Below are 109938 nucleotides of genomic sequence, written 5' to 3' on the forward strand. Positions count from 1 at the left end.
CGCAGCAGCGTAGTCGGGCAGGGGGAAGGCCTCGAATGTGCTTGCATCAATGGTGACAGTTCCCGTGCCCACAGGTGTTTTAAGCGATCCGTCACGGGTTAAGACAAAACTGGATATGACACCTACGACGAGGATAACGGCGAGAGTGCTGAGTAAGATCATTTTCATAAGGTCTGTTCCAAAATTGAGGGCGCGGTTGGGCCATGATTTGCACGTAGGGTAAGATGTTCAAAAAATGTTGTGTAGATGAGAATTTTTGAACATAGTGGTTCAAATATGAACCAACTATGACTGCGAACAATGCCAACTGAAGCGCATACATTTAACTGGGATGACCTGAAGTATTTTTTGGCAGTGGCGCGTGCTGGTACATTGCGCGGCGGGTCCGAGGCGTTGGGGATCAATCACACGACTGTCACGCGGCGTTTGTCGATGATGGAGGATCGTGCGGGTGCGAGGCTGTTCGACCGATCAAAACGCGGGCTGGTGCTGACGCAGTTGGGGGATGATTTTATGCCCTATGCAGAACGGGTTGAGGAAGAAATGAACGCAGCGGCCCGCGTGATTGCGGGGAGCGATACGGAACCCAAAGGTACGGTGCATGTGACGGTGCCCCATGCGTTGTCCATGACGTCTATCGTGGATGATTTCAGCAAGTTTTCAGACCTTTATCCCGCAATCGAATTGAACGTACGTTTTACCAATGACATTGCAGATTTGGCGAAGCGGGAAGCTGATGTCAGTTTCCGCGCGGCGTTTCATGTGGACGATGATGTTGTTGGGCGCAAGTTGGTGGCCTGTTCGCAAGCGGCCTATTGCACGCCTGAATACGCAAAGCGGGTTAAGGACAATGGCGGTGAGGGGCTGCATTTTATTGGCTGGTTTGAGCCAGAAGGGGATATCACCGCGCCATGGGTGAAGGCGACCCATTATCCAAAGGCACAGTTGCGGCATCGCATTTCAGAGGCGGTTCCACATGTAACCTTGGCCGCGGCGGGGATGGGTATGGCGTATTTGGTTTGCGCCATGGGGGATCGACACCCCGGTCTGGTGCGTGCCCCGTTTCAAACGCCAGTGCCAACGCGCAGCCTGTGGTTGTTGCTTCATCGGGATTTACGCAAAAACGCGCGGGTGCGGGTGTTTGTGGATTTCATCGCGGCGGAAATTCAATCCCGCCGTGATGAGTTTTGGGTTGAAGGCACGGCCCCGTTGTAGGCGCTAAAGCAGATCGGGTGGTGTTGCTTCTGCTGAAAGTTCCGCAATCACAGCGTCGAGCGCTTGAACGCTGGTTTGTTTCTGGCCCAAGCGGCGCACGGAAACGGTGCGTTCTTCCACCTCTTTCATACCAATGGCGAGGATGGCTGGCACTTTGGACAGGGAGTGTTCGCGGACCTTATAGTTGATCTTTTCATTGCGAATGTCCGCCTCGGCGCGCACGCCTGCGGCATTGAGCGCTTCGACCACTTCAAACACGTAGTCGTTTGCGTCTGACACAATGGAGGCGACGACAACTTGGCGTGGAGCGAGCCAGAAGGGCAGTTTGCCTGCGTGGGATTCGATCAGGATCCCGATGAACCGTTCAAAAGAGCCGAGTGTGGCGCGGTGCAACATGACGGGGCGGTGTTTGTTGCCGTCTTCGCCGATGTAATTCGCGTCGAGCCGTTCAGGCAGGACGAAATCCACTTGGTGGGTGCCACACTGCCATTTGCGGCCGATGGCGTCTGTCAGGGTGAATTCCAGTTTCGGGCCGTAAAACGCGCCTTCGCCGGGGTTAATGCCCGGTTCAATGCCAGCGGCGCGGGTGGCCGACAAAAGCGCTTCTTCGGCTTTGTCCCAGACCTCGTCTGACCCTGCGCGGACTTCGGGGCGGGTGGAGAAGAGCACTTCGAATTCTTCAAAGCCCAGATCGCGGTACACGTTTGACAAGAAGTCGATGTAGATTTTGGTTTCTTCTTCGATCTGGTCTTCGCGACAGAAGATGTGGCCGTCATCTTGGGTAAAGCCGCGCACGCGCATGATGCCGTGCAATGCGCCTGAGGGTTCATAACGGTTACAAGAGCCGAATTCGGCCATGCGCAAAGGCAGGTCGCGGTAGGATTTCAGGCCTTGGTTGAAGATTTGCACGTGGCAGGGGCAGTTCATGGGTTTGAGAGCGTTCACTGCCTTTTCGCGGGCGTGCTCCTCGTCCACTTCAACGATGAACATATTCTCTTGGTATTTTTCCCAGTGGCCTGAGGCTTCCCAGAGTTTGCGGTCCACCACTTGCGGGGTGTTCACCTCGACATAGCCGTTTTTGTCCTGCATGCGGCGCATGTAGTCTTGAAGGCCTGTGTAGATGCGCCAGCCGTTGGGGTGCCAGAAGATTTGGCCGGGGGCCTCTTCTTGCATGTGGAACAGGTCCATTTCGCGGCCCAATTTTCGGTGGTCGCGTTTGGCGGCCTCTTCCAGCATCAGAAGGTGAGCTTTGAGGTCGTTTTTGTTTTTGAACGCCACGCCGTAGATGCGTTGCAGCATGGCGTTGTTGCTGTCCCCACGCCAATAGGCGCCTGCGACGGACATGAGTTTGAAGCTGTCACCTGGCACTTGACCTGTGTGTTGCAAGTGCGGGCCGCGGCACAGATCCTGCCAATCGCCGTGCCAATACATGCGCAGAGGTTCGTCGCCGGGGATGGCTTCGATCAGTTCGACTTTGTAGGGTTCGTTGTTGTCTTGGTAGAACTTGATGGCGCGGTCGCGGTCCCAAACCTCTGTCGTCACAGGTTCGCGTTTGTTGATGATCTCGCGCATCTTTTTCTCGATTGCGCCGAGGTCTTCTGGGGTGAAGGGTTCAGCGCGGTCAAAGTCATAATACCAGCCGTCTTTGATCACAGGGCCGATAGTGACTTTGACGTCTGGCCAGATTTCCTGCACCGCACGGGCCATGATATGGGCGCAGTCGTGGCGGATCAGCTCCAACGCTTGGGCGTCGTCTTTGATGGTGTGGATGGCGAAGTCGGCATCGGTGTCGATAGCGCGGGACAGATCGCGGTGTTCGCCGTTTACAGAGCAAGAAAACGCGGCCTTGGACAAGGATTTTGAGATGTCAGCGGCCACTTCGGCACCTGTGATGCCTGCTGCATATTCGCGCTGTGCGCCATCGGGAAGGGTAAGGGTAATGTTGGCCATTGTGCTGGCTCCTCCATCGTTTTGACGCCTACGAAGCGCCCGGTTGCGGGTTATGTTGGAGGCGTTTTGGCGGGGATGGGGGGGGAAGTCAAGCGGGGGTGTGTTGGTTGAACTGTACTCAGCTGTGGAGATGTCAGGTGCGGCCTGAAACTCATGCACACCAGTTGGTGGTTGTGTCTGGTGGCAATCCTCCTAAGAGTGCGGGTATGCCTGATAACAAACCCCTTTGGCTGATCCTTGCCCCTGTGATTTTTCTGCTGCTTTGGGCGGGGGGCTATACTGTGGCGAAGATCGGGTTGCAGTATGCGCCGCCGATGACTTTGTTGGGGTTGCGGTTTGGGTTTGTGGTGCTGATCATGGGGGTGCTATTTCTGATTTTGCGCCCGCCATTGCCGAAAACGTGGGCCGACTGGGGGCATTTGGCCTTTGTTGGGGTGATGATCCAGACGGTGTATTTCGGGCTGAATTATCTGGGGTTTGTGAACGGGATTCCTGCGGGGACGTCGGCATTGATTATGTCGATGCAGCCGATTGCGGTGGCGTTGATTGCGCCGCGTTGGGCGGGGGAGCATGTGGGGCTGGCGCAGTGGGGTGGGCTGATCCTTGCGCTGATTGGGGCCGCTGTCGTGATTTTGGCGCGAATGAACGTGGGGCCGACACCTGTGGTTGGCTATGTGTTCACCACGCTGGGGATGTTCGGGATGGTGGCAGGCACGCTGTGGGAGAAGCGGTTTGGTTTGTCGCATCATCCTGTGACCGCGAACCTGATTGGCTATGCGGCTGGACTGATCTGTTTGCTGCCGTTTTTGCTGATGGAGGACGTGACAAACGTGCAGTGGACGTGGGAGTTTATTGGGGCGCTGGCGTATCTGGTGATCGGGAATTCGGTTATTGCGATCGGGCTGCTGCTGGCGATGATCCGTGCGGGTGAGGTTTCAAAAGTGTCTGCGCAATTGTTTATGGTTCCCCCTGTAGCCGCCGTGATGGCATGGTTTGCGCTGGGCGAGGCGATGCCGTTTTGGGCGTGGATCGGGTTTGTGTTTGCGGGGGCGGGCGTGTATTTGGCGACGCGGAAGAGGAAGATATGACGACAATACTTCTGAACAAACCGATGAACGTTTTGTCCCAATTCACATCTGAAGGGGGGCACCAATCGCTGCGGGATTTTGTGCCTGTGAAGGATGTGTATGCGGCGGGGCGGCTCGATCGGGACAGTGAGGGGTTGCTGGTTTTGACGGATGATGGCGCATTGCAGAACCGCATTGCGTCACCGAAATTCAAATCACCCAAGACCTATTGGGTGTTGGTGGAACGCTTGCCAGATGCGGAGGCTATGGAGGCTTTGCGTACGGGCGTGGATTTGAAGGACGGACGTACAAAGCCCGCGGAGGTGGAATATATGGACGAACCAAAGGGGCTGTGGGAACGGGTTCCGCCTGTGCGGTCGCGTAAGACGGTGGATGATTATTGGTTAAAGATCACCATTCGTGAGGGGCGCAATCGGCAGGTGCGGCGCATGGTGGCGGCGGTGGGGCATCCGTGTTTGCGGCTTATTCGGTATTCGGTTGGTGATTGGACGTTAGAAGGGCTCGACCCTGGTGAATGGATAGAGGTGTAGCATGGATTTTTTAGAAGCAAACGGACGGCGGATTGCGTATCGGAAAACCGAAGGCACAGGGCCGGGCGTGGTGTTCTTGGGCGGATTCAAATCCGACATGGAGGGCACAAAGGCGGTGTTTCTGGAGGATTGGGCCAAGCGCGAGGGCCGCGCGTTTTTGCGGTTTGATTATTCGGGGCATGGCAGTTCGTCCGAGGATTTCACCGATGGGTGTATTGGCGAATGGGCCCAAGATGCGATTGCGGTTTTGGATGAGCTAACGGAGGGGCCGCAGGTTTTGGTTGGCAGTTCCATGGGCGGCTGGATGTCGTTGTTGTGCGCACGGGCGCGGCCTGATCGCGTGGCAGGTTTGGTGGGCATTGCGGCTGCGCCTGATTTTACCGAAGACAGCATGTGGATGGGGTTTTCGGATTCGCAAAAAGATGAAATGGCGCGGACAGGGCGGGTGGAATTGCCGTCTGAGTATGATGATGGTCCGTATGTGATTACTCAAAAGTTGATCGAGGATGGGCGGGAGCAATTGGTGCTGCGCTCCCCACTTGATCTGCCGTTTCCAGTGCGGTTGCTGCACGGAACCGCAGATGTGGATGTGGTGATGGACGTGCCTTTGCGGATTGTGGAGCATGTGACCTGCGATGATCTGCGGCTGACCTTTGTGAAGGGGGCGGATCATCGGTTTAGCGATGATGCGTGTTTGCAGATGATCGCGGACGCGGTGAAAGAGGTCAGCGTATGAGGGTTTCAGAGGCAGTGGCGCAACGGCGGTCTTGTCGTGCCTTTTTAGAAGGTGGTGTTGACGTGGACGCCGTGCGAGATGTTTTGGTCAAGGCAAGCCGTGCCGCGTCTGGTGGCAATGTGCAGCCGTGGCGGGTGTATTTGCTGCATGGGGATCGGATGGTAGAGTTTAAGGCGGGGATGGCGAAAAAAACCTCTGTCGATGCGCCTGAATATCCTGTTTACCCGCAACCATTAAAGGAACCGTATCGCAGCCAGCGGTTTGCGGTGGGGGAAACGATGTATCAGCGTCTTGGCATCCCGCGCGAGGACAAGATGGCGCGGTTGGCTTGGTTTGCGAACAACTATCAGTTTTTTGGAGCTCCTGTGGCGGCGTTTGTTGCGGTGGACCGCGATATGGGGGCCGCGCAATGGACGGACCTTGGCGGGTATATGGCGACGGTGACGTTGTTGTTGGAAGAGGCTGGCTTGGCGTCTTGTTCACAGGAATGTTGGTCGGTGCAGCACAGGTATGTGTCTGAGTTTGTTGGGATGCCTGAAGAGGAAATGCTGTTTGCGGGCATTGCCATTGGGCGTGCTGACCCAGATCACGCGGTGAATGGATTTATGACGGATCGCGCCGCGCCAGACGTGTGGTTGCGCGACGTTTAAGCCGTTCGGCGTTTCACGGCTGTTTGCCAAACTGCTGCAATGAAAACTGCCAAAAGGGCGGTGCAGATCAAGCCGAGCAACAAGACGATTAGCGCTGGCATTGCGCCGTTCATGTTGTCAAAGGCGGAAATACCAAGCGCGGTGATCCACGCAGGTGTGTCTTGGGTCGCGACATAAAGACCGATTGTTGCGATCAACAGGGCGAGCGATGCGGTGCTGGCGCCCCACACAACCACACGGTGACTGAGCGCAGTGTGGCGGCCCGTGGCGGCGCGGCGATAGCTGGTGAACAGGTTGCCGATGTCTTTTTGGATAACCAGCAAAGACGGCACAACCAGCAGCACAAGGAACAGCCCAACACCGAGGCCATAGCAGAGTGTGATGACCGTTGGCTTGAGGAATTCTGCTTGGCGAGAGCCTTCGTAGAGGAGGGGGGTTAGGCCAAGAACCGTGGTGAGCGTTGTCAACAGCACAGGGCGGAAGCGATCAGTTGCGGCGTCCACGATGGCGGGGAACAGGCCGCGCGATTTAGAGTATTCATCCACTGTTGTGACCAGAACGATGCTGTCGTTGATGATGATCCCCGACATGCCGATCAGACCCACAACCGAGAACATGGACAAGGGCACACCCCATGCGTGGTGGCCATAGATGGTGCCAATCAGACCGAAGGGGATCACTGCCATAACCACGAGCGGACGCGTCCAACTGGCAAAGATCCACGTGAGGGTGAGATAGATGCCAAGCATACAGAGCGAGAAGCCGAGGAAGGCGTCTGATAGGAATTCCTGTTCTTGTTCAGCAAGGCCCGACATGCGCCATTCAACGCCAAAATCGGATGCGATTTGGGGCATGATGACGGTGCGCAGTTGGTCATTGATAAAGGCGGCGCGGTCGGCGTTGTCTTCGGAAATATCGCCTGTGACGGAAATCAAGCCGATGCCGTTTTCACGCCGCACGGTGGAAAAGCCGAGTTCGGTTTCTACGGTGACCACATCGGACAAAGGAACGTAGGTTCCCATCGGTGTGCGCAGGCGGGTTTTGTTCAAGAAATCCGCAGTCAGTTCGGATTCGGGCAGGCGCACAGTAATTTCTGCGGTGCGCACCCCAACAGGGAATGACGCGGCTTCGATGCCGTTTAGTCGTGAGCGGAGTTCGCGCCCGATGGCATCAATGGTGAAGCCCAAGGATTGGCCTTGGGGGGTGAGTTCCAGAACCAATTCTTCTTTGTCATAGGCGAGGTTGTCTTCGACAGCGGAGACTTCGGGGAATTGTGCGACGGCGGCTTTTAAGGCTTCGGCAGAGGATTTAAGAACGGATGCAGTGGCTCCATAAATTTGGATATCCATGCTGTCGCCACCTGGGCCAGAGCGCCAGCCGCGAAAGCTGACGGTTTCCAAAAGGGGGTGCTTGCGCACGTTGTCTTGGATCGCGGCGACCAGTTCGAAAGAGGTATAAGGGCGGCTGTCCGCGTCGATTAATTCAACCGCGATGGAGCCCAGTTGATCCACATCTTTAGTGTCGGAGCCTGAGAGAGATCGGTCTGTGTTTCCGCCCACTTCGGCGAGAACATAGGTCACGGGGTTTATGCCATGTTCTTTTTCATATTCGGCGGCAGTGTCGCGCACGGCGCGTTGTAACTCGCGCACCATTTCAAGGGTGTCATCACGGGTTGCACCCGACAGCATGGCGATATTGCCCGAAATGGACGCGCGTTCTGGGGCGTTAAAGAACCGCCAGCGCACATCGCCCGAAATAAACAGGGCGGCTTGGCTGGCGAGCAGAACAGTGACACCTGCAAGAACAGGATATCGCAGAACCAACACGCCGTTGATAAAGCGGCGGAAGACCACGCGTTTGAACCAGTTAAATCCTTTGTTAAAGGTTTCAGAAGGCCAATCGTACCAGCGTTTGTTTTTAAACGCATGGAGCGCGTGGGACATGTGGTTTGGCAGGATGATGAAGCATTCCACGAGGGAAGCGATCAGCACGGCAATTACGGTGAACGGAATGTCGATAATCAGCGACCCAAAGCGCCCGCCGATGGTGACCAAGCCGAAAAAGGCGATGACAGTGGTGACCGTGGCGGAAAACACGGGCGGGGCCATGCGGATGGCGGCGTTTTCTGCGGCTTGGATCGGGTCCTCGCCCATTTGGCGCGCACGAAAATCGGCGTGTTCGCCCACAACGATGGCGTCATCCACCACGATGCCAAGGGTAATGATGAGGCCAAAGAGGGACACCATGTTGATGGTCAGACCTGCCGCATACATGATAGCAACGGCGGCGAACATGGCCGCGGGAATACCCGCTGCGACCCAAAAGGCCGTGCGGGCGTTTAAGAAGATAAACAGCAGCAGCACCACAAGGCCGAGGCCAACAAGGCCATTGTCCACAAGGATGTTCAAGCGGTCTGTGATGGATTGGGCGCGGGTGCGAATGAGTTCAATGGTGACCCCTTCGGGCAGGGTCAGTTGCATTTCATCGGCGACGGCTTGCACGCTGTTTTGCATGCGGATGGCATCGCCCTGATCTGCGCGATCCACGCGGATCGACACGGCGGGGTTGTTGCCAACATAATAGCTGCGTTCACGATCTACGCCTTCGACGGTGACGTCTGCCACATCCCCAACGCGCAGTTTCGATCCATCGGGGTTAGAGCGTACAACGATTTGCTGCACCTGATCGGCGGAGCGTTTTTCGATGCCAGTGCGTACCCGTGCAGACCCACCTGCCACATCTCCTGCGGGATCGGTTTCTGCTTCTTCGGCGATTGCATCTGCGATTTCACGCAAGGACACATCGTTGCGGATTAAGGAAATTTCGGGCGCGTTGACCACAATTTCTGGGGCGGAAACGCCGCGAATGGTGGTGCGAGTAACCCCTGCGCGGAAAAGGCGGGCCGAAAATTCATCGGCAAATCGGCCCAATTGTTCTGGAGATACAGGGCCAGAAATGACCACATCCGTCACGCGATCACGCCATGCGCCTCGGCGGATGTTGGGATCATCTGCACCGTCAGGCAGGCCCGTTACCGCATCTACGGCCACTTTTACGTCATCGGCGGCGCGGGCCATGTCCCAGTCTGGTTCAAATTCAAGATAGATGCGCGCGCGGCCTTGGGTGGCTGTGCTTTGCGAGCTTTCTATGCCTTCGACAGCCAAAAGGGCGGGTTCAAGAACGGCAACGATGCCATTGTCTACATCTTCGGGGCCAGCGCCTTCCCAGCCGACGGTGACGGTGACGCTGTCGATGATGACATCGGGAAAAAACTGGGATCGGATTTGCGTCATGGAGCCAAGCCCGATGACCAGCATCATCACCAAAAGCAAATTCGCCGCGGTGCGGTGGCGTGTGAAATAGCTCAGCAGTCCGCCAGCGGAGCGAGAGAGTTGCCGCGACATGGATTATGATCCCATGCGTTTAGAAATACGATCATACATCTGTTTCGGGATGCGGTTTTCTTTCAAACGTTCCAGAACAGTTGTTTTGATTTCAGCGGGCATTCGATCATTTGCCTGAACAAAGGCGATCATGGCTTTGCGCTGGTCTTCGGTGATTTCCACGGTTTCATCCGCTGTGCCGTTGGCCACAGCTGCCATGCGGGATTCGACCCGTTCGACCACGTTTGCGGGCACTTCGTCTTTTTCGAATTGTTTTAACAATCGGTCGCGCACTGCTTCGGGCAGGCGTTTGTTGTTGCGCAGGGCCGTTAGGATTTTGTCGCGGCGTGCATCATCCAGTTTGATCATTTTCTGTGCTTCGATTTTAGCACTGCCTTGGGCGCGCGGGGAAACGCGGATGCCTTCGCCCAATTGGGGCGCGCGGGCCAGAACCAATTGGCGGCCCACGATATCATCGGCGCGTACGATCAGGCTGTTGCCAGAGGAGCGCAGGATTTCAACGCTGGCTTCTTCGAGGCGGTCCCCTTCGCCCACGATCAGCACGCCCCCATCTGTGGATGCGGCGGCGGCGGGGATTTTAGCAACGTTTTGCAAAGCGGGTTCCAGCACGGACACGCTGATGAAATCGCCAGGCTGAATGTTCAGGGATGATGCGTTTTTGACTTTGGCAAACAATTCACGACCTGTTTTGCCTTCGCCAACGGCAGCAGAAACGCGATCAATTTGGCCCGTGAACACGGTGTTTTCGTCAAGGGACATTTGAATTTCGGCGGCTTCCAAATCGGCGCTGGCAAGAGCGCGGAATTCTTCGCTTGATACACGAAAGGCGATTTCCAAAGCGGTGGGGTCGATCAGGTTGCCAAGGCGTTCATTGGCGCTGACAAGACGCCCCAAAACGGCAGTCACGCCCGAAAGAACCCCGTCAAATTCGGCCTTAACTGTGGTGTCAGCCAAAAGGCGGGATGCTTCATCAAGGCTGATTTTGCGCCGCGCTACAAGCGTTTCAGCACGCGCGATTGTGGCTTGTGCGTTGGCCAGGGACAGACGTTTTGCCAACAAGGATTGTTCGGCACTTGAGGTGGCGAGTTCTGCGGTTTCCATGGCCGTGTCCGTTCCAACGCCGCGCGAACGCAATTGGTTTTGCCGTTCCATTGCCTTTTTGCGCAGAGCCAGTTGATTTTCGGCAGCAGTGATTTCATCCTGTGCCAAGGTTAGATTTCGGCGGGCATCCGCAAGGTCAGCTTCGGCTTCTGCCAGTTCGTTCTGAGAGATAAGTACACGGGATTGCGCATTGGCGGGGTCGGTTTGAAACAGGATTTCGCCTTGTTTCACGATGCCCCCTTCGCGGAAATTATCCGAGATTTGAACCAGTTCGCCTGTGGCGGCCGCGCGCAGTTCAAGTGTGCGCCCAGAGATGACTTCGCCAAAGGTTTGGATTTCGGGGGTTTGTGGGCCGAGCGTGACCTCCATCACCTCAACCGTGAATACGCGTTCGCGGGCTTGTCGGTTGCCAAAGCTGTTTTCAGATTTCGCTTGATAGGCCGAAAAAATGCTGTTCCCCGCCAGCGCCAAAAGCGCAAACGTTAAGGACATGAGCATCAAGCCCATCAAACTGCGAGTAACAAAACGCATTGGCGACCTTTAATTCGGTGACACGTATCAGCAGTGATACGCGCTAAAGTTAGCATTCCGTCGCGAAAAACCAAAGAGTTTCACGGAAAATTGCGAATATTATCAAGAAAGTGGTGCAGGATCGTGCCTGCAGCAGGAAGAAGGGGAAGTGTGCGGATTTGATCTGGTGTCAAAAATGCAAAGCCTGCTCCTTCGCCAAGGCGGATTTCTGCGGGGTCTGTTATGCGTTTTGCCGTGTAGGCGTAAAGCTGCGTTCCACGGTAAGATTGGGCGCGGGCAACGGGGACAAGCGTTGCAGGATCAAGGGTAAGAGAGGTTTCTTCGACAAATTCGCGCAAGGCGGCGGTTTTGATATCTTCGTCCCCTTCCACATGACCGCCGAAAAAGGACCAAAGGCCAGGGCCGATTGTGCGTTCATTTATGTCACGCAGTTGCAGCAGGATGCGGTCGTTTTGGTCGCGCAAGATAACGCCTGCGGCCCGTACAGAGCTGGGGTTCCAATCGGTGAGGGTTGGAAAAGTTTCGGTCATTTGCGGCGTTGGTGTTCATCAAGGCGGGGCATGATTTCTACAAAATTGCAGGGCATGTGGCGGTAATCGAGCTGATATCGCAGAATTTGATCCCAACCGTCTTTGCAGGCCCCGGGGGAGCCTGGCAGGGCGAAAAGGTACGTGCCATCGGCAACGCCAGCGCAAGCGCGGGACTGGATGGCAGAGGTGCCGATTTTATCCGCAGAGATCATGGTGAAATAGGTTGAAAACGCGTCGATTTCTTTTTCATACACATCGCGGTGGGCTTCGACGGTGATGTCGCGTCCTGTTAGACCTGTGCCGCCTGTGGAGATCACTGCGTCCACATTCGGATCAGCACACCATGCGCGCAGTTGGGCGGCGATTTGATCCCGTTCATCTGGCAGGATTTTGCGATCCGCAAGGATGTGATTGTCGCCCGTTATGCGATCCACAAGTGTTTGTCCTGACTTATCGTCAGAGAGCTGACGTGTGTCCGAAACCGTAAGAACGGCGATGCGGATGGGAATGAATTGTCGGTCGGTCATTTATACCTCGAACCAGTTGGCGTTGGGGCCAAGGTTTTGCACATGTGTGTCTTCGATCTTGCCCGTTTGGCCCCATGCTTCGTGGATGTGGCCACACAACAAAAGTTTCGGTTTGAGCCGTTCTGTGGCTGCACGTACCGCGGTGGAACCGACGCTGATGCCGCCAGAGGTGGTATCGGCGATGCCTTTTGGGGGCGAGTGACTAATGAGGACGTCTACTTGGTGGCAGTTTTCAAGCATTTCTGTGGCCTCTGACTCAGACAGATCGCAGGACCAATCGCCAAAGGGGGTCACGGGGACGCCGTAGCCGATGCCGAAGAATGTGAGGCTGCCAATGGCGTGGGATTGGCCGTGCAAAATGGTGATGTTTTTGGGCGCGGCTGCGGTCAGTTCATCAATGGTTTCGTGATTGCCGGGAACAGCCAACACGGGGCAGGGGATGTCGGCCAAAGGCGCAACGGAGGCGGCGAGGTCTTTGTGATAGTTACAAAAATCGCCTGCGATGATCACAAGGTCCGCTTCGGCGCTGGCTTTGACCAACTGTGTCGTGGCTGCCATGTCGCTGTGTAGATCGGAGAATGCGAGTATTTTCATGTCTTTAATCGTGTCTTGAGCGAAAGCAGGTCCGCCCAGCAATCGCGTTTCTTCAGGGGATCGCGCAGCACGCCTGCAGGGTGGAACATGGGCAGGACGGGTTTGCCAAAAGCTTCGGTCCAGTGGCCGCGAATGCGCGTGATACCCGTTTTGCCAAGGATCGCTTTGCAGGCAATGTTGCCCATGGGCACAAGGATGTCAGGGTTCGCAATGGCGATGTGGCGTTCCAAGAACGGCATCATCATTGTGATTTCTTCGTCACTGGGATCGCGGTTTTGCGGCGGGCGCCAAGGCATGACGTTGGTGATATAAAGTGCAGAATCGCCTGTGCCATTTCGATCCATGTCGATGGCGGCGAACATTTTGTCGAGCAGTTGGCCCGCACGTCCCACAAAGGGTTTGCCGATCTGATCTTCGTCGCGTCCCGGCGCTTCGCCGATCACCATGATACGCGCGGCTGGGTTGCCATCTGAAAACACCAGATTGCGCGCGCCTTTTTTCAAGGCGCAGTGTTCGAAAGTGGCAATGGTGTTGCGCAGGGTTTCAAGGTCATCACAGCGGGCCGCAAGGATACGCGCGATATCTTCGCCAGCTTCTTGGACCTGCGGAATGACAGGCATCACATCAATAGGTTTGATGTTGCTGTTGGGTCCCGTCTTTGGAATTGGGCCTTTGGCGGGTTGTACTGCCTGTTCATAGCGGTTCACAGGCGTATCGCCAATCGCCTCGTCCGCGCCGAGTTCGATGTGCCAATCAAGGGCGGTAAGGGCGGAAAAGGAATCCATGGAACTTGGATAGCAGGAAAGAAATCAGAGGCAAAGACAGCGCGCGGGATTTCTGCGGATGATCTGCGGAAATTCTGCACGGGCGAGAGGGTAGGGGTGTGTGATGTTTCCCACTGATTTGTGACGCAGGCTGTGGTAGAATGTTCAGAGTTTTTTAAAGGAGAGATCATGTCATATCGCATTGTAACCAGCACCGTTTGCGCATTTGCGTTGAGTATGGGGGCCGCCAAGGCGGATGAGATTTTAGATAATTTGAAAGAAGCGATTGCCGCCTATGAAGAGGGCGAAATCCAAGAAACGATGGAAATCGTGGAATACACGCGCACGCTGTTAAGTCAGAAACGATCTGGAACCTTGGAGGAAGTGTTGCCTGATGCTTTGGCTGGGTGGACCCGTGAAGACAGCGATGGATCGGACAATGCAGCGGCCATGGCAATGATGGGCGGAGGTACGTTGGTGCAAGCGCGGTATCGCAAAGAAGATGGCACTAAGCTTGATCTGCAAATCATGGCGGAATCCCCGATGATTGCGATGATGGCGGCGCAGTTGGGCAACCCTGCGGTGCTGGCGCAGATGGGTAAAGTGAAACGGATCAAACGCCAAAAGGTGCTTTTGAACAAAGACGGTGGTTTGCAAGCCATGGTCGACAATCGTTTTTTCGTCCAAATGGAAGGCAATGCAACGCATGAAGATATGCTGGCCTATTTCGAAGCGATGGATATCAAAGGCATGAAAGAGTTTTGAGCCGATCCATTTGGGGGCTGATGCAGGGTTGTTTCACGCCTGCACGCCCCCTATAAGCACGCGAAGTCAGCGAAGAGGTTAGGCCATGACGTTCACCGCCAAGCACCTTTTGGGGATAGAAAACCTGTCCCGCGATGACATTGTTTCCATTCTTGATCTGGCTGAACAGTATGTGGCGTTGAACCGCCAACCCCATAAGCGCACGGATGCTTTGGTGGGGATGACGCAGATCAACATGTTCTTTGAGAATTCAACACGCACGCAGGCATCCTTTGAGATTGCGGGCAAGCGGCTTGGGGCGGATGTGATGAACATGGCGATGGGGGCCAGTTCCATCAAAAAGGGGGAGACGCTGATTGATACAGCGTTGACGCTGAACGCGATGAACCCTGATTTGCTGGTGGTGCGTCACCCGAATTCTGGCGCGGTAGAATTGCTGAGCGAGAAGGTAAATTGCGCGGTGTTGAACGGGGGCGATGGGCGGCACGAACACCCCACACAGGCCTTGCTGGATGCGCTGACCATTCGCCGAGCCAAAGGGCGGTTGCACCGTCTGAGCGTGGCGATTTGTGGGGATATTGCGCACAGCCGTGTGGCACGGAGCAATATTTTCTTACTGAACAAAATGGAGAGCCGCATTCGTTTGATTGCGCCCAAGACGTTGTTGCCAAGCGGGATCGACCAGTTTGGCGTCGAAGTTTTTGATGACATGGCCGAAGGGTTAGAAGGTGTGGATGTGGTGATGATGCTGCGTCTGCAACGGGAACGGATGGATGGGGCATTTATCCCGTCGCCACGGGAATATTACCATCGTTGGGGGCTAACGGCTGAAAAGCTGTCTTATGCGAAAGACGATGCGATTGTGATGCACCCTGGCCCGATGAATCGTGGTGTAGAGATCGACGGCGAAATTGCGGATGATCTGAGCCGTTCGGTTATTCAGGAGCAGGTGGAGATGGGTGTTGCAGTGCGTATGGCCGCGATGGAATTGTTGGTGCGCGGGCGGCGAAAGGCGGCGAATGAGCAAGGGGTGATGGTATGATGCGGGCGTTAACGCTGTGTTTTGCTGTTGTGTTTGGCGGCGTTGGGCCTGTTTTTGCGGGATCGTATGACGATCAGTATTGCACGGTTATTTCGGATGCGGATCGTCACAATTCCAAGGGCGCGCGCCTGACAACTGTGGCGCAGGTCATTCAAAATGAGCGGGCGAATTTTCATAATAATCGCCACCGCGACGACGGTGATGAAACCGATTTTACATTCCAGTCCAAATCAGCGCGTGCGCAAATGGCAGGCATGTTTCGTGCCAATTCAGTAGGGCCGTTTTTGTCAGAACAAATTGTGTCTGGTTATGGTAACGTGAGCGTTTGTGTTTGGGCCTCTGGTGTTGATTTCCCTGCGCTAGTGATCGAAGTTTGGAGGCTTGGCCGATGACCGTTTTGCTGACGAATGCCCGATTGATTGATCCTGAAAATGGCGAGCGCTTTGGAAGCGTTCTAATTGAAGACGGGCAGATTGCGCGGGTTTTCAGTGACGTGGATGCGCTGCCTAAGGCGGCTGAGGTGATCGATTGCGCCGGTAAGTGCCTTGCCCCTGGGATCATTGATATTGGCGTTAAGGTTTGCGAGCCTGGCGAGCGGCATAAAGAGAGTTTTCGCACGGCTGGTGACGCCGCAGCGGCGGGGGGTGTCACGACGATGGTTGTGCGGCCCGATACGGAGCCTGCGGTTGATAGCCCTGAAACGTTGCAATTTGCAGCGCGGCGAGCGGCGGATGTCTGCAAGGTGAAGGTGTTGCCGATGGCGGCGCTAACAAAGGACCGTGCAGGCCAAGAAATGGCCGAAATCGGGTTTCTGATGGATGCGGGGGCTGTGGCCTTTACCGATTGTGATTTTGTGAACCGCAACAACAAGATTTTTGGCCGATGCCTGAGCTATGCGCAGATGATGGGCGCCGTGGTGATTGGCCATGCGCAGGAACCTGTGATGTCGGACGGGGCCTGTGCCACTTCGGGTCCGTTTGCGAGTAAACTGGGGTTGCCTGCCGTCAGTGTAATGGCTGAACGCATGCAGCTGGAACGCGATATGGCAATGGTCGAGATGACGGGCGTGACTTATCACCTGGATCAGCTTTCGGCGGCTGTGAGCCTGCCTGTTTTGGAGCGGGCGAAGGCGGCAGGATTGCCTGTAACGGCTGGGGTTTCGATCCACCATTTGACGCTGAATGAGTTGGACATCGACGGATACCGCACCTTTTTCAAAGTGAAACCACCACTGCGCCCTGAAGAAGATCGTGTGGCCATGGCTGATGCGGTGGGCGCGGGGTTGATTGATATTATCAGTTCCATGCACACGCCACAGGACGAGGAAAGCAAACGCCTGCCGTTTGAAGAAGCGGCGAGCGGGGCCGTTGGTTTAGAAACGTTGCTGCCTGCGGCCATGTCATTGGTGCATGCAGGGCATATGGATTTGGCAACTTTGTGGAAGGCGTTGTCGTTGAACCCTGCAAAACTGTTGGGTTTGGATGGCGGGCGTTTGGCCGAGGGCGCGCCTGCGGATTTGGTGGTGTTTGATCCTGATAAGCCGTTTGTGATGGATCGTTTTGCGCTGAAATCGCGCTGCAAAAATACGCCGTTTGATGAACGACGAATGCAAGGGGCGGTTTTGCGCACTTTTGTAAATGGGGATCAGGTTTATGCCAGAGATTGATATCACCGTGATGCAAGGGCTGCTGGTTGCGATCTGCGGCTACGTGCTGGGGTCAATCCCGTTTGGGATGGTATTGGCACGGATCATGGGCCTTGGCAATTTGCGCGATATTGGATCGGGTAATATTGGGGCAACAAATGTTTTGCGCACAGGCAACAAGACGGCGGCATTTCTGACATTGGCGTTTGATGCAGGCAAGGGCGCGGTTGCGGTGTTGATTGCACGCGCGATGTTTGGCGAAGCGGCCGCGCAAATTGCGGGTTTAGCTGCGTTTTTGGGGCATCTGTTCCCTGTGTGGCTGAAATTTCAGGGCGGCAAGGGCGTGGCAACATTTCTTGGGCTGGTGCTAGCGTTGTCGTTCCCTGTGGGGTTCGCGGCCTGTATGACGTGGCTGGCCGCGGCTGTTATCGGGCGCATGTCATCGGCGGCGGCGCTGGTTAGTGCGCTGTGTACACCAATTTGGTGTTTTTTGTTTGGCTATCCCGTTGGCTTCGTTCTAACGGCGGTGCTTGCCCTGCTGATCTGGTGGAGTCATCGCAGCAACATTGGCCGAATTATTGCTGGTTCAGAGCCGAAAATCGGTAAAAAGGCTTGATCACAGAAGCGTGATCGCTCAGAATCGTCAAAAATCGTTAGGGGATTTCGAGCATGGATTTTGTAACAGCAGTTAAAACTTGTTTTGCCAAATATGTAGATTGGCACGGGCGGGCCTTGCGATCCGAATTTTGGTGGTGGACGCTGTTTACCTTTATTGCGAGCATTTTGCTGTCGATCCTTGATGCAGTGATCTTTGGCTATTCTTTTGAAAGTGGCGGGATTCTGGACACGCTGTTTTCGCTGGCCACGTTGTTGCCAACCATCTTTGTAACCACGCGTCGTTTGCATGATGTTGGTCGGTCTGGCTGGTGGCAGTTGATTGTGTTCACCATTATTGGGATTTTCGTTCTGTTGTATTGGTTGATCATCGAAGGCGATCAAGGCGATAACGATTATGGTCCACATCCATTGGGTGCAGGCAGTGAAGATTTGGGGGAAGTGTTTCGGTAAGACGCCGAACGCTTTGTTTAAAGGCGTGGGGCAATTGTGCGCCACGCAGGTGTAAGTTCAAAAAAAGGACGAAAAAAATGAATTTCACAACAGCAGTAAAGACGTGTTTCAGAAAATACGTGGACTGGAATGGCCGTGCTTTGCGGTCCGAATATTGGTATTTCTACCTGTTCGTTATCCTCGGTGTGATTGTCACATCTATTCTGGATGCGGCAACGGGCCTGTTTATCTTTACAGGTTTGTTCTATCTCGCGATCCTGTTGCCAATGTTGTTTGTGACCGTGCGTCGCTTGCATGACGTTGGTCGCAGCGGGTGGTGGATGCTGATTTCCATAATCCCATTGGCTGGTTTGATTTTGCTGTATTGGATGATCATCGAAGGCGACAAGGGCGACAACGCGTATGGTCCTCACCCACTGGGTGGTGTCGGCGATGTAAGCGATACATTCAGCTAAGCCTGAGTTACGAAGGGCAACCGCGCAGTTCAATGGCGCGGTTGCCACCGAGCAAAGTCAGAGTGATTTTGCTGCGATCCAAGACCATAGGCGTATCCCCGTAAGCGTATAAATTTGCGCTGGCTGTTAGGGTGGTTCCGCTGGAAAATGTGCGGTCTTGTTCAACCCATACATCTGGATGTGGAAATTCAACCACGGTGAACGTGTCTGCAGGCAAGGCGCTGCGGGTATTGATGTTGGCTGTGACGCGAAATCCGTCTTTGATGGGGGTGATATCACATTGAACAGAGCGCACCCCTGCGGATTTTGCGGACTTTGGCTTTTGGGCCAAGGCATTGCGGATGGCGGCTTGGCTGGCTTTGTCTGTTCCAGCAACATTGAGCGAAAACTTGGCTTTGACTGGGATGCAGATGTCATCGCAGACGCCAAAGATGACCTCGCCTTGCACGGCGATTGGCTCCCCTTTTTTAAGAGGGGTGATGCCGATGGGTAAAACCAGTTCGTCTTTGTACCCGATTGTTTGCCCGCTTTTGTCATTGAACACGCGGGGTTCTGGCCAGTGAAAGCTGACGGCGGCCACGTTGGAAGACCCCGCCCAGTTAAACGTGGGTGGAATGCCGTTGCCACCGGGGGACCGCCAATAGGTTTTCCAGCCTTCTTTTAACTGAATATGCGCGGCGATCATGTGACCATTGGATGTAGGATAGCCTGGCAAAATATCCAAACGGGCCACGTTGTGAATGTTGTACTGCTGCGCAGACGCCGACAGAGGCGTGCCCATCGCAAGGCAAAAGAGCAAAATTTTACGGATCATAAGAGCGCTGCATTCATGGTTCTGGTTCCACCGCAGAGTATGAGGCACAGAGCCAAAGTAAAAGTCACATTTCAGAGATATCGCCGTGACAGTTCTGTGCGCAAGGGTTGAAACTGTTCGGAATCAGCCGCATGTTAACACTTAGGAATTAGACGTTTGACGACCGACCGCGAGGGTTTTGGTCGTGACAACGAGAATGGACACCATGAGCGTTTTTGATCAAGAGGCAACACATCTGGATGGCAAGCTGTTGATTGCAATGCCGTCGATGGGCGACCCGCGTTTCGATCGTTCCGTCATTTATGTTTGCGCCCATTCGGATGATGGGGCCATGGGGTTGATTGTGAACAAACCCGCCAATGACCTGAATTTTGGCGATCTTTTGGAGCAGCTGGATATCAAAGCAGAGCGCCCGATTGAGGCGATAGATGTGCATTATGGCGGGCCTGTGGAACACGGGCGTGGGTTTGTGCTGCATTCTCGTGATTATGAAACGCAGGACGCCACAATGAATGTGGATGATCAGTTTGGTATGACCGCCACCTTGGATATCTTGGAAGATATTTCTCAAGGGCATGGTCCTGAGAGCTGTTTGCTGGCACTTGGGTATGCGGGCTGGGGGCCGGGTCAGTTGGAAGGAGAGATCCGTGACAATGGCTGGCTGACCTGTGATGCCAATTCAGCCTTGGTGTTTTCGGATGACCACGATGGAAAATGGACCGCTGCCATGCGCGCGGTGGGCATTGATCCACGAATGCTGTCGGCTGAGGGTGGGCGGGCTTAACGGTGTGAGCAAACACGTGTTATTGCGCGCAATTTTTTAGAAAATCTGCACTGAATAAAAATGTACTGGCGTCGCCGAGTCAGTATCGGCTCGTGTATCCTTTGCGTATTCCTTAACAGAACCTTAACCATGACGCGTCTTATAAGACGCGTCTAACAGCACGCGTCATGGACAACGCGTCAGGGTTAACCATCGCTTAACGGGGGAGGGTGGTTGTGCGTTTCGGCGGTTGGGCTTTTGCAGTGTTTCCCCAGATTTGGAAAAACAAGCAATCCAAAAGCAAAACCCCCGAGCAAGCTCGAGGGTTTCAAAGACCTATGGGATTTTCGCAGATGCGAAGTTCCCGTTCGGATCTCAGGACGTCTAGAAAATCCTAGAGCATACCTTCACGCTGAAGTTTCTTACGAGCGAGCTTGCGCGCGCGGCGTACTGCTTCGGCCTTTTCACGGGCTTTTTTAACGGAAGGTTTTTCGTAATGTTGCCGAAGCTTCATTTCGCGAAATACGCCTTCACGTTGCAGTTTTTTCTTCAGGGCGCGAAGCGCCTGATCGACATTGTTGTCACGAACCGATACCTGCATGTGGGGTCACCACCTTTCTAAGTTTGATTTGCATGAGGCGGATCAGGACTCTGACACGCCTCGTGTGCAGGAAGTGGCCGTATAGCAAGGACATGCTATATTGTCCAGCAAGGAGAATCGTATGACCGACACGCCAAAGACCGAAGAAACACACCTGTCCGAGACCCGCGCCAAGCTGTTGGACGCGGCGCAATTGCATGTGGTGTTTGACGGTTGGTCCGATGCCACGTTTCAGGCTGCGGTTGCAGATTCAGGCGTGGATGCGGGGCTGGCGGCACAGGCGTGCCCTCGGGGTGGGCTCGATCTCGCTGTGGCGTATCATAAGGCGGGTGACCGCGCGATGGTGGCGGCGATGCAGGGGGCTGATCTGAATTCCATGCGATATTCAGAGCGGGTGGCCTTTGGCGTGCGCGCACGGTTGGAAGCGGTGGACCGTGAGGCGGTACGGCGCGGTGTGAGCCTGTTTGCGCTCCCGCAAAATGCAAGCGAGGGCGCGGGGCTGGTTCTGGGCACAGTTGGCCTGATCTGGGACACACTGGGGGACACGTCCACAGATGTGAATTGGTACACAAAACGCGCGACTTTGGCGGGTGTTTATTCCAGCGTGCTGTTGTTCTGGCTTGGGGATGAGAGCGAGGGTTTCGCGGACACTTGGGCATTTCTGGATCGGCGCATCGATAACGTGATGCAGATCGAGGTGGCCAAGGCCAAGATGCGGGAAAATCCGTTGGTGAGGGCGTTTATGTCGGGGCCTGGCCGTGTTTTGGACCACATCAAAGCGCCAAGCGGGCAGGTGCAAACGGATTTACCAGGGTATGTTGCACCCAAAGAGTAGCTGTGAAATGGTCCTTTGACGTGGAGGACATCATATGGCGCTGAGCGACACACAACTGACCTTTTTCAAGGGGGAATGGACCGAAGGGAACACGGCCATTTTGGGTGCTGCCGACCATTCTATGTGGCATGGAAATATGGTGTTTGACGGTGCGCGGTTTTTTGAAGGGGTGATGCCCGATCTGGCCCATCACTGCGAACGGGTGGTTGCCTCGGCGCGAACCATGGGGATGAAAGCACCTGTTACAGCCGAAGAAATTGAGGCGCTGGTGCGCGAAGGGGTCAAGCGGCTTCGGTCCGAAGAGGCGTTTTATTTGCGCCCGATGATGTGGTCGACGGATTGTTTGCCTGGCATTATGGAAGCAGACCCAGACTCAACGAAGTTCGCCATCTGTCTGGAAAAGATTGCGATGCCCGATACAGGGGATATGCCGATCACGGTTTCACCGTTTCGCCGCCCTGATCCGCGCACGGCGCTGACCAGTGCAAAGGCGGCGTGTTTGTATCCCAACAATGCGCGGATCATGACAGAGGCAAAGTCGCGCGGGTTTAAAAACGCGCTGTCGTTGGATTTGGAGGATCATGTGGCGGAATCGGCCTCTTCCAATGTGTTTCTGGTTAAAGATGGCGTGGTGCGTACACCTGTTCACAATGGTACGTTTTTAAACGGCGTGACACGGCGACGGGTCATGGGTTTGCTGCGCGCCGATGGGTATACGGTGGATGAGGTCTCCCTAACCGTGGACGATTTCCGCGATGCGGACGAAATTTTCTTCACTGGCAATGCGGCGAAGGTTTTGCCCGTGACGGCGCTGGATGAGCGGAACTTGAATTACGGCCCGATGACCCGACGCGTACGAGAATTGTATTGGGATTTTGCCCACACAAAATATGAGAGAATAGAGCTATGACCAAGATGAACGTTGTTGAAATTTCAAAACCCGGTGGACCCGAGGTGTTGGTGCCTGCCACGCGGGATATTCCAGAGGTGGGACATGGCGACATTCTGATCAAAGTGATTGCAGCAGGGGTTAATCGGCCAGATGCGTTGCAGCGGGCAGGGGCCTATGACCCGCCGAAAGGAGCGTCTGATTTGCCAGGATTAGAATGTTCGGGAACCGTTGCGGCGGTGGGTGCGGGTGTAACGCGCTGGGCCGTAGGAGATGAGGTCTGCGCCCTGCTGCCCGGTGGGGGGTACGCGGAATATGTGACCACGCCTGCGGATCACGCGCTGCCTGTGCCCAAGGGTTTGGACATGGTGCAAGCGGCGGCCCTGTGTGAAACCTATTACACTGTGTATTCAAACGTATTCATGCGCGGTGGATTGAAAGCGGGTGAAGTTTTCTTGGTACATGGCGGATCATCTGGGATCGGCACTACTGCGATTCAATTGGCTGCCAAAGCGGGTGCGCGGGTGTTTGCAACGGCCGGATCGGCTGAAAAATGTGCGAAATGTGTGGAATTGGGCGCAGAACGGGCAATCAATTACCGCGAAGAAGATTTCGTGGAGGTGATGAAGGCCGAGACCGACGGTAAGGGCATTGATGTGATCCTTGATATGGTCGGTGGCGACTATATTCCGCGCAATGTGAAGGCGATGGCCCTTGGCGGGCGTTTGGTGCAAATCGCGTTCCTTGGTGGGCCGAAAGCAGAGTTGAATTTTGCCCAAGTCATGGTGAAACGCCTGACGATTACAGGGTCCACGCTGCGCCCGCAAAGCGATGAGGCCAAGGCGGCCATTGCACGGGAATTGGAAGAAAACATCTGGCCGATGTTGGCGGACGGTACGATTGCGCCTGTGATGGACAGCACATTCCCGCTGGCCGAGGCCGCAGCGGCCCACACGAAGATGGAAACGTCAAAGCATATCGGCAAGATTGTTTTGGTGGTTTGAGGTCGCGTCGTTTCTGAACAAGACAGGACGTTCTGTTGCCAAGATCATAGCTTTAACTGCTGTGAATTTGAGAGGACGCATCCATGACAATACTTACGCAAGATCAAAAAGATCAATTCTGGCGTGACGGTGTGTTGGTTGTTGAAGATGCGGTGACGGCGGAACAACTGGCGGCTTTGCGCGATGTGTTTGCGGGTTGGGTTGAAGAAAGCCGAAATCATACGGAAGACTATGGGGAAACCATGGATGGGCGTCCGCGGTTTGATCTGCAGCCAGGGCACAGCGCCGAGGTTCCAGGGTTGCGGCGCGTTCAATCGCCCGAGGAAGTGTCTGATGTGTATGCGGATGTGATGCGCACTGCACGAACAGTCGATATGTGTGCAGAGCTGATTGGCCCAAACCTGCGGTTTCATCATGGTAAGGTGAATTCCAAGCTGCCGGGTACGGCAACAGAGGTTAAGTTTCACCAAGACTTTCCGTTTCAGCCGATGACGAATGACGACATCATTACCTGTTTGTTGTTTGTAGATGATGTGACGCTGGAAAATGGTCCTTTGGAGGTGGTACCTGGCACGCACACAGGGCCGATTTATTCTCATTGGCATGGTGGGCGGTTTACGGGGGCCGTTGCGGATGCGGTGAAAGATGAACACGTCGGAAATGCGGTGATGTGTACAGGTAAGGCGGGGTCGGTTTGTCTGATGCACGCGCGATTGTTGCATGGGTCTGCGCCAAATCAGTCGGGTGCGCCGCGCACACTTTATATTTCTACATATTATGCGGAGGACGCGATTGAGTTGAGCCCGAACCATTTGCCAAGCACGCTGACCCACGAGGTTGTGCGCGGAGAAGCATCAGGGCGGGTGCGATGCACTCCGTATGAGATGGCGTTGCCAGAAGTTCCGAAAGACACGAGTTTCTTTGCGCAGCAGGAGCAGGGTTAGCCTGTGTGGGTATTTGGCAAAAGCGCGTATTTTGCGTTGCGGATTTCATAATCCTCTAGCGGGTAATTCACAAAGACTGCGGCATAATAATCTTGTGCCCATTGACCCAATTCTGGGCTGAAACCTTGCATTGTTTGAATGGTCGGGGCCATCCAGTTCCAGCGGGAATAGCCTGTGTCTTTTAAGCCGTTTGGCGTGAACGCTGGTGTTTCTGGTTGGGTTCTGTGGGCCAATTCGGCATTCTGGGCGTGTGCGACGGCCATGCCGTGCAGATACCAACGGGCGGCTTCGTGGAGGTTGAGGTTCGCGAAGCGTTGCTGCTCGCTGCCCCGTTCGGTGATGACGATGTCATAACCCGTAGTAGTGGGTTCCACGTGCGGGCTGCCATCGTCTGAGCGAATGGTAGCCACTGTCACGGCAGGGCCGTTGTCAGCTTTCTGCCAGAGTGTATCGATTGTGCTTTGTAATTGGCGAATGGGATCGTTTGCACCTGTCATGAAGTGTTGCCAAGCGCGCTGAGGATTGGGCAGTCCGCCCGTTCATCGCCTGCGCAACTGTCGGCCAAATGGGACAGTTCATCGCGCAGGGTTTGTAGTTCGCGCAATTTTTCGTCGATTTCTGCCAAGTGATCGAGCGCGATGGATTTCACATCCGCAGAAGAGCGCGATTGATCGGTATAAAGCGCAAGCAAAGTGCGGCAAGTTTCAATGGAAAAGCCAAAAGCGCGCGCGCGGCGCACAAAGATAAGCCGACGCAAGGCACGGTCATCATAAAGACGATAGCCTTTGTCGGAGCGTTCTTCGGGCGTGACAAGGCCGATATCCGCGTAGTAGCGGATGGTTTTTGTGGGCATATCTGTGCGTTTTGCCGCAGCGCCTATGGTATACATGGCTTGACCTTCTAGTTGCTGGAACCTTTATACAGGGTTGGCAGAGACTCAGCAAAGGACCATTTCAATGGTTGCTATTGATACAATTCGCACAACAAATTGGACCGATTGGCCGAAATGGGGCACGGCATCTTATAACACGATGTGGTGTTTGATCGGGTGTTCCATTGGGGATATCGGCACGATTGCGTTTTTTCAGTTCACAGGCATTCCGTGGCCAACGCTGGCGATCATGTCGCTGGCGATTTTAAATGGGATTTTGACGTCTATCGCGCTCGAAACAATCATAATGGCGCGGCAAATGGAATTGCGCGCGGCGTTTCGCACAGCCATTGGCATGTCGTTGATTTCTATGGTGTCGATGGAAGCTGCGATGAACCTGACGGATTACCTGCTGACAGGGGGCGCTAAGCTGACGTGGTGGGTGATGCCGATCATGTTATTGGCAGGGTTTATAACGCCGTTGCCGTATAATTACTGGCGGCTAAAAGCACTGGGCAAAGCCTGTTGCGGGTAAGATGATACCTTAGCCAGTGTTGTGGCTCAGGCCATTAGCTCTTTAGAGAGCCGTGATTGGGATTAAGGTGACATCGGTTGGATCGAGGTCCTGTGCGCCTGTCACCTCTGCCACTGCAACACCGTCAAGCAGAACAGTTGCCCCTGTTCCATCGGCAAAGTTTTCGACCGTGACGGTTGGTGTGATGTCTTCACCTGTGGCAGGGTCGGTGGCTGGTGTGTATTCGATTTGGAGCAGATCCTCGGCCCCATCGAAATCGGTGATGGTAGAGGTTCCTTCGCCAAGCACAGCTTCGTCTATCGTAAAGGCATCGGCCCCTTCGCCGCCAGTGGCTGTGTCGCCAACGCCGAGCAAGAAGGCATCATCCCCAAGACCACCGTAAAGATCATCAGCGCCGTCGATTTCATCGTCGAGGTTCAAGGATGTGTCGCCTGTTGCGCCATTCAGAATATCGTCCCCTTCGCCGCCAAACAGCGAGTCATTGCCGCTAGAGCCCCAGAGAATATCGTCGCCGTCTTCTCCGTTCAGAATGTCATCGTCTTCACCCCCATCAAGGGTATCAGTGCCTTCGCCGCCAAACAGGGTGTCATTTTCTGTTCCCCCTGTCAGCATGTCGTCGCCAGTGCCACCCACAAGGATGTCATCGTTTTCGCCGCCAAACAGTTCGTCGTTTCCAGCGCCCCCGTCGAGTGAATCGTTACCTGCTTTGCCAAGGGCACGATCATCGCCACCATTCATTTCGGCGGTGTCATCCCCGTTACCTGCTTGCAGATTGTCGTCTTGTTCCGTGCCAACAATGCTGTCATCGCCATCGCCTGCCAAAAAGCTGGCGCCATCGAGGTCTGTGCTGGTCAGAAAATCATCGCCATCCCCGCCTGTAACGTTTTCAACGTTGCCATCCCCCGTGGCAGAACCAGAGCTGGTGGTTGTTTCGTCGTCTTCATCATCATCCAGATAAAAGGTCAGCCCGAAGATACCCGCAAAAAGCAGGGCATTTGCAACATGGGCAAGCGTATATGTCAGCATTATTCAACCACTCGTTAAGACGCACAACTTGCGACAAATTTATACTTATAGAGTGAAAATTAACGAAAGATGACGGCGTGAGTGGGGCAGCCGTAAGAAGAGTTTGTGCCGATTGCGCCTGAATTCGGCCTTATCTGATTGGGTTCAGCGTTGCTTTTGTGGCTTTGCAGTCACGGATCGCATCGCGTCCGCAGCGGCGGAATTCGAACTCTTTGGTGAGGCAGATGCGGGCTTCTTGGATGTGGTTTTGTTTGCAAGTGATGGTGATTTGATCGGCTTGCAAGGTTGGATTTGCTTCCAAAAACGCGGCTTCGATCACACTGGCGGGCAGGGCGATGGTTTTGTCGAGTTTGCGCAGGATTTCAGGGCGGTTGATCGCGCCATAGGCTGCGCGGGATTGGGTGTAATACTCTGTGGCTGATAGGCCTGAACAGGTGCCGTGTTTTTTCCACTGATGCCAAGCCAATCCACCAGATCCCATGATATCGGCCATTGCGGCAGTCATGGCACGGCTGGGCGCACGTTCATTTGCGCGACAAAACGAAGGCCAACCTGACTCAAATTGCGGCCAAAGACCATGCAAAATCCAGCCGTGATCGTGACGGGGGTGGCATTGATCTGCCTTGCGGCTGTCCCCTTCTAACGCGCACCAATTTGGGGACCAAGACAATGCCATGACGTAGTAATCAAATTGACCCGGATTTTCACCGTCCGCATGGGCCATCGAGCCGAGCAAAAGGGCGCTTAGAAAAATACGTATCATGGGTCTTTTCCTTTAAGGGTTCCTTGTCTATATAGGCTGAGAATTCCCCACCTGAAACGGCAATTCGCGAAGGCCACGGCCCGAGCAACCGATTTCTCGGCGCGGGAGAGGTTTATTTGGAGGAAAGACGCATGGCGCTCCCTATTATGGCTAAGGCCACCGCAGTTTGGCTCGTGGACAACACCACATTGAGCTTTAAGCAAATCGCAGATTTCTGTGGGTTGCACGAGTTGGAAGTGAACGGCATCGCAGATGGCGAAGTGGGCCAAGGCATCAAAGGATTTGATCCAATTGCCAACAACCAGCTGACCCAAGAAGAGATCAATCTGGCACAGGAAAGCCCACGCCATAAGTTGAAGCTGAAGCATAACCCAGCTGCTGATGGCGAGCAGAAACGCCGTGGTCCGCGGTATACGCCGCTGTCTAAACGCCAAGATCGCCCTGCGTCTATTCTGTGGCTGGTGAAATTTCATCCAGAGCTGTCAGATGGGCAGATTTCCAAACTGGTGGGCACAACCAAGCCAACCATTCAAGCGATGCGTGATCGCACCCATTGGAACATTGCAAACATTCAGCCGATTGACCCTGTTGCGCTCGGTCTGTGTAAACAGCTGGAGCTGGACGCGGCAGTTGCCAAAGCGGCGGCAAAAGCAGCCAAAGAAGGCAATGCAATTTCTGATGAAGAACGCCTGAAATTGGTCTCCACAGAGCAATCATTGCAGATGGAAACAGAGCCGAAAATCCCGTCTAACATGGCTGGGCTTGAAAGCTTTACTTTGGCGGACTCTGCTGAAGAAGACAGCGACGCAGATTCAGATGCTGTTGTTGATGCGGACAGCCTGTTTAACCTGCCCAAAGGCGGCGGTGACGACGAAGAATAAGTCTGAACACATTCAGACAGATAGAACCCAGCCTTCGGGCTGGGTTTTTTTGTCGCTTTTGTCATAGATTGTCGTGTTCGCGCACCCTAGCATGATGGAAACACCACAGATTTTGTGGCTTTCAATCAAGATCGGATAAGATATGGCATCGGCAGAACGCAGTGCGGCAGTTGGCATTTTCTGTGCATTGTCTGCGACGGTTTTCTTTTCGCTGAACGATTTGTCTATCAAGTTTTTGTCTGGGGATTATCCGCTGCATCAGATCGTGTTTGTGCGTGCGGCGGTGGCGCTGTTTATTACGCTTGCCATCATCATGCCGTTTGATGGGGGCTGGGCCGCGTTGAAAACTCGCCGCCCGAAAATCCACGTTTTGCGCGGGGTGTGTGTGGTGGTTGCGAACTCTGCGTTTTTTGCGGGAATTGCGGCGATGCCGCTGGCCGATGCGTCGGCGATTTTCTTTGTGGCACCGCTGTTTATCACGGGCCTGTCCGTGATTGTGTTAGGAGAATATGTAGGGTTTCGGCGTTGGATCGCCGTTGTTGTTGGGCTGATCGGTGTGGTAATTGTGGTGCGTCCCACGGGGGCAGGGTTTACACTGGTGGCATTACTGCCTGCCTTGGCAGCGCTTGCCTATGCGGGTTTGCAGACGATGACACGCTATACTGGAATGAGCGAGCGGGCCTCCACCATGTCGTTCTATATCCAACTGACATTTATGGTGGTGACTGGGGTTTTGGCGCTGACCCTTGGGGATGGGCGGTACGCGGGATCCGAAAACGAAGCGATTGAGTTTTTCCTGCGTCCGTGGCTGATGCCGCCTTTGCGCGATGGGTTGATTATGCTGGCCCTTGGTGGGGTCAGTGCCTGTGCTGGGTATTTGATCAGCCAAGCCTATCGCGGGACGGATGCGGGATTGGTCGCCCCTTTTGAATATACCGCGCTGCTGTTGGCGGTGTTTTGGGGTATTGTGATCTGGGGGGAATGGCCCGCGTTTACCACATGGATCGGGATCGTATTGATCGCAGGTTCAGGAATATATGTGGCCTTGCGAGAAGCCCATCTGGGCGGGAAACCGTCGGCCAAACGCGTGGCTGGCCGACGGTAAATCTATTGCTTACTTCGCTGAGATGACGGTCATCACAAGATTGCCGTCCACCTTGATTGGGCCGTCTTCTTTGGCACCGAGTGTGTATTCGAAAATACCTGTTTTCATGCCGCCGTCTTCGGCGTGAATCATGAGCATCAGTTTGTCACCGCTGGCCACTGGCTCAGTCAGGATCGCCGTCACATCGGCGTTTTCACCTGCTTTGATCGGTGCATGGCCAACAACGGGGCCAGGTTTTCCGCTGTCATCTGTGCGGTGTACAACCAACCAGCCGTTCGCGGCAGCGGTAATTTTTTCAGCAGTTACAGTGCCCCCAGAAACATCCTGATCCCCCGCTGTGACACCTTGGTTTGCGTGTGCTGCGGCAAAGGTAACGCCTGCCATCAGTGATGCGCCAAATGCGAGAGAAATAATATTACGTTTCATGGAATCTCCTCCTGTTAAGTAGCTTCAAACGTTCGAAGCTATGTTAAATGTACGGAGGGGGATTAACGTTGGATTACTATTTTTTGAAAATCGTTGAAATTAAAGTATTGAAATTTAACAAATTAAATTGTTTGGCGCGTTACCTATGGTTAGTGCGCCGCTGCTTCGAGTGGGTCGATAAGGGATCGCCCACCATCCACAGTGACAATCTGGCCTGTGATAAACGCTGAGGCATCTGTGGCAAGGAACTGGGCGGTTTCGGCCACTTCGCGGGCTTCTGCGATGCGGCCCAGCGGGGTCGCGGCGAGGGTGGCCTTGCGCACTTCTAGGTCGTCTTTCAAACGGGCCTGAAGAGAGGCTGACATCACAGAGCCAATGGCAATAGCGTTCACGCGGATGCGTTGATCGGCAAAGGCCACGGCCAAAGAACGGGTCATTTGATTGAGCGCCGCACAGGCCACGGAATAGGCGAGCATTTCGGCATGTGTGCGATCTGCGGCGATGGAAGACAGGTTTACCACCGCGCCGATGCTACCCTCTGAAGGGGTTTCTTTTTCCTGCGAAATCATCCGCTTTGCCACCGCTTGGGTCACGCGCAGATTTGCGAGAACGTTTTGTTGGAACAATTCTTCGAAGTGATCGTCGCGCGCATCCAAAGGATTGGATGGCAACACCTGACGGCTGGCGTTGATCAGAATATCAATGCTGTCGAACGCGTCGATGGTGGCGGACAGCAGGTTTGCTACGGTCAGTTTTTTGCGCAGGTCGCCCGCGAAAAACCGAACATTTTCACCGTCGCCGTCGATGGCTTCTGCTTCGGTCTGCAGCTTTTCCTCGTCCATATCCACGAGCATAACATTTGCGCCGCGATCCGAGAAATGCCGCGCCACTTCGAGCCCAACACCATTGGCCGCACCTGTGATAATGGCGGTCTTACCTTCGAGCGAAAAAGACATGTGGCGGCCTTTGCTGATTCTGCTGACTGACTATACCAGTCTGGTACGCAGAAGGGTTAAAGTTTCGGTTTGCGTGCGTGGATGACTTTGTATCGGCTGGATTGGGACATAACCTCCCAGCGCGCAAAGCTGGCATCAAGGGTTGCCTCATACGCCAGTTGGCGGTTTGCCACCAAATACATCTGACCTGTGGGTTTCAAAAGGGTCGCTGCTGCCGTGATAAAGGCACGGCCAAGGGATGGATCGGCTTTGCGCCCTGTGTGAAACGGCGGGTTGGTTATGACGGCGTCATAGATGTTCTTGCTGGTGGGGCGTGTGGCATCGGCCCAGTGGAATGACGCGCGATCATCAGCGATGTTCAAACGGGCGCAATCAAGCGCCGCTTGTTCCGCCTCGATCAGATCAATGGCGGTGATGTCTGGGCAAGTTTGCAAGGCATGCGCAGACAGCCAGCCCCAGCCTGCGCCCAAATCTGCAACGCGGCCTTTGAGTTTGCCTGCGAACGCGGGGGCCAATTCAGCGGAGCCTGGATCAATGGCATCGGCAGAAAACACGCCTGCTGATGTGAAGAAACCATCTGCGTTTTGGGCAGGGGTGGTTGCGCCCATCCAATCTGCAAACGGGTTTTCACCAGCTTGTTTGTAGAGCCAGAAAACCTTGCCATGGGCTTTAGAAACTTGGCCTGCGACGGTGCTGCGCTTTTTGGATTCCTTCAAAAGGCTTTCAATGCCATCGGTTTTCGACCCGTCCACCAGCAAAACCCCGTCAGGGTCCAGCATGTCGTAGGCCTGTGCCATCAAGGCGCGGGTTTCTTCCTTGGCCCGTGTGATGTGCAAAACGGCCATAGCAGCGGTATCTGGCAAAGAGGGGGCCGTGGTATAGCCCGCATTGGAAAGAGCTTGATGCGCTGGGAAGAGCCCTTGGACACAAATGATGCGGTCTTTGGGCAAGTCAGGATAGGAGCCAAAAGCGCGGATAATCGCGATTTGGCCAGAGGGCGGCAAGTCTAGCGTGCCGGCATCAAAGGGCAGCATCAGGCGGAGATGATCTGTCATGGCAGGGGCGCGGGAGCGCCTATTCCTTTTCCATCGTGCATTGCAGCGGATGTTCGTTTTGACGAGCGGCTTCCATCACTTGCATGACTTTGGTTTCCGCGATTTCGTGGCTGAACACACCCACAACGGCCAAACCCTTTTTGTGAACGGTCAGCATCAATTCAATCGCACCTGCATGGCCAATGCCGAAATACCGTTCCAACACATGCACGACAAATTCCATCGGTGTGTAGTCATCGTTTAACAACATTACCTTATACATCGGAGGACGTTGGGTTTTTTCTTTTGGCTTGGTCGCCAAAGCGGTATCGCCGTCTGGACCAGCGTCGAAATCGTCGTCTTGGGCGCAAATGATCAGCGGTGTGTGCATTGTCGTTGATTGGCTTTGTTTATTCTGAGGCCTTTATATAGCGTTTCTGACGAAAGAAAAAAGGGGCGGATTCTGGCCCATTGCGGCACAGAAAGGGTATTTGACATGCTCATTTTTCGCCCATTTTAACCCGATGAACCACAATACCTTGTGGGTGAACGGGTTAATTCACCCCCATGTGGTGTAGTGTTGCGCAGGTGACACCGTGCTAGCCTTTGAAAATAAAAGGTTTTTGTGGATTTCCATGCTGTGATAGCTTGAGCTCAATCAAAACACCGAAAACGGTGACGAGGCAGTTTTTAATTACGGACGTCGGAGAACCGATGCGAATCGCAGCAGTAGTACGGGCCTTGTGTGCCTTGAGTTTCCTTTTAAGCGTGACCTTTGCGGGGTCTGCCAGTGTGGCAGCACCTTATGCCGCCGTTGTAATCGACGCGCGAACAGGCGAGGTTTTGCATTCCCGCAACGCAGATGCGCGACTGCATCCTGCATCTTTGACCAAGATGATGACCCTGTATGTGGTGTTTGACGCCATTGAACGGGGGGAAATCAGCTTGGACAAAAAGGTTAAGATTTCCCGTTTCGCCGCCAATGAACCGCCGAGCAAGCTGGGCCTGAGGCCGGGGCAAAAGATTGCGCTGCGCTATTTGATCCGTGCAGCGGCGGTGAAATCAGCCAATGATGCGGCCACAGCTTTGGGCGAAGCGATTTCAGGCTCCGAAGCAGAATTTGCCAAGCGCATGACACGCACGGCGCGCGCGCTTGGGATGAAGAACACAACGTTCAAGAACGCCCACGGGTTAACCCAATCAGGCCATTTGTCCACCGCACGGGATATGACCCTGCTGGGGCGGCGTCTGTTTTATGATTTCCCAGATTATTACAATCTGTTCTCGCGGAAATCGACACACGCAGGTGTCCGCGATGTGGCCAACACAAACCGTAAACTGCTAAGCGCCTATCGTGGTGCGGATGGTATCAAAACGGGGTATACCAATGCGGCTGGATTTAATCTTGTGGCCTCTGCAGAGCGGGGACCAAAACGGGTGATTGCAACCGTGTTTGGTGGCAAGACGTCCGCATGGCGCAATGCCCGTGTGGCAGAGCTGTTGGATATGGGGTTTGAACGATCTGAAACCCGCGTTGCGGTACGCAAGCCCGCACCTGTGAATTTGGGCGGCGGCGGTCGTAAGACAATCAAGGTGGCAGCCGCAGGTGCTGTGGCCAAAAGCCCGCGACCAAAGGTGCGCAAGGGCCTGACAACAGGAACATTGGTGGCGCAAAGCGATCTGAAAGCCATCCAGGCGGCTGTTCTGGCGGCCAACGAAGAAGCGGCGAAACAACCGCAATCCATCGCGGCAGTGGCTGCACAAGAACAACCTTTGCGCGTTGTCACCCGCGTATCCACAGCGGGAAATCGTCATTGGGCGGTGCAAGTGGGTGCCTTCCAAAACCGTCATCTTGCGGAAAAAGCTTTGTTGCAAACAGCCTTGCGCGAGTTGCAATCCTTAGAAGGATCAGAGCGTCGTATCGATTATGCGATGGTGAACGGATACAAGAAATTCCGCGCACGGTTCGTTGGGTTAAACCAAGCAGATGCGAACATGGCCTGTGCGCGGTTGCGAGCGCGAAATCAACCCTGTTTCCCGGTGGGGCCAGGGTCGTAACATCCTGAGAAACGGCATTAAAAAACCCCGCTCGGCGTGATGCTCGGCGGGGTTTTTTATAAGGGCGTTAGTTTTTGCCTTCGTCGTCGTCAAACACCTTGGTGGTTTGCACGCCCGGCAGTTTTGCGAAATCTTTCATCAGCTTGGCCGGGAAGTATGTGCGGCGGAGGCTTTCAAAGCCTTCGAGCTGCAGCAGCAAACCTGAAATATTCAGCGTGCATTGTGCATCAAGGGACGGACCTGCGGCCAAAGCAAGTTGCAGCGCTTTTTCAGCGACTTCTTCGGACACGTAGATTTTTTGGTTTACTACGTGGTGGGTCGTCCGCGCATGCCAATTGTCGTAGTTTTCTTCCAGTTTTGGGAACATGCCAAAGACAACATCGTTGCGTTCTGGGCCCAAGGGATGGGACCAGCGGCCCGCGGGATCATACATAACCGTCTGGCTGGCATTGATCGTCAAGGCGGCGTGGCCGCCAGAGCCCGAACGGTTGTTGATCATCGTTTTTAAGACAAGGTACGCAGGTTCTGGGCTGTCGTAGCGGGCTTTTTGAACGGCTTCGTCAGGAGCCCAAACGGATTGACCGCCACAGGCCGACAGTGTTGCCGCCATGACGACAAGAATAAGTGCGCGTAAAAATGTCATGTTTCCCCACCAAAGGCGCCCCAAGCGCCCAACATTTAAGAGTTAAAAATTGCTAGAAAAACAAGAATTGCAATGGATGCGACGCTGACGCGGATCGACCATTTGATGAAACCGTCAAATGCAGCTTCTTGTGCAGATGTATCCATTTTACCGTGTTCGTAATTGGCCATTGTAAGTGCCCTTTCTTTTCCCGTGTTGGCAGCGGTTTTGCAGGAAATTGATCTATATTGCAATTGCCAGTTTGCCGCGCTTTTCGGGGGTGTTTAGGTCGTTGGGGTGTTGTCCAATTCTGCTGCCAGTTTGAAACCGATACGGTTAGGAGCTTGGGCTTGATCTACCTTTGGGGAAGATACGAGCATCACATTTAACTGGCTAACGTGTTGAACAAGCTGTGTTTTAGCGCCGTTCGGGTCTTCGCCGTAAAAGGTGATCAGATCAGGTGCAAAGTAGCCCATACCTTGGATGCGCAGGGTTCCAACGTCCCCCCCTGTGAAGCCCATACCCACCTCTTCGTCGCCATTCAGGGTTTCTTCGAATTTTTGAATGTACATGACAATGCGTTCATAGGCCCATTCGGCAGGGGATTTTTGTGCCACTTGGCGACCATCTGCGTTTGGAGTCACAACTTGATTCTCGCGCACAATGGATCCGTTTGGCCCCATGCGCACCGCATAGCGTTCGGGGAGCGTGGCTTCTTCGGCGGCTTCGGCCGTGGTTTTGATTGCATCATTCATGGTGTGGTCCCTTACGCTTGTTCATAGACCCAAGCGCCTGCGTCATTGCGGGTGCGTGTGATCTTTCCCTGTTGGTAAAGATGGTTCACATGGGCAATAGATTCAACCAGTGCGAGGCCATATTCAGCGGGACCTATCGTTCTTTTGAACAGGGGGGGAAAACACTCGGCCGCAGTGGATGGCGTTTTAAGGTGATCGTAAAGCCGTTCCAACGCGTGGTGGTGGTTTTCGATCAGTTGACGCATTCGGGCGGGCAGGCCCGTGAAGGGCAGTTTGTGGCCAGGTAAAACGAAGTGATCGCCATGGGCCAAGGTTTGCAAGTGTTCGCAAGCCTCTAGCCAGCCTTGAACGGGGTCCGCGTCAGGTTCAGTGGCATAAACTCCGATGTTTGAAGAAATTCCCGGAATAATCTGATCCCCTGCAATGACGATATCGTCGGATTGGGACCAGAGGGTCGCATGTTCAGGCGCGTGGCCATTGCCGATGTGAACGTCAAAAATTCGCGTGCCAATGGTGATCGTGTCACCCTGTTGGATACGTTTGAACCCAAGCGGCATGGGATGCACAATATCAGCGTAATTAAACGGTTTTTGCGTGCGGCGTTCTTCGATGATGGCGGGGTCCATGCCTGCGGATTGGTAAAATGCAATGGTTTCAGGGGGCGAAGTTTGCTGATTGTCGAGCAATAACATGCGCGCAAACAGCCAGGCGGTGCGTGTTGTCACCAGCTCGGCGCCGTGTTCGCGTTGGAACCAACCCGCCATGCCAACGTGATCGGGGTGATGATGGGTGACGAGAACGCGGGTAACAGGTTTTCCACCAAGCGGCCCTGACAAGATTTTTTCCCATGTCGCAACCATACGTTTGGAATAAAACCCCGTATCGACAATGCACCAGCCGTCCCCATCGGCAAGCGCGTATACGTTCACATGATCAAGTTTCATCGGGAGCGGCAATCGCAGCCACAAAATACCATCGGCGATTTCAATGGCTTCGCCCTCTGCTGGGGTAGTTTTATGGGGGAATTTGATTGTGCTCACGGGATTGTCTTTGCTTATGAGCCCCGTTCGGGTAAACGAGCGCGGCATGTTTCGTTGACGTCACGGTAGACGGGCATGAAATAGACGACAACTGGGACCACGCGTCAAATGACCAAAGACACCAAGATGTTTCAAGCGAACGATGTGCAGGCTGCTGCGGATGTATTGCGCAGTGGCGGCGTTTTGGCGTTTGCAACGGAAACGGTTTACGGGCTTGGAGCGGATGCACGAAATGGGGATGCGGTTGCGGCTGTTTATGCAGCCAAGGGGCGACCTGCGTTTAATCCGCTGATCATCCATGTGGCTGATTTGGCTATGGCCGAACGATTTGGCGTGTTTTCGGACACCGCACGCCTGTTGGCTGAAGCGTTTTGGCCAGGTCCGCTGAGCCTTGTAGTGCCGTTGCGCAAAGATGCGGGGTTGTCGTCTTTGGTTACGGCAGGATTAGACAGCGTGGCGATCCGTGTGCCCGCCCATTCCGGGGCGCAGGCAGTGTTGGCTGCGTTTGATGGGCCCGTGGCGGCGCCATCCGCCAACCCCTCGGGCGGGATCAGCCCCACAAAATCGGCCCATGTTCGCGCAGGGCTTAACGGGCGAATAGATGGTGTTTTGGAAGGCGGCGATTGCGCGGTTGGGTTGGAATCGACCATTTTGCTGGTTGATGCCGACGTTGCCTTACTTCGGGCAGGGGGCGTGGCCGTAGAAGACATTGAAGCAGTGCTGCGCGGTGCAATTGCACGGCCAGAAGATCCAGAAACGCCCCAATCACCAGGGCAATTAGCTTCCCATTACGCGCCCAATGCGGCGGTGCGGATCAATGCAAGTGAAAAGCGAGCAGGCGAAATTTATATCGGGTTTGGGGCCGTTGACGATGCGGACTTATCCCTGTCTGAAATGGGCAGTGTGAATGAAGCGGCGGCCAATCTGTTTTCGGTTTTACATGCCGCGGATGCGATGGCAAAGGACGGGCAAACTATTGCCATCGCCCCTGTTCCAATGATGGGATTGGGATTGGCGATCAATGATCGGCTAACGCGGGCGGCAGCGGATCGCGGCGAGATTTGATCGGCGCTTAAAGACTTAGAGCCGTTCCTTAACAAAAGGTAAATCATGACGCGTTTTAAATGCCGCGTCATAGACAACGCGTGTTACACGACGCGTGCTGTAAGACGCGTCGTGGTTAACCTGTTGTTAAATTAGTGGTGGGTGCGGAAAAGTGATTTAAATTGGGGTAGGAAAGTGCCGCGCGTTACCGCGAGAAAATCAGAGGGAACCAATCTTCGCGCAGCTTTTGCCCCGCCACCATGTCGTGCCCAGGAAACGGCGGTGAAGTAGGCCCAGGCCGTTCAATATACCGCGCATCGTCCCCAACCAGTCGCAATGAAAACGCACGACGGCGGTTTTCAGATACATTGGCGCGCGCGCCATGCAAAACGCCATAGTTGAACGCGACTGCATCGCCAGGATCCATCGCCCATTCGGTGATATCCATACCTTCTGCGTCTGGATCTGGCACAGGCATATAGGCATCAGAATCAGGGTAGAAATTGTCTTCGTTCAGCCACCGGGTTGGGAGCACCTGTTTTTCCCATTTATGGCTGCCTGCCACACAGCGCAAAGACGCATCAGTCACAGGATCAAGCGGGGACCAAAAGCTGACAGTTTGTTGCCCTTCAACGAAATAGTAAGGCGCATCTTGGTGCCACGGGGTGGGTTTGGATGTCCCTGGTTCTTTCACGAGCACGTGGTCGTGGAACACTTGTACGCTGTTGGATTGCATTAAATCTGCGGCCACTTCGGCGGCAGGGGAATTGCGGATCACCTGTTCAAACTCGGTGATGCGGGTCCAGTTGCAATAATCATCGAAAAACCGCCCTGTGTCGCCGTCTTTGAGGTTTTCAGCGGCATAAGGACCGGGTTCTGACATGTTTACGTCAACACCTTTGCGCAGGGTGTCTACATGATCGGCGAACAGGCCTTTGATCAGCACAACGCCGTCGCGTTGATAGGTGTCGATGTGGTCTTGAGTAATGAGATGATGCATGGGAGCCTCCGTTTTGTAACGAATGCCGCAGATTTCTGTCAGGTTCAAACGGTTTTTCACCGCAACCGCTGTTCCGTTTCTGCATCAAAAAAGTAGGCCTGCGCGGGATCAAACGCCATGGAAACCTTTGTTCCAGCTTGCAGCGCCTCTGCCCCGCGTACCTCTACCACGATACGTTCGCCTGTTTTTGTCTTGGCGTAAGTGTATGACACACCGCCGAGTTTTTCTGTCAAAGACACCGTAAGCGGGCCGTCTTCATCCTCTTTCAACGCGATCACATTGGGGCGCAAGCCGACGAGGACCGCACCCGCGTCTGGCGTGACGGATGTTTCGATGTCTTGCCCCGTTGCATCAATGGTTGCACCCTTGTTCGTTGCAGTGCCGTTCAAGAAATTCATGGACGGAGAGCCGATAAAGCCCGCAACGAATTTATTGTCGGGGTCTTCGAACAGGTGCATGGGAGCGCCCACCTGTTCAATATGACCTGCGCGCAGCACAACGATTTTGTCGGCCAGCGTCATGGCTTCTACTTGATCGTGGGTCACATAAATCATTGTTGCATCAAGTTCATCGTGTAGCCGCGCGATTTCGACCCGCATATCAACGCGCAGTTCTGCGTCGAGGTTCGAAAGCGGTTCGTCAAACAAGAACACCTCTGGACCACGCACAATGGCGCGGCCAATGGCAACGCGTTGGCGTTGGCCCCCTGATAAGGCCGCAGGTTTGCGAGAGAGGTAATCACCGAGTTGCAAAATCTCTGATGCTTTGCCTACTTTTTGATCAATTTCTGCCTTCGACACGCCGTTCATTTTCAACCCGAACCCCATGTTTTCTTCGACCGTCATATGGGGGTAGAGCGCATAAGTTTGGAACACCATGGCCACGCCGCGCTCTGCAGGGTCTGTGTGGGTCACATCCCGCGCACCGATGTTGATCTGGCCTGAGGTTGTTTCCTCTAAGCCCGCCACCATGCGCAAGAGCGTTGATTTCCCGCAACCTGACGGCCCTACAAAGACGCAGAATTCACCATCCTCAATGGTCAGGTCTACACCGTGGATCACTTGGGTTTGGCCGTATTTTTTTACAACGTTTTTAAGTGTTACACCTGTCATGGAATAGGTCCTTGGTCAGTTTTGCGATGGAAACTGCCACGTGGAGGCAGCATTCGCGATTTGGGTGGCAGTGTCGAGCAACGCAGGGCGAAACGCCTCAAGTGCTTGCAGGCTGTGGCGGTTGGTCGATGTGGCAATGGATAGCGCCCCGATCACCGTATCTGGGTCCGTGAGGATCGGGGCGGCAATGCTGATGATGCCTGTTTCGTGTTCTTCGCGGTCAAAGGCAAAACCGTTTTTGCGGATTTCAATCAGGTCCGCCGCCAGTTCATCAATGCTGTCATGGGTGGCGGGTGTATACTTCAAAAACGCCTGTTGTTGCAGTGCGCGGTCGCGTGCGGGTTCTGGCATAAAGGCAAGGATCGCCTTGCCAACGCCCGTGCAGTAACTTGGGGCAACTTTGCCAGCCTGTGCCAGCGTGTCAAAATTATCTGTGCCTTTGCGTTTGTCTACAAACAGGACATGGCCGTGATCGAGTTGTGCGAGGTGGACCGCTTCGCCCGTTTCTTGGGCCAGTGCATCCAGAAAGGGCCGCGCCACGGGGGCTAAGGATGATTGCCGCCATGCCGCGTGCGCTAGGCGTACAAGGCGCAAACCTGGGGCATAGGTTTGGGTGCTTGCCTCATAGGACAGCATTCCCTGATTCGTTAGGGTCTGCAAAAACCGGTACAGCGAAGCCTTGGGGAAATCGGATAGGGATTGCAGTTCTTTAAAGCGAACAGGACGGCCAAGGCTCGCCACTAAGTCGAGCACTTCCAATGCCTTACCGACCGTGCCATCGTTTGGAACCGGCTTATTCATCGCGTTTAAATCCCTCCCGATTTGTTGCGATTTCCCCATGAAACTGTTGACAAGGCTAGGCTCGCGTTCCACAGTTTTCAATAGTTAAAACCGAGTTTCATTATTTGGAACCGAAAAATATCTGGGAGGATACACATGATCCGTCACACGAAAACACTGCTCGCGGGTGTGGCCGCAGCCGCCTTTATGGTGACTGGCGCGTTGGCTGGCGATTTGCGCATTAACTTTGACGATTTGAACCCTGGCCCGAAAAAGGGCTTTGAAGACATGGTAGAGATGTTCAAGGCGGAAAACCCTGACATCAATGTCATCGTCAACATCAATGACCGAGAAGCGCACAAAACTGCGATCCGTAACTTTCTGACGGCGGATGCACCTGACATCACATCTTGGTATCCGGGCAACCGTATGGCGCCATTCGTGGATGCTGGCCTGTTTGAACCAGTGGATGATGTTTGGGCCGAAAACGGGTTCAACGAAGATTTGGCGGCGATTAAGCCAACGATGTCTCGTGACGGGAAAATCTGGGGCGTTCCGTATTCGTACTACCAGTGGGGTATCTATTACCGCAAAGACATCTTTGATCTGTTGAAGATTGAGGAGCCGACCACATGGGCAGAGCTGATGGCCTCTTGTAAAGTGATGAACGACAATGGCGTGAAGCCTTTCACCATCGGGACCAAATTCCTTTGGACGGCTGCTGGCGTGTTTGACTACATCAATCTGCGCACCAACGGCTATGACGTACACAACGATCTGACCGCGGGTAAGATCAAATACACCGATCCCCGCATTAAACAGACATTCATCAACTGGAAGCAGATGATTGACGAGTGTGGCTTTGTGGACAACCACGCGTCCATGTCTTGGCAGGATGCGCTGGCACCATTCGCAAACGGCGATGCGGCCATGTATGTGATGGGGAACTTTGCGGTTAGCGGAATGAAAGACGCCGGTCTGACAAATGATCAGATCGACTACTTCCAGTTCCCTGAAATCACAGAGGGTCTGCCACGCGCAGAAGAAGCCCCTGCGGATGCGTTCTTCATCCCAACAAACGCGAAAAACAAGGAAGATGCGAAAAAGTTCCTCGCCTTTGTGGGACGTGCGGATGTGCAAACCAAGCTGAACGAGACCATTGGCCAGCTGCCCGTGAACTCCAAAGCGAAAGTGGGCGATGACAAGTTCATTCAAGAGGGCTTTGCCACTGTGTCTACAGCGGCAGGTCTGGCACAGTTCTATGACCGTGACGCCCCTGCGGCGATGGCCAAGGCTGGCATGGAAGGGTTCCAGAAGTTCATGCTGGACCCATCCACATTGGACGAAGTTCTGGCCGAGTTGGATCGCGTTCAAGAAGAAGTCTACAAATAAGACACATGCGGCGGGCCTGATCTGGCCCGCCGTTTCCTTTTTGGGGGGCAAAACCTATGCCAGCGTCTGAGTTTCAAGCCACGCAGCAAACCAGTTGGATGTCGCGCAACAAGCTCGCCATCACGCCTTGGGTTTTCCTGATCCCCGCTTTGATTTTCTTCGCCATTTACGTGGTGATCCCGATTTTTCAATCCATCACGCTGTCGTTTTATGAATGGAACGGGCTTTATGATGCAGATGGCAATTCCACGGCTACTTGGGTCGGGCTTGAGAATTACAAGAAGCTTTGGACCGATCCAAAGTTCTGGGTCTCGCTCAAAAACAATGTGTTGTGGTTGTTCCTGTTTATGCTCGCCGTACCTTTGGGCCTGTTTATCGCGCTGTTTTTGAACCAGACGGTGCCGGGGATGCGGTTTTACAAATCCATGTTTTTCTTCCCGTTTGTGATTTCACAAGTGGTGGTTGGTTTGATTTTCGGCTGGTTCTACAACCCTGATTTTGGGGTGGTGGGCAGCCTGTGGAAGCTGGCGTTTTGTGAGGAGACAACCAATATCTTGGGCAATGTGACGTTCAAATGTTCACGCACGCCGCCTGATATTCTGTCGTCTTCTGAGTACGCGACCTATGGCATTATCGCTGCGGGGCTTTGGCCGCAGATTGCCTATTGCATGATCCTGTATCTGACAGGGCTGAACAACGTGGCCGCTGATCAGATCGAGGCGGGGCGTTTGGACGGAGCCAAAGGGTGGAAAATGCTGTGGTATGTGGTGCTGCCACAACTGCGCCCTGCCACGTTTATCGCTGTGGTAGTGACGGTGATTGGTGCGCTGCGGTCGTTCGATATGATCGCGATTATGACGCAAGGGGGGCCCTATGGCTCCACCAATGTACTGTCCTATTACATGTTTGAAACGGCGATTTCGGAATATGGGGAGCGGTATGGTTATGGCTCTTCCATTGCGACGGTGCTGTTCATTATCATGTTGTTCTTCATCAGCTATTTCCTGTGGCGCATGTACCAAGATGAGAAAGGCGGCCGCTGATGTTTCCAAGACCGATTGAACATTCGACCCCTGCGAAACGCACGTCCTATCAGGCGTTTCTGCCATTTGCCCTGATCTTGTGGCTGTTGCCGCTGTTGGCGATTTTCATGACTTCGATCCGTTCGGGTAAGGATATCAATTCGGGCAATGTGTTTGGCATCCCGACCGAATGGCGGTTGTGGGAAAACTACACCGCCGTGTTCACGCAATCAGAAGCGGCGACCTATATGCTGAACTCGGTGCTGATTACGGTGCCGACCGTGGCAATTTCTGTGACGCTTGCATGTTTGGCAGGCTATGCGCTGGCGATTTACAAATTCCGTGTCGCACTGCCGCTGTTTTTCCTGTTTGTGGCAGGCAATTTCATTCCGTTTCAAATCCTGATGGTGCCTGTGCGCGACATGTCTGTGCAAACGGGGTTGTATGACACAATCGCTGGGCAATTCCTGTTCCACGCGGCGTTTCAGACAGGGTTTTGTACGCTGTTTATGCGCAATTTTATCAAGGCGTTGCCGTTTGATCTGATTGAATCCGCGCGGATTGAGGGCGTGAAAGAATGGCAGATATTCTGGTTCGTGGTGCTGCCGCTTGTGCGCCCTGCGATTGCCGCCCTGGCAGTGCTGATTTTCACCTTTGTGTGGAACGATTTCTTTTGGGCCAACGTGCTGACCCAAGGGGAAGACGCCAAGCCGATTACCGCTGGTATTCGCGCATTAAATGGGCAATTTGTGAACAACTGGCATTTGGTATCGGCGGCATCATTGCTGGCTGCGATGCCGCCAGTGGCCATGTTTTTTCTGATGCAGAAACACTTTATCGCGGGCCTGACCATGGGCGCGGTGAAGTAAGTAAGGGAACTCTGAGATGAGTGTTAAGATCGCCTTTATTGGCGCGGGTTCGACGATTTTCATGAAGAATATCATCGGGGATGCACTGCATTTTCCCGCGCTTGCGGATGCGGATATTGCGTTGATGGATATTGATGCGGGTCGGCTGCAAGAAAGCGCCGCTGTGGTGCGCAAGATGATTACGACGATGAACGCGCGTGCGACCGTATCCACAACTATGAACCAACGGGCCGCCCTTGAAGGTGCGGATTTTGTAGTGGTGGCGTTTCAGATCGGCGGCTATCAGCCCTGCACCGTGACGGATTTTGAAATCCCGAAACAGTATGGATTGCGTCAGACCATTGCCGATACGCTGGGCATTGGTGGCATTATGCGCGGTTTGCGTACGGTGCCGCATTTGTGGCAGGTGGCCGCGGATATGGCCGAGGTTTGCCCCGATGCGTTGATGCTGCAATATGTGAACCCGATGGCGATTAACACATGGGCGCTTGCGGAACGGTATCCGCAGGTGAAACAGGTTGGCCTGTGTCATTCGGTGCAAAACACGGTGGAGGAATTGGCCCATGATTTGGACCTGCCCAAATCCGAAATTGACTACCGTGTTGCGGGGGTGAACCACGTGGCGTTTTTCCTTGATCTGGAACACAAGGGGCAATCGCTGTACCCGCGTTTGCGCGAGGGATATCACGCAGGGGCTTTGCCAAAGCCACCGCTACTGATGCCGCGTTGTGCCAATAAGGTGCGGTATGAGGTGATGGATCAATTGGGTTATTTCTGCACGGAAAGCAGCGAACATTTGGCGGAATATGTGCCATGGTTCATCAAAGAAGGCCGTGCCGATTTGATCCGCGATTTTTCCATACCGCTCGACGAATATCCCACCCGTTGTGTAGAGCAGCAGGCAGATTGGGCAAAGCAGGCAGCGGCGCTCGACAAGCAAGCGGAAATCCCTGTGGAAAAGAGCCACGAGTTTGCGGCCGAGATTATGAATGCGGTGGTGACGAACACGCCCTATGTTATTTACGGTAACCTGCCGAACACAGGCCAAGCACCTCAACTGCCACGGGGGGCCGCGGTAGAGGTGCCCTGTCTTGTGGACCGCAACGGGGTGCAGCCGAGTGTTGTTTCAGATATCCCACCGCAGCTGGTGGCGTTGATGCGTACGCAGATTAATGTGCAGGAATTGGTGGTGCGTGCATTGGTGGATGAGGATGTTGAACACATCTATCATGCAGCCATGATGGACCCACACACCGCAGCCGAGCTGGACCTGCGCCAGATCCGATCCATGGTGGATGATCTGTTGGTGGCGCACGGCGATTGGCTGCCAGAATTTGCACGCAAAAGGAAAGCGGCATGAGCGAGAATGTGACGTTTCACGACCTGAAAGATCAGTCGGTGTTTATCACGGGGGGTGGCTCTGGCATTGGGGCGGCGCTGACGGATGGGTTTTTGGCCCAAGGGTGCAAAGTGGCCTTTGTGCAGCGATCTGATGCGTCTGCGTTTGTCGCAGAGATGGAGGCGAAACACGGGTCCGCACCGCTGTTTATCAAATGTGATATTACGGATGTAAGCGCCTTGCAGGGGGCCATGGCACAGGCGGCACAGGCCCATGGCGATATCACCGTAGTTGTGAACAATGCGGCCAATGACGCGCGTCACAACCTTGCCGATATCACATCCGAAAGCTGGGACGCAGGGCAGGCGGTAAATCTGAAGCATCATGTGTTTACGGCGCAGGCAGCGCATACGGGAATGAAAGCAGCAGGGGGTGGTTCGATCATCAACTTTTCATCCGTGTCTTACATGATGGGCAATGCGGGATATCACGGGTATGTGGCGGCGAAAGCTGGGATTACAGGTTTGACACGGGGATTGGCACGAGAGTTGGGCGGGGACAATATCCGCGTGAATGCGCTGATGCCGGGTTGGGTTTTAACGCAAAAACAAAAAGACAAATGGGCCACACCCGAAGGCTTGGCCGCGCATTTAGAACGACAGTGTTTGAAAGAACATCTGGTTGAGGATGACATCGTTGATGCAACGCTGTTTCTGGCCAGTAAGGCCAGCCGCATGATGACGGGCCAAGCGTTGGTCGTGGATGGTGGCGTGGTGGTGACAGGATGAGCATTGCAGAACGTGTTGCGTGGATTGGTGTTGATTGGGGCACGTCGAACCTGCGGGTGTGGGCGATGGATGCGAGCCATGATTTGTTGGCAGAGCGGTCATCGGATCAGGGTATGGGTGGACTGGACCCTGACCGGTTTGAACCCGCGCTGCTGGCCATTATTGACGAGTTTTTGGTCGAAGGCCGCGCAACACCTGTGATCTGTTGTGGCATGGTCGGCGCAAAGCAAGGCTGGGTCGAGGCCGACTACGTTGCCGTGCCAAGCAAACCGCCAAGTGGGGATGGGGCAACCCGTATTTCAGCACGCGATCCGCGCATTGATGTGCGCATTTTGCCAGGCATGAAACAGGTGGCGCAGCCAGATGTGATGCGCGGTGAAGAAACACAAGTGGCAGGGTTCTTGCGTGGCCAGCCAAAGTTTGATGGCGTTTTGTTGATGCCTGGAACACATTCAAAATGGGCGCATATTTCGGCAGAAGAAATCGTTTCGTTTCAGACGTTTATGACGGGTGAGATGTATGCGTTGCTTGCGCGGCAGTCTGTGTTGAAACATTCGGTTGCCGTGACGGGGTGGGATGATGCCGCGTTTGAGGCTGCCTTGTCAGAGGCGATTTCACGGCCCGAAAGTGTGGCGGCAAAGCTGTTTGGTTTGAGGGCGGCTTCGCTGGTTGGGGATCAATCAGATGAGGTTGGTCGCGCGCGCCTGTCTGGCTTGCTGATCGGCTTGGAATTGGCGGCAACACGGCCCTATTGGCTGGGTCAAAACTTGGCCATTGTGGGCGCACCAGAGGTGGCCGCGGTGTATGAAAAAGCGCTCGGTTTGCAAGGGTTGCCTGCACAGGTTTACGATGCGCAACCCATGACACGATTGGGGTTGATCGCGGCCTATGACGGGATGAAAGGGTCCGCATGACACGAGAAATAATCGCCATTCTGCGCGGCGTAACGCCAGATGAGATTTTGCCGATTGCGGATGCCATTCGCGCGGCGGGGATCGATAAGATCGAAGTGCCACTGAATTCCCCAAATGCGTTTGACAGTATTGAAAAACTGGCCGTCGCACATGGGGCAGGGGCCTTGGTTGGTGCAGGAACTGTGCTGACGGCGGAGGACGCGCAGCGGGTGCAAAATGTAGGCGGCGCCATGGTGGTTTCACCCGATTGCAACGTTGAAGTGATTGCCAAGACAAAGGCGCTGGGGATGCAGTCCTATCCCGGTGTGCTGACCCCGACGGAGGCGTTTACCGCGCTCCGCACAGGTGCGGACGGGTTAAAGTTTTTTCCTGCTTCGCTTGTGGGGCCCTCGGGGCTGAAAGCTATGCTTGCGGTGTTGCCCAACGGCACGAAAACCTATGCTGTGGGTGGTGCGGGCCCAGACAATTTCGCCGATTGGTTCGGCGTGGGTGTTACGGGGTTTGGTATTGGTACGGCGATTTACAAACCCGGTGACAGTGCCGAAGCCGTGGCGCAAAAGGCAGCGGCGATTGTGGCGGCCTATGATGCAGGTTGAGGTTTTTGATAATCGGCAATGCGTGCTGGGTGAGGGACCGTTGTGGCATCCCGTGCGCGGTGAGTTGTTTTGGTTTGACATCCTGAGCAAGAAAATGATGACGAAAACGCAGGAATGGGTGTTCGAGGAACACGTTTCTGCGGCAGGTTGGATTGACACGGATCGGTTGCTGATCGCAAGTGAGACGGCGTTGTTTACATTCGACCTGCGTGATGGAACAAAAACGCATGTGGTTGATCTGGATGCAGAAAACCCTGTGACGCGGTCGAATGACGGACGCGCGGATCCCCAAGGTGGTTTTTGGATCGGAACTATGGGCAAATCGGCGGAGCCGAACGCTGGTGCGATTTATCGGTACTATCGTGGGGAAGTTCGCAAGCTGTTTGGCAACATCACGATTTCCAATTCGATCTGTTTCGCGCCGAGCGGAGATCGGGTTTATTTCACAGATACGCGGCTTGGGAAAATCATGACGATGGCGCTGGATGATGATGGCTGGCCCACGGGGGCGCCAGTGGTTTTTGTGGATGTCTCAGGGGACGGTTTGAACCCCGATGGCTCCGTTGTGGATGCCGAAGGATGCCTGTGGAACGCGCAGTGGGGCACGAGCCGTGTTGCGCGATATGCGTCTGACGGGACGTTTCTGTCTGCGGTGGAAATTCCTGCGAAACAAGCGTCCTGTCCTGCCTTCGGTGGGGCGGATTTGCGCAGTTTGTTTGTGACATCTGCGGCTGACGGCCTGAGCGGAACGGACGAAGGTAAGACCTTTGCCGTGAAGATGGATGTGCAAGGACAAGCTGAACATCAGGTGATGCTATGAAGCGCACGCTTGGTTGCTGTTATTACCCAGAACATTGGCCGCAGGAGATGTGGGCCGAGGATGCAGCACGGATGGTTGCGGCAGGTCTGACGTGGGTTCGGATCGGCGAGTTTGCTTGGTCCAAGATCGAGCCTGAATACGGGCGGTTTGACTGGGCGTGGCTGGACAAAGCGATTGCGGTTTTAAACAATGCGGGGTTGCAGGTTGTGCTGGGCACGCCCACAGCGACGCCCCCCCGATGGATGCTGGATCGACATCCTAACATGTTGGCCGTTGGGGCCGATGGGATGGCACGCAAGTTCGGCTCGCGGCGGCATTATTGTTTCAGCCATGAGGGGTACGCGAAAGAGTGTGATCGGATTGTAGAGGCGGTGGCCAGGCGGTACGGCACACAGGTGGCAGCGTGGCAGACGGACAACGAATATGGCTGCCATGACACCACGGTCAGCTATTCCGATGCAGCGCGCCTGGCTTTTCAGGATTGGTGTGCGCAGCGGTATCAATCGCCCGATGCACTGAACACGGCATGGGGCAATGTGTTTTGGTCGATGGAGTATGCCGAGTTCGAGCAGATTGACCTGCCAAACCTGACGGTGACAGAGCCTAACCCCGCGCATGTGCTGGCGTTTCGGCGGTTTTCGTCGGATCAGGTGGTGCGGTTTAATCGGCGGCAGGTGGATATTATCCGCGCCCATTCGGATGCACCCGTATCGCACAATTACATGGGGCGCGTGACGGATTTTGATCATTTCGATGTGGGCGCTAATTTGGATATTGCCACGTGGGACAGCTATCCCTTGGGGTTTTTAGAAGATCGGGTAGGTGCTTCGCCAGACCGACAGGCGGCGTATATGCGGCAGGGGGACCCTGACTTTCAGGCGTTTCACCACGATCTGTACCGCGCAGTAGGACATGGCCGATGGTGGGTGATGGAACAACAACCCGGACCCGTGAACTGGGCACCGTTCAATCCAGCCCCACTGGTGGGAATGGTGCGATTGTGGACGTGGGAAGCCTTTGCCCACGGTGCGGAGGCCGTTTGTTATTTCCGCTGGCGGCAAGCGCCATTTGCGCAAGAACAGATGCACGCAGGACTATTGAGGCCAGATAGCGTCGACGCGCCTGCAATGGGCGAGGCCATGACCGTGGCCGCAGAGCTGAAGGATGCGCCAGAGGTGGCAAAAAGTGCCGCGCCCGTGGCGTTTATCTTTGACTATGACGCGGAATTTGCCTGGGACACACAGCCACAAGGGCAGGGGTTGTCGTATTTTGGGTTGGTATTTGATCTGTACCGCAGCCTGCGAAAGTTGGGTGTGTCGGTGGATATTGTGCCACCGAGCACGCGGGATTTCTCTGGGCGTAAGTTGGTTATTGCATCTGGGTTGATGACCATAGGCAACGATTTGAAAGCGGCGTTGCTGGCGACCGAAGCGCAGGTTTTATTGGGGCCACGCACGGGTGCGCGCACAGCGGAAATGGCGATTCCTGTGCCATTGCCCCCCGCAGTGGACGGGCTGGATGTGACAGTGACCTTGGTGGAAACCTTGCGCGCGGATCGGCCAATGGCCTTGGCTGAAGGTGGGGCATTCCAAGGATATCGCGAGGAAATCGAGGGCTCGGCAGACGTTGTTGAAACCCTTACGGATGGGCGCGCGGCGGTGATGGTTTCAGGGGCCGTAACGTATCTGGCAGGCTGGCCAGACGAGGATGCGGCAGTGCGGATCATGCGTAGGCTATGTGATGCAGCGGGCATTGCAGTGATGGATTTGCCCGAAGGGTTGCGGGTGCGCGACACAGGGAATGAACGTTTTTGGTTCAACTATGGAGCCCAAGCTGTGACGTATAAAGGTCGTGAGTTTGCGCCTGCTGACGTTGTGCGCGAGGTGATTTAAGCGTTTTGGATATTTACGCTCAAAAGAAGACGGGATGCGTTATTTTTCGACCATGATCGTGACGGGGCCATCATTGGTGAGGCTGACTTGCATATCGCCGCCAAATTGGCCTTTGCCAACGGATACACCGTAGTTGGCAATGGTTTCACACAGCAGATCGTAAAGTGGTTCGCCCACATCGGGTGGGGCTGCGGCGGAAAACCCAGGGCGATTGCCCCGAGAGGTGTCAGCGGCAAGGGTGAATTGACTGATGATGAGGGCGCCGCCATTTGTGTCGAGCAGGGAGCGGTTCATGCGGCCATCGTCATCCTTAAATATACGCAGGTTAACGATTTTTTTGGCGGTGGCGGCGACGTTCTCTGCGGTATCGCCCTGCATCGCACAGGCGAGAATAACGAGGCCAGGGCCTGTTTCGCCTATAACCTTGCCGCCCACCGACACCGAGCCATGAGTCACCCGTTGCAACAAAGCACGCATATTAGGGCAGCTTATCCGTAAGAATATAGGTCAGGCATTGCGCCACTTCTTTGGCGGAATAACAGACAGCTTGGGCGGCCGCATCCACTTCTTTTAGGGCGTGATTGTGCTCTTCCATTTGTAGAACAATCAAGGATTTGCCAAGCGCGTGGGCGAAGCCAGCATCGAATGCGGCATTCCATTGTTTGTATTTTTCGCCAAAGCGGACAACGACGATATCGGCGTCTTTGATGGCTTTTCGGGTGCGCATGGAATTGAGGTGCGCGCCTTTGCTGTCGTGCCAAAATTTGTTCGGTTCTGCGCCCATGATCGTCACACCACAATCATCTGATGCAGCGTGATCTGTGACAGGGGCTGTGAAGGCGATGTCGAGATTATGGGCACTGCATTCGGCAATGATATCTTCGCGCCAAGAGGTGTGGATTTCCCCTGCAAGGTAAACGTTCAACTTCATTTTACAGTCCATCCACTTTCTTCATCAATTCTGCCAATTGTTGTTTCACCGCAGACAGCTCTTCGGATTCGGGTGTTGATTCTGGCTCTTCTTTCGGCGTTGCAGCACCCGTATTTTGCATCTGCGGCATCCACGCGGCCATCATGGATTGCATCATATCAGCCTGTTGTTTTTGCCAATTCCCCGCTGCGCCCATACCAGGAATTTTTTCCATCATGGATTGCTGTTGTTGGGTGAACATTTCGTATGATTGGGACAGAAAATCGGGCAACATGCCTTGGGCTGCGGTGCTGTAGGAACGCACCAATCCTGTTAACACATTGACAGGCAACACATTTTCACCCTTGCTTTCCTGCTCGGTGATGATCTGTAACAGAAATTGCCGTGTGAGGTCCTCGCCCGTTTTTCGGTCGCGGATTTCCACGTCATTGCCCTGTTTGATCAATTCAGAGATTTCATCAAGGGTGACGTATTCGCTGGTTTGTGTGTTGTACAACCTGCGGCTGGCGTAGCGGTTTATCAAGATTGGATCGGCCATTTTATCCCTATCATACGCGGTAATGCTGCACCGTAGCGTAATTTGTCAGGGACACAAAGAGAAAAGCCGGAAACGAAAAAGGGCTGCCGGGAGGAGGCAGCCCTAAAATAAGTGGTTTTCGGGGAGGACGAAAACCGACTTTGTCGCGTGCTTAAGCAGCTTTTGCTTTTGCAGCTACGTCTTTGGTTGCAGCAACAACTTCTGCTTGAACGTCTTTGCCTGCAGCAACGAACAATTCTACAGCTTCCAGTTGGGCCGCTTTTGCAACTTCTGCGTAAGCAGACAGTTTTTCTGGCATTGCTTGCGCTTGAGCAGATGCAAAGTCAGAAGCCACTGTTGCGTAAGCAGATGGGTCTTTTTGAATTTTGTTCGCTGCTTCTACAGATTTCAGCGCTTCAGCTGTCCATGCGTTTGTCAGCTCTGCGTTTTTCTTGGCAGCTTCCAAAGCGATTTTGCCCAGCTTTACGTTGAACTCAGCAGCATTTTTTGCAGCGTCGTCGAACATTTTTGTGTCCATTTTGAATGCGCCAAAGAACTCTTCAGTTGCTTTTGCGAAATCGAAGTCTTGTTTAGCCATTGTTTTGATCCTTTGATCATGAATTTCGTTGAAAGCAGTATCGCTTTCGATGAGGGATAACTAAATGCTGCATTGCGGCATTGCAAGGGGTAATTGCTGCGTTGCGGCATAAGTAGGATAAGATATTGTTTTAAATCAAAATATAATTTTAATCTAAGTCATGAATTTTGCAGTCGCAGCATTTCTAGGCGTAAAAAACTCGAGAATCTACGCGTATTCGGGGCAGGAAAAGCCCCTTTGTTATTGGTATCTGGCGGTTCAAGGTCATGTCATCCCGCATATGGATACGATGATTTGACGGGTGCCTCACACGAAAACGGTGTTGTGCCGCCGCCCTGTCAAACCCCGCGATGCGCGCAGGGTCAGATACCTGGCTTCAGAACATAACTACCAGGGGCTGGTTCGATTTCTGGAAATGCCTTTGATCCCAGTTTCCGAGCCTTTGTGGTCTGTTTGTCGTCTTTGGCCAGCCACGCAGACCATTTGTGCCACCAGCTTTCTTTCACAAAGTCTGCGTTTTCTTTCCAGAATTCGGGATCGCGCGGGGGCTCGTCGTTGAACCAATGGCCGTATTTGTCTTTGGAGGCTGGGTTCACGATACCTGCGATGTGCCCGCTTTCCGACAGGATAAAGGTCCGTTCGCCGCGCAGCTTGGCCAAACCACGAAATGTGCTGGCCCATGGGGCGATGTGGTCTTGGATAGTGGAAACGGCAAAGATGGGTGTTTCAATGGCCGCAAGGCGGAGCTTTTTATCCAGCAGTTCGAATTCACCCCGAAACAGTTCATTGTCCACATACAGCTTTTTCAAATACTCCACCGCCATACGTCCAGGCAGGTTCGTGCTGTCAGCATTCCATTGCAACAGATCAAAGGCAGGCGGCGCCTCGCCCATCATGTAGGATCGCACAGCAGGGGCATAGACAAGGTCTTTGGCCCGAAGAAAACTAAAGGTGCGGGACATGAAATAGGATTCAAGATAGCCCGTTTGCGCCACCTGTGCCTCAATCCCTTTCAGAAAACCCGGCTCGAGGAAGTTGCCCAACTCACCAGGTTCGCGAAAATCGGTCATGGTGGTAAAGAACGTGGCTTTGTTCAGTTTTGATGCCTCACCAATTTCGGTCAGGTAAGCCGCGCAACAAGCCAACAGCGTGCCACCGATACAGTAACCCGCCACATTAACCGAGTCTTCTTTGGTGATGTCTAAAACGGTGTCGATGGCGGTCAGCAGACCTTCTTCTAGATAGGTGTCAAAACCGCAATCAGCGTAGTCCGCATCTGGGTTGGCCCAAGAAATAACGAAAACCGTATGGCCTTGGTCCACACAGTATTTGATCAGGCTGTTTTCTTGGCGCAAATCAAGAATATAAAATTTGTTGATCCATGGGGGCGTGATCAAAAGGGGCTTTTTGTATACGGTATCTGTGGATGGCGTATATTGGATCAGCTGAAACATGCGATTCTGAAACACCACAGAGCCTTTGGAAGTGGCAATGTCCTTGCCCACCTCAAATGCGTCAGGATCGGCCAGACGCACGGCAATGCCTTGTTGGTTGCTTTCAAGATCGGCCACGAAATTTTCAAGCCCGTCCACAAGCGACTGGCCATTGGTTTCAATCGCCTTTTCCAACGCATCTGGATTTGTGGCGAGGAAATTGGTCGGCGCGAACATATCCACCACCTGCTTGGCGAAAAAGTTTACCTTTTCCTGTTCGCGATCAGGCAAGTGCGCCATGTCTTTTGTCACGGCTTCGACGGTTTGTGACGACAACAAATATTGCTGTTTGATTAACTTGAAATACGGGTTCTTTTCCCAGTTTGCGTTTTTAAACCGTTTGTCGGTGACGGGTTCGGGCGGCGTGTCCAATTCTCCTGCGGCAATTTGCTGCTGAATTTCGGACCAATTCTTCAGGCTTTGGGTCCAATATCCCACTTGCGCCTCGATTATACGGCTCGGATCGCTCATCATTTCGGCGAAATATGCGGCCGCGGCCTTGGCGTAAAACTGGTAATCGGGGCTTTCAAGCGCTGGACTGTGTGACTTGCGTTCCGTCATCGCGGTAACCATGCGTTGAGTCAAGTCATTGATCTTGGACAGATTTTTCTCGAGTACTTCTTGATCAGGTGACTTAGCGTCAGACATATTTTGTTACCAGAATTGATTGTTTTGCTCTGGTAATTATATACGGCTTTGCGCAAGAGTACACGGACAAGAAATTCCAAGGGCAGTGGTATGACACTTTACGACATGAGCGAGAGCATCCGCCAAACGAATGCGTGGATGGGATCAACAACCAAAGCATTCTGGAGCAACCCTGCCTTTTCCATGACGATGAGCCCGTTTCCATCGCTGTTCGCAGCATGGGGCGAAGTCACCGAACGCGCGTTTGAAAAGGTTGCGGAAAAGCCAAGCTGGGGCATTGAAAGCGTTGTGTCCAAAGACCGCGATTACCCTGTAACCAAGAACATTGATTTACAGCTGCCGTTTTGTGATCTGATCCATTTTGCAGCGGCGCGTAATCGCCCTGTTACGCGCAAGGTTTTATTGGTTGCGCCCATGTCTGGCCATTATGCCACGCTGTGCCGCAAAACCGTGGTCAGCCTGCTGCCCAATTGCGATGTCTATGTGACCGAGTGGAAGAATGCGCGCGATGTACCGCTGTCGGCAGGTAAATTCGATGTAGAGGATTACACCAAATACGTGGTGCAATTCATGAAACATCTGGGCGAAGACGTGCATGTGATTGCGGTTTGCCAACCTGTGCCACTGACCCTTGTGGCAACGGCGATGCTGGCCGAGGATGACAGTTCCCCAAACCCACGCACATTAACGCTGATCGGTGGTCCAGTGGATCCAGACGCGAACCCAACCGAAGTGACGGATTTTGGCAATCGCGTCACGATGGGCCAGTTGGAACACAGTGTGATCACACCAGTCGGATTCGCGTTTCCGGGTGTGGGGCGCAAAGTTTATCCTGGTGCGATGCAATTGGCGTCTTTCATGGCGATGAATGCAGGCACTCACGCCAAGGCGTTTTTAAACCAGATTGGGGCTGTGGCACGTGGCGAAGCATCGGACTTGGACAAGCATAACAAGTTTTACGATGAATATCTGGCGGTCATGGACATGCCTGCGGAATTCTATCTGTCCACCGTAGAACGCGTGTTCAAAACCCGCGAAGTGGCGCGCAACGCGTTTACGATTGACGGCGAGCATGTAGATATTTCTAAGATCACAGAAACAGCCGTGAAAATCGTTGAAGGGGGGCGCGATGATATTTCGGCTCCTGGCCAATGTTTGGCAGCACTTGATCTGTTGCCGAACCTGCCTGACAGCATGAAAGAGCATTTCGTTGCCCCAGAGGCAGGACATTACGGCATCTTTAGCGGCAGCGCTTGGCGCAATGACATTCGTCCAGCGGTGTTGAACTTTATTGATGCGCACAACGGTGCTTCGAAAAAATCTACCAAAGTGACAAAGCTGAAGACGAGTTAATCTGACGCTGCGCAACGCTTTGACGTGTGGATTGGCTATGGCAGGGTGGGGCATCTGAAAAGGAGCCCACCTGATGCCTGATGTTACCCAAGTCCTGACCAACACGCAGACAATCACAGAACAAAAACTGGCAACTGTACCAGCTGCCGCCCTGTCAGATGGGCAAGCACGCTTGCGGATTGAACGGTTCGCGTTGACGGCAAATAACGTGACCTATGCCGCATCTGGTTTTGCAATAGGGTATTGGAAGTTCTTTCCAGTGGCTGAACAGGGCTGGGGACTGGTGCCCGTTTGGGGTTTTGCCGAAGTGGTTGAAAGCGCATCTGATGTTGTGACCGTGGGGGAGCGGTTTTACGGATTTTACCCACTGGCGAGCGAATTGGTGATGGAGCCCGTAGCCCACGGCGGCAATGCCATCCGTGCCGTTTGCCCACACCGCGTGGACTTGCCTGTTGTGTACAACATCTATTCCCGCGCGAGTGCCGCCCCCAAAGGCAGCGATCCGTATCAGGCGTTGATGCAGCCGCTGATTGCAACATCCTATCTGCTTTATGATTGGCTGATGGATAGCGATTGGTTTGGAGCGAAGCAGATCATCATCGGCTCTGCGTCATCGAAAACAGGTCTGGGCCTGACAGCGTTCTTGTCGAAACATGAAGCGCGCGATTACAAAGTTGTGGGCCTAACCGGATCAGGCAATGCGGATTTTGTGCGTGACCTGGGATTTTGCGATCAGGTCGTGACCTATGACGCGGTTGAAACCTTGGATCAGGTGGCCTCGGTTTATGTGGATATGGCGGGGAATGGAAATGTGAAACAACGTCTGCATGCGCGGCTTGAAGGGCATTTAAATCATTCATCCGCCGTTGGGATTTCCCACTGGGATCAGTTTGCGCCACAGGTTGAGGTAGCAGGGCCAAAGCCTGAATTTTTCTTTGCACCAAGCCAGATTGAAAAGCGTAAAAAGGACTGGGGCAAAGGCGTGATTGAACAAAAGATCGGCGAGGCAACGCAGATGATTGTTGAAGACGCGGCGCGTTGGCTGACGCTGGACACCCATGCAGGGCTTGAGGCTGCAATGGCCCCTTATGAAGCGCTGGCCTCGGGAAAGGCCGATCCAAGGATTGGCCATGTGGTCGAGGTTTAATCCGCCAAGAGCCTTCTTTTGTCCAAAAAAATCCCGGGACGCCGCAGTACGGCGGGGGCAGCGCCCCCTCTGGCTTAACCGCGCATCCGTTTCATCTCTGGATCAAACAGATGTTCTGTCAGGCGTTTTGCCTTGCACATTTTCCCAAGGATTTCGATTTCTACCTCCAGATCGTCTGTGATCATTTCGGAAGGCACAAACCCGATTGCGATGGATTTCTGCGCATGGTGTGAATAGCCCCCAGATGTACAAAAGCCTACAACCGCGCCGTTAATCCAAATGGGCTCATAGGCGTTTACATCCGCATCATCGGCGTCCACCTCGAACGAACACAGCTGACGCGCAGGGCCTGCGGATTTTTCAGCGGCAGAGGGGGCTTTGCCGATGAAATCGACAGGTTTGTTATAGCTGATAAAGCGATCCATGCCCGTTTCAGCGGCGGTGTAATCGGGTGAGAACTCAGCATTCCACGATCCAAAGAACCGATCCAGACGCAGGGACATCATGGCGCGCATCCCAAAGGGGCGCAGGCCGAGGTCTTTGCCTGCCTCTGACAGCGTGGCGTAAAGGGCCCGTTGATTGTCCGCATCTACATAAATCTCGTAGCCCAAATCCCCTGTGTAGCTGACCCGTTGGACAAGCGCGTCGCACATGCCAACGGATAGATGTTTGGCGTCCATAAATTTGAAAGCGTCGTTTGAGACATCCGCGCGGGTGCAGCGAGACAACAGCTCGCGTGCGTTTGGCCCGGCAATCTGGAACCCGATGCGGCGGGTGGACACGTTTTCGATGGCTACGTCCCCGTCCAAATTTTGTAGGAACCAGCGCATGTGGATGGACTGCATACCAAAGCTGGCGGTCAGTTGGAATTTGGTTTCTGACAGGCAGGTGACGGTGAAATCACCGATCAGTTTGCCTTTGTGTGACAGCATCGGGGTCAGGGACAGGCGGCCTTGTTTGGGGATGCGGCCTGCCATGATGCGGTCGAGCCAGCCTCGTGCGTCTGTTCCCGTGACGATGTATTTGCCGAAGTTTGTGATTTCATTGATGCCCACGGCCTCGCGGACGGCTTTCACTTCGGCCGCTGTGGCCTCCCACGCGTTAGAGCGGCGGAAGGATGGGGTTTCAAACCGTGGCTCGCCGTCGAGCGCAAAGTAGTTGGGGACTTCCAATCCGTATTGCGCACCGAATACAGCGTTTTGCTCATCCCAGATGTTGTAAGCGGGTGTGGTTTGGAACGGGCGGCAAGCGGGCAGTTCTTCGTTCGGATAAGACACCGAGAAGCGTTTTTGGTAGTTCTCGATCACTTTTGGCCGTGTGTAACCCGGTGTAATCCAATCGCCAAAACGAGCCACATCCATGGCATACACATCCCGTTCGGTTTCCCCTTCGACCATCCATTGTGCAAGCATTAGGCCCACACCGCCCCCTTGGGAAAAGCCCGCCATAACACCACAGGCGGACCAGTAGTTGCGCATGCCTGGGATCGGGCCAACAAGGGGGTTGCCATCGGGGGCGAAAGTGAAGGGGCCGTGGATCACGTTTTTCACGCCAGCGGTTTCCAGCACGGGAAAGCGTTTATAGGCGAATGCGATGCTGTCTTCGATTTTGTCAAAGTCGTCAGGCAGGAGTTCGTGACCAAAATCCCAGCTTGTTCCATCGACGGCCCATGGGCGGCAGGTTTGTTCGTAAAACCCGATGCACAATCCCCGGGCTTCTTGGCGCAGATAGCTTTCGCCAGCGGGGTCCATCACGTGGGGATGTTCGATGCCGCTGTCGATCATGTCTTCGATCATCGGGATGGTTTCGGTGACGATGTATTGGTGTTCCATCGGATGCAGCGGCATGTACACGCCTGCCATTGCGCCCACTTCGCGCGCCCACAGGCCACCCGCGTTAACCACATGTTCGGCATGAATGGTGCCTTTGTCCGTGACCACGTCCCATGTGCCATCAGGCCGTTGATTGGTTTCACGCACCATGCAGTGGGTTTCAATTGTTGCTCCGCCCATGCGGGCCGCTTTGGCATAGGCATGGGTGGTTCCAGATGGATCAAGGTGCCCATCCAGCGGATCGTACAGACCGCCGATAATGCCCTCCACATTGGTGACAGGGGCGATTTTTTTGATTTCTTCGGGAGTGACGATCTCGGTTTCAAGCCCCATGTAGCGGTGCTTGGCCCGTTCAGCGAGCAGCATGTCCATGCGCTCTTGGTTATCGGCCAGTGTCACGCCGCCCACGTGGTGCAGGCCACAGGACATGCCTGTCAGCTCTTCCAGTTCTTTGTACAGGCGGATTGTGTAGCCCTGTAGCGCAGCCATATTTGTATCGCCGTTGAGGGTGTGGAACCCGCCCGCCGCGTGCCATGTGGAGCCGCTGGTCAATTCAGATCGTTCTACCAGCATCACGTCGGACCAGCCGAGTTTCGTAAGGTGATAGAGAACGGAGGCGCCGACAACGCCGCCGCCAATGACGCAGACACGAGTGGTTGTTTGCATGGGATGATTCCTGACAACTGTATTTTGTGCCAAGCTGCGCCCGATTGTCGTTTTTCGCAATCCCGTTCGCGACAAGTTATGTCGCGAACTTTGAGGTTACTTTTCGGGGATCAGGCCGCGTGGGCTGAACCGCAGAACCACCAGCAAAATCAGGCCCATGGTTAGCAGTCGCATGTGCGCAACGCTTTCGATCAGGTGCAGACGCAGGGCGTTGTCCTCGGCCATACCCATTGTGATCGTGCTCATCAGCCACAGGCCGATTGGCTCTGCTTGGATCCAAAAGAACCAAACCACAAAGCCGCCCAGAACAGCGCCCCAGTTGTTGCCCGACCCGCCCAAGATCACCATGACCCAGATCAGGAAGGTAAAGCGCAAGGGTTGGTAGGTGCCAGGTGTCAGCTGCCCATCGAGTGTGGTGAGCATCGCACCCGCGATCCCAACGACAACGGAGCCAAGCACAAAGACCTGAAGGTGACGGGCCACAATGTCTTTGCCCATAGCATTTGCGGACACTTCATTATCGCGAATGGCGCGCATCATGCGGCCCCACGGAGAATTCAGGGCCCTTTCTGACAGCCACAAAACGATCAGCAGAACAACTGTGAACAGCGCGGCATAGCACAGCTTTACAAAGATGGATGAAGTTGTGGCAGGATCGAGTCCCCACGTTTGTGCAAAGGACAAAAACCACTCAGTTTGTTGCAAATCAATTTCGTAAGGCACAGGACGAGACAGGCCAGACACGTTTTTCACTCCGCGTGTCATCCAATCTTCGTGTTTGATGATTGCGACGATGATTTCGGCGATGCCAAGGGTCGCGATGGCCAGATAGTCTGACCGCAGACCAAGGGCGATTTTACCGATAATCCATGCCGCGACCCCTGCAAGCAGGCCGCCAACTGGCCAAGATAGAATAATCGGCAGGCCAAGCCCCCCAAGGAAGCCAGACGCCGCTGGATCAACCTTTTCAATGGCAGCCGTTGCAGGGCCATAGAAGGAACGAGACAGTAGGATACCGCCAATCACAATCGCCGCCACGATCAGCGAGCGTTTATGAGATTTTTCCATGGCGCGATACACATAAATCGCTGCCATGACCGTCACCACAGCAATGATAAAGGCCACAAACACGCCAAGCGCGCCCGCAGACCACGCATCTGTCACCGGATCAACGGACACGATCACCGCAGCAACACCGCCAAGGGCCGCAAACCCCATAATGCCCACATTCAACAGACCCGCGTAACCCCATTGGATATTCACACCCAGCGCCATGATCGACGAAATCAGACAGAGGTTCAAAAGCGCCAGTGCCACATTCCAGCTTTGCAGTTGGCCAACGATGATAATCAACAGGCCCATGATGGCGAAGAACGAAACGTTGCGCGCCGCATCACCAAGCGGTTGCATTCCGATAACACGCGGTAACAGCGTGCGGACCAAAAGAGCGGCTGCAATAAGGCTGAGAAGATAAATCATACCGATTTCCCCGCGAAGATACCTGTGGGTCGGAACAGAAGCACAAGAAGTAGGATCAAGAAGCTGACCGCAAATTTGTAGTCCGTGGACAGCAATTGGACGAGCGTATCAGGTTCCCAACTTTCGGGGACCAGATATTTCATGAACTTTTTATAGGCGTAGGTCACCATAATTTCCGAAAATGCGATGACAAATCCGCCTGCAATGGCCCCCACGGGGGATCCAAGGCCACCCACGATGGCCGCCGCAAAAATGGGCAGCAACAGTTGCAGATAGGTGAAAGGTTTGAAGGATTTATCAAGCCCGTAAAGCGACCCCGCAATGGTGGCCAGAATAGCGCAGATGATCCAAGCAACCATGACCACTTTGTCAGGGTTAATGCCAGACAGCAGCGCCAAATCTTCGTTATCGGAATAGGCGCGCATGGATTTACCCGTCCGCGTGCGGTTCAAAAACCAGAACAGGATCGCCACCGCGATGACCGTGGTGACGATAGTAATGCCTTGGCTGACTTTGATGGACAGACCTTCATTCAGACCCGTCATTTGTTTGAACGTGCGCGCTTTGATGATGAAACGTTCACCATCGGCAAATTTCTGATCGTTCGGTCCAATGATGAAACGGATCAGGCCATTGGTTACAAACATCACACCCATCGACGCGATCAGATAGATCACAGGGGAGGCTTTTTGTTTTCGGTAGAACCGATACACCACACGGTCTGTGCCAAGCACCAAAGCAATACAGAACAGAATACCAAAAGGCAGCGCGAGCAGGGCCGTGGGCAAAGGCGCAATGCTGATGCCCCAAGATTGGAACAACCACGTAAACAGGATGGTGAACATGGCGCCAAAGGCCATTGTGTCCCCGTGGGCAAAGTTCGAGAACCGCAAAATGCCATAAATCAGCGTCACACCCAGCGCACCCAGCGCAAGTTGAGAGCCATAGCTGATGGCAGGGACGAGCACGAAGTTCGACAAAAGGACGAGTGCGTTTAGGAGTTCCATGTGGTCAACTCTCCGGTTGCTTGCAGGTGCCGTAGAGGAACATATCCTCGGGGCGGTCGATATAGTTGGTGACGCCGATGGTCATGGCGGCGTCAGGGAAAATGTTGATGCGGTAAACGGTCTGCGCATCTGTGCTGGCTGTTGCCATTAACGTTTGGGTTTTGTCCACAGACATAACGCCCAGAACGCCACGGCTCTCGGTCCCGTTTGGCAAAATAAACTGCGTCATGCCCTGTTCACGATTGTGATTGATCGTGATGGATTGCGCCGAGGGACGGCAGGCTTCGTTTACAGGACACGCGGTGTGCAGTGTGCAGGTCACGTTGAAGGTGTCAGGCGTGAACCAATTGGTTTGGGCCACGACAGCTGATGTCATCAAACAAAATGCAAGTGTGTAAAAGGTGACTTGCATCATCCCCCCAAGAAACTCTTGCGCACGTCGGGGTCATTGAGCAGGGCTTGGCCCGTGTCGGTGTAGCGGTTGCGGCCTTGGACCAGAACATAGCCTTTGTCCGCAATGTTGAGTGCTTGGCGGGCGTTTTGTTCGACCATCAGGATGGAAATACCCGTGCGGGCCACTTCGATAATGCGGTCAAACAGCTCGTCCATCACGATGGGCGACACGCCTGCGGTTGGCTCATCGAGCATCAGCAATTTTGGTTGCGTCATGAGCGCACGGCCCACGGCTACTTGCTGGCGCTGCCCGCCTGACAATTCACCTGCGTTTTGGCGGCGTTTTTCCTTGAGGATCGGGAATAGCTCGTACACCTGTTCCATCGTCACATTGATATCGTCGCGGCGCAGGAAGGCACCCATTTCAAGGTTCTCCTCCACGGACATGGACGGGAACACGTTCGAAGTTTGCGGCACAAAAGCCATGCCCTTGGCCACGCGCGCTTGGGGCGACAGTTTGGTGATGTCTTCACCGTCGAGCATGACAGAGCCTGTATGGATGTTCAGCATCCCGAACACGGCCTTCATCGCGGTAGATTTCCCCGCGCCGTTCGGTCCGACGATCACGGCGATTTCGCCCTCTGCGGCTTCAATCGTGCAGTCGTGCAGAATATCCGCGCCGCCATAGCCACCTGTCATGTTTTTTGCTGAAAGATAGGTCATTGCAGGCCTCTGACGCGACTGCCCCGGACATGATCCGGGGTCGTTTGATTGTGGGCGGTCCCAGCGCAATGGCTGGGACGGTTGTTCTGAGAAGCAGGTTTCATGATGCTGCCTCTTTCGCTTCTTGTGGTGTCTTGTTCTTCAACCCTGTGCCTAGGTAGGCCTCGATCACCTGTTCGTTTGATTTGATCTCGTCGATTGTGCCTTCGGCCAGCACGGTGCCTTCGGCCATGCAGATGACGGGATCACACAGGCGACCGATGAAATCCATGTCGTGTTCGATCATGCAAAACGTGTAGCCGCGCTCTTTGTTCAGGCGTAGGATTGCGTCGCCAATGGTGTTGAGCAGGGTGCGGTTCACACCTGCGCCCACTTCGTCCAAGAAAACGATTTTGGCATCGACCATCATGGTGCGACCCAGTTCCAAGAGCTTTTTCTGGCCGCCTGACAGATTTCCAGCCAATTCATCTGCTACATGGGAAATTTCAAGAAATTCAATAACTTCATCCGCTTTTTTACGGATTTCGGCCTCTTGCGCGCGCACCTTGCCTGGGGAAAACCAAGCGTCCCACAGCCGTTCGCCTGCTTGGTTCGGGGGAACCATCATCAGGTTTTCGCGCACGGTCATGGTGGAGAATTCATGGGCAATTTGGAAAGTGCGCAACAACCCGCGATTAAACAGTGCATGCGGCGGAAGGCCCGTGATGTCTTCACCATCCAGCAGTACGCGCCCAGCAGTGGCTTCATGCACACCTGCGATCACATTAAACAGCGTGGTTTTACCTGCGCCGTTCGGGCCGATCAGCCCTGTGATGGAGCCTGTTTCAATTTCCAAGGACGCATCGTTCACGGCGTAAAAGCCGCCAAAGCGTTTGGCGAGGTTTTCAACTTTGATCATGGTGTGCGAGCTGCCAAATTTAAAAAAGCAGCCCGCACAGAATGCGGGCTGCTTGGTCGTTTATAAAAGCGATTAGCGGTACTTAACAGTTGTCAGTTTGCCGCCTTTGATTTCGATCTCGCGATAGTTACCAGCGCTTTCGCCAGCACCGATCAGTTCCACGTTGGACGCGCCAACGAAGTCCACGTCACCACCGTTTGCGATGATCTCGAGCGCTTTGCCCAACTCACCTGGGAAGATTTTCTCACCTGGTGCGTTTGCAACGTCCATGATCTTGCCTTTGTATTCGGCTGGATCAGCGGAACCAGCAGCTTGCATGGCCAGCATGATCAAAGATGCAGCGTCGTAGCTTTCTGCAACAAATGGTGCGGAACCGTCATAGTTGTCGCCAGCCATTTCAACCAGTTTGCCAGCACCTTCGCTGTCTGTGCCTGGAACCTGACCGAAGGACCCGTCCAGATCTGTGCCGATGGCTTCTGGCAGGCTGTCGCCAACCATGCCGTCTGGCAGAACGAATGTGTCAAACGCACCTGAATCAAGGGAACCCTCGATGATGCCTTTACCACCTTGGTCAAGGTAACCTGCAACGACGAGGATTTCGCCGCCAGCTGCTGCCAAAGCGCCAACTTCAGCAGAGTAGTCGGCTTTGCCGTCTTCGTGTGCTGCAGAAATTGTCACAGACCCGCCAGCCGCTTCGAAAGCCGCTTGGAATGCGTCAGCCAAACCTTTGCCGTAATCGTTGTTTGTGTATGTCAAAGCAACTTCTTTAAAGCCACGGTCCATAATGACTTCTGTCATAACGGCGCCTTGACGCGCATCAGATGGGGCTGTGCGGAAGAACAGGCCGTTGTCTTCTACTGTGGACAGTGCTGGGGACGTGGCAGATGGAGATACCATCACCATGCCGTTTGCCAGTGCAACGTTTGTCAAAACAGCAGTTGTTACGCCAGAACAGTCAGCGCCAACGATGCCAGATACTTTGTCAGATGTGATCAGACGTTCCGCAGCCGCAGTGGCCGCCGCAGAGTCAACACATGTGCTGTCAGCGCGAACGGATGCAACCGCTTTGCCGCCGAGCAGTTTGCCAGAAGCTGTCACTTCGGCCATTGCTTGTTCAGCGCCAGAAGCCATTGCTGGTGTCAGCGATTCGATTGGGCCAGTGAAGCCAAAGATGATGCCGAGTTTTACATCAGCGTGGCCATCGGCGAATGCGCCGCCTGCCAAAGCTACGGTTGCCGCAGTTGCGAGCAGTAGTTTTTTCATGTGATTTTCTCCCTGAATACACATTAGTGGCGGAGACATTAGAGATTGAGGGCGTGAATGCAAGCGGTTCCTTGGCGTTCACTTGCTCGTTGTGTGGCTTGTCGGAATTAAAAAATGTGCCATCATTAGAATCCCTTGGCCCAAAAGGAGCGTTACTATGAAACGGCTGTTCCCCGTCCTTTTTTTGTGTCTGTTGCCCCTGTCGGTTGCAGCGCAATCTATTGCCACATCAATCGGTACGATATCCGTTGAAAAGCTGGCAGGAGAGCTGAAAGACCCGTGGGCGGTGGCGATTTTGCCAAAGGGGCAGTTTCTGATTTCCGAAAAACGCGGCGTGTTGTTGTTGTTCGATCAAACGGGTGAACGCCGCCGCGTTTCAGGTGTTCCCAAAGTGGTAAGCAAAGGGCAGGGCGGTTTGCTGGATGTTGTCGCCGCGCGGGATTTTGCGACCACAGGCACGATCTTTATGACATTCGCCAAAAATCAGGCACGGGGTGTGGGAACCACAATGGTGTCGGCCACGCTCGATACGAACCGCGCCAAACTAAGCAATGTGAAAACCCTGTTTGAAATGCAGCAAGGCACAGTTGGCGGGCGGCATTTTGGAAGTCGCGTTGTGGAAGGGCGCGATGGTTTTTTGTATGTCACTGTCGGTGAACGGGGCGATCGCCCGTCGGCACAGGATTTGAACACGCATAACGGTAGCGTGGTCCGGGTGGCTCGGGATGGGCGCGTTCCAGCCAGCAATCCTTTTGTTAGCACGCCAAACGCGCAACCTGAAATATGGTCCTTTGGGCATCGCAACCCGCAGGGCGCGGCGCTCGATTCGGCAGGGCTGTTGTGGGTGGCTGAACACGGGGCCAAAGGTGGTGACGAGGTGAACCGCGTGAAAAAAGGCGCCAATTTCGGCTGGCCTGTGATTTCTTATGGAGAGCATTATTCGGGCCGCAAAATCGGAGAGGGCACATCCAAATCAGGTATGGAACAACCCAATTTTTACTGGGATCCATCCATCGCGCCCTCTGGTTTGATGATTTATTCAGGCAAGATGTTTGCCGAATGGGAAGGTGACTTTTTCATTGGGTCGCTGAAGTTTGACCACATCGCGCGGCTTGATCGTGCGGGCAACAGATTGCGTTCTGGTGAACAGATCAAATCACGCGAAACTGCGCGGGTCCGCGATGTGCGTGAAGCGCCAGATGGGTCTATCTGGTTTCTCAGCGTGGATCGGCGTGGGTTGTTTCGGATTAGCCGTTAAGTCTGTTTCGCTGCCTGCGAACCCCGTTCACGATATGGCGTTGTGTCATATTGTGCGCGGTAGCATTTTGAGAAATGCGACGGAGAAGCAAAGCCACAGGCCAGCGCTACATTGATCACTGACATTTCAGTCTGCATCAACAGGTTACGCGCTTTTTGCAACCGCAGTTCCATGTAATAGCGTTTCGGGGATCGGCTGAGATAGCGGCTGAACAGGCGTTCTAATTGGCGCGTGGACATGCCCACGTCTTGAGCCAAAACAGACGGAGAGACGGGTTCCTCGATATTGCTTTCCATCATCTGAATAACGGTCGAAAGCTTTGGGTGACGCACCCCAATGCGTGTTGGAATGGACAAGCGTTGTTCGTCCCGTTCCGTGCGGATGCTTGTGTGCAAACACTGATCCGCGACCCAATTGGCGATATCCTCGCCGTCGCGAGTCGCCATTAGCTTCAGCATCAGATCAAGCGATGACGTCCCGCCCGCCGACGTGAATCGATTGCCATCAATCACATAAACCGCTTTGGACAGTTCCACTTCGTCAAACTCTTCGGTGAAGCTGTCATAGTTTTCCCAGTGAATCGTGCATTTTTTACCGTCGAGCAAACCTGCCTTAGCCAGAGTATGCGCACCCGTACACAACCCACCAATCGACGCGCCTTTACGTGCTTCGCGGCGCAACCAATTCATCACCTTTTTGGTGGAGCTTTGGTCAATGCCAAGACCACCACATACCATTACCGTGTCATCACGGGATACATCGGCCAAATCCATATCGACCATCATTTTGGCCCCGTTGGAACAGGCCACGGGTTCGCCGTCTTCGGATGCAAGCGTCCAAGAATATCGTGGCGTTTTGTCAAACCGATTGGCGATGCGCAGCGTATCCAACGCGCTGGAAAACGGAACGAGCGAAAACTGGTCCAACAGCAAAAAGATAAACCTACGTGTTTTTACGTCTGTGGAGTCGGTTTTGTGTGCTGTCATGGCAAAGGGCTCGTTCTGGCCGAATCACTCGGAACGTGGTCGTTTTGACCAACTTGGAGAAATTGCTTTTACGCTTCAAGAGATTAACGTTTTTGCCACAGTGGAAAATATTCGCCTGAATATTGATCGGATTGGGCCTTTTATGGGTGTTGAGCCCCTAGCCAACACGCCAAAAGGGATGGTATCGCTATCGCCTTGTTATTCAACCAAGGAGAGACCCGATGACTTCGGCTTGGAAAAAATCTGATTGGCGCAACAAAGAGCGGATTCAGATGCCAGATTATACCGACGATGCTGCTCTAAAGGCGGTTGAGGCGCGTTTGTCTAGCTATCCGCCGCTGGTTTTTGCAGGGGAAGCGCGGTCTTTGAAGGCTAAGTTGGCGCAAGTCTCTCGTGGTGAGGGATTCTTGTTGCAAGGGGGCGATTGCGCCGAGAGCTTTGCCGAATTTAACGCTGACATGCTGCGCGACACGTACAAAGTGATGCTGCAAATGGCGGTTGTGCTGACATATGGTGCCAAAGTGCCCGTTGTGAAAATCGGTCGCGTTGCGGGCCAATTCGCCAAACCACGTTCTGCTGCGACTGAAACGGTGGATGGTGTGGAATTGCCGTCCTACCGTGGTGACATCATCAACGACATCGAATTTACACCTGAAGCGCGCATTCCAAATCCTGATCGTATGCTCGAAGCTTATACACAAGCGGCGGCATCACTAAACTTGCTGCGTGCATTTTCCATGGGTGGTTTTGCTGACATTCACCATGTGCATGAATGGAACCTCGGCTTCGCCAATGCGGCAGGAGCGGCCGAAAAATACACACAACTTGCCAACCGTATTTCCGACAGTTTGGATTTCATGACGGCGGCAGGAGTGAATTCTGACAACACATCTTCACTACACACCGTAAATTTCTACACCAGCCACGAAGCGCTGCTGCTGGAATACGAAGAAGCCCTGTGTCGTATCGACTCCACTTCTGGCCTGCCCGTTGCTGGGTCTGGACACATGATCTGGATCGGGGATCGCACCCGCCAGCCTGATGGCGCGCATGTGGAATTCGCCCGTGGGGTGCAAAACCCGATTGGTCTGAAATGTGGTCCAACAACCACCGCAGATGACCTGAAGGTTTTGATGGAAAAACTGAACCCAGAAAACGAAGCAGGGCGTTTGACCCTGATCGCGCGGTTCGGTGCTGGCTCTGTTGGGGATCACCTGCCACGGCTTGTCAAAGCGGTGAAAGAAGAAGGCGCAAACGTGGTTTGGTCCTGTGACCCAATGCACGGCAACACCATCAAATCCACAACAGGGTATAAAACCCGCCCCTTCGATAGCATCCTGCGCGAAGTGCGCGAGTTCTTTGGCATCCATAACGCAGAAGGCACCGTTCCAGGTGGCGTGCATTTCGAGATGACGGGCAAGGATGTAACAGAATGCACAGGTGGTGTGCGTGCGGTTACAGACGAAGATCTGTCTGATCGCTACCATACAGCATGTGACCCACGTTTGAACGCATCCCAAGCCTTGGAATTGGCGTTCCTCGTGTCCGAAGAATTGGAACAACGTGTGGTGGCTCAGCGTAAAGCGGGCTAATCCAATCGCGAAAGTTTGGAAAACGCGGCTCTTTCGGGCCGCGTTTTTTATTCGTCTTTGACCAACCGCAAATAGGGTTTGCGCGATGTTATCCGTTCCGTCTTTGCTTTTCCCTCTGAAAGGGTTGGACGGTGAGACCTGGTGATTGCACCATCATGTGCAAAAGGGTCTGACTGTTCGGCAAAACCAGCAACAGGTTCAGGCGCAGTTGTGGTCATCACCCCCACAATGCGCGTGGTTTTCACATCCAAAATTTCAAAACGTTGCGGATGCTGCACGTGTGCCCCTTGTTTGGTCAAACAGCCCAAAATACGCGCGATTTTTCCGTTTTGATCCTGCATCGGTAACAACAACATCCGCGCGGTCAATCGACCTTTGCTGTTGTTTGAACACAGCTGCAGCTCCACGATTTTTGGGGAGTCGATTAAATCATCAATAATCTTGCCAAACGTGTCGCGATACCCCAGTTCGATCAGCGACCGTGCGGGCATGCCTCGCAGTTCCATCCCCATGATGTCGCAGAGTTTTTGCCCTGCCAGACGAAAGCGCACGTCTTGGGGGTTGTTGTATTCCAGAACAAAAGTGTGTTCGAGCGCCCCTGTAATTTCACGCGGGTCCAGTTCAGAACGCATGGGGGCAATGCGGCCCGCACGCAGGCTTTCCCAATAGCTGAGGAGGTCTACAAGTATCGTATCCTGCATAAACCGGTCTTTCCCAAACAGCGATGTCACCGTCGATCCACCCGCGTTGACGTTACGCATGAAATATCCCATGTCTCACCCAGTTCCATTTTACACGCATTTGTTGAGAAATGCAGTGCATTTTGTTAACAGTTTTTATACCAACCCCGCGCGGCCTAAGTTGCACAAATTTAATCTAAAAGTGAGGCAAAGTTTCTTAAATGGTTAATTCAATGACAGCCTTTGCCTCAGTCAATGGCAGTGATGAGACTCTGACGTGGGCATGGGAGATTCGAAGCGTTAACGGACGCGGGCTCGACATTCGAACGCGCATTGCTGATGGATTTGACGGTTTGGAAGCGGTGGTTCGCAAAGACATTGGAGCGGCCTGCAAGCGGGGAACGATTACGGTTGGCTTAAAGGTGAAACGGGGCGCAGTGGCACGCGGTGCTCGGTTGAACCCAGACGCTTTGGAACGCGCCCTAGATGCGGTGCGTGACACAACAAAAGCGGCGGATATGGAAACGGCGCCTTTGGACGTGGCGGCCATTTTGGCACTGCCCGGCGTGTTTACGATGCAAGACGCAGAACAGGATGATCTGTCGGGCGTAATCCCGCAGGTGCAAAAAGATCTTTCAACGGCGATTGACTCGTTTTGCGCGGCGCGGGCTGCTGAAGGGGGCGCGCTACACAGTATATTAACGGATCAAGTGCAAGACATCGCGCGATTGTGCGCCGCAGCAGCCGATGTTTTGGAGGCCCGCCGCGATCATGCAGCCGAAACGTTCAGGGCCAACGTGGCACGGGTTTTGGACAATACAGATGGTGTGGATGACTCCCGCATTGCCCAAGAGCTTGCGCTCATCGCGGTAAAGGCAGATGTGGCAGAAGAGTTGGACCGTCTGGGCGCCCATGTGGATGCGGCCCACGCGTTGCTGGCCGAAGATGGACCCATTGGACGAAAATTCGATTTTCTGACACAAGAATTTAACCGCGAAGCAAATACCCTGTGTTCCAAAGCGAACTTTACCGAATTGACCGCGATCGGGCTTGACCTGAAAACGGTAATCGACCAGATGCGCGAACAAGTGCAAAATGTGGAGTAGCCATGTCTGTTGATGCCCGTTTGGGTCTTTTGATTATCATTTCTTCACCTTCGGGTGCGGGGAAATCCACATTGGCCAAACGTTTGCTGGCGGATGATGACACTATCAATTTTTCCGTATCCGCCACCACCCGCCCGATGCGCAACGGCGAGGTTGAGGGCAAGGATTACTATTTCAAAAGCCGTGCAGAATTCGAAGCGATGGTGGATGCTGGCCAAATGCTTGAACATGCAGAGGTTTTTGGCAATTTATACGGCTCTCCGATGGAACCTGTTGCACAAGCGATCCAGCAAGGGCGTGACGTTTTGTTCGATGTGGATTGGCAAGGTGGGCAACAAATCCGCGCGTCAAACCTGCGCGACAATGTTGTGTCGATCTTTATCTTACCACCGTCCATTGCGGCCCTTGAATCTCGCCTGAATGCGCGGGGCCAAGACAGTGCTGAGGTCGTGGCGGGGCGAATGGCCAAATCACGAGACGAGATCAGCCACTGGGCCGAATACGACTATGTTCTGGTCAACGAAGATTTGGACACGTGCGAGGCAGAACTGCGCGCCGTGATCACCGCAGAACGTCTGCGCCGTGATCGCCAGCCTGGCCTGATGTCACGGGTGCGCGCGCTCAACACTGAATTTGAGGATATGACATGATTTATGCACTGGATGGCATTGCGCCAACCTTCGCTAGCGACGGGGACTACTGGATCGCCCCAAATGCGCAATTGATGGGTAAGGTTCAAATCGACAGCGGAGCATCCGTTTGGTTTGGTGCAGTGCTGCGCGGTGATAATGAACTGATCCATGTGGGTGAAGGTACGAATGTGCAGGAAAACTCTGTTTTGCATACGGATATGGGGTTTCCGATGACTATCGGCAAAAACTGTACAATCGGACATAAGGCGATGTTGCATGGCTGTACGATTGGTGAAAACTCTCTGATCGGCATGGGCGCAACGGTTTTGAATGGCGCTGTGATCGGCAAGAATTGTTTGATTGGGGCAAATGCGCTGATCACGGAAGGAAAGGTTATTCCTGACGGGTCATTGGTCATGGGAGCGCCGGGCAAAGTAGTGCGCGAATTGGATGATATGGCAATTATGGGCCTGACCAAATCCGCCGAAGCGTATCAAATGAATATGCGCCGTTTTCGCGATGGTTTGGTGGTGGTCGACGGCTAACGCACCGTGATCAAAAGCGATGTGTCACTGTGTGCCACGTCTATGGTCAGCCCCTGAGTGATTGCTTCTGCCCGAGCGAGCGGGAATTGAACGCGGGACGAAGGGATTTCGCTGGGTTCAGCGCCTTCTGTGAGCACAGCCCAGAGCGGGGTATCATAGCGGATTTCTGTGCCTTGGCATTCTATCTGTGCGATGCTGTGGTCGTAAGAAACGGAAATATCACCGCCAAACGGCAGTGTCGTTTCTGCCGTTTGCACCAACAGAAACAACAGCTTAACCAAAGGACGAGGCACGTCGTTCAAAACGCGCCAGTGGGCGGTGATTTTCCGCTCTTCATAATTTTGCGCCAAAGTGCGTTGAGCAATCGGGGGCGCAACCATCGCCTCTGGCTTGGCAGGGCCGTAAGCGATGCGAAAAAACTCCAACCGTGCGGTGGCAGATTTCACGCTGTCTGACAACAACAGGGCCTCGGGCGTGTCGCCAAAACCTGTCAATTCCAACAGCTCGATCCCATTTGCAATTGCGCCCAGCGGGCTGGCCAGATCGTGGCAAATGCGAGAGCTGATTAAAGCTGCAAGTTTTTCAGAAGTATCGTACATTGGGCCATCTCTTACGTGTGTCGAGGCGCCATGAACGAATTTCTGACCCCCGGACAATTGGTCCGAAACCCTGACCACCCCGAATGGGGGTTGGGGCAGGTGCAATCTGTGGTTCGCGGCAAAATAACCGTGAATTTTGAAGAGCTTGGAAAGGTCGTCATCGACGCTGACCATGTTGCTCTTGATCTTGTGTAACTGGCGTAAAATTGACATTACAACCTTTAGTTGAGTTTGCAATATGTTTTTTACGGCGCTGTCCGTTTTAATTTTAGCCAAATTGAATTAACAAGTCCTAAAGCTATGCAAAGAGCCTGTGGATGATCCTGAACAAGAACCAATATACGCTAAAGCTGGCACAAACGGATGCTGAAATGGCAGCGGCGCAGCGGTTGCGGTATCGCGTTTTTGTGGAAGAAATGGGCGCGCGTCCTGCTTATGATGTGGATGCGTCTGGGCATGAGGCGGATGCTTTCGACCCCTTTTTTGAACACCTAATTTTAAAAGACAACGGCATCGCGGATGACCGTGAAAACGTGGTTGGCGTGTACCGTCTGATGCAAGGGGAAGCCGCAGCCGCAGGCCCCGGATTTTACAGCGCAGCAGAGTATGACTTGAGCAAAATTGTCGATGATGGGCGGCGCGTTCTGGAACTGGGCCGCAGCTGTGTCGATGCGGGCCATCGTGGCGGTTTGGCGTTGCATTTGTTATGGCAAGGTGTGGCGGATTATGTGTTTCAAAATGACATCGGTTTGTTGTTTGGCGTGGCGTCTTTTGCAGGGATTGAAGCAGACAAAATCGCCGATGGGTTATCGTTTTTGCATCACAATCACCTTGCACCTGACCGTTTGCGGGTGACAGCGAAAGCGGGCAATTCAATTTCTATGGCATTGAAAGAAAACGAAGAAATTGATCGCCCAGCGGCTGTGCGGCAAATTCCATCGCTGATTAAATCCTACCTGCGATTGGGGGGATTTGTCGGGCAGGGGGCCTTTGTTGATCGGGATTTCAACACTATTGATGTGTGTGTCATTTTAGATCGGGATCTGATCCCAGCCAAACAACGCCAGCAGCTGCAACATGGGGTGGCTGCGTGAGCACGTGGGACGATGGGACAACGCCTGAGGCCGCACCGATGAGGCTTGGGAATTGGGCGCTGGCGGGTGTTCGATTTGTGCTGATTGCTGTGGTGATCTTTGGGTTGATGGGGCCCATGGTTCTGGTGCGACTGCTAGGATTTTCACAAATATCACAAGGGATTGTGCGGCTGGCCTGCCAGTTGACGCTGCGGGTGATTGGATTGCGGGTACTGACCCAAGGCATGCCGATGACACAGCCTGGCGGGGTGGTTGCGAACCATTCGACTTGGCTGGATATTTTTGTGCTGAATGCGGTGCAACGGGTGTTGTTTGTGTCCAAAGCCGAGGTGGCGAAATGGCCCTTGATTGGTCTGATCGCGCGGTCGGTCGGAACCGTGTTTATCGAGCGTAAAGCAAGCCATGCAGCCAAACATCGTGATACGTTTCAGGCCCGATTGAATGATGGGTATCGATTGTTGTTTTTTCCCGAAGGGACCAGCACGGATGGTCGCCGTGTTTTGGGGTTTAAGCCCACACTTTTTGCGGCATTTTTTGCGCCAGACGTGCGGGAAATTGCGTACATCCAACCTGTTTCGGTTGCCTATTTCGCGCCTGAAAGCTGCGATCCACGTTATTACGGATGGTGGGGCGGAGCGGATTTTTTCTCTTCTTTTTTCAATGTATTAGGTCGTTACCGGCAGGGGCGTGTTGTGGTGACGTTCCACCCCGCGTTGGCGGTGAAGGATGTGGCGGATCGCAAGGTGATGGCGGCGCAAACGCAGGCGGCTGTTCAGAGCGGGTTAGCGGATGCGCTCAAGGTAGGATGACAGTGCGTCTTGTGGTGTTTCAGGGGCCGAGAATACCTCAGGTCCTAGGGCGAAAAAGTCTGTGACGGGAGCGAGTTTTTCTGCGGTTTCAAGGGTAATCGCGCCTTCGGCAACCACGGGAATTTCAATCATTTGCGACCACCATTCAAAGGTGTCAAAATCAACGGGATCGGTGGTGGACAGGGGATTTTCCGCAAGGGGGCCAAAAGACACGTAATCGGCCCCTGCTTCCCCAGCGGTGAGGCCGTAATGCCTTGAATTTTCACAAAAACTACCGATGATTGCATCGTCTTCGAGCAGTTTGCGCATGTCGCGAATTTGACGCGCCCCATCTGTAAGATGAACGCCATCCAGTCCGTGCGTGAGGGCGATTTTACCATGATTTTCAACAACTAAGGGGACTTCGCGGGCATGGCAGACCTCGCGCAAGTTGTCTGCGGCGCGGCCAATGTCATCTGCAGCTTCGGAGGCGCAGCGCAGACGGACGCAGGCGATGTCAAAGCCGTCGAGAAGGCTGCTGAGATCGTTGGAAAAGGCCGACAGTTCAAACTGTGGCGGGGTGATCAGATAAATTTGCGGATGTTCTGTATCAGCCATGATCGTGCCCTCAATGCGTTGCGATTTTCTAGCCGTTGAGTGGGCCACAGTCTAGTCGTTAACGGGCGTTTTGGAAAAAAGCAAACCACCCAGAAACAGGGGTCCCGCAGGTATGGGTGACGTGTGTGGGCGTTTGAGCGGATTACCGCAGCGCGCGGTGACGGAATGTTAAGAATGTGGTTTGTAATTTAATATTTGAACATTGTTCATAATTAATGTAAATTGAATTCGCCTAGTCGCAAAGGGTTATGAAATGTTTCCACTGTCAGACACGTTTGTTGAGCTTGCCGTTCTTTGCGCAATTTTCGCATTTTGCGCGTTCTGTGTTTTGCTGTTCGAACGGTTCAAGCCGATCTTGGCACTGCCGATGGTTTCGTTTGTGGGCTATGGCATTTGGGCGCTGTGGAGCACAGGTGGGGGATATGAAGGTTTGGGCGTCATGTTCCTGCTGCTTGAGTACTTTGGTGTTGGGATGCTGGGGGGCGCGTGGGCGTTGGCCATCCTTGGTGCATGCATTTTACCAGGGCGGCGCGGGATTGGGTTTGGCCCTATTGCGCAGAGTCTGTTCGTTATCGTCCCAGTGATTGCAGTGATCGGGTATGGTGCCATTGCGCAATACGTTCCGTCGTCCACATGTACCCAGAACGACATTGCCGTCCAGATTGGGCAGGACATTTATGTAATAGAGCGTCAGCATAAAACGCTGCTGCGGTTTCTTAAGAAGTCGGGGCAATCGCAGCTACGCTATTCTAATAGATCAAAAGACAAAGAGGATTTGATTGTGTTGTGTGCGTTGGCGGACCAAGGCCAAACACCCATTGTTGCGGATCAGATGTGGGTTACACCAGCATCGAAGATGGATATTGACGGACTGTCGCAGATGATGGTGGTGTCGCAATCAATGTTCACGCGGCCCCGATATGGAGGCACTGTTTCGTGGGTCGAGCGGGTTGAGGAACTGTCCCAAAGGCCTGAATTTGTCGGTGCTGGAAATAACGAAGGCGGGCATTTGTGCCGTAAATTTGTCCAAGCGAGCCGCGCGATGGTTCGGTGTCAGATTTGGTTTTTGCAGGATGCGGAAACGATTGTTATTGGCCATAGTGGACGGGTTGAAGCGGATCAGCACGACGCGGTGTTGACGGATCTGCAAACGGGTTTGGCAAAGCTTCGTACGGGTATGTTGAAGTAACGGATGCGGCCAAGACCGCATCCGCAATAATTCCTATCCCCGCAAGACAGATTTCCCAGCGTAGAGTGCCACATCGCCGAGCATTTCTTCGATACGGATCAGTTGGTTGTATTTTGCGAGCCGATCAGAGCGTGCGAGGGAGCCTGTTTTGATCTGACCACAGTTGGTGGCGACGGCCAAATCCGCGATGGTCGCGTCTTCGGTTTCACCTGAGCGGTGGGACATCACAGAGGTAAAGCCGTTGCGAGTGGCCATATCGACCGCTTCGAGAGTCTCGGTGAGCGTGCCGATTTGGTTCACCTTTACAAGGATCGAGTTGGCTGAGCCGTTGGCGATGCCCTGTTCCAAACGTTTGGTGTTTGTCACAAACAGATCGTCGCCCACGAGTTGGCAGCGGTCGCCGATTTTGTCTGTGAGGGATTTCCAGCCGTCCCAATCGTCTTCGTGCATGCCGTCCTCGATTGAGATGATCGGGTAGGTGTCCACGAGGTTGGCGAGGTAATCGGCGTTTTCGGCAGAGGAGAGTTTTTTGCCTTCACCTTTGTAGTTGTAGATGCCGTCTTCGTAATATTCAGAGGCCGCGCAATCGAGCGCGAGGTAGATGTCTTCGCCCGGTTTGTAGCCTGCTTTTTCGATGGATTTCATGATGAAATCGAGCGCATCCGTGGTGGAGTTGAGGTTCGGGGCAAAGCCGCCTTCATCACCCACACCTGTATTGTGGCCTGCGGCGGAGAGTTCTTTTTTCAAAGTGTGGAACACTTCAGCGCCCATGCGGATCGCTTCGCGGATGTTTTTCGCGGAGACGGGCATGATCATGAATTCTTGGATATCAATCGGGTTATCCGCGTGTTCGCCGCCGTTGATGATGTTCATCATTGGTACGGGCAACATGCGCGCGGATGTGCCGCCGATGTAGCGGTAGAGTGATTGGTTGAGCGAGCCAGCGGCAGCCTTGGCCACGGCCATAGACACGCCAAGGATGGCGTTTGCCCCGAGGCGGGATTTGTTTTCAGTGCCGTCGAGTTTCAGCATCACATTGTCGATCACCAATTGGCGTGTGGCGTCATAGCCGATCAGGGCTTCTGCGATTTCGCCGTTTACGGAATCGACCGCTTTCAACACGCCTTTGCCAAGGTAACGGTCTTTGTCGCCGTCGCGCAGTTCAACCGCTTCGTGTGCGCCTGTGGAAGCGCCCGATGGAACCGCAGCGCGGCCCCATGTGCCATCTTCCAATAGAACGTCAACTTCGACTGTTGGGTTGCCACGGCTGTCAAGGATTTCGCGGGCGGTGATTTCGATAATTGCAGGCATTGGGACCTCTTTTAAAAGCGTTGCTGTCGTTTAACGTGGTTAAGCGTCTGATTGAAGGGGTTGGGGCTTTATGTCTCGGGGGTGGGGGCTGTGCCGCCGCAAAAGCGACGAAAACTGGCCTAGGATTGGGTTTCAGTGGGTGTTTTTTGTTTTTGGCTTTCGCGCAGCCAGACGTAGAGCCCAGCTGCAACAATGATAGCGGCCCCGGACAGAATGCGTGGTGTCAGGGTTTCACCGAAGATTACTGCGGACAGGATGAAGGCAAAGACAATGCGCGAATACCGAAACGGTGCAACGGCAGACACATCGCCAATGCGCATGGCGGCGGTGACGGCGAAGTAGCCAACGCAGGCAAAGGTGATGAGCCCGACCAGCAAGATCCATGCCGTGGTGGTGGGAACGACCCAAGCATCGCCAAAAAACGCCAGCACTGCGGCCGCAGCGATAACGGCGGCAAAGCCCCATGTGGCTGCTTGCAGGTTTGGCACGTCTTTGGGGATAAAACGCGTGGCCAAATCCCGCCCTGCCAATCCTGTTACACCGACCAGCGCGAGGACAGCGCCTGCTGGATTTGCTTCGAGTAGGTTGGTGTCGGTGCCAGTGGGGTTCAGGATCACCAGCACACCGATGAGGCCAGCGAAAATCGCGGACCAGCGCCGCCAGCTGACATTTTCGCGTAATAGAATGGCCGCGCCGAGAGTGACGAGCAGAGGGGCCACTTGGAGGATGGAGGAGGCGACGGAGAAATCGAGCAGGGTCAGCGCCATGAGAAAGCCGCAGGTGGCGACGATTTCAGATATGGCGCGCGCCAGCACGGCAGGGTGATAGATGCGTGCCGAGACCAGCGGGATGCCTTTGGCTCGTGTGATGATGGCAAACACCGCTGTGCCCCCCACGCCGAGTGCCGCGAGGACTTGGGACGCGGGCAGGTGGGCGGAGGTGAGTTTGATAAAACTGTCAGCGGTGGCGAATGTGGCCATGGACAGCACCATCAACGCAATGGCGCGCAAGGTGTCAGAGGCGGGTGGGCGGCTCACTTTTTGTCCTTCGGGACGCCGTAAAGCTCCAGTTTGTGACCGCGCAGGGTGTAGCCGAGTTTGGCGGCGATGCGTTCTTGCAGTTCTTCGATTTCAGGATCGACGAATTCAATCACTTGGCCTGTGGTCAGATCAATCAGGTGGTCGTGGTGATCGCGCTCTGCGTCTTCGTAGCGGGCGCGGCCATCGCCAAATTCAAGCCGTTCCAGAATGCCGCTTTCTTCGAACAGTTTTACGGTGCGATAGACGGTGGCAATGGAAATGCTGGCGTCTTGTGCCGCGGCGCGGGCGTAGAGCTCTTCCACATCGGGGTGATCGGTGCTGTTTTGCAAGACCCGCGCAATCACACGCCGCTGCTCGGTCATACGCAGGCCCGCAGCCTCGCAGCGTTGAATGATGGTGGGTGTTGTGCGATCCATGTGGCGGTTTTAGCGGGTGAGCAGAAGGGTGCAAGTGGATAACGGTAACGGGGGTGGTGGTGTTTGTGTGCAGGCTTATCCTGCGAGGGTAATTTCCGCCAAATGTGGTGGTTTTGACCCTGAAACCAAAAAACGGGCAGATTGCTCTGCCCGCCGTTTTGGGTTGAAAATGTATTGAGACTATACCTTATTTTTGGGGCCCATGTACCAGTAGCTGCCTTTGCCTTTGTCAGATGTGCCTTTGAAAAATGTCCCATTGCCTTTCCATGACTGGCACACTTCTTTCTTTTGCCCATCGAGAACGCGGCAGAGATAGGACCCTTTCCATTTCCATGTGGCGCTGAATTTGCGACCGTTCCATTGCCCGCTATAAGTTCCATCTGCGTTGTAAGTCAGGTGGTTCTTTTTGGTGACCCACAGCTTTTTGCCCACAACTGATGACACGAAGTCACCAGATGTTTTGATTGGTTTCATAGATGCCTCTGCTGCGACGGCGCCGCGATTAAGACCCTCTGTGCGGGCCACTCGGGCATAGGATTTGGCAATCTTGTTGCCTGATTTTAGGTTTTTTGACGGGCCGTTTGGTCCGACAATCTGCCACCATTCGTTTTTACGTTCTGCTTTGGATTTATTGGAATGGTCGTTGACCCAAATAGACCCATCACTGGTCTGGAGGTGCCAGGTGCAATTGTCGCCTTTGGAATTTTTGTTCGGGCTCGCCTGACCGCCCTTGATGTAAAATACGGTTTTGCACAGATCGCCGTTCTTGGAGACTTTCCAAGTACCTTGTCCGATGCTCTTTTCCCAGACTTCCCGCATGGCCCCGTTTGCGGCGAAGTAGATGCCGCCTTTGGACCAAATCTGTGTTTTGCCCGCATAAAGCTGTTTGATTGTTGCTGCCGAAACCCGTTTGCCGTTTTTCGGTTTCGGATCCGCAAAAGCGGCCCCTGTTGACACGACTAGCGCCGCAGAAATGAGTGCTGATGAAACAAATTTTGAAATAGACATGAAGGCTCCTTTGAAAATCGCATGCTGCTGTTTTCAAAGGATCGCATTGACCTGAAAATTAGTAAAACTGGGATTGTGCCCGCTTACCCTATTTGGGGTACGTCGCTGCAATGAGTTGCATTGTCCGTCTAAACGGCTCTCCTTGAGTCAGGTGGCCCATGTTTGGAATTATGTTGGGTTTTGTGCCTGTCACGGTTTCGGCAAGGGCAATCAAGTCATCTTGGTGATGCACAACGTCATCTTCCCCATGCCAAAAGGTTTTAGGCATCAATAGAGCTTTGGCGCGATGCCAGGAAAAGTGGATCTGCGACAGGTAATCATATTTCATGGAGTCGATCGAATTGTGGATCGCAAACATCAGCCGTTCTGCGCGGGCATTTGATGCAAAGTCGGATTTTAGTTGCGCCTGATCGGGTGTGCTTTCGCCAAAGATACGTTTGAGTGTTTTTTCAACGCTGCTTTGTTTGCGGAGCCCCGACAAAATATGCCGTGCGGCCAGCAGCGCAAGGCCGCCGTTTCGTTTGAAATTACGGGTCAGGAAATCCCCAAAATAGGCGTCGCGTGTTTTGTTTTTTCCTGCGGAAAAACAGGTGGCCACGTAGTCAATTTCGGAAACGTAGTCTGGATATTTCCGTGCATATTCCGTGGCATATGCACCCGAAGACACCAAAGCGATCAGCGGGACAGCGTCTTCGGTTACGGTTTGTCGCAAGGCTTCAATGTCGTTTACGGCGGTGTCGCAGTGATCTTGCCATGACACTGAGCGTTCCTTTTGCACGCAAAGGCAGCCCGTACGGATTGGCCAAAGGGTGCGCCAACCCAGCGTGTGAAACAGGGCCACATCTTTGGCAGAGATGTTGGGGAACACCATGGAGTGTAAAACCATCACAGGTTTGCCTGTGAGGGGCCCGATATCAAGGTAGCGCACGGTATGTCCGTTTGCGTGATTTACGGTGCCGCATCGAATGCCACTGGGCAAAAAATCTTGATAGCTGCTCCACGTATCTTTGTGACCATCGAGCGTGCTGGTCAGGGTGTCTCGCAGGATCTGAAACTTGGTGCTGGACAGGCTGAACAATTCAATTTGGCTTTTCACGCCAAGTTTTTTGAAGATGCTTTGAAGTTGTTTGCGCCGTGTAGCGGTCGTTATGGCTGCTTTTGTTGCGCTGTCTTCTAAGCTGAGCCCAGCGGATAAATCCAACAAGAGGGTGAACTCTGCATCGGTCAAGACGCCGTCTGTCGAGGAGTTGAAAAGCGTGCGAATGGCGTCTGTAGACAGTTCAAACGCATCGTTCTGGGATGGGCGGACAATCGCAATTCTGTTTGCGCCACAAGATACGATGGGCCAATGATGGTCTGTCCGCAGGTCGGACATGGGTGTCAGCCAGACTGGGACGTCGTTCCACCACAACGCGGGAAGCCGATCCATATCACCAATTTGCGCGCTGAACTGACTGAGACCGTCGTGCGTGACGTCAATCGTTGACGAGAGAACGCTTAGGGCTTCGGAGTGTGAAAGGTCGTTCATGTATGAACCAAAAGGTGGAGTAGAGCGAAATAGATTGGTTGGACTATAGAGATGTGATCCTGGATTGCATAGGATTTACACGGATTGTCTCTTTTCCGACTTCACGTATAAGGATTTATAACAAATCAGGCTCCCGCCCCAATCGCCGTGCCAGTGGCGCGATCGTTAGGCCTTGGACGATGATGCTGAACAGGACCACGATGTAGGTCATCGTTAGCATGATGGGTTTCCATTCATTGTCGGGCAGGGTGAGGACGAGGGCGACGGAGATGCCGCCTTTTAGGCCGCCCCAGGTCATGATCGGGATCACGTCTTTGGGTTCGGATTTGAATGGTTTGAGGATCATGATCGGCACCACCACGGCGGCAAAGCGGGCGATGAGGGCGACGACGATGGCGAGCAAGCCGCCCCAGAGGGCTTCGATGTTGAAGGCAACGGCGAAGACTTCGACGCCGATCAGCAGGAACAACAGCGCGTTGAGGATTTCGTCTATCAAGGACCAGAACGCATCGAGGTATTTACGGGTTTCTTTGGACATGCCGTATTTCACGCCCACATCGCCGATGAACAGCCCAGCCACCACGGCCATGATCGGGCCTGACAGGTGCAGGTACACGGCGAGTTGGTAGCCGCCAAAGGCGAGGCCGAGGGAGAGCAGCACTTCGAGTGGGTAATCATCAATGCGGCGCATCACGGCGAATGTGAGGTAGCCAAGAATACCGCCAAGGGCCGCGCCGCCCAATGCTTCTTGGGCAAAAAGGCCAGCGACGGAGGCAAATGTTGCTTCGGACCCGCCGCCGCCATGGGACGCTACGTTGGCCGCAGGAAAGGCGAGGCCGACGAGGACGAGGAAGACGACGTATGCAACACCATCATTAAACAGGCTTTCGCCTGCGATTTTGGTTTCAAGGGATTTGCGTAAGTTTGCTTCGCGCAAGACACCCAGAACAGCCACGGGATCGGTTGGGGAAATCAGTGCGCCAAACACCAGTGCGATCAGCAATGGCATGCCCAGCGCGAAGGTGAAGGTAAAGCCGACAATGGCAGTGGAGAGGCCAACGCCGATGGTGGCCATGAGCATCACCACCCATGCCTGTTGGCGCAAATCGCCGAGTTTTACGTGCAATGCCCCCGCAAAAAGCAGCAGGCCGAGCATGCCTTCGAGCAAAGCGGTGGAGAATTCGAGGTCTTCGACAAACACTTTGATGGTGCCGCGCATGCCAAGGGCAGGGAAAAACGCATCGCCGAGCATGACGGCAAGGGAAGCCAGCAGCGCGACGACCAGAATGCCGATGGCAGAGGGCAGTTTGAAGAACAGGTAATTGATGGCTCCGAATACGCCCGCAAGGACAATAAGAAGGGACGCGATTTGGAGTTCGTTCATAAGATCCGCCTTAAATGTTTGGCGATCTATACCACCCGCATTTGGGATTGATCAATGCGCGATCCAAAATGCAAAACGGCCACACGGGGAGGACGTGTGGCCGTTCTTTTGGGCGTAAGTATAAGCTGTACGATCCGAGGGAGGGCGGAGCGCAGCGCGATACTTAGCCGTGCAAGCGAATGGTCATGCTTGCGTAATCAGGAATTTCCGAACGTGTGATGCCGATGGCTGCCAGTTGGTTGTTGTCCATACGGTTCATGGCTTGGGTCAGCTGCACGATTTGCGCGTGCTTGGAAGACAGGATCATTTTGTTGATGAATGCGTCCCAAACTGTGTTCACTGCGGACATCAGGGTTGTCAGAATAGGTGTGTTCTGTGCGATTGCATGAGCCATTTCGATCTTCCTTTTCTTTGCTGCACTGCAGAAATACGGTCGAATTGGGCCGCCTTCAAGAGATGCAAGTGAAAAGCCGCTATGCGTTTTTTGCAAGGTTACGCAGGGGAAAATGCGGTTGTTTAGGGATTGCTGCGTTGCAGCGTCAGAAACATGTATGGGTGCATATGTTCCAAACGTTTGGTGCGCAGCAGACGCGTGATGCCCAGCGCCTTGAGTGCTTTGCCAATGCCCCCCACAAAGGCCATGTTGTCGCGAAAGGTCTGATCCCAATTCAGCCGCTCGATGATGCGATCCGTGATATCGGGATCGATGGTTAGGCGCAGGTTGGTGTTGGGGATTTCCGCTTTTACGGCGGAGAGTTTCACAAAGTTGAGGCTGTCCCAGAGGCCAGGCATTTTGTATTTTTCTTCGACAAATGCGATGCGGTCCGCAAAGCGTTTTGCCATTTTCGCTTTGCCGCCAAAGGTGGGGCGGTTGAAATGCGGTTCAAAGGGAAAGTCGTAGTTTGGACACAGGATGATACAAGTGCCCATTGGAGCCAGCCAGTTTTGCACGGTGTGCAGAAAGTGCCGCCAATCGGGCAGGTGTTCGAATACATTGACCAGATAGATGAAATCATAAGGCGCATCGGGGTTGAAATTCTCGTACCCTGTTTTGTGGATGGTCATTCCACGGGTGCGCAAGAAATCTGTCAGTTCGGCCAAGCCCGAAAAGCCGTCGCCAAAGGGTTCGATCCCAGTGAAGTGCAAATCGGGACGGCGTTCTGAGAGCATGGCCATGAGGATACCGCCGCCGCAGCCGACCTCTAGCACGCGCGCACCTTGGGGGAGGGCATCGAGCGTTGGTTCGATGGAGCGATAGGCGAAGTTTGCGCCAGACACCCAAATATCTTGCATATGGAACTGGTGTTTTTCCAGCGCCTTGAGAATTTGGCTCATGACCGGTCGATCAGGTTGAGCGGTTTGAGCAGGCTGAGCTCATCAAAGTGGCCTTTGATTAACCACGCATAGGAGAATGCCCAGACGGCAACTGTTTCGGCCCAGAAGACAAGGGACCAATCGTCGACGTAGGTTTTGTAAGGGTCGATGCCCGATACTTTGACAACGGAAAAGCCAATGGCGAAAACCGCCGAGAGGATGATGATCCAGCCGCACCGCGTATAGGTTTTGCGCCGTGAGGGATTGTTGGTTTGCGCAAACCGAACGAAGCAGAATGCGGCCAAACACAAAAGGAACAGGATGGCGCAGACGTAATGGGCAAGGCTGGTGGCTTTGATGCCCATAATCGTTTGCGCGAAGGTGGTTTCCACTTGGTTCAGGGTCTCGTTGGGAAACAGCGCCACGCCAAAGGCCATGATCCCTGCAAATGTGGCCAGAAGGTTATCGGAAAACGGTTCCCCTTCTTTACGTTCGTAGCCTTGGTAGGACACCAGAAACACGCCGATGGTGATCAAGACCCCAACGTAAACGTCACGCAGGACCGTGTGATAGAAATCAGAGATAGAGGGTTCCAGTTCGGCCCGTGTGAGCAATGCGCCAAAGATAAGGACCAGTGGCAGCGCAAAGCCAAGATAGCCGAGCAGGCGGCGTACGCGATAAAAGCTTTCAGTGATTTCACGGACGTTGGCATCTGGTTTTGTCGGGATTTTAGGTGAAGGCATTGAGTTTTATCTGTTCTTAAAATGAAGGTTAAACGAAGTAGACCTGTTCTGATTTGTTTGTCAATTCTAGTGAAATTCACATCACTATTGCGCATGATGCCCTTAACCTATTAAGTAGAGTGTGCGTCGCGTATTTCCATGGCGCGTTGATTACGTATTTTAAAATAGGCGGGCTCGGACATTGGAGCAATCTAACACTCTTCGGAAACGTACCTTTAAATATATGAAAGCCGACAATCGCGTGGCGTTTGGGCATTTTGCGGTGTCGCTGGGTGCGTTCTTTGGGCTGTGGGGGCTGGGCATCGCGTTTTATGATGTGTTGGTTGTGCGGTTGGCGGTGATGACGCTTTTGGCGGGTGTGATCATTCGCATTTACATCACGCAGCATGATTGCGGCCATTACATGCACTTTTCGACCAAACGGATGAACATGGTGATCGGCACTTTGCTGAGTGCGATCACACTGAATTCGTTCAAGGCGATGATATACAATCACAATCGCCATCATGCGACGGTAGGGGATTTGGCCCATCGTGATGCACATGAGGTGATGACATGGACGTTGTCCGAATATGAAGCGGCCTCGCCGATGAAGCAGTTGGGGTATCGGGCGTTTCGTCACCCGTTTGTGCTGTTCGGCATTGGCGCACTGTTGGTATTTTTCGTGCGCTATCGGTTTCCAAAGAACGGTATTCGCTGTGGCGTTGGGGATGTAATCTTGCAAAACGCATTGATGTTCGGGCTGTGGGCTGCTGCCTATGCGGTGTTTGGCTGGCCTGGTGTTGTCGTGCTTGTTGGGTCCACGGCGATTGCTGCGTGTTTTGGGGTTTTGATCGTGTATCTGGGCCACAATTACGAGTTCACCTATTGGAAAGCGGATGAGGAGTACGATTTCCAACAGGCATCTTTGCAGGGATCAAGTGTTCTGGATTTGGGACCTGTGATGAATTTTGTCCTGTTTGATGCTGGCTTCCATGATCTTCATCATCTGAACGCGCGTATTCCCTGCTATAAACTGCGCGCATGTTATGCGGAATTGACGAACGATCTGACGCCCAATCGGATCACCTGGGACAAAGTGGTGCAGTGTATGGGCATGAAGTTGTGGGATGAAAAACAAGGCAAGATGGTTGGGTTTCCGCCGTCACGTCAGAACCCCGCGATTGCCCCTGCGGAGTGATTAGCCATTGTTGCCTATGCGGATGGCCCATAGGGTGGGCCTGACGCAAAAAGGGCAGAGCAATGGACCGCAAAGACAGAATTGACGCGCTGGGCGGTGTGCTGCTCGTTTCTATTTCATTCTTGTTGGGGCTGAACCAAGTTTTGGTGAAACTGGTTGGCGAAGGCATGCACCCTGCCATGCAAGCGGGTGTGCGATCTGCCTTTGCGATTGTACCTGTGCTGGCTTTGGCGGTGATATTGCGGCGGCGGTTGTCGATCACGGATGGCAGCCTGCCGTGGGGGATTCTGACAGGTGTGCTGTTTGCAGTGGAATTTCTGCTGATGTTTCTGGCGTTGGATTACACAACGGTCGCGCGGGTGTCGGTGCTGTTTTACACAATGCCCGTTTGGATGACGATTGCGGCGCATTTCCTGATCCCATCGGAACGTTTGACCCCTGTGCGAACATTGGGGTTGAGCGTGGCGATGGTTGGGGTTGTGGTGGCGATGTATGGGCGCGGCGAGGGGGAGAACCTGTTGCTGGGCGACATATTCTGCATCGCGGCGGCGATGATCTGGGCGGCTATTGGGTTGGTGGCGCGGTTGACCCCGATGAACAAATCCGTCCCAGAGATGCAGTTGCTGTATCAGTTGGTAGTGTCGGCGATTGTGCTGTTGCCCGTGTCCTATTTGATCGGAGATCAGGTGCGTGATTTGCGTATCGAACACTGGGGTATTTTGGTATTTCAAGCCGTCGTAGTGGTGGGCTTTGGCTTTCTGACGTGGTTTTGGGTTTTGTCGAAATACCCAGCCAGCGATATGGCGAGTTTTGGGTTTCTGGCCCCTGTGTTTGGAGTCTTGCTCGGCTGGTTGATGCTGGGCGAAGATTTGTCGGTTTGGATTATTGCAGCACTCATCTTGGTGAGCATTGGGATTGTTTTGATCAACCGCAAACCTAAGGAAAGCGCCGCAAGCTGAGGATGCCTGCGGCGCGGATATTTTTGGCCAGAAGAAGACTCTGGGTGGTTAATGAGCGGTTAAGGCAGGGTCGCGATGCGGTCTGTCAGCAGTTTGAAGAAACCATCAGCATCTATGTTGCGCACCCATGTGGCGTTATGAGGGCGGTCAGTGACACGCCACCAATCCGCCACGGTCGCCCCAAGGGTGAGGTCGGATTGGGTTTCGATGGTGACGTTGATGTGGCGGCTTTCAAACAGGGTTGGGTCCAGTAGGTAAGCGATGACGGTTGGATCGTGCAGTGGCGCACCTTCGGAGCCGTATTTTTCTTTGTCGTAGCGTTCGAAGAAATCGGTGAGTTCGGCCACGGCGGGGCCGCATCGGTTTGGCAAATTTCGAAAAGCTTCGACACGGGCGGGCAACACGAGGGCTTGGTGTGTGACATCAAGGGGGAGGACCGTGATGGGAAGGCCTGAGCGGAAGACGATATCTGCGGCGGTTGGATCGACATAGATGTTGAATTCGGCGGAAGGTGTGATGTTGCCGCCTTCGAAATAGCCACCGCCCATGAGCACGATTTCACGAATGTTTTTGGCAATGTCAGGCGCACGCGTCAGGGCCGTTGCGATATTGGTGAGCGGGCCAAGCGGGCAAAGTGTGACATCGGACGTGTTGCGCAGGGTTTCGATGAGGTAATCAACGGCGTGATCTGGTTGCAGCTGGATTTCAGGGTCGGGCAGGGTTGGCCCATCCAGGCCCGTGCGGCCATGTACATGTTCTGCTGTGACCAATTTGCGGTCCATCGGCTCGACGCAGCCTGCAAAGATGGGAACGTCTGTGTGACCCGACAGTTCAACAATTTTGCGGGTGTTGAGTTCAGTCAGCGGCAAAGGCACGTTGCCGGCCACCACAGTAATGCCAAGCACATCCAGTTCAGGCGAGGCGAGGGCGAGTAGAATGGCCACGGCATCGTCTTGGCCTGGGTCTGTGTCGATGATGATTTTGCGTGTTTCGGTCATTGCATGGTTCCTTTTCTTGGCCCCACGCTAATCGGTTTTTCGCAGAAGGGAAACCGACCCTAGTTTGGGGCGCAGGCAAGGCGGCCCTGAAGCGGATCTGGGCGCATGGCGCAATCGTTTAAGGTTTGCGGCACGGCATAAGTTGCCGTGCCAGAAAAGATGCAAGCACAGAGCATAAGACACCAGAGATTGGGTGATATTATTCGGTTTTGTCGAATCATGGCGTATCCTTTCATCATCTTAAATATCAAATTATTAATGTAAAACAATAATAAAATGACACAAAAGGAGATGGTTTCTGCGTTGATTGTGAATCTGGCCGTTTGTGGGAAAACCCGTTATGCCTTGCCTATGACAGATACTATTTTGATTGCTGTGGCGGCGTTTGCTGCCGGAATTTTGAACACAATTGCGGGGGGTGGATCGTTTTTAACCTTTCCTGCGTTGGTGTTTACGGGCGTGCCCCCCGTGGCGGCAAATGCCACAAGCGCAGTTGCGGTGTTTCCTGGCTATTTGGCGGGGGCGGTTGGGTTCAAAGATGAACTGGCGGCGTTTGATCGCAAACAAGCGCTGCGCCTGTCGGGGATTACACTGGCCGGTGGGTTGGTTGGGGCGCTGTTGTTGGTGGTTTCGAGCGATGGAGCGTTCAATTTTGTGGTGCCGTTTTTGCTGTTGGCGGCCACGTTGGTGTTTCTGTTTGGGGACCAGATACGGGACTATGCGGCGGCGAAATCCCGTTCTTTTGTGCCCTTTGGGGCGGTGGGTCTGTTTTTCGTGAGCCTGTATGGAGGGTATTTTAACGGAGGGTTGGGGATTGTGTTGCTGGCGCTGTTTTCCCTGTGGGGGATGGCGAACATTCACGAGATGAACGGGTTGAAAAACGGATTGTCGTTTGTGCTATCGGCGATTTCGGTGGCGGCTTTTGCGGTGAGTGGTTTGGTGGAATGGCCCCAAGCGATTGTGATGATGGTGGCGGCGACTGTGGGCGGATATGCCGGCGCGCCTGTGGCGCGGGTGCTGTCAAAAAATGTGGTGCGCTGGATCGTGATTGTCGTCGGCTTTGGCATGAGCGCCATCTTTTTCGCGAGGTTATTTGTATGAATCAGGCGTTGGCCCACACTGCTTTGGTTGTGCGCGACTATGGCGAGGCGATTGCCTTTTATGTGGATGTGCTGGGGTTTGATCTGATTGCGGATGAGTATCAGGCCGAGCAGGACAAACGCTGGGTCGTGGTGCGGCCCAAAGGGGATGGGCAGGCGGGGCTGGTGTTGGCGCGGGCATCCGATGACCACCAGGCCAAATGGATCGGGGATCAGGCCGGGGGGCGTGTGTTTTTGTTTCTGCGCACGGATGATTTTTGGCGGGATTATAAGCTTTATTGTGATCGCGGCGTGGAATTTGTGCGTGATCCTGTGGTGCAGCCCTATGGGACGGTAGCGGTTTTCAAGGATTTGTACGGCACGCTTTGGGATTTGGTTGAGTTTGCGGGCTGAGGATTTGGATATTTTTGGCCAGAAGAAGCGGGGGCGTAAGTGATGGTTGTGAAGCGGATTGTAGTGGATGTTGCCACGGCGGATGTGGCGGGGCTGCGCGACTTTTATGCTGAGGTGTTTGATCTGGATGTGGCGATGGATTTTGGCTGGATCGCGACCTTGAAAGGCGGAGTGGCTGCGCCGGTGCAGATCAGTGTGGCATCTGAGGGGGGATCGGGGACGCCTGTGCCTGATCTGTCGATTGAGGTGGATGATTTGGATGAGGTTTTAGAAAAGGTCAAAGCGCGTGGGATGCCGTTGGAATATGGGCCAGTGGATGAACCTTGGGGCGTGCGGCGGTTTTTTATGCGCGATCCTGCGGGGGTGTTGTTGAATGTGTTGGTGCATTTGTAGGCTGTTTACAAACAGCAAATTGAAAGTGTTAGGAAACTGCTTCGAAATATGGTAATAAATGGTTCAGAGTTTGATCGTATTAGAAAAAATTACTCATGAGCGAAGTCGTTCTTTCGGAAGCAATAACAAGTGTTTTGTCCTCTATTCGCACGCAAGTTGACGTAATTACTGCTCTTTCCTCTGGAGGCTTGGGAAGTATCATTTTTACTTGGGCGAGAGTTCTTGGGCTTTTTGAAGATGGAAATTTTAAGTCGTTTAAGAGCCCATTTCTTCTTGTAATCCCTGGCGCTCTTTTGCTGATCGCGGTGATATTGGGATATTTAGTAGGTGCACAAATTACTGGTTTTCTGACCGAGATTGCTAATGGTACTAGCGCTCAAGGCGACAAAATTATTGACGCTAGTGCATACTATTTCAGCAGCGTCTACAGTACATCGTTTGATTGGATGATGCTAATTCAACTCTTGGCTAGTTCAATTGGGATAATAATGATTGCTTGTTGGTTTGCGTGGAATGTTAAGAAAAAACAAACTGATATTGGAGACGAGAATGGTAAAAAGAAAAGTACTAGTTAGCTGCGTTTTTGCGGCCTACACTACGCTCGCTGTACCTGCTTTCGCAGAAACTGTTGACGAAATTATTAATGAATTTCAGAGAGGTGAATTACCCATCGAAAATTCTGCTTCGTCAATACTTCTTCCTTTTGCTTGGGAATGGGACGCAGTTTCATCTAAGGTCGTTGGACGTTCAAACTTAGCAAAGGGCGAAGCGTATCATGCACTTTCAACTAGTGATGAAGACTGGATGAAGGCGAGCATTCAAGCCCTTACAAGCAATGATAATGCAGTTGACTTTTTTAAAACCGACGAAACGATGGAAGCCTTCGATAAGACGTATCAAACTGCAGTTGATATTGGATCGTCTGTAGGGGGAATCTCGCGTGAAGATGCTTTACGATATTGGATCTTATCGCGAGCCGTTGCTGCTGGGCCAGAAGTTCTATCAGGGCTTCCTCAAGGTGAAATCTCTGTTCAATGGTGCCTGCCGCCCCTGATACGTTGCACGCCGCCTAAAGTATTGCCCAAAGATGAGTAGAACTACTCCGCAGTTTTCGCCCGATCCCAAAGCGCGTCCATTTCTGTAAGGTTGGATTGCGCTGGCGTTTTCCCGCCTGCCTCTAACGCGTCTTCGATGTATTCAAAGCGGCGTTGAAATTTGCGGTTGGCGGAGCGGAGGGCCTCTTCGGGGTCGATTTTGAGGTGTCTTGCGAGGTTGGCCATGACGAACATTAAATCGCCAAATTCTTCCACTTGTTTGTCGTGGGGGAGGGTGTCGCGGGCTTCGACCAGTTCAGCGGCTTCCTCCTTGATTTTATCCAAGACCTGCGCGGTTTCCGGCCAGTCAAAGCCGACGCGGGCGGCGCGTTTTTGGAGTTTTACCGCGCGGGTGAGGGCGGGTAAGTTTTTGGCGATGCCGTCGAGCGTGCGGGTTTTTACCGTGCCTTTTGCGGCGCGTTCGGCGGCTTTGATCTTTTCCCAGTCGGCTGTTTGTTGAGCGGCGGACTTATCACGGCTTTCATCCCCAAAGACGTGGGGGTGGCGGTGGATCATTTTTTCGGCGATGTTTTTGGTGACGGAGTCAAAGGTGAAATGGCCGTCTTCGCTGCCCATTTGAGTATAATAAACCACTTGGAGCAGGAGATCGCCAAGTTCGCCCTCTAGTTCGGCCATATTGTCTTGCTCGATGGCGTCGGCGACTTCGTAAGCCTCTTCAATTGTGTAGGGCACGATGGAGGCGTAGGTTTGTTCAATGTCCCATGGGCAGCCCGTTTCGGGGTCACGCAGGCGGGCCATGATTTCCAAGAGACGCGGCAAGCCGCCGTTTGGGTCGAGGCAGAGGGCGTCTGATTTGGCTTTACTCATGGCGTTGGCTTCCTGATAGTCCGTGCAAACTAAGGAGCATGAACCATGGCTGTGATCAACCGAATTGCGGAGTATTTTGACGAGATGAAGGGCTGGCGGCGGCATATTCATGCGCATCCTGAATTGGACATGGAGTGCCATGGGACGGCGGCGTTTGTTGTGGAGCGGCTGCGCGAATTTGGCGTGGATGAAATCCACGAGAAGATCGGTGTGAGCGGTGTTGTGGGAATCATCAACGGGCGCGGGGAAGGGCCAACCATTGGGTTGCGTGCGGATATGGATGCGTTGCCGATGCCAGAGGAAACAGGGCTGGAATATGCCAGCACGGTAGAGGGTGTGATGCACGCTTGCGGCCATGACGGGCACACGACGATGCTGCTGGGCGCGGCGAAATATCTAGCAGAGACGCGGAATTTTTCGGGGCGTGTGGCGTTGATCTTTCAGCCTGGCGAGGAAGGGTCCGGCGGGGGGCGGTATATGGTTGAGGACGGCTTGTTTGAGAAGTTCGGGATTTCGCAGATTTATGGCCAGCATTCCCTGCCAAATTCGCCTGTTGGGAATATTGAAACCTGCCCTGGGCCCTTACTGGCGGCGGCGGATGATTTTGAGATTCACATTACGGGATCAGGGGGGCATGCAGCGAGCCCGCATGAAACGGTGGACCCTGTGATGATCGCGGTGAACATGGCAACGAATTTGCAATCAATTGTGACGCGCAATGTGGACCCGATCAAAACCGTGGTTTTGTCGTTGACGCAAATTCATTCGGGGACAACGCATAATGTTGTGCCTGAAACCGCGATGCTGGGCGGGACGGTGCGCACGTTTGACAAGGAGGTTAAGGCGCTGGTGCTGGAGCGGATGACAGCAATTGTAGAACAGACGGCGGCGATGATGGGTGGAGACGCGCGGCTGGAGTATAATCACGGGTATCCTGCAACGATAAATGACGCGGCAGAGACAACGTTTGCCTGTGATGTGGCTGCGGAAATAGTGGGCGAGGACCGCGTTGTGCGCGATATGCCACCCACCATGGGGGCAGAAGATTTTTCCTATATGTTGGAGCAAACGCGGGGCAGCTATTTTTACATCGGCAACGGGGATACCGCGTATTTGCACCAAACCACCTATGATTTTGATGATGAGGCGAGCCCTGTTGGGGCATCCGTGTTTGCAAGGATTGTAGAGCGGGCGCAGCCTTTGGCGGAATAAATTTGTGCGCAGGCGGTTCTAACATCGCCTGCGCACGGCGCGGCCCCATTGGGGTGGAAACCGCGAAGGCCCAGCCTGCCAACGGTGGAATCGACATTTGGGCCAGAGCGACTCGCACACATAAAGTGAGTAAAAAGCGCGGTGTCTGCTTGAGTCTTTACAGACGAATGCGAGTCAACTTTGGGTAGTGTAATGGCAAATAGAGGCTATTGTAAACTTATTTTAGGTTGAGCGACTTTTTGCCGATGCCCTTTTAGAACGTTAATGAGGGACGTTGCATAAAACAGAACGCTGCGTGCTGAATTTGGGCTTTGTCCTTTTTGCGCTGCGGTACTACGTTTGGACCAACGAAAGATTTAAGGAGACGAATATGTCTGAGGATTATGTACCGCCGAAGGTTTGGACTTGGGACACGGAAAGTGGGGGCAAGTTTGCCAGCATTAACCGCCCGATAGCAGGACCAACATCGGAAAAAGAGCTGCCTGTGGGCAAACACCCATTGCAGCTGTATTCGCTGGCGACACCAAACGGGGTGAAGGTGACTGTGATGCTCGAAGAGTTGCTGGCGCTGGGCCATTCTGGTGCGGAATATGATGCGTGGCTGATTAACATCGGCGAAGGCGATCAATTTGGCAGCGGATTTGTGGATGTGAACCCAAATTCGAAAATTCCTGCGTTGATGGATCATTCTACAGAAACACCAACGCGTGTTTTTGAAAGTGCGTCGATCATGCTGTATCTGGCGGAGAAGTTTGGGGCATTCATCCCGAAAGACCCGACAGAGCGGGTTGAGACCATGTCTTGGTTGTTCTGGTTGATGGGCTCCGCGCCGTATCTGGGCGGTGGTTTTGGCCATTTCTACGCCTATGCACCAGAGAAGTTTGAATACGCGATCAACCGTTTTTCCATGGAGGCCAAGCGCCAGATGGATGTGCTGGATCGTCGTTTGGGCGAGGTGGAGTTTTTGGGCGGATCTGAATACTCCATCGCGGATATGGCCACATGGCCGTGGTATGGCGCGTTGGCGCAGGGCAAATTGTATGACGCCGGGGAGTTTTTGGATGTGAAGTCCTATAAAAACTTGCAGCGTTGGACAGATCAGATTGCGGAACGTCCTGCGGTGATCCGAGGGCGCATGGTGAACCGCGCCTTTGGACCGCTGGAAGAGCAATTGCGCGAGCGTCATGACGCGTCTGATTTTGACACCAAGACACAAGACAAGATCGAAGCTGCAGAAAGCTGATATCACAGACCTGTGGGGCAGGTGGAAATCTGCCCCATAAAGGACTACATCTGAGGCAACTCAATAGGAGATGTCAGATGTTCTTTTCTTCAAAACCCACCACTGTTCCTGCTGCGGCAGATTGTTTGCCAGGCCGAAGTGCGGCGATTCTTACGGCGGAGATGCATTTTGTGAATGGTCGCCCCCTGCAAGGGCCTGTGCCCCAAGGCATGGAGCAAGCCATGTTTGGTATGGGCTGTTTCTGGGGCGTGGAGCGGATGTTCTGGGGGCTGGACGGTGTTTGGGTTACCGCCGTTGGATATGCAGCGGGATCAACGCCTAATGCCACCTATGAAGAAGTCTGTTCTGGGGATACGGGCCACAATGAGGTGGTTTTGGTGACGTTTGATCCAAGCGTGATTTCCTATGAACAGTTGTTGCAGGTGTTTTGGGAAGGGCATGATCCAACCCAAGGGATGCGCCAAGGCAATGATCGTGGCACACAGTATCGTAGTGGGATTTACACATATTCTGATGCGCAAATGGACACCGCGAAAGCCACGCGAGAAGCATTTGCGCCGCGATTGCGCGAAAAAGGGTATGGGGCGATCACCACAGAGATTTTGCCCGCGCCGACGTTTTATTATGCCGAGGATTATCACCAGCAGTATTTGGCGAAAAATCCGTCGGGGTATTGCGGGATCGGGGGCACGGGTGTGACCTGTCCGATTGGGGTTGGTGTTTAAGTCGCCCGTCTTTTATTGAACTTAAAGCGCTCTCGGGCTTTGGGCTGAGGGCGCTTTGTTGTTTTATGCTGTGGAGCAAAACCCTGCTGCTAATTTAAGTGCGACTTTTAGCTTGTCCCAAGGGCCAAGCAATTGGTGTTCGAATTGTAAGACTGGTGTTTGTTGCGGTTTTGCCTTTGAGTATTTGAGGACCGAAGAAGCAGAGGGTTGGCTTGACCCTTGCGGTGCAGCGTTTTAAGCGGGGGCGAACCCAATGGAGCGTTTTTATGCCGACATTTACTGCCCTGACCACATTGAAAGACAAAACCAAGGCGCAGGCTTTGGCCGATGCCTGTGAGACTCTGATCCCAGAACCAACGGGTGTTGGGGTGTTTGAAGTGGAGGATGGGTCCAAAACCTGGGAAGTGGGCGTGTATTTCGTGGAAGCCCCTGACGAGGTTGGATTGGCGTTGTTGGCCGCGGCGCATGGAGCGAAACCGTTTGCGGTGTCTGAGCTGCCTGAAACCGATTGGGTGGCTGAAGTGAAACGCGAATTGGCACCGATCACGGCGGGGCGTTTTTTCCTGTATGGTAGCCATGATGCGGATAAAATTCCTGCCGATTGTGTGCCCTTGCTGATCGAGGCCGCGATGGCGTTTGGAACAGGGCACCATGGCACCACACAAGGCTGTTTGCAGGCGTTGCACAATCTGGCGGAAACGGGGTTTGTTGGCAAAAACGTTGTGGACGTGGGCTGTGGGACGGCGGTTTTGGCCATGGGCGCCGCAAAGATTTGGCCAGATGTGGTTTTGGCCAGCGATATTGACGAAGTGGCCACGGACACCGCAAGCGCCAATGTTGCCTGCAATGATCTGGAAGGCCGCATCGAGGTTGTGACCTGTGCTGGGTTTGATCACCCGCGCCTGCGTGAGAAAGCACCCTATGATCTGATCCTTGCCAATATCCTGAAGGGGCCACTGATTGCGCTGTCTGGGGATATGGGAGAAAGCTGTGCCAAAGATGGGTACGTCATTCTGTCGGGCATTTTGAACGAGCAAGCCGAAGACACAAAAGCCGCGTATCAGGCGCAGGGATTTGTGGAAGTGGAGCATTTGATTGTTGGCGAATGGTCAACACTGTGTCTGCAAAAGCAGGGCTAATTCGCCGTTTTTCCGCCCAATTTACTTAATATTTTATCTTCAGTGACTTGTACTTCTGCGTTTTGTCTTTGGCACTGCGCGGCGTGTGATTGCTGCGTGGCTCGCGTGTATGTGCGAGAAAGCGCCAGAAGTGCAAGTCGCCCGATCCCCTTTTGGGGATGGGGTGGATCAGATTGCAAAAGGAATTCGGAACATGCCGCCAAAGACCGAAGATTTGAAAACGTTCGAACAGCGCGTCCATCGGGTTGATCCAGAGTTTAAGCCGACGAAACGGTATAAGCTGAAAAAAGCTCTGGCTGGCAAGTTGCGTATGCCATGGCTCAAGATCGCGATGATCGCGGTGTTTTGTTACGGCACGCTAACCGTGGCCAAAGTTGTTATGGAGAACGAATTGGGCCCTGACGGGTTTGACCAACGTGTGGCCAATTTGGCCGAGGGGGATGATACAGCAAAGATCGCCGCAAAACTGTTGTGGCGTGATCCTGTTATGGCCTTTGTGCAGGACAAAGTTCTGTAACCCCACCTTTTATACTCAAGACACAAAAAAGACCGCAGTGGGAGGACTGCGGTCTTTTCTGTTTGCGCGGTGCTGATCTGGAGGGAGGGCCAGATCAGCGCCCGTTCGCGTATAAGGTGCGTGTCAACAGGGAGGAAAACCACGCACCTGTTTCGTCACTTCTTTAGAAGTGGGATGGCAGGTTGTCCAAATCTGCGCGGGACAGGCCAATGTCAGCCAGTTCACGGTCAGACAAAGCTGCCAGAATGTTTTGTGTTTTACGCTTTGCGTTCCAGTTGGAAACGGAAGCAACAACATTTTCGAACAGGTTAACAAAGTTCAATGTTGCGATGGCGCCGAAAGGAGCCGGACGGGTGTTTGGAGCAAGAGCCATGGTCGTATTCCTTAGTGGTGTGACGCAAGCGTCGTTTGTGTTTTTGACGCATCAGCGTCGGTTGTTGAGGATCATTTAGGAGGGAGGTTGACCAGTTTCAAATGTTGAATTTGCATACCCGAAATGAAGTTTTTGCATAGCTGGTTCAAGAGGGCGGAATTGGGCGATAATCAGTTGAAAAGCGACGAATAAATGAGATGATATGTCGTTTTCAAACTGCGTGTTGTGCCACATTATTTTTGCTGACCTAGGGGCATCTTTTGAGGAAAACTGGTGGGACCTCGTTGATTGAGGGATTTTCGCAACAGTCTGTGATCTGAGCAGAGGGGAATCGGACGTTTGTGAGGCTCCGGATGGGACGGAATTGCGGTTGTTGTCCGGCGTGCGGCAGAATCACATTCTGCGAAAACGGGTGGATTCCACGTTGTAGCGGGGCCGTGCAGGATTGGTATTGGTGGTGGCGTTGCCGTTTGTGATGGGGCCATTGGGGGGCTTTGTATGAAAGTTCGTAAACAAATCCTCAACGGTGACACGTCTGTTTGGACGTGTCGGCGTTAGGGATGTGTTAGGAAAATTGTCAAAGAACGTCGATTTCCGCTGACTTTTGTTCTCGTTTCGTGCTACTGAACGCAAAAGACCAAAGGGCAGGACAGGCATGCGGGTGATTGGAATTGATCCAGGGCTTCGAAACCTCGGATGGGGCATTGTTGATGTGGCGGGCAGCAAAGTTGCCCATGTGGGCAATGGTGTTTGCAAATCATCGAACAAGGGCGCGTTGGCGGATCGGTTGTTGGAATTGCACACACAATTGGACGCGGTTTTGCGGGAATATAAGCCAGATACGGCGGCGGTGGAGCAAACGTTTGTAAACAAAGACGGTGCTGGCACGCTGAAGCTGGGCCAAGCGCGGGGGATTTGTCTGTTGGTCCCTGCGCAACACGGGCTCTGCGTGGCGGAATATGCGCCAAATGCGGTGAAAAAGGTCGTGGTTGGTGTGGGTCATGCGGACAAAGGACAGGTGTTGCACATGGTAAAGATGCAGTTAAAGGGCGTGGAACCCGCAGGGCCAGATGCGGCGGACGCGTTGGCAATTGCGCTGTGTCATGCGCATCACGCGCGGTTTGCAGGGCGGCTTGACGCGGCTGTGGCAAAGGCGGGTGCGGCATGATTGGCAAGATAACAGGGCGCGTGGATTACAAGGCCGTCGATCATGTTTTGGTGGATGTGCAGGGCGTTGGGTATTTGGTGTATTGTTCGGAGCGCACATTAAGCGCTTTGCCCGCAAAGGGTGGTATTGTGGCGCTGTATACGGATTTGTTGGTGCGCGAGGACAATTTGCAGCTGTTCGGGTTTCTGACGCTTGGAGAGAAGGAGTGGCATCGGTTGCTGACCTCTGTTCAGGGGGTCGGGGCGAAGGTTGGTTTGGCCATTGCAGGAACGCTGGGTGTGGATGGTGTGAGCCGTGCGATCACCCTTGGGGATGTGGCGGCGGTGAAGGCCGCACCGGGTGTGGGGCCAAAATTGGCTCAACGGATTGTTGTAGAATTGAAAGATAAGGCCGCGTCTGTGATTGCCATGGGGGCGCAAGGGGCCGAAGTGGTTGAAGCGGATGATGATGTGGTTATTGACCCACCAATGACCACGCCTCCCGCAGCCCAAGGCAACGCGACCCCATCTTCGGGAGTTGCGGCCGCAGGCGCGCAGGCGGATGCCTTGTCTGCGTTGGTGAACCTTGGTTATGGGCACGGCGACGCGGCGAGTGCCGTAGCGAAAGCCTCTGGAGATATGCCAAGTGCGGACAGTGGGGCGTTGATTAAGGCGGCGCTGCGGTTGTTGGCGCCGAAGGGGTGATTTGATGAGGATGGATTTCGCCTTCGGCGAGGATATTTTTGGCCAGAAGAAGCCAAGACTTTGATTGGGTTTAACCAACTTTTGACCGACGTTGGCATTGACCCTGCCCAGTGCACTGTTTTGTTGCATTGTCCAGGCAATCCCGCAACCCGACGCAAGCTGCGATCCATGTTTGCAGTGCGCCGTGATTTGTTTGAGGTGTTTCAGAGCAGTCATTCACCACGCGCGAGCGAGACGCTTAGTCGACGTCGGTATAGTGCTGTTTTCATTGCAGATGAGTTGGGTGATTGTTTGTTTTGTGGTCTTTACGAAAACATGGGATCGCAACGTCGTGCTTCTGATGAATTGCGCCGATTGCCAGAGGTCGTTGAGATTAATCAGAATTTTGCCGTTCCTTGCGATTTTGGAGAGGAATATCCGCGATGGTTTGATTTGCGGCTCACGCAATATTTAACCGAGTATTGTGAGCGTTTGGTGATCGCACCCCTTTTAACGCCCGTTTACATTCGCCATGCGGAGAATCTTAATGCGCAGGTTGTCGCGCTACATCGCCACAGTATCTTGGACGCGGCGCTCGGTGACTGGAGGACTATCAATCTTTCTGGGCCCGAAGTGCGAGGTCTTGGACCTGCAGCGCAAGCCCAACTTCGCGAGTGGAGGGGGATTTATCATATTCTCCACCACCCATCGGGTCAGCGGTATGTTGGTTCTGCTTATGGGCAAAATAATTTGCTTGGCCGCTGGCAAACCCATGTTGCGCGAGATCACGGCGCTGCCGTGCGTTTGGCGGAGTTAAACCCAGCGGATTTCGTATTTTCAATTTTAGAGCGGGTGTCGCCAGATATGTTGCCTGAAGATGTGATTGCTTTAGAGATGAGTTGGATTAATCGTTTGCACACACGAGAGTTTGGGCTGAATACATGACTGAATTTGACGACACATCGGATGTGCGGGCGGCGGGGAAGCCTGAAGATTTTGATCGGGCGCTCAGGCCGCAATCGCTGGATGAGTTTACGGGGCAGGCGGAGGCGCGGGCCAATCTGAAGGTGTTCATCGAGAGCGCGAAGATGCGTGGCCAAGCCATGGATCATACATTGTTTTATGGGCCACCTGGGCTGGGCAAGACGACTTTGGCGCAGATTATCAGTAAGGAGTTGGGGGTGAATTTTCGGATGACCTCGGGTCCTGTGCTGGCCAAGGCGGGGGATTTGGCGGCGATCCTGACAAATTTGGATGAGCGGGATGTGTTGTTCATTGACGAAATTCATCGGCTGAACCCTGCGGTGGAAGAGGTGCTTTATCCTGCGCTTGAGGATTTCGAGCTGGATTTGGTGATTGGTGAAGGACCAGCGGCGCGGACGGTTCGGATTGATTTGCAACCCTTTACGCTGGTGGGGGCGACGACGCGGCTCGGGCTGTTGACGACGCCTTTGCGGGATCGGTTTGGAATCCCCACGCGGCTCGAGTTTTATACGGTGGCGGAGTTGTGTTCCATTGTGGAGCGTGGGGCACGGTTGATGGGGGCGAATGCCACACCTGATGGGGCGCTGGAGATAGCCAAACGGGCGCGGGGCACGCCGCGGATTGCGGGGCGGTTGCTGCGCCGTGTGGTGGATTTTGCGGTTGTTGAGAGTGATGGGACAGTGACGCAGGAATTGGCGGATCGCTCGCTCACGCGGCTTGGCGTGGATCATTTGGGGCTGGATAGCGCGGATCGGCGGTATTTGCGGATGATTGCGGAGAATTACGCGGGTGGCCCCGTGGGGGTGGAGACCATGTGCGCGGCGTTGAGCGAGGCGCGAGATGCGGTGGAGGAAGTGATTGAGCCGTATTTGTTGCAGCAGGGGTTGATCCAACGCACGCCGCGGGGGCGGATACTGGCGGCGAAGGCTTGGGCGCATTTGGGGCTGGATGCGCCGAAGCAGACAGGGGAGCAAGGGGAGATGTTTTGAGGATATTGGGGGAACGTTGACGAGGACAAAATGAAAAGTATTAGAAATGTTATTGTTTTTCTTATTTGTGCGAACATTTGGATGCCCGAAAAGGTATTGTCGCAGGAACACACAGTTCGAAGCGCCCTGACTTGTTTACATGATGTCACAGAAGTGACCGCGCTTGAGAAGGCGCAGGCGTGTTTTGAGATAGCTAGCACCGCTTGTTTTGTTATCGACCCATCTAAAACTGTCTTGCAAAGTAGCCTTGGTGAAGCAGCCTGCCATCGTGAAAACGTTTCAATTATCTTGGAGGAGATGAGGGCATTCGCGAATGACACTTCGGATGATGTTACGGAGATAATCAGATTCATTCGAAAAAGCTCCGTCGATCGGTCCGTCGCAGTGATAAACGCAGAGTGCGCGCATCATCGTGCGATTTTAGCGGGTGGACATAAGCCTTGGTTGAAAGCATTGACTGACGAAGAAACCGCGTCATTGGATCGTTCCGAGGGCTTGTGTCTTATGTCACATTATCTCGTCCATTATTGGCGGGTTGTTGTGTTAAACTTGGTGAAATAGGCAAAGCTGATTGCCCCAATCCAATCTGGCCCTTCAAAACCGGGAGCGAGGCGTCTAAATACCACCCATGATCAATATCGCTGAAAATCCCGCTCGTCTTTTTACGTCTCCCGACCAGACCTATCACTTTGCCCGTTGGGGGCGTCCTCTTGCGCCTGTGGTTTTTGGGGTGGGGGATGAAAGCTTGCCGCATTTGAAGGATGCGATTTCTATGACGGTGGGGATCACGGGGGCGCCTTTGGCGGAAACGGACCCAGAGCTGGGTGCGAACTTCATGTGGTTTTTCTGTCGTGAATGGGACGAGATGACGGGGATTCCGAACCTCGATAAACTTGTTCCGAATTTTGACGGAACCATTGCGGCGTTGAAGGCGCAGGAGGCGTCGCGGTATCGCACATTTGCGTTTGATAAAGACGGGGCCATTCAGCTGTGTGTTGTGATGATCCGCGTGGATGCTGCAACGGAAGCGTTGTCGTTGCAAACGCTCGGGACCAGCGAAACGTTTCAGTCGCTTTTGACGTTTTCCGAAACTGCGTTTGACGCACAATCCCCCATTGCAATGATCAAGGCGAACAATCTGTGCATCGTGAAACCTGAATATGCGGCGGTGGTACGGGCGGCCTATGATCCTGCCTTGCCCGCAGCGAGCGAGGACCCGTCACATGCGTTGCGGGTGTCCGCGCGGGCGATGAAGTTGCTGGCGGATATTGAAGATGAGGCATGAGTTTCATGTTCGGGTGTATTACGAGGACACGGACCTTGCGGGGATCGTGTATTACGCCAATTACCTGAAATTTATTGAACGGGCGCGCAGCACGATGGTGCGCGAAGCAGGGATCGACCAGAACTCCATGAAAGAAGGCGACGGGTTGGTTTTTGCGGTGCGCCACGTGGATGCGACCTATCTTAAACCTGCGAAAATGGATGATGAGTTGCGGATTGCTACAAAACTGCAACAATTATCGGGAGCGCAGTTGTTGTTTGAGCAAGATGTCTTCCGTGGTGATGAAATGCTGTTTTCATCAAAGATTACAGTGATTTGCATGAATGGCGCAGGCCGCGTGATCCGCCTGCCAGCAGAAATTCGCGCACAACTGGCGCTTTAACGCACATTTGACCGCTTAAGGCGCAAAGAAATGGTGTTTTTTCTGCGTCCAATGACTATATTTGCAGCTAACAAAAACGCCGCTGGCAAACAGCGGTATCAGGCAGCGTAAAATAAAGTCGGGCGGACATATGGAAACTGAAACACTCGCCGCAGTGCAAGAAGTCGATTTTTCGATGCTTGCGCTGTTCCTTCGTGCAACGATCACGGTGAAAATCGTGATGCTGATTTTGATCTTTGCCTCCGTTTGGAGTTGGGGGATCATTATTCAGAAGTTCATTAATTATCGAATTGCCAAGAAAGACAGCGATCAGTTTGATCGTGCGTTTTGGTCTGGTGATCCACTGGATGAGCTGTTTGATCGGTTGGGGCCAGAACCCAGGGGTGGCGCGGAGCGAATTTTCGCGGCTGGCATGACAGAATGGCGGCGGTCGCATCGCAGTGACGGCAATTTGATTGCAGGCGCACAGGCGCGGATTGATCGGTCCATGGATGTTGCGATCAATCGTGAAAGCGAAAAGTTGAACAATGGTCTGACATTCTTGGCCACCGTGGGGGCGATTGCGCCGTTTGTGGGGTTGTTCGGCACCGTTTGGGGGATCAAGCATTCGTTCGAGGAAATCGCCATCCAGCAAAATACGGATTTGGCGGTTGTAGCCCCTGGTATTGCCGAAGCATTGGTTGCAACGGCGCTTGGTCTGTTGGCAGCGATCCCAGCGGTTATTTTCTATAACAAGCTGAGCACAGATGCGGATCGGTTGATCAGCGGCTATGACAGTTTTGCCGACGAATTTGCGACCATTCTGTCGCGTCAGTTGGACAGCTGATATGGGACCAGTCATGGCAAGTGGTGGTGGCGGAGGGGGTCGTAAAGGCCGCCGCAGCCACGGGAAACGCAAACCGATGGCGGAAATCAACGTTACGCCATTTGTGGATGTGATGTTGGTGCTGTTGATCATCTTTATGGTCGCCGCGCCGTTGTTAACCGTGGGTGTGCCGATTGAGTTGCCCAAAACGGCAGCCACGTCCTTGCCTCAAGAACAAGAAGAGCCGTTGGCGTTGGCCGTGGCGGCGGATGGTACGCTGGTTCTGCAATCCGTGGAAATTGAACGCGAAACGCTGATCCCGAAACTGCGTGCCATTGCGGCAGAGCGGGAAGACGACAAGGTGTTTTTGCGTGCGGATGGATCGGTGCCGTATTCCACTGTGATGGAAATTATGGGCGCGTTGAATGCTGGCGGGTTTCGCAACATTGGCTTGGTTACCGATGGGGGTGGTCCACGGCTGGATGGAACTGATGCGAGCGTGGTGGAGTAGGGATCGGTCTTGGAGACAGGCACCAAAATATCACTGGGCGCGCATGGCGCATTGATTGGGTTAGCCGTTTTCGGTGGGCCCTTGTTCGATGCGGATGACAGCAAAGCGATTCAGATTTCCGAGGTGTCTATAATCTCGGCAGAGGCGTTTGATGGACTGATGTCCACCGCGCCCAATCCCAATGTGGACGAGCCCCAGCAATCTGAGTTGGCTCAGCCTGAGCCTGTGGTTGATGTGCCAATTGAAACCGAGCCTGTGGAAGACGTTGTTCAAGAGCCTGTTGAGCCAGAGGTGCAAGAAATTGCCGAGCCAGAGCCGACGCCCGAATTGGAAACAACCCCAGCAGAGCCAGAGGTTCCCGAAGGGGCAGTGACACAAGAGGCCACGGGCAGCGAAGTTGTGGCCCCTGATGCACGCGAAGCAGAGGTTGATCAAAGCGGGCAGGTGGACCCTGAGCGTTTGGCCTTGTTGCGGCCCAAAGCGCGCCCTGCGCCGCGCATTTCAGATGAGGTGGTGGAAAAGCCGCCAACAGATGCGGAACGCTCAGAAGAGACTGTGGAACAGACACAGCCAAGCGAAGAGCCCGCTGAGGTCAAGCCTGAAGAAACAGAAGAAGCGGCAAAGCCTGAAAGCACAACAGAGATTGTGACTGAGGCGGATGACGTTGATCCAGATTCTGCTGCGCCAGTGAAATCTGCGCGTCCCAAAGGGCGGCCTTCGGATATTGTGCAAAAGGCACAAGCCCGCAAGGCGGCAGCTGAAAAGGCCGCAGCGGACAAAATCGCTGCAGATAAAGCCGCGAAAGAAGCTGCGAAAAAGGCCGAAGCCGAAGCGATTGAGGCAGCGTTAAAAGCGGCGCAAGCCGAAGCATCCAAACCGAGTGGCCCGCCGCTGACAGGTCGTGAAAAGGGTGCGTTGGTGCTGGCGGTTCAAGAGTGTTGGAACCCGCCAATCGGCGTGCAAAACGCGGCTGATTTAAAGGTGACATTGCTGGTGGAATTGAACGAGCAAGGTCGGATTACAGATGGTCCCACATTGATTAGCCCGTCAGGCAGCCCACAAGGCGTTGTGAAACAAGCCTATGAGGCAGGGAGACGGGCGTTGATCCGATGTGCGCCTTACAGCTTGCCAAAAGACAAATATGAACAATGGCGTCAGATTGAAGTGACGTTTAATCCCCAGAACATGGTGGTGAGATGATGAAACAATTCCTGAAACTGATGATTGCGGCGGTGATGCTGGGTGTGCCAGCGCAGGCCCAAGAAAATGGGCCGCTGCGCATTGAGATCACCGAAGGCATCATTGAGCCGATGCCGATCGCGATCCCTGGGTTTGTGGCGGAAAACGCAGGTGCAGAAGCCTTTGCGCAACAGTTGACGCAAGTGGTGACGAGCGATTTGGTTGGCTCTGGCCTGTTTCGCAACATTGATCCAGCGGCCTATATCGGCAGTGTGACCAATTTCAACGCCCCTGTGTCCTTTCCGGATTGGAAGGCGATTAACGCGCAAGCCTTGATTACCGGCGCGGTGAGCCTGACAGATGACAATCAGATGGTGGTTAAGTTCCGTCTGTTTGATGTGTTTGGCCAGGAAACCCTGCTTGGATTGCAATTCGCTGCGAGTAGTCAGAGCTGGCGGCGGATGAGCCATAAAGTGGCGGATCAGGTTTATGCGCGTCTGACAGGGGAAGACCCGTATTTTGACAGCCGCGTTGTCTATATCGCGGAAGAAGGCCCGAAGAATGATCGGAAAAAGCGCCTTGCGGTGATGGATTATGACGGGGCGAACACGCGGTATTTGACGGGCAGTGATGATATCGTTCTGGCCCCACGGTTTTCGCCCAATGCCCGCGAGATTATTTACACCAGTTATGAAACAGGTGTGCCGCAAGTGTTTTTGATGAACGTTGATACGCTGTCACGCCGTGTTTTGGACAGTGAGCGCAACATGACCTTTGCACCGCGGTTTAGCCCAGATGGGCGCAAGGTTGTGATGTCGCTGTCCAGCGGCGCGAAATCGGATTTGTATTCGTTTGACATTGCCACAGGGCAAAAGACGCAGCTGACCAATACATCGGCCATTGATACCGCGCCGAGTTATTCCCCCGATGGCAGCCAGATTGTGTTCGAAAGTGACCGTGGTGGCGGACAGCAGATTTACGTGATGCCAGCCAATGGCGGACCAGCCCAGCGGATCAGCTTTGGCACAGGACGCTATGGGACACCAGTTTGGTCACCGCGTGGAGACATGATTGCGTTTACCAATATCAGCGGTGGGCGGTTCCATATTGGTGTGATGCGCACCGATGGCAGCCAAGAAAAGCTGCTGACGGGGTCGTTTCTGGATGAGGGGCCAACATGGTCCCCCAATGGCCGTGTGATTATGTTTTTCCGTGAAACACAGGGGTCGGATGGTGCGCCGAGCCTGTTTTCCGTGGATGTCACAGGACAGTTTTTAAAGAAGGTGGCAACGCCGACATTCGGGTCTGATCCCGCGTGGTCAGGGTTGCTGGAGTAAGGTTGATTCCCAATCGGGGGATTACCTGTTATAGAATGAATAAGCGCACAAGAGATGCGTTTCATGCGAAAGGATGAGCAGATGACAATAACAAAGATGGGTATGGCCTTGGCCTGTGTGCTGGCGCTGACGGCGTGTCAGGATTTCCGCAATAACGGTGCTGATGGCGCTGGTGGCAATGGGGTGAACGGTGTTGACCCGAACCTTGTGGGGGCGAATGACCCAACATCCGTTGCGTATTTCAACCAGACAATCGGAGACCGTGTTTTGTTCCAAGTGGATCAAAGCACGCTGACACCAGACGCCATTCAAACGCTGGACGGTCAGGCTGGTTGGTTGTTGGCCAACACAAGCTACACCACCACAATCGAAGGCCATGCCGATGAGCAGGGCACGCGGGAATACAACCTTGCGCTGGGGGCCCGTCGGGCCAATGCAGTGCGGGACTATTTGGTGAGCCGTGGTATTGCCGCCAATCGCATCGACATCGTGACATACGGTAAAGAACGCCCGTTGGCGGTGTGTTCCACCGAAGAATGCTGGTCTAAAAACCGCCGTGCGGTGACTTTGGTTGCGGCAGGCCTGTCGGGCTGATCACATTAGGTCCGCCGTTTGTGTGTAAGGCAAGCGGCGGATTTTGAGTATTTGGAGAACAAAGATGCGGGTTTTTATGCGAAACGCAGTGAGTGCCGTTTTGATGGCGGTGGTTTTGTCGCCGCTGGCCGCGCATGCGCAGGATGAGCAAACCTTGGCGGATATCCGTCAGGAGTTGGAGTTTGTTTACGCCGAGATCGTGAACCTGAAGCGGGAGTTGTCCACAACAGGCAGTGCGGCGCAGACCACAAACAATGGCCCTGCCTTGCAACGTATTGATGCGCTGGAAGCGGAGGTGCGCCGTATCACAGGTGCGATTGAACAGAAACAAAACTGGATCGAAACCATCGTGTCAGACGGGACAAACCGTGTGGGCGATTTGGAGTTTCGGTTGTGCGAATTGGAAGCGGGCTGTGATATCGGCAGTTTGGATCGCACTGCACCGCTGGGTGGGAAAATCCCGAACCGTCAGGGTGGCAGTGTAACGCAAACCCCAACCGTAAGCGCGACAGACACTGGTGCGGTTGATACATCTGGTGCGACGCAGAGCGAGAAGGTCACCTTTCAACGGGCGATGGCCGCGTTTCAAGCGGAAGATTTCGCCAGCGCAAGCAGCCAGTTTGATACGTTGGTGACCAATTTCCCAGGCGGCCCGCTGACGGGCGAGGCGCACTACTGGAAAGGGGCATCACAAGCTGGATTGGGCGATTGGGGCGCTGCGGCGCGCAGTTTCCTTGAGAGTTTCAGTGGGTCGCCGCAGGGGACCAAAGCGCCTGATGCGCTGTTCCGTCTGGGTATTTCACTGCGCGAATTGGGCCAGATCGAAGAGGCGTGTTTGATGCTGTCCGAAGTGCCAATCCGCTATCCTTCTGCGCCGATCTTGGCCGAGGCTGCGGCAGAACGTGATGCGCTTGGCTGTTCCTAAGACACACGGTTTGCGGGTGTGACCTGCGCCTTTTCGACATTTATGGAAGATGTGGCCGACGGCCCAATTGGTGTGGCCGTTTCTGGGGGCAGCGATTCGGTTGCTTTGTTGGTTTTGGCCGCAGATTGGGCGGTGCAACACGGTCGGACGGTTGCTGCGGTGACGGTGGATCATGGGTTGCGGAATGAGGCCGCGGATGAGGCCGAGGGTGTTGCAAGCCTGTGTGGATCGTTGGGCGTTGATCATACAATTTTGCGTTGGGATGGGCAGCACAGCGGCAACACCCAAGATGCGGCACGGCGGGCCCGCCATAATTTGATTGGCGCTTGGGCCAAGGAGCACCGTTTGGTGGCTGTGGCAACAGGGCATACGCGAGATGACCAAGCAGAAACGTTTCTGTTGCGCCTGAAGCGGGGCAGTGGGGTTGATGGGCTGTCAGGCATGGCCCCAGCGGTTGTTAAAGACGGTGTATTATGGTTGCGCCCATTGTTGCGAGAGCGGCGCGATGTATTGCGCGAGATGCTGTTGGAGCGTGGTCTGACGTGGGTGGATGATCCGAGCAATGAGGATGATCGCTTTGATCGGGTGAAAATACGTAAGGCATTGGCATTGCTGGCAGAAACAGGAATTGATGTGGATGTTTTGGCCGATACAACGGATCGGTTAAGGACGGCGCGAACTGCGTTAGAGCAGATGACATTTGATGCAGCACAGGCGGTGGTTGTTCCCCGTGACATTGGATCAGTGCGTTGGTCTGTTCATGAAGCCGGGAAACATTCTGAAGAGGTGCAGTTGCGATTGTTGGCCCATTGTTTGCGGTGGGTGGCGCATCGCGAGTATCGACCGAGATTGGCGGCATTGAAATTGGCTTTGGCGGCGGTGACGCAAGGGCGGGCGCATAGTTTGAGTGGGTGTTTGATGAGCGAGGCGCGGCAGGGAATCGTTGAGATTAGCCGCGAGGCGTCTGCGATCCCCCCTAGCGATGCCGCATCACAATCGTTTGATCATCGCTGGGACTGTGAGACAGCGGTCGGGGAGTGGCGCCCCTTGGGTGAGGCAGGATTGGCCAAATTTCCCCATTGGCGTGATACCGCCGAGCACAGAAATGCCCTGCTATCTTCGCCGTCTTTATGGTACATTAACGAATTGAAGTCGGCCCCTTTTGTGGATACACACGGGTCTTGCAAGTGCTGGCTCCGCGAGGGGCCTGAAAGTTTCTATTCGTCGATCCTGTCGCATTGAAACACGACGCTGGGAGCTTATATTCTCGGTAACACTTCGTTAAGAAATCTAGCGCGTAATGCGCCTTGAGGAGAACCGTTTTGGGAAATTCCAGAAATCTGGCTTTTTGGGTCGTTCTATTCCTGCTTATTTTTGCTTTGTTCCAAATGTTCAGCACGAGCGGCGGATCAAGCAATGAAGATCAGCTGACGTATTCTGAATTTGTGAAATCCGTTGAAGATGGCTCGGTTGCCGAGGTTCAGATGGACGGTGAGTTGATCACCATCACAAACAAAGATGGCAATAAATTCCAAACCATTCAGCCGCGCGCCGCGATGGAAAGCGACGAGCTGACCAATCAACTGATTGATGCAGGCGTGAATGTGAATGTGAAATCACAAGAGCAATCTGGCTTTTTATCTGCCATGTCTTTGTGGTTGCCGTTCCTTGTACTGATTGGTGTTTGGATCTTCTTTATGAACCGTATGCAAGGTGGCGGTCGCGGTGGTGCGATGGGCTTTGGGAAATCCAAGGCAAAGCTGCTGAACGAACGTCATGGGCGTGTCACGTTTGATGATGTGGCAGGTATCGACGAAGCCAAAGACGAGTTGGAAGAGATCGTCGAATTCCTGCGCGATCCGCAGAAGTTTAGCCGTCTTGGCGGTAAAATTCCAAAAGGCGCGCTGCTTGAGGGCCCTCCCGGTACAGGTAAAACATTGCTGGCGCGTGCGATTGCTGGCGAAGCGGGTGTGCCGTTCTTTACGATTTCAGGTTCTGACTTTGTTGAAATGTTCGTGGGTGTGGGTGCGTCCCGTGTGCGCGATATGTTTGAACAGGCGAAAAAGAATGCGCCGTGTATTCTGTTTATCGACGAAATC

At 53.9% G+C, this 109938-nt stretch carries 123 protein-coding genes (2 of these 123 only partly in view); 70 read left to right on the forward strand and 53 right to left on the reverse strand.

All coding sequences use genetic code 11. The features are described from left to right. Positions 1 to 168 carry the beginning of an alpha/beta fold hydrolase gene (locus tag QBD29_RS04720; protein WP_280100164.1) on the reverse strand. It extends 858 nt beyond the left edge of the window, so only the first 168 of its 1026 coding nucleotides appear in the window; the start codon lies at positions 166 to 168; its stop codon lies beyond the left edge, outside the window. A gap of 132 nt (positions 169 to 300) precedes the next feature. On the opposite strand from QBD29_RS04720, the gene QBD29_RS04725 reads away from it, so the two are divergent. Continuing rightward, positions 301 to 1215 (forward strand): LysR family transcriptional regulator, encoded by a 915-nt coding sequence (locus QBD29_RS04725; RefSeq protein ID WP_280100165.1) that lies wholly within the window; start codon positions 301 to 303, stop codon positions 1213 to 1215. A 3-nt stretch (positions 1216 to 1218) separates the two neighbouring features. Here QBD29_RS04725 and thrS read toward each other — a convergent pair whose 3' ends face one another. Next, positions 1219 to 3165 carry a threonine--tRNA ligase gene (gene thrS / locus QBD29_RS04730; RefSeq protein WP_280100166.1) on the reverse strand — a complete coding sequence of 649 codons (1947 nt, stop codon included), beginning with the start codon at positions 3163 to 3165 and terminating at the stop codon, positions 1219 to 1221. A gap of 206 nt (positions 3166 to 3371) precedes the next feature. Here thrS and QBD29_RS04735 point away from each other — a divergent pair, with 206 nt between their 5' ends. Genes QBD29_RS04735 through QBD29_RS04750 form a run of 4 tightly spaced genes read left to right on the forward strand, consistent with a single transcriptional unit; the run spans position 3372 to position 6169 of the window. Further along, positions 3372 to 4253 carry a DMT family transporter gene (locus tag QBD29_RS04735; protein WP_280100167.1) on the forward strand — a complete coding sequence of 294 codons (882 nt, stop codon included), beginning with the start codon at positions 3372 to 3374 and terminating at the stop codon, positions 4251 to 4253. Then, positions 4250 to 4783, forward strand: a complete 534-nt coding sequence (locus QBD29_RS04740) for a pseudouridine synthase (RefSeq protein ID WP_280100168.1) — start codon at positions 4250 to 4252, stop codon at positions 4781 to 4783. Before QBD29_RS04735 ends, QBD29_RS04740 begins: the two co-directional genes overlap by 4 nt. A 1-nt stretch (position 4784) precedes the next feature. Beyond that, on the forward strand, positions 4785 to 5519 hold the full coding sequence (locus QBD29_RS04745) for an alpha/beta hydrolase (RefSeq protein WP_280100169.1): 735 nt from the start codon (positions 4785 to 4787) through the stop codon (positions 5517 to 5519). After that, positions 5516 to 6169: a nitroreductase gene (locus tag QBD29_RS04750; protein WP_280100170.1), complete on the forward strand. Its 654-nt coding sequence runs from the start codon at positions 5516 to 5518 to the stop codon at positions 6167 to 6169. The genes QBD29_RS04745 and QBD29_RS04750 overlap by 4 nt, the downstream gene beginning before the upstream one ends. On the opposite strand, the gene QBD29_RS04755 is transcribed toward QBD29_RS04750, so the two are convergent. The 6 genes from QBD29_RS04755 to QBD29_RS04780 form a co-directional block, all read right to left on the reverse strand. After that, a complete protein-coding gene (locus QBD29_RS04755) occupies positions 6166 to 9573 on the reverse strand; it encodes an efflux RND transporter permease subunit (protein WP_280100171.1) in 3408 nt (1135 codons plus the stop codon). The genes QBD29_RS04750 and QBD29_RS04755 overlap by 4 nt on opposite strands. A gap of 3 nt (positions 9574 to 9576) precedes the next feature. Further along, a complete protein-coding gene (locus QBD29_RS04760; protein ID WP_280100172.1) occupies positions 9577 to 11205 on the reverse strand; it encodes an HlyD family efflux transporter periplasmic adaptor subunit in 1629 nt (542 codons plus the stop codon). Between the two features lie 80 nt (positions 11206 to 11285). Next, the gene (locus QBD29_RS04765; RefSeq protein WP_280100173.1) at positions 11286 to 11735 is read right to left on the reverse strand and encodes an NUDIX hydrolase; all 450 of its coding nucleotides are present in this window, start codon (positions 11733 to 11735) and stop codon (positions 11286 to 11288) included. After that, a complete protein-coding gene (gene moaB, locus QBD29_RS04770) occupies positions 11732 to 12262 on the reverse strand; it encodes a molybdenum cofactor biosynthesis protein B (RefSeq protein WP_280100174.1) in 531 nt (176 codons plus the stop codon). Before moaB ends, QBD29_RS04765 begins: the two co-directional genes overlap by 4 nt. Continuing rightward, positions 12263 to 12856, reverse strand: a complete 594-nt coding sequence (locus QBD29_RS04775) for a metallophosphoesterase (RefSeq protein WP_280100175.1) — start codon at positions 12854 to 12856, stop codon at positions 12263 to 12265. Then, entirely contained in the window at positions 12853 to 13641 is a 789-nt protein-coding gene (locus QBD29_RS04780) for a uracil-DNA glycosylase (RefSeq protein WP_280100176.1), read from the reverse strand. The genes QBD29_RS04775 and QBD29_RS04780 overlap by 4 nt, the downstream gene beginning before the upstream one ends. A 168-nt stretch (positions 13642 to 13809) precedes the next feature. Here QBD29_RS04780 and QBD29_RS04785 point away from each other — a divergent pair, with 168 nt between their 5' ends. From QBD29_RS04785 to QBD29_RS04815, 7 genes are all read left to right on the forward strand, one after another. Then, positions 13810 to 14385: a hypothetical protein gene (locus QBD29_RS04785; protein WP_280100177.1), complete on the forward strand. Its 576-nt coding sequence runs from the start codon at positions 13810 to 13812 to the stop codon at positions 14383 to 14385. A gap of 85 nt (positions 14386 to 14470) precedes the next feature. Continuing rightward, the gene (locus QBD29_RS04790; protein WP_280100178.1) at positions 14471 to 15427 is read left to right on the forward strand and encodes an aspartate carbamoyltransferase catalytic subunit; all 957 of its coding nucleotides are present in this window, start codon (positions 14471 to 14473) and stop codon (positions 15425 to 15427) included. Next, positions 15424 to 15819 carry a hypothetical protein gene (locus QBD29_RS04795; protein ID WP_280100179.1) on the forward strand — a complete coding sequence of 132 codons (396 nt, stop codon included), beginning with the start codon at positions 15424 to 15426 and terminating at the stop codon, positions 15817 to 15819. Before QBD29_RS04790 ends, QBD29_RS04795 begins: the two co-directional genes overlap by 4 nt. Continuing rightward, positions 15816 to 17093, forward strand: coding sequence for a dihydroorotase (pyrC, locus tag QBD29_RS04800; protein WP_280100180.1), 1278 nt, complete (start codon positions 15816 to 15818; stop codon positions 17091 to 17093). Before QBD29_RS04795 ends, pyrC begins: the two co-directional genes overlap by 4 nt. Beyond that, positions 17080 to 17688 carry a glycerol-3-phosphate 1-O-acyltransferase PlsY gene (plsY, locus tag QBD29_RS04805; protein ID WP_280100181.1) on the forward strand — a complete coding sequence of 203 codons (609 nt, stop codon included), beginning with the start codon at positions 17080 to 17082 and terminating at the stop codon, positions 17686 to 17688. The genes pyrC and plsY overlap by 14 nt, the downstream gene beginning before the upstream one ends. Before the next feature lie 53 nt (positions 17689 to 17741). Further along, entirely contained in the window at positions 17742 to 18140 is a 399-nt protein-coding gene (locus QBD29_RS04810; RefSeq protein ID WP_280100182.1) for a DUF805 domain-containing protein, read from the forward strand. A gap of 77 nt (positions 18141 to 18217) precedes the next feature. Then, positions 18218 to 18595 (forward strand): DUF805 domain-containing protein, encoded by a 378-nt coding sequence (locus QBD29_RS04815; RefSeq protein WP_280100183.1) that lies wholly within the window; start codon positions 18218 to 18220, stop codon positions 18593 to 18595. Between the two features lie 7 nt (positions 18596 to 18602). Here QBD29_RS04815 and QBD29_RS04820 read toward each other — a convergent pair whose 3' ends face one another. Beyond that, entirely contained in the window at positions 18603 to 19409 is an 807-nt protein-coding gene (locus QBD29_RS04820) for a protein-disulfide reductase DsbD domain-containing protein (protein WP_280100184.1), read from the reverse strand. 205 nt (positions 19410 to 19614) lie between these two features. Between QBD29_RS04820 and QBD29_RS04825 the strand changes: the two genes are divergently transcribed. Next, the gene (locus QBD29_RS04825) at positions 19615 to 20193 is read left to right on the forward strand and encodes a YqgE/AlgH family protein (RefSeq protein ID WP_280100185.1); all 579 of its coding nucleotides are present in this window, start codon (positions 19615 to 19617) and stop codon (positions 20191 to 20193) included. A 373-nt stretch (positions 20194 to 20566) separates the two neighbouring features. On the opposite strand, the gene rpsU is transcribed toward QBD29_RS04825, so the two are convergent. Further along, positions 20567 to 20773 carry a 30S ribosomal protein S21 gene (rpsU, locus tag QBD29_RS04830; RefSeq protein ID WP_069298912.1) on the reverse strand — a complete coding sequence of 69 codons (207 nt, stop codon included), beginning with the start codon at positions 20771 to 20773 and terminating at the stop codon, positions 20567 to 20569. 121 nt (positions 20774 to 20894) lie between these two features. Between rpsU and QBD29_RS04835 the strand changes: the two genes are divergently transcribed. The 4 genes from QBD29_RS04835 to QBD29_RS04850 all read left to right on the forward strand — a co-directional run bounded on the left by QBD29_RS04835 (position 20895) and on the right by QBD29_RS04850 (position 24445). Further along, positions 20895 to 21608: a COQ9 family protein gene (locus QBD29_RS04835; RefSeq protein WP_280100186.1), complete on the forward strand. Its 714-nt coding sequence runs from the start codon at positions 20895 to 20897 to the stop codon at positions 21606 to 21608. Positions 21609 to 21642: 34 nt separating this feature from the next. Continuing rightward, the gene (locus QBD29_RS04840; protein ID WP_280100187.1) at positions 21643 to 22518 is read left to right on the forward strand and encodes a branched-chain amino acid aminotransferase; all 876 of its coding nucleotides are present in this window, start codon (positions 21643 to 21645) and stop codon (positions 22516 to 22518) included. Then, positions 22515 to 23501, forward strand: a complete 987-nt coding sequence (locus QBD29_RS04845) for an NAD(P)H-quinone oxidoreductase (protein WP_280100188.1) — start codon at positions 22515 to 22517, stop codon at positions 23499 to 23501. The genes QBD29_RS04840 and QBD29_RS04845 overlap by 4 nt, the downstream gene beginning before the upstream one ends. Positions 23502 to 23584: 83 nt before the next feature. Further along, on the forward strand, positions 23585 to 24445 hold the full coding sequence (locus QBD29_RS04850) for a phytanoyl-CoA dioxygenase family protein (protein ID WP_280100189.1): 861 nt from the start codon (positions 23585 to 23587) through the stop codon (positions 24443 to 24445). Here QBD29_RS04850 and QBD29_RS04855 read toward each other — a convergent pair. Beyond that, on the reverse strand, positions 24442 to 24942 hold the full coding sequence (locus tag QBD29_RS04855; protein WP_280100190.1) for a hypothetical protein: 501 nt from the start codon (positions 24940 to 24942) through the stop codon (positions 24442 to 24444). The two genes, QBD29_RS04850 and QBD29_RS04855, sit on opposite strands and share 4 nt — an antisense overlap. Beyond that, positions 24939 to 25334, reverse strand: a complete 396-nt coding sequence (gene cueR / locus QBD29_RS04860) for a Cu(I)-responsive transcriptional regulator (RefSeq protein ID WP_280100191.1) — start codon at positions 25332 to 25334, stop codon at positions 24939 to 24941. Before cueR ends, QBD29_RS04855 begins: the two co-directional genes overlap by 4 nt. Positions 25335 to 25401: 67 nt before the next feature. On the opposite strand from cueR, the gene QBD29_RS04865 reads away from it, so the two are divergent. Further along, the gene (locus tag QBD29_RS04865) at positions 25402 to 25851 is read left to right on the forward strand and encodes a DUF4396 domain-containing protein (RefSeq protein ID WP_280100192.1); all 450 of its coding nucleotides are present in this window, start codon (positions 25402 to 25404) and stop codon (positions 25849 to 25851) included. A 42-nt stretch (positions 25852 to 25893) separates the two neighbouring features. Here the strand turns inward: QBD29_RS04865 and QBD29_RS04870 are convergent, their stop codons facing one another. Next, the gene (locus tag QBD29_RS04870; RefSeq protein WP_280100193.1) at positions 25894 to 26877 is read right to left on the reverse strand and encodes a calcium-binding protein; all 984 of its coding nucleotides are present in this window, start codon (positions 26875 to 26877) and stop codon (positions 25894 to 25896) included. A gap of 130 nt (positions 26878 to 27007) precedes the next feature. Then, the gene (locus tag QBD29_RS04875) at positions 27008 to 27640 is read right to left on the reverse strand and encodes a ribonuclease T2 (RefSeq protein ID WP_280100194.1); all 633 of its coding nucleotides are present in this window, start codon (positions 27638 to 27640) and stop codon (positions 27008 to 27010) included. Between the two features lie 131 nt (positions 27641 to 27771). On the opposite strand from QBD29_RS04875, the gene QBD29_RS04880 reads away from it, so the two are divergent. Both QBD29_RS04880 and QBD29_RS04885 read left to right on the forward strand, forming a co-directional pair. Next, entirely contained in the window at positions 27772 to 28521 is a 750-nt protein-coding gene (locus QBD29_RS04880) for a cell cycle transcriptional regulator TrcR (protein ID WP_280100195.1), read from the forward strand. Positions 28522 to 28663: 142 nt separating this feature from the next. After that, the gene (locus QBD29_RS04885; RefSeq protein ID WP_280100196.1) at positions 28664 to 29626 is read left to right on the forward strand and encodes a DMT family transporter; all 963 of its coding nucleotides are present in this window, start codon (positions 28664 to 28666) and stop codon (positions 29624 to 29626) included. A 9-nt stretch (positions 29627 to 29635) separates the two neighbouring features. Here QBD29_RS04885 and QBD29_RS04890 read toward each other — a convergent pair whose 3' ends face one another. From QBD29_RS04890 to clpS, 4 genes are all read right to left on the reverse strand, one after another. Continuing rightward, positions 29636 to 30010, reverse strand: a complete 375-nt coding sequence (locus QBD29_RS04890) for a hypothetical protein (RefSeq protein ID WP_280100922.1) — start codon at positions 30008 to 30010, stop codon at positions 29636 to 29638. Positions 30011 to 30201: 191 nt separating this feature from the next. After that, positions 30202 to 31008, reverse strand: a complete 807-nt coding sequence (locus QBD29_RS04895; protein WP_280100197.1) for an SDR family oxidoreductase — start codon at positions 31006 to 31008, stop codon at positions 30202 to 30204. A 56-nt stretch (positions 31009 to 31064) separates the two neighbouring features. Then, positions 31065 to 32063, reverse strand: a complete 999-nt coding sequence (locus QBD29_RS04900; RefSeq protein ID WP_280100198.1) for a methyltransferase — start codon at positions 32061 to 32063, stop codon at positions 31065 to 31067. Positions 32064 to 32082: 19 nt separating this feature from the next. Continuing rightward, entirely contained in the window at positions 32083 to 32433 is a 351-nt protein-coding gene (clpS, locus tag QBD29_RS04905; protein ID WP_280100199.1) for an ATP-dependent Clp protease adapter ClpS, read from the reverse strand. A 323-nt stretch (positions 32434 to 32756) separates the two neighbouring features. On the opposite strand from clpS, the gene QBD29_RS04910 reads away from it, so the two are divergent. Further along, positions 32757 to 34100 carry a D-alanyl-D-alanine carboxypeptidase family protein gene (locus tag QBD29_RS04910; RefSeq protein WP_280100200.1) on the forward strand — a complete coding sequence of 448 codons (1344 nt, stop codon included), beginning with the start codon at positions 32757 to 32759 and terminating at the stop codon, positions 34098 to 34100. A gap of 67 nt (positions 34101 to 34167) precedes the next feature. Here the strand turns inward: QBD29_RS04910 and QBD29_RS04915 are convergent, their stop codons facing one another. The 4 genes from QBD29_RS04915 to QBD29_RS04930 all read right to left on the reverse strand — a co-directional run bounded on the left by QBD29_RS04915 (position 34168) and on the right by QBD29_RS04930 (position 36508). Beyond that, positions 34168 to 34743, reverse strand: a complete 576-nt coding sequence (locus QBD29_RS04915) for a hypothetical protein (RefSeq protein ID WP_280100201.1) — start codon at positions 34741 to 34743, stop codon at positions 34168 to 34170. 35 nt (positions 34744 to 34778) lie between these two features. After that, complete coding sequence (locus QBD29_RS04920; RefSeq protein ID WP_280100202.1) at positions 34779 to 34913, reverse strand: aa3-type cytochrome c oxidase subunit IV; 135 nt, start codon at positions 34911 to 34913, stop codon at positions 34779 to 34781. A gap of 93 nt (positions 34914 to 35006) precedes the next feature. Then, positions 35007 to 35477, reverse strand: a complete 471-nt coding sequence (locus QBD29_RS04925) for a DUF6173 family protein (RefSeq protein WP_280100203.1) — start codon at positions 35475 to 35477, stop codon at positions 35007 to 35009. An 11-nt stretch (positions 35478 to 35488) separates the two neighbouring features. Then, the gene (locus tag QBD29_RS04930; protein ID WP_280100923.1) at positions 35489 to 36508 is read right to left on the reverse strand and encodes an MBL fold metallo-hydrolase; all 1020 of its coding nucleotides are present in this window, start codon (positions 36506 to 36508) and stop codon (positions 35489 to 35491) included. 135 nt (positions 36509 to 36643) lie between these two features. Between QBD29_RS04930 and QBD29_RS04935 the strand changes: the two genes are divergently transcribed. After that, positions 36644 to 37582, forward strand: a complete 939-nt coding sequence (locus tag QBD29_RS04935; protein WP_280100204.1) for an L-threonylcarbamoyladenylate synthase — start codon at positions 36644 to 36646, stop codon at positions 37580 to 37582. 184 nt (positions 37583 to 37766) lie between these two features. On the opposite strand, the gene QBD29_RS04940 is transcribed toward QBD29_RS04935, so the two are convergent. Genes QBD29_RS04940 through QBD29_RS04950 form a run of 3 tightly spaced genes read right to left on the reverse strand, consistent with a single transcriptional unit; the run spans position 37767 to position 40474 of the window. Next, positions 37767 to 38561: a phytanoyl-CoA dioxygenase family protein gene (locus tag QBD29_RS04940; RefSeq protein ID WP_280100205.1), complete on the reverse strand. Its 795-nt coding sequence runs from the start codon at positions 38559 to 38561 to the stop codon at positions 37767 to 37769. A gap of 56 nt (positions 38562 to 38617) precedes the next feature. Beyond that, positions 38618 to 39673, reverse strand: coding sequence for a sn-glycerol-3-phosphate ABC transporter ATP-binding protein UgpC (gene ugpC, locus QBD29_RS04945; RefSeq protein ID WP_280100206.1), 1056 nt, complete (start codon positions 39671 to 39673; stop codon positions 38618 to 38620). Between the two features lie 15 nt (positions 39674 to 39688). Continuing rightward, the gene (locus QBD29_RS04950) at positions 39689 to 40474 is read right to left on the reverse strand and encodes an IclR family transcriptional regulator (RefSeq protein ID WP_280100207.1); all 786 of its coding nucleotides are present in this window, start codon (positions 40472 to 40474) and stop codon (positions 39689 to 39691) included. A 135-nt stretch (positions 40475 to 40609) separates the two neighbouring features. Between QBD29_RS04950 and QBD29_RS04955 the strand changes: the two genes are divergently transcribed. From QBD29_RS04955 to QBD29_RS04995, 9 genes are read left to right on the forward strand one after another with little or no spacing between them, the layout of a single operon-like run. Next, positions 40610 to 41845 (forward strand): extracellular solute-binding protein, encoded by a 1236-nt coding sequence (locus tag QBD29_RS04955; RefSeq protein WP_280100208.1) that lies wholly within the window; start codon positions 40610 to 40612, stop codon positions 41843 to 41845. A 56-nt stretch (positions 41846 to 41901) separates the two neighbouring features. Then, complete coding sequence (locus QBD29_RS04960) at positions 41902 to 42888, forward strand: sugar ABC transporter permease (protein ID WP_280100209.1); 987 nt, start codon at positions 41902 to 41904, stop codon at positions 42886 to 42888. After that, a complete protein-coding gene (locus QBD29_RS04965; RefSeq protein ID WP_280100210.1) occupies positions 42888 to 43736 on the forward strand; it encodes a carbohydrate ABC transporter permease in 849 nt (282 codons plus the stop codon). Before QBD29_RS04960 ends, QBD29_RS04965 begins: the two co-directional genes overlap by 1 nt. A gap of 16 nt (positions 43737 to 43752) precedes the next feature. After that, positions 43753 to 45096 carry an alpha-glucosidase/alpha-galactosidase gene (locus QBD29_RS04970; RefSeq protein WP_280100211.1) on the forward strand — a complete coding sequence of 448 codons (1344 nt, stop codon included), beginning with the start codon at positions 43753 to 43755 and terminating at the stop codon, positions 45094 to 45096. Beyond that, entirely contained in the window at positions 45093 to 45863 is a 771-nt protein-coding gene (locus QBD29_RS04975; protein WP_280100212.1) for an SDR family oxidoreductase, read from the forward strand. Before QBD29_RS04970 ends, QBD29_RS04975 begins: the two co-directional genes overlap by 4 nt. Further along, positions 45860 to 46777, forward strand: a complete 918-nt coding sequence (locus tag QBD29_RS04980) for a 2-dehydro-3-deoxygalactonokinase (RefSeq protein ID WP_280100213.1) — start codon at positions 45860 to 45862, stop codon at positions 46775 to 46777. The genes QBD29_RS04975 and QBD29_RS04980 overlap by 4 nt, the downstream gene beginning before the upstream one ends. Next, entirely contained in the window at positions 46774 to 47373 is a 600-nt protein-coding gene (locus QBD29_RS04985; RefSeq protein ID WP_280100214.1) for a 2-dehydro-3-deoxy-6-phosphogalactonate aldolase, read from the forward strand. Before QBD29_RS04980 ends, QBD29_RS04985 begins: the two co-directional genes overlap by 4 nt. Continuing rightward, the gene (locus tag QBD29_RS04990; protein ID WP_280100924.1) at positions 47363 to 48193 is read left to right on the forward strand and encodes an SMP-30/gluconolactonase/LRE family protein; all 831 of its coding nucleotides are present in this window, start codon (positions 47363 to 47365) and stop codon (positions 48191 to 48193) included. Before QBD29_RS04985 ends, QBD29_RS04990 begins: the two co-directional genes overlap by 11 nt. Beyond that, positions 48190 to 50085, forward strand: coding sequence for a beta-galactosidase (locus QBD29_RS04995; protein ID WP_280100215.1), 1896 nt, complete (start codon positions 48190 to 48192; stop codon positions 50083 to 50085). Before QBD29_RS04990 ends, QBD29_RS04995 begins: the two co-directional genes overlap by 4 nt. A gap of 39 nt (positions 50086 to 50124) precedes the next feature. Here QBD29_RS04995 and dtd read toward each other — a convergent pair whose 3' ends face one another. The 5 genes from dtd to phaC form a co-directional block, all read right to left on the reverse strand. Next, complete coding sequence (dtd, locus tag QBD29_RS05000) at positions 50125 to 50562, reverse strand: D-aminoacyl-tRNA deacylase (protein WP_280100216.1); 438 nt, start codon at positions 50560 to 50562, stop codon at positions 50125 to 50127. Between the two features lies 1 nt (position 50563). Beyond that, complete coding sequence (locus QBD29_RS05005) at positions 50564 to 51016, reverse strand: YtoQ family protein (RefSeq protein WP_280100217.1); 453 nt, start codon at positions 51014 to 51016, stop codon at positions 50564 to 50566. A gap of 1 nt (position 51017) precedes the next feature. After that, positions 51018 to 51554 (reverse strand): polyhydroxyalkanoate synthesis repressor PhaR, encoded by a 537-nt coding sequence (phaR, locus tag QBD29_RS05010; RefSeq protein WP_280100218.1) that lies wholly within the window; start codon positions 51552 to 51554, stop codon positions 51018 to 51020. Positions 51555 to 51705: 151 nt separating this feature from the next. Continuing rightward, positions 51706 to 52131, reverse strand: coding sequence for a phasin, PhaP (locus QBD29_RS05015; RefSeq protein WP_280100219.1), 426 nt, complete (start codon positions 52129 to 52131; stop codon positions 51706 to 51708). Positions 52132 to 52493: 362 nt separating this feature from the next. Then, on the reverse strand, positions 52494 to 54272 hold the full coding sequence (phaC, locus tag QBD29_RS05020; RefSeq protein ID WP_280100220.1) for a class I poly(R)-hydroxyalkanoic acid synthase: 1779 nt from the start codon (positions 54270 to 54272) through the stop codon (positions 52494 to 52496). 90 nt (positions 54273 to 54362) lie between these two features. Here phaC and phaZ point away from each other — a divergent pair, with 90 nt between their 5' ends. Then, positions 54363 to 55625, forward strand: coding sequence for a polyhydroxyalkanoate depolymerase (phaZ, locus tag QBD29_RS05025; RefSeq protein ID WP_280100221.1), 1263 nt, complete (start codon positions 54363 to 54365; stop codon positions 55623 to 55625). A gap of 73 nt (positions 55626 to 55698) precedes the next feature. Beyond that, positions 55699 to 56772: a DUF2855 family protein gene (locus tag QBD29_RS05030; RefSeq protein WP_280100222.1), complete on the forward strand. Its 1074-nt coding sequence runs from the start codon at positions 55699 to 55701 to the stop codon at positions 56770 to 56772. A 74-nt stretch (positions 56773 to 56846) separates the two neighbouring features. Here the strand turns inward: QBD29_RS05030 and QBD29_RS05035 are convergent, their stop codons facing one another. The 7 genes from QBD29_RS05035 to QBD29_RS05065 all read right to left on the reverse strand — a co-directional run bounded on the left by QBD29_RS05035 (position 56847) and on the right by QBD29_RS05065 (position 65033). After that, positions 56847 to 59270 (reverse strand): FAD-dependent oxidoreductase, encoded by a 2424-nt coding sequence (locus QBD29_RS05035; protein WP_280100223.1) that lies wholly within the window; start codon positions 59268 to 59270, stop codon positions 56847 to 56849. 96 nt (positions 59271 to 59366) lie between these two features. Continuing rightward, entirely contained in the window at positions 59367 to 60680 is a 1314-nt protein-coding gene (locus QBD29_RS05040) for a branched-chain amino acid ABC transporter permease (protein WP_280100925.1), read from the reverse strand. Between the two features lie 65 nt (positions 60681 to 60745). Next, positions 60746 to 61756 carry a branched-chain amino acid ABC transporter permease gene (locus tag QBD29_RS05045; protein WP_280100224.1) on the reverse strand — a complete coding sequence of 337 codons (1011 nt, stop codon included), beginning with the start codon at positions 61754 to 61756 and terminating at the stop codon, positions 60746 to 60748. 4 nt (positions 61757 to 61760) lie between these two features. Then, positions 61761 to 62132, reverse strand: a complete 372-nt coding sequence (locus QBD29_RS05050) for a hypothetical protein (protein ID WP_280100225.1) — start codon at positions 62130 to 62132, stop codon at positions 61761 to 61763. A gap of 35 nt (positions 62133 to 62167) precedes the next feature. Then, positions 62168 to 62872: an ABC transporter ATP-binding protein gene (locus tag QBD29_RS05055; protein ID WP_280100226.1), complete on the reverse strand. Its 705-nt coding sequence runs from the start codon at positions 62870 to 62872 to the stop codon at positions 62168 to 62170. Positions 62873 to 62972: 100 nt separating this feature from the next. Continuing rightward, positions 62973 to 63770 carry an ABC transporter ATP-binding protein gene (locus QBD29_RS05060; RefSeq protein WP_280100227.1) on the reverse strand — a complete coding sequence of 266 codons (798 nt, stop codon included), beginning with the start codon at positions 63768 to 63770 and terminating at the stop codon, positions 62973 to 62975. 72 nt (positions 63771 to 63842) lie between these two features. After that, the gene (locus QBD29_RS05065) at positions 63843 to 65033 is read right to left on the reverse strand and encodes an ABC transporter substrate-binding protein (RefSeq protein ID WP_280100228.1); all 1191 of its coding nucleotides are present in this window, start codon (positions 65031 to 65033) and stop codon (positions 63843 to 63845) included. Between the two features lie 157 nt (positions 65034 to 65190). On the opposite strand from QBD29_RS05065, the gene QBD29_RS05070 reads away from it, so the two are divergent. Continuing rightward, positions 65191 to 66291, forward strand: coding sequence for a PQQ-dependent sugar dehydrogenase (locus QBD29_RS05070; protein WP_280100229.1), 1101 nt, complete (start codon positions 65191 to 65193; stop codon positions 66289 to 66291). Here the strand turns inward: QBD29_RS05070 and QBD29_RS05075 are convergent. Further along, entirely contained in the window at positions 66288 to 67277 is a 990-nt protein-coding gene (locus QBD29_RS05075) for a GlxA family transcriptional regulator (protein WP_280100230.1), read from the reverse strand. The genes QBD29_RS05070 and QBD29_RS05075 overlap by 4 nt on opposite strands. Here QBD29_RS05075 and QBD29_RS05080 point away from each other — a divergent pair. Beyond that, positions 67276 to 67524, forward strand: a complete 249-nt coding sequence (locus tag QBD29_RS05080; protein ID WP_280100231.1) for a hypothetical protein — start codon at positions 67276 to 67278, stop codon at positions 67522 to 67524. The two genes, QBD29_RS05075 and QBD29_RS05080, sit on opposite strands and share 2 nt — an antisense overlap. Further along, entirely contained in the window at positions 67499 to 68869 is a 1371-nt protein-coding gene (locus tag QBD29_RS05085) for a 3-deoxy-7-phosphoheptulonate synthase class II (protein ID WP_280100232.1), read from the forward strand. Before QBD29_RS05080 ends, QBD29_RS05085 begins: the two co-directional genes overlap by 26 nt. Before the next feature lie 47 nt (positions 68870 to 68916). Here the strand turns inward: QBD29_RS05085 and QBD29_RS05090 are convergent, their stop codons facing one another. Continuing rightward, positions 68917 to 69630 carry a PAS domain-containing protein gene (locus tag QBD29_RS05090; protein WP_280100233.1) on the reverse strand — a complete coding sequence of 238 codons (714 nt, stop codon included), beginning with the start codon at positions 69628 to 69630 and terminating at the stop codon, positions 68917 to 68919. Between the two features lie 152 nt (positions 69631 to 69782). Here QBD29_RS05090 and QBD29_RS05095 point away from each other — a divergent pair, with 152 nt between their 5' ends. Genes QBD29_RS05095 through QBD29_RS05105 form a run of 3 tightly spaced genes read left to right on the forward strand, consistent with a single transcriptional unit; the run spans position 69783 to position 71832 of the window. Then, positions 69783 to 70655 carry a YicC/YloC family endoribonuclease gene (locus QBD29_RS05095; RefSeq protein ID WP_280100234.1) on the forward strand — a complete coding sequence of 291 codons (873 nt, stop codon included), beginning with the start codon at positions 69783 to 69785 and terminating at the stop codon, positions 70653 to 70655. Between the two features lie 2 nt (positions 70656 to 70657). Then, positions 70658 to 71305 carry a guanylate kinase gene (gene gmk / locus QBD29_RS05100; protein WP_280100235.1) on the forward strand — a complete coding sequence of 216 codons (648 nt, stop codon included), beginning with the start codon at positions 70658 to 70660 and terminating at the stop codon, positions 71303 to 71305. Beyond that, positions 71302 to 71832, forward strand: coding sequence for a gamma carbonic anhydrase family protein (locus QBD29_RS05105; protein ID WP_280100236.1), 531 nt, complete (start codon positions 71302 to 71304; stop codon positions 71830 to 71832). Before gmk ends, QBD29_RS05105 begins: the two co-directional genes overlap by 4 nt. Here QBD29_RS05105 and QBD29_RS05110 read toward each other — a convergent pair. Continuing rightward, on the reverse strand, positions 71829 to 72431 hold the full coding sequence (locus tag QBD29_RS05110; protein WP_280100237.1) for a histidine phosphotransferase family protein: 603 nt from the start codon (positions 72429 to 72431) through the stop codon (positions 71829 to 71831). The two genes, QBD29_RS05105 and QBD29_RS05110, sit on opposite strands and share 4 nt — an antisense overlap. Positions 72432 to 72461: 30 nt before the next feature. Here QBD29_RS05110 and QBD29_RS05115 point away from each other — a divergent pair, with 30 nt between their 5' ends. The 3 genes from QBD29_RS05115 to QBD29_RS05125 all read left to right on the forward strand — a co-directional run bounded on the left by QBD29_RS05115 (position 72462) and on the right by QBD29_RS05125 (position 74334). Continuing rightward, entirely contained in the window at positions 72462 to 72626 is a 165-nt protein-coding gene (locus tag QBD29_RS05115; protein WP_280100238.1) for a DUF3553 domain-containing protein, read from the forward strand. 122 nt (positions 72627 to 72748) lie between these two features. Then, entirely contained in the window at positions 72749 to 73525 is a 777-nt protein-coding gene (locus QBD29_RS05120; protein WP_280100239.1) for a GNAT family N-acyltransferase, read from the forward strand. Beyond that, a complete protein-coding gene (locus tag QBD29_RS05125; protein WP_280100240.1) occupies positions 73522 to 74334 on the forward strand; it encodes a lysophospholipid acyltransferase family protein in 813 nt (270 codons plus the stop codon). Before QBD29_RS05120 ends, QBD29_RS05125 begins: the two co-directional genes overlap by 4 nt. Here the strand turns inward: QBD29_RS05125 and QBD29_RS05130 are convergent. Continuing rightward, a complete protein-coding gene (locus QBD29_RS05130) occupies positions 74308 to 74931 on the reverse strand; it encodes a thiamine phosphate synthase (protein WP_280100241.1) in 624 nt (207 codons plus the stop codon). The genes QBD29_RS05125 and QBD29_RS05130 overlap by 27 nt on opposite strands. 253 nt (positions 74932 to 75184) lie before the next feature. Between QBD29_RS05130 and QBD29_RS05135 the strand changes: the two genes are divergently transcribed. Further along, positions 75185 to 76120 (forward strand): hypothetical protein, encoded by a 936-nt coding sequence (locus QBD29_RS05135; RefSeq protein ID WP_280100242.1) that lies wholly within the window; start codon positions 75185 to 75187, stop codon positions 76118 to 76120. 33 nt (positions 76121 to 76153) lie between these two features. On the opposite strand, the gene eno is transcribed toward QBD29_RS05135, so the two are convergent. The 9 genes from eno to QBD29_RS05180 form a co-directional block, all read right to left on the reverse strand. After that, positions 76154 to 77431: a phosphopyruvate hydratase gene (gene eno, locus QBD29_RS05140; protein WP_280100243.1), complete on the reverse strand. Its 1278-nt coding sequence runs from the start codon at positions 77429 to 77431 to the stop codon at positions 76154 to 76156. A gap of 119 nt (positions 77432 to 77550) precedes the next feature. Next, a complete protein-coding gene (locus QBD29_RS05145) occupies positions 77551 to 78468 on the reverse strand; it encodes a DMT family transporter (protein WP_280100244.1) in 918 nt (305 codons plus the stop codon). After that, positions 78465 to 78887, reverse strand: a complete 423-nt coding sequence (locus tag QBD29_RS05150) for a Fur family transcriptional regulator (protein ID WP_280100245.1) — start codon at positions 78885 to 78887, stop codon at positions 78465 to 78467. The genes QBD29_RS05145 and QBD29_RS05150 overlap by 4 nt, the downstream gene beginning before the upstream one ends. A gap of 180 nt (positions 78888 to 79067) precedes the next feature. Beyond that, positions 79068 to 79895, reverse strand: a complete 828-nt coding sequence (locus tag QBD29_RS05155) for a DUF995 domain-containing protein (RefSeq protein WP_280100246.1) — start codon at positions 79893 to 79895, stop codon at positions 79068 to 79070. A gap of 88 nt (positions 79896 to 79983) precedes the next feature. Continuing rightward, positions 79984 to 81423: a hypothetical protein gene (locus QBD29_RS05160; protein ID WP_280100247.1), complete on the reverse strand. Its 1440-nt coding sequence runs from the start codon at positions 81421 to 81423 to the stop codon at positions 79984 to 79986. A 115-nt stretch (positions 81424 to 81538) separates the two neighbouring features. Then, positions 81539 to 82807, reverse strand: a complete 1269-nt coding sequence (locus tag QBD29_RS05165) for a sodium:proton antiporter (protein WP_280100248.1) — start codon at positions 82805 to 82807, stop codon at positions 81539 to 81541. 163 nt (positions 82808 to 82970) lie between these two features. Beyond that, on the reverse strand, positions 82971 to 83201 hold the full coding sequence (locus QBD29_RS05170) for a hypothetical protein (protein WP_280100249.1): 231 nt from the start codon (positions 83199 to 83201) through the stop codon (positions 82971 to 82973). A gap of 122 nt (positions 83202 to 83323) precedes the next feature. Beyond that, positions 83324 to 84142: a class I SAM-dependent methyltransferase gene (locus QBD29_RS05175; RefSeq protein ID WP_280100250.1), complete on the reverse strand. Its 819-nt coding sequence runs from the start codon at positions 84140 to 84142 to the stop codon at positions 83324 to 83326. Beyond that, the gene (locus QBD29_RS05180) at positions 84139 to 84864 is read right to left on the reverse strand and encodes a hypothetical protein (RefSeq protein WP_280100251.1); all 726 of its coding nucleotides are present in this window, start codon (positions 84862 to 84864) and stop codon (positions 84139 to 84141) included. Before QBD29_RS05180 ends, QBD29_RS05175 begins: the two co-directional genes overlap by 4 nt. Before the next feature lie 223 nt (positions 84865 to 85087). Between QBD29_RS05180 and QBD29_RS05185 the strand changes: the two genes are divergently transcribed. Next, on the forward strand, positions 85088 to 86044 hold the full coding sequence (locus tag QBD29_RS05185; protein WP_280100252.1) for a fatty acid desaturase: 957 nt from the start codon (positions 85088 to 85090) through the stop codon (positions 86042 to 86044). A gap of 62 nt (positions 86045 to 86106) precedes the next feature. Next, a complete protein-coding gene (locus QBD29_RS05190; RefSeq protein WP_280100253.1) occupies positions 86107 to 87003 on the forward strand; it encodes a DMT family transporter in 897 nt (298 codons plus the stop codon). 59 nt (positions 87004 to 87062) lie between these two features. Here QBD29_RS05190 and QBD29_RS05195 read toward each other — a convergent pair whose 3' ends face one another. Beyond that, positions 87063 to 88001 carry a nucleoside hydrolase gene (locus QBD29_RS05195; RefSeq protein ID WP_280100254.1) on the reverse strand — a complete coding sequence of 313 codons (939 nt, stop codon included), beginning with the start codon at positions 87999 to 88001 and terminating at the stop codon, positions 87063 to 87065. A gap of 276 nt (positions 88002 to 88277) precedes the next feature. On the opposite strand from QBD29_RS05195, the gene QBD29_RS05200 reads away from it, so the two are divergent. The 5 genes from QBD29_RS05200 (at position 88278) to QBD29_RS05220 (ending at position 90982) form a co-directional block, all read left to right on the forward strand. Further along, the gene (locus QBD29_RS05200) at positions 88278 to 89102 is read left to right on the forward strand and encodes a sulfite exporter TauE/SafE family protein (protein WP_347936309.1); all 825 of its coding nucleotides are present in this window, start codon (positions 88278 to 88280) and stop codon (positions 89100 to 89102) included. Beyond that, complete coding sequence (locus QBD29_RS05205) at positions 89099 to 89494, forward strand: VOC family protein (RefSeq protein ID WP_280100255.1); 396 nt, start codon at positions 89099 to 89101, stop codon at positions 89492 to 89494. Before QBD29_RS05200 ends, QBD29_RS05205 begins: the two co-directional genes overlap by 4 nt. Before the next feature lie 42 nt (positions 89495 to 89536). Continuing rightward, positions 89537 to 89887, forward strand: coding sequence for a VOC family protein (locus tag QBD29_RS05210; RefSeq protein ID WP_280100927.1), 351 nt, complete (start codon positions 89537 to 89539; stop codon positions 89885 to 89887). A gap of 95 nt (positions 89888 to 89982) precedes the next feature. Next, on the forward strand, positions 89983 to 90462 hold the full coding sequence (locus QBD29_RS05215; protein WP_280100256.1) for a hypothetical protein: 480 nt from the start codon (positions 89983 to 89985) through the stop codon (positions 90460 to 90462). Next, the gene (locus tag QBD29_RS05220; protein ID WP_280100257.1) at positions 90437 to 90982 is read left to right on the forward strand and encodes a hypothetical protein; all 546 of its coding nucleotides are present in this window, start codon (positions 90437 to 90439) and stop codon (positions 90980 to 90982) included. Before QBD29_RS05215 ends, QBD29_RS05220 begins: the two co-directional genes overlap by 26 nt. Before the next feature lie 2 nt (positions 90983 to 90984). On the opposite strand, the gene mazG is transcribed toward QBD29_RS05220, so the two are convergent. After that, the gene (gene mazG / locus QBD29_RS05225; RefSeq protein ID WP_280100258.1) at positions 90985 to 91809 is read right to left on the reverse strand and encodes a nucleoside triphosphate pyrophosphohydrolase; all 825 of its coding nucleotides are present in this window, start codon (positions 91807 to 91809) and stop codon (positions 90985 to 90987) included. Positions 91810 to 91854: 45 nt separating this feature from the next. On the opposite strand from mazG, the gene QBD29_RS05230 reads away from it, so the two are divergent. The 5 genes from QBD29_RS05230 (at position 91855) to QBD29_RS05250 (ending at position 96645) form a co-directional block, all read left to right on the forward strand. Next, the gene (locus QBD29_RS05230) at positions 91855 to 93021 is read left to right on the forward strand and encodes a M20 aminoacylase family protein (RefSeq protein ID WP_280100259.1); all 1167 of its coding nucleotides are present in this window, start codon (positions 91855 to 91857) and stop codon (positions 93019 to 93021) included. A 370-nt stretch (positions 93022 to 93391) separates the two neighbouring features. Beyond that, positions 93392 to 94264 (forward strand): glutathione-dependent disulfide-bond oxidoreductase, encoded by an 873-nt coding sequence (gene yghU, locus QBD29_RS05235; RefSeq protein ID WP_280100260.1) that lies wholly within the window; start codon positions 93392 to 93394, stop codon positions 94262 to 94264. 77 nt (positions 94265 to 94341) lie between these two features. Continuing rightward, positions 94342 to 94989, forward strand: a complete 648-nt coding sequence (gene msrA, locus QBD29_RS05240; RefSeq protein WP_280100261.1) for a peptide-methionine (S)-S-oxide reductase MsrA — start codon at positions 94342 to 94344, stop codon at positions 94987 to 94989. Positions 94990 to 95255: 266 nt separating this feature from the next. Further along, positions 95256 to 96128 carry a 50S ribosomal protein L11 methyltransferase gene (locus QBD29_RS05245; protein ID WP_280100262.1) on the forward strand — a complete coding sequence of 291 codons (873 nt, stop codon included), beginning with the start codon at positions 95256 to 95258 and terminating at the stop codon, positions 96126 to 96128. Between the two features lie 109 nt (positions 96129 to 96237). After that, complete coding sequence (locus QBD29_RS05250; RefSeq protein ID WP_280100263.1) at positions 96238 to 96645, forward strand: hypothetical protein; 408 nt, start codon at positions 96238 to 96240, stop codon at positions 96643 to 96645. A 163-nt stretch (positions 96646 to 96808) separates the two neighbouring features. Here QBD29_RS05250 and QBD29_RS05255 read toward each other — a convergent pair whose 3' ends face one another. After that, positions 96809 to 97018 carry a DUF1127 domain-containing protein gene (locus QBD29_RS05255; protein WP_280100264.1) on the reverse strand — a complete coding sequence of 70 codons (210 nt, stop codon included), beginning with the start codon at positions 97016 to 97018 and terminating at the stop codon, positions 96809 to 96811. Between the two features lie 655 nt (positions 97019 to 97673). Between QBD29_RS05255 and ruvC the strand changes: the two genes are divergently transcribed. The 15 genes from ruvC to ftsH all read left to right on the forward strand — a co-directional run. Continuing rightward, entirely contained in the window at positions 97674 to 98186 is a 513-nt protein-coding gene (gene ruvC, locus QBD29_RS05260) for a crossover junction endodeoxyribonuclease RuvC (RefSeq protein WP_280100265.1), read from the forward strand. Next, on the forward strand, positions 98183 to 98869 hold the full coding sequence (gene ruvA / locus QBD29_RS05265; protein ID WP_280100266.1) for a Holliday junction branch migration protein RuvA: 687 nt from the start codon (positions 98183 to 98185) through the stop codon (positions 98867 to 98869). Before ruvC ends, ruvA begins: the two co-directional genes overlap by 4 nt. Positions 98870 to 99046: 177 nt before the next feature. Then, a complete protein-coding gene (locus QBD29_RS05270; RefSeq protein WP_280100267.1) occupies positions 99047 to 99793 on the forward strand; it encodes a GIY-YIG nuclease family protein in 747 nt (248 codons plus the stop codon). Next, complete coding sequence (gene ruvB / locus QBD29_RS05275; RefSeq protein WP_280100268.1) at positions 99790 to 100821, forward strand: Holliday junction branch migration DNA helicase RuvB; 1032 nt, start codon at positions 99790 to 99792, stop codon at positions 100819 to 100821. Before QBD29_RS05270 ends, ruvB begins: the two co-directional genes overlap by 4 nt. 30 nt (positions 100822 to 100851) lie before the next feature. Continuing rightward, positions 100852 to 101382 (forward strand): hypothetical protein, encoded by a 531-nt coding sequence (locus tag QBD29_RS05280; protein ID WP_280100269.1) that lies wholly within the window; start codon positions 100852 to 100854, stop codon positions 101380 to 101382. Positions 101383 to 101449: 67 nt separating this feature from the next. After that, positions 101450 to 102106 carry a hypothetical protein gene (locus QBD29_RS05285; protein ID WP_280100270.1) on the forward strand — a complete coding sequence of 219 codons (657 nt, stop codon included), beginning with the start codon at positions 101450 to 101452 and terminating at the stop codon, positions 102104 to 102106. Continuing rightward, entirely contained in the window at positions 102096 to 102488 is a 393-nt protein-coding gene (gene ybgC, locus QBD29_RS05290) for a tol-pal system-associated acyl-CoA thioesterase (protein WP_280100271.1), read from the forward strand. Before QBD29_RS05285 ends, ybgC begins: the two co-directional genes overlap by 11 nt. Before the next feature lie 130 nt (positions 102489 to 102618). Further along, the gene (gene tolQ / locus QBD29_RS05295; RefSeq protein WP_280100272.1) at positions 102619 to 103314 is read left to right on the forward strand and encodes a protein TolQ; all 696 of its coding nucleotides are present in this window, start codon (positions 102619 to 102621) and stop codon (positions 103312 to 103314) included. A 1-nt stretch (position 103315) separates the two neighbouring features. Beyond that, the gene (gene tolR / locus QBD29_RS05300; RefSeq protein WP_280100273.1) at positions 103316 to 103804 is read left to right on the forward strand and encodes a protein TolR; all 489 of its coding nucleotides are present in this window, start codon (positions 103316 to 103318) and stop codon (positions 103802 to 103804) included. A 9-nt stretch (positions 103805 to 103813) separates the two neighbouring features. Further along, a complete protein-coding gene (locus tag QBD29_RS05305) occupies positions 103814 to 105004 on the forward strand; it encodes a hypothetical protein (RefSeq protein ID WP_280100274.1) in 1191 nt (396 codons plus the stop codon). Next, positions 105001 to 106320, forward strand: a complete 1320-nt coding sequence (gene tolB / locus QBD29_RS05310; RefSeq protein ID WP_280100275.1) for a Tol-Pal system beta propeller repeat protein TolB — start codon at positions 105001 to 105003, stop codon at positions 106318 to 106320. Before QBD29_RS05305 ends, tolB begins: the two co-directional genes overlap by 4 nt. A gap of 81 nt (positions 106321 to 106401) precedes the next feature. Continuing rightward, entirely contained in the window at positions 106402 to 106914 is a 513-nt protein-coding gene (gene pal / locus QBD29_RS05315) for a peptidoglycan-associated lipoprotein Pal (protein ID WP_280100276.1), read from the forward strand. Positions 106915 to 106978: 64 nt separating this feature from the next. Further along, entirely contained in the window at positions 106979 to 107839 is an 861-nt protein-coding gene (gene ybgF / locus QBD29_RS05320; protein WP_280100277.1) for a tol-pal system protein YbgF, read from the forward strand. Positions 107840 to 107890: 51 nt separating this feature from the next. After that, positions 107891 to 109081, forward strand: a complete 1191-nt coding sequence (tilS, locus tag QBD29_RS05325) for a tRNA lysidine(34) synthetase TilS (RefSeq protein WP_280100278.1) — start codon at positions 107891 to 107893, stop codon at positions 109079 to 109081. An 80-nt stretch (positions 109082 to 109161) separates the two neighbouring features. Then, a protein-coding gene (gene ftsH, locus QBD29_RS05330) for an ATP-dependent zinc metalloprotease FtsH (RefSeq protein WP_280100279.1) crosses the window boundary here: on the forward strand, positions 109162 to 109938 show its 5' portion. It continues 1155 nt past the right edge of the window; 777 of the gene's 1932 nt are visible here — the first part of the coding sequence; it begins with the start codon at positions 109162 to 109164; the stop codon falls past the right edge of the window.

The sequence above is a fragment of the Amylibacter sp. IMCC11727 genome (assembly GCF_029854195.1).
Classification (GTDB): domain Bacteria; phylum Pseudomonadota; class Alphaproteobacteria; order Rhodobacterales; family Rhodobacteraceae; genus Amylibacter.

Excerpts from the sequence above, each read along its gene's own strand:
- QBD29_RS04995 (WP_280100215.1), top strand. The coding sequence starts at position 48,190 with ATGAAGCGCACGCTTGGTTGCTGTTATTACCCAGAACATTGGCCGCAG.
- cueR (WP_280100191.1), bottom strand. The coding sequence starts at position 25,334 with ATGTATACCATAGGCGCTGCGGCAAAACGCACAGATATGCCCACAAAA.
- QBD29_RS04735 (WP_280100167.1), top strand. The coding sequence starts at position 3,372 with ATGCCTGATAACAAACCCCTTTGGCTGATCCTTGCCCCTGTGATTTTT.
- QBD29_RS05220 (WP_280100257.1), top strand. The coding sequence starts at position 90,437 with ATGGTAAAAAGAAAAGTACTAGTTAGCTGCGTTTTTGCGGCCTACACT.
- QBD29_RS05210 (WP_280100927.1), top strand. The coding sequence starts at position 89,537 with ATGGTTGTGAAGCGGATTGTAGTGGATGTTGCCACGGCGGATGTGGCG.
- QBD29_RS05035 (WP_280100223.1), bottom strand. The coding sequence starts at position 59,270 with ATGCAAACAACCACTCGTGTCTGCGTCATTGGCGGCGGCGTTGTCGGC.
- QBD29_RS04875 (WP_280100194.1), bottom strand. The coding sequence starts at position 27,640 with ATGATACGTATTTTTCTAAGCGCCCTTTTGCTCGGCTCGATGGCCCAT.
- QBD29_RS04840 (WP_280100187.1), top strand. The coding sequence starts at position 21,643 with ATGGCGCTGAGCGACACACAACTGACCTTTTTCAAGGGGGAATGGACC.
- QBD29_RS04910 (WP_280100200.1), top strand. The coding sequence starts at position 32,757 with ATGCGAATCGCAGCAGTAGTACGGGCCTTGTGTGCCTTGAGTTTCCTT.
- gmk (WP_280100235.1), top strand. The coding sequence starts at position 70,658 with ATGTCTGTTGATGCCCGTTTGGGTCTTTTGATTATCATTTCTTCACCT.
- QBD29_RS05190 (WP_280100253.1), top strand. The coding sequence starts at position 86,107 with ATGGACCGCAAAGACAGAATTGACGCGCTGGGCGGTGTGCTGCTCGTT.
- QBD29_RS04745 (WP_280100169.1), top strand. The coding sequence starts at position 4,785 with ATGGATTTTTTAGAAGCAAACGGACGGCGGATTGCGTATCGGAAAACC.
- QBD29_RS04755 (WP_280100171.1), bottom strand. The coding sequence starts at position 9,573 with ATGTCGCGGCAACTCTCTCGCTCCGCTGGCGGACTGCTGAGCTATTTC.
- QBD29_RS04865 (WP_280100192.1), top strand. The coding sequence starts at position 25,402 with ATGGTTGCTATTGATACAATTCGCACAACAAATTGGACCGATTGGCCG.
- QBD29_RS05135 (WP_280100242.1), top strand. The coding sequence starts at position 75,185 with ATGTTTCCACTGTCAGACACGTTTGTTGAGCTTGCCGTTCTTTGCGCA.
- QBD29_RS05200 (WP_347936309.1), top strand. The coding sequence starts at position 88,278 with ATGACACAAAAGGAGATGGTTTCTGCGTTGATTGTGAATCTGGCCGTT.
- QBD29_RS04820 (WP_280100184.1), bottom strand. The coding sequence starts at position 19,409 with ATGATCCGTAAAATTTTGCTCTTTTGCCTTGCGATGGGCACGCCTCTG.
- QBD29_RS04815 (WP_280100183.1), top strand. The coding sequence starts at position 18,218 with ATGAATTTCACAACAGCAGTAAAGACGTGTTTCAGAAAATACGTGGAC.
- QBD29_RS04725 (WP_280100165.1), top strand. The coding sequence starts at position 301 with ATGCCAACTGAAGCGCATACATTTAACTGGGATGACCTGAAGTATTTT.
- rpsU (WP_069298912.1), bottom strand. The coding sequence starts at position 20,773 with ATGCAGGTATCGGTTCGTGACAACAATGTCGATCAGGCGCTTCGCGCC.
- QBD29_RS05130 (WP_280100241.1), bottom strand. The coding sequence starts at position 74,931 with ATGGCTGATACAGAACATCCGCAAATTTATCTGATCACCCCGCCACAG.
- phaZ (WP_280100221.1), top strand. The coding sequence starts at position 54,363 with ATGACACTTTACGACATGAGCGAGAGCATCCGCCAAACGAATGCGTGG.
- QBD29_RS04790 (WP_280100178.1), top strand. The coding sequence starts at position 14,471 with ATGACGTTCACCGCCAAGCACCTTTTGGGGATAGAAAACCTGTCCCGC.
- QBD29_RS05090 (WP_280100233.1), bottom strand. The coding sequence starts at position 69,630 with ATGCGTAACGTCAACGCGGGTGGATCGACGGTGACATCGCTGTTTGGG.
- QBD29_RS05110 (WP_280100237.1), bottom strand. The coding sequence starts at position 72,431 with ATGTACGATACTTCTGAAAAACTTGCAGCTTTAATCAGCTCTCGCATT.
- pal (WP_280100276.1), top strand. The coding sequence starts at position 106,402 with ATGACAATAACAAAGATGGGTATGGCCTTGGCCTGTGTGCTGGCGCTG.
- QBD29_RS05070 (WP_280100229.1), top strand. The coding sequence starts at position 65,191 with ATGAAACGGCTGTTCCCCGTCCTTTTTTTGTGTCTGTTGCCCCTGTCG.
- QBD29_RS05085 (WP_280100232.1), top strand. The coding sequence starts at position 67,499 with ATGACTTCGGCTTGGAAAAAATCTGATTGGCGCAACAAAGAGCGGATT.
- QBD29_RS05155 (WP_280100246.1), bottom strand. The coding sequence starts at position 79,895 with ATGTCTATTTCAAAATTTGTTTCATCAGCACTCATTTCTGCGGCGCTA.
- mazG (WP_280100258.1), bottom strand. The coding sequence starts at position 91,809 with ATGAGTAAAGCCAAATCAGACGCCCTCTGCCTCGACCCAAACGGCGGC.
- QBD29_RS04935 (WP_280100204.1), top strand. The coding sequence starts at position 36,644 with ATGTTTCAAGCGAACGATGTGCAGGCTGCTGCGGATGTATTGCGCAGT.
- QBD29_RS04850 (WP_280100189.1), top strand. The coding sequence starts at position 23,585 with ATGACAATACTTACGCAAGATCAAAAAGATCAATTCTGGCGTGACGGT.
- QBD29_RS04970 (WP_280100211.1), top strand. The coding sequence starts at position 43,753 with ATGAGTGTTAAGATCGCCTTTATTGGCGCGGGTTCGACGATTTTCATG.
- QBD29_RS05005 (WP_280100217.1), bottom strand. The coding sequence starts at position 51,016 with ATGAAGTTGAACGTTTACCTTGCAGGGGAAATCCACACCTCTTGGCGC.
- QBD29_RS04750 (WP_280100170.1), top strand. The coding sequence starts at position 5,516 with ATGAGGGTTTCAGAGGCAGTGGCGCAACGGCGGTCTTGTCGTGCCTTT.
- QBD29_RS04740 (WP_280100168.1), top strand. The coding sequence starts at position 4,250 with ATGACGACAATACTTCTGAACAAACCGATGAACGTTTTGTCCCAATTC.
- QBD29_RS05015 (WP_280100219.1), bottom strand. The coding sequence starts at position 52,131 with ATGGCTAAACAAGACTTCGATTTCGCAAAAGCAACTGAAGAGTTCTTT.
- QBD29_RS04980 (WP_280100213.1), top strand. The coding sequence starts at position 45,860 with ATGAGCATTGCAGAACGTGTTGCGTGGATTGGTGTTGATTGGGGCACG.
- moaB (WP_280100174.1), bottom strand. The coding sequence starts at position 12,262 with ATGACCGACCGACAATTCATTCCCATCCGCATCGCCGTTCTTACGGTT.
- QBD29_RS04845 (WP_280100188.1), top strand. The coding sequence starts at position 22,515 with ATGACCAAGATGAACGTTGTTGAAATTTCAAAACCCGGTGGACCCGAG.
- clpS (WP_280100199.1), bottom strand. The coding sequence starts at position 32,433 with ATGCACACACCGCTGATCATTTGCGCCCAAGACGACGATTTCGACGCT.
- QBD29_RS04855 (WP_280100190.1), bottom strand. The coding sequence starts at position 24,942 with ATGACAGGTGCAAACGATCCCATTCGCCAATTACAAAGCACAATCGAT.
- QBD29_RS04795 (WP_280100179.1), top strand. The coding sequence starts at position 15,424 with ATGATGCGGGCGTTAACGCTGTGTTTTGCTGTTGTGTTTGGCGGCGTT.
- pyrC (WP_280100180.1), top strand. The coding sequence starts at position 15,816 with ATGACCGTTTTGCTGACGAATGCCCGATTGATTGATCCTGAAAATGGC.
- QBD29_RS04765 (WP_280100173.1), bottom strand. The coding sequence starts at position 11,735 with ATGACCGAAACTTTTCCAACCCTCACCGATTGGAACCCCAGCTCTGTA.
- QBD29_RS04920 (WP_280100202.1), bottom strand. The coding sequence starts at position 34,913 with ATGGCCAATTACGAACACGGTAAAATGGATACATCTGCACAAGAAGCT.
- QBD29_RS04775 (WP_280100175.1), bottom strand. The coding sequence starts at position 12,856 with ATGAAAATACTCGCATTCTCCGATCTACACAGCGACATGGCAGCCACG.
- ruvC (WP_280100265.1), top strand. The coding sequence starts at position 97,674 with ATGCGGGTGATTGGAATTGATCCAGGGCTTCGAAACCTCGGATGGGGC.
- QBD29_RS05105 (WP_280100236.1), top strand. The coding sequence starts at position 71,302 with ATGATTTATGCACTGGATGGCATTGCGCCAACCTTCGCTAGCGACGGG.
- QBD29_RS05185 (WP_280100252.1), top strand. The coding sequence starts at position 85,088 with ATGAAAGCCGACAATCGCGTGGCGTTTGGGCATTTTGCGGTGTCGCTG.
- ybgC (WP_280100271.1), top strand. The coding sequence starts at position 102,096 with ATGAGGCATGAGTTTCATGTTCGGGTGTATTACGAGGACACGGACCTT.
- ybgF (WP_280100277.1), top strand. The coding sequence starts at position 106,979 with ATGCGGGTTTTTATGCGAAACGCAGTGAGTGCCGTTTTGATGGCGGTG.
- QBD29_RS04960 (WP_280100209.1), top strand. The coding sequence starts at position 41,902 with ATGCCAGCGTCTGAGTTTCAAGCCACGCAGCAAACCAGTTGGATGTCG.
- phaR (WP_280100218.1), bottom strand. The coding sequence starts at position 51,554 with ATGGCCGATCCAATCTTGATAAACCGCTACGCCAGCCGCAGGTTGTAC.
- QBD29_RS05115 (WP_280100238.1), top strand. The coding sequence starts at position 72,462 with ATGAACGAATTTCTGACCCCCGGACAATTGGTCCGAAACCCTGACCAC.
- QBD29_RS05280 (WP_280100269.1), top strand. The coding sequence starts at position 100,852 with ATGAAAAGTATTAGAAATGTTATTGTTTTTCTTATTTGTGCGAACATT.
- tolQ (WP_280100272.1), top strand. The coding sequence starts at position 102,619 with ATGGAAACTGAAACACTCGCCGCAGTGCAAGAAGTCGATTTTTCGATG.
- QBD29_RS04835 (WP_280100186.1), top strand. The coding sequence starts at position 20,895 with ATGACCGACACGCCAAAGACCGAAGAAACACACCTGTCCGAGACCCGC.
- QBD29_RS05150 (WP_280100245.1), bottom strand. The coding sequence starts at position 78,887 with ATGGATCGCACAACACCCACCATCATTCAACGCTGCGAGGCTGCGGGC.
- ruvA (WP_280100266.1), top strand. The coding sequence starts at position 98,183 with ATGATTGGCAAGATAACAGGGCGCGTGGATTACAAGGCCGTCGATCAT.
- QBD29_RS05165 (WP_280100248.1), bottom strand. The coding sequence starts at position 82,807 with ATGAACGAACTCCAAATCGCGTCCCTTCTTATTGTCCTTGCGGGCGTA.
- QBD29_RS05080 (WP_280100231.1), top strand. The coding sequence starts at position 67,276 with ATGGCAAAGGGCTCGTTCTGGCCGAATCACTCGGAACGTGGTCGTTTT.
- QBD29_RS05170 (WP_280100249.1), bottom strand. The coding sequence starts at position 83,201 with ATGGCTCATGCAATCGCACAGAACACACCTATTCTGACAACCCTGATG.
- yghU (WP_280100260.1), top strand. The coding sequence starts at position 93,392 with ATGTCTGAGGATTATGTACCGCCGAAGGTTTGGACTTGGGACACGGAA.
- QBD29_RS05040 (WP_280100925.1), bottom strand. The coding sequence starts at position 60,680 with ATGCAACCGCTTGGTGATGCGGCGCGCAACGTTTCGTTCTTCGCCATC.
- QBD29_RS04780 (WP_280100176.1), bottom strand. The coding sequence starts at position 13,641 with ATGGATTCCTTTTCCGCCCTTACCGCCCTTGATTGGCACATCGAACTC.
- QBD29_RS05215 (WP_280100256.1), top strand. The coding sequence starts at position 89,983 with ATGAGCGAAGTCGTTCTTTCGGAAGCAATAACAAGTGTTTTGTCCTCT.
- QBD29_RS05030 (WP_280100222.1), top strand. The coding sequence starts at position 55,699 with ATGCCTGATGTTACCCAAGTCCTGACCAACACGCAGACAATCACAGAA.
- QBD29_RS04990 (WP_280100924.1), top strand. The coding sequence starts at position 47,363 with ATGCAGGTTGAGGTTTTTGATAATCGGCAATGCGTGCTGGGTGAGGGA.
- QBD29_RS04900 (WP_280100198.1), bottom strand. The coding sequence starts at position 32,063 with ATGACAGATCATCTCCGCCTGATGCTGCCCTTTGATGCCGGCACGCTA.
- QBD29_RS04955 (WP_280100208.1), top strand. The coding sequence starts at position 40,610 with ATGATCCGTCACACGAAAACACTGCTCGCGGGTGTGGCCGCAGCCGCC.
- msrA (WP_280100261.1), top strand. The coding sequence starts at position 94,342 with ATGTTCTTTTCTTCAAAACCCACCACTGTTCCTGCTGCGGCAGATTGT.
- tolR (WP_280100273.1), top strand. The coding sequence starts at position 103,316 with ATGGGACCAGTCATGGCAAGTGGTGGTGGCGGAGGGGGTCGTAAAGGC.
- QBD29_RS05250 (WP_280100263.1), top strand. The coding sequence starts at position 96,238 with ATGTGCGAGAAAGCGCCAGAAGTGCAAGTCGCCCGATCCCCTTTTGGG.
- QBD29_RS05175 (WP_280100250.1), bottom strand. The coding sequence starts at position 84,142 with ATGAGCCAAATTCTCAAGGCGCTGGAAAAACACCAGTTCCATATGCAA.
- QBD29_RS05045 (WP_280100224.1), bottom strand. The coding sequence starts at position 61,756 with ATGGAACTCCTAAACGCACTCGTCCTTTTGTCGAACTTCGTGCTCGTC.
- QBD29_RS04975 (WP_280100212.1), top strand. The coding sequence starts at position 45,093 with ATGAGCGAGAATGTGACGTTTCACGACCTGAAAGATCAGTCGGTGTTT.
- QBD29_RS05050 (WP_280100225.1), bottom strand. The coding sequence starts at position 62,132 with ATGACATCAGCTGTCGTGGCCCAAACCAATTGGTTCACGCCTGACACC.
- QBD29_RS04785 (WP_280100177.1), top strand. The coding sequence starts at position 13,810 with ATGTCATATCGCATTGTAACCAGCACCGTTTGCGCATTTGCGTTGAGT.
- phaC (WP_280100220.1), bottom strand. The coding sequence starts at position 54,272 with ATGTCTGACGCTAAGTCACCTGATCAAGAAGTACTCGAGAAAAATCTG.
- plsY (WP_280100181.1), top strand. The coding sequence starts at position 17,080 with ATGCCAGAGATTGATATCACCGTGATGCAAGGGCTGCTGGTTGCGATC.
- QBD29_RS04810 (WP_280100182.1), top strand. The coding sequence starts at position 17,742 with ATGGATTTTGTAACAGCAGTTAAAACTTGTTTTGCCAAATATGTAGAT.
- QBD29_RS05255 (WP_280100264.1), bottom strand. The coding sequence starts at position 97,018 with ATGGCTCTTGCTCCAAACACCCGTCCGGCTCCTTTCGGCGCCATCGCA.
- ruvB (WP_280100268.1), top strand. The coding sequence starts at position 99,790 with ATGACTGAATTTGACGACACATCGGATGTGCGGGCGGCGGGGAAGCCT.
- QBD29_RS05160 (WP_280100247.1), bottom strand. The coding sequence starts at position 81,423 with ATGAACGACCTTTCACACTCCGAAGCCCTAAGCGTTCTCTCGTCAACG.
- QBD29_RS04885 (WP_280100196.1), top strand. The coding sequence starts at position 28,664 with ATGGCATCGGCAGAACGCAGTGCGGCAGTTGGCATTTTCTGTGCATTG.
- QBD29_RS04940 (WP_280100205.1), bottom strand. The coding sequence starts at position 38,561 with ATGCATCATCTCATTACTCAAGACCACATCGACACCTATCAACGCGAC.
- QBD29_RS05195 (WP_280100254.1), bottom strand. The coding sequence starts at position 88,001 with ATGACCGAAACACGCAAAATCATCATCGACACAGACCCAGGCCAAGAC.
- QBD29_RS05205 (WP_280100255.1), top strand. The coding sequence starts at position 89,099 with ATGAATCAGGCGTTGGCCCACACTGCTTTGGTTGTGCGCGACTATGGC.
- ugpC (WP_280100206.1), bottom strand. The coding sequence starts at position 39,673 with ATGACAGGTGTAACACTTAAAAACGTTGTAAAAAAATACGGCCAAACC.
- eno (WP_280100243.1), bottom strand. The coding sequence starts at position 77,431 with ATGCCTGCAATTATCGAAATCACCGCCCGCGAAATCCTTGACAGCCGT.
- QBD29_RS04825 (WP_280100185.1), top strand. The coding sequence starts at position 19,615 with ATGAGCGTTTTTGATCAAGAGGCAACACATCTGGATGGCAAGCTGTTG.
- QBD29_RS04760 (WP_280100172.1), bottom strand. The coding sequence starts at position 11,205 with ATGCGTTTTGTTACTCGCAGTTTGATGGGCTTGATGCTCATGTCCTTA.
- QBD29_RS05095 (WP_280100234.1), top strand. The coding sequence starts at position 69,783 with ATGACAGCCTTTGCCTCAGTCAATGGCAGTGATGAGACTCTGACGTGG.
- QBD29_RS04870 (WP_280100193.1), bottom strand. The coding sequence starts at position 26,877 with ATGCTGACATATACGCTTGCCCATGTTGCAAATGCCCTGCTTTTTGCG.
- tolB (WP_280100275.1), top strand. The coding sequence starts at position 105,001 with ATGATGAAACAATTCCTGAAACTGATGATTGCGGCGGTGATGCTGGGT.
- dtd (WP_280100216.1), bottom strand. The coding sequence starts at position 50,562 with ATGCGTGCTTTGTTGCAACGGGTGACTCATGGCTCGGTGTCGGTGGGC.
- QBD29_RS05180 (WP_280100251.1), bottom strand. The coding sequence starts at position 84,864 with ATGCCTTCACCTAAAATCCCGACAAAACCAGATGCCAACGTCCGTGAA.
- QBD29_RS04985 (WP_280100214.1), top strand. The coding sequence starts at position 46,774 with ATGACACGAGAAATAATCGCCATTCTGCGCGGCGTAACGCCAGATGAG.
- QBD29_RS04890 (WP_280100922.1), bottom strand. The coding sequence starts at position 30,010 with ATGGCAGGCGTTACCTTTGCCGCAGCACACGCAAACCAAGGTGTCACA.
- QBD29_RS04925 (WP_280100203.1), bottom strand. The coding sequence starts at position 35,477 with ATGAATGATGCAATCAAAACCACGGCCGAAGCCGCCGAAGAAGCCACG.
- QBD29_RS05075 (WP_280100230.1), bottom strand. The coding sequence starts at position 67,277 with ATGACAGCACACAAAACCGACTCCACAGACGTAAAAACACGTAGGTTT.
- QBD29_RS04895 (WP_280100197.1), bottom strand. The coding sequence starts at position 31,008 with ATGTCTTTTTCGCTCGAAGGTAAGACCGCCATTATCACAGGTGCGGCC.
- thrS (WP_280100166.1), bottom strand. The coding sequence starts at position 3,165 with ATGGCCAACATTACCCTTACCCTTCCCGATGGCGCACAGCGCGAATAT.
- QBD29_RS05245 (WP_280100262.1), top strand. The coding sequence starts at position 95,256 with ATGCCGACATTTACTGCCCTGACCACATTGAAAGACAAAACCAAGGCG.
- QBD29_RS05060 (WP_280100227.1), bottom strand. The coding sequence starts at position 63,770 with ATGATCAAAGTTGAAAACCTCGCCAAACGCTTTGGCGGCTTTTACGCC.
- QBD29_RS05055 (WP_280100226.1), bottom strand. The coding sequence starts at position 62,872 with ATGACCTATCTTTCAGCAAAAAACATGACAGGTGGCTATGGCGGCGCG.
- QBD29_RS05065 (WP_280100228.1), bottom strand. The coding sequence starts at position 65,033 with ATGAAAAAACTACTGCTCGCAACTGCGGCAACCGTAGCTTTGGCAGGC.
- QBD29_RS05285 (WP_280100270.1), top strand. The coding sequence starts at position 101,450 with ATGATCAATATCGCTGAAAATCCCGCTCGTCTTTTTACGTCTCCCGAC.
- QBD29_RS04950 (WP_280100207.1), bottom strand. The coding sequence starts at position 40,474 with ATGAATAAGCCGGTTCCAAACGATGGCACGGTCGGTAAGGCATTGGAA.
- QBD29_RS04965 (WP_280100210.1), top strand. The coding sequence starts at position 42,888 with ATGTTTCCAAGACCGATTGAACATTCGACCCCTGCGAAACGCACGTCC.
- QBD29_RS04915 (WP_280100201.1), bottom strand. The coding sequence starts at position 34,743 with ATGACATTTTTACGCGCACTTATTCTTGTCGTCATGGCGGCAACACTG.
- QBD29_RS05230 (WP_280100259.1), top strand. The coding sequence starts at position 91,855 with ATGGCTGTGATCAACCGAATTGCGGAGTATTTTGACGAGATGAAGGGC.
- QBD29_RS05120 (WP_280100239.1), top strand. The coding sequence starts at position 72,749 with ATGATCCTGAACAAGAACCAATATACGCTAAAGCTGGCACAAACGGAT.
- QBD29_RS04880 (WP_280100195.1), top strand. The coding sequence starts at position 27,772 with ATGGCGCTCCCTATTATGGCTAAGGCCACCGCAGTTTGGCTCGTGGAC.